This window comes from Winogradskyella pulchriflava, from assembly GCF_042434315.1.
GTDB classification, from domain to species: domain Bacteria; phylum Bacteroidota; class Bacteroidia; order Flavobacteriales; family Flavobacteriaceae; genus Winogradskyella; species Winogradskyella pulchriflava.
In genome coordinates this window covers 691,297-806,639 of the sequence record NZ_JBHLTQ010000001.1, presented here as the reverse complement: position 1 = coordinate 806,639, position 115,343 = coordinate 691,297, and the positions used below count along the sequence as shown (strand labels likewise).

General features: G+C 34.1%; 98 protein-coding genes, 1 tRNA gene and 1 riboswitch (2 of these 100 only partly in view). Of the genes, 59 read left to right on the top strand and 40 right to left on the bottom strand.

Going from position 1 to position 115,343, the window contains the following annotated elements:
• Together ACFFGA_RS03550 and ACFFGA_RS03545 are read left to right on the top strand one after the other, a co-directional pair.
• Positions 1-397, top strand: the 3' portion of a protein-coding gene (locus tag ACFFGA_RS03550; protein ID WP_386059741.1) for a DUF5689 domain-containing protein. The gene continues 1,007 nt to the left of window position 1, outside the view; only the last 397 of its 1,404 coding nucleotides appear in the window; its start codon lies off the left edge, out of view; the stop codon is at positions 395-397.
• 68 nt (positions 398-465) lie between these two features.
• On the top strand, positions 466-828 hold the full coding sequence (locus ACFFGA_RS03545) for a hypothetical protein (RefSeq protein ID WP_386059739.1): 363 nt from the start codon (positions 466-468) through the stop codon (positions 826-828).
• Between the two features lie 50 nt (positions 829-878).
• Here ACFFGA_RS03545 and ACFFGA_RS03540 read toward each other — a convergent pair whose 3' ends face one another.
• Positions 879-1,394, bottom strand: a complete 516-nt coding sequence (locus ACFFGA_RS03540) for a heavy-metal-associated domain-containing protein (protein ID WP_386059736.1) — start codon at positions 1,392-1,394, stop codon at positions 879-881.
• A 96-nt stretch (positions 1,395-1,490) separates the two neighbouring features.
• On the opposite strand from ACFFGA_RS03540, the gene ACFFGA_RS03535 reads away from it, so the two are divergent.
• Positions 1,491-2,369 carry a DMT family transporter gene (locus ACFFGA_RS03535; protein WP_386059733.1) on the top strand — a complete coding sequence of 293 codons (879 nt, stop codon included), beginning with the start codon at positions 1,491-1,493 and terminating at the stop codon, positions 2,367-2,369.
• A 56-nt stretch (positions 2,370-2,425) separates the two neighbouring features.
• Here ACFFGA_RS03535 and ACFFGA_RS03530 read toward each other — a convergent pair whose 3' ends face one another.
• Both ACFFGA_RS03530 and ACFFGA_RS03525 read right to left on the bottom strand, forming a co-directional pair.
• Complete coding sequence (locus ACFFGA_RS03530; RefSeq protein WP_386059730.1) at positions 2,426-4,477, bottom strand: M16 family metallopeptidase; 2,052 nt, start codon at positions 4,475-4,477, stop codon at positions 2,426-2,428.
• Between the two features lie 19 nt (positions 4,478-4,496).
• On the bottom strand, positions 4,497-5,816 hold the full coding sequence (locus ACFFGA_RS03525; protein WP_386059727.1) for a M16 family metallopeptidase: 1,320 nt from the start codon (positions 5,814-5,816) through the stop codon (positions 4,497-4,499).
• A gap of 303 nt (positions 5,817-6,119) precedes the next feature.
• On the opposite strand from ACFFGA_RS03525, the gene rplU reads away from it, so the two are divergent.
• The 3 genes from rplU to ACFFGA_RS03510 all read left to right on the top strand — a co-directional run bounded on the left by rplU (position 6,120) and on the right by ACFFGA_RS03510 (position 7,994).
• Positions 6,120-6,812: a 50S ribosomal protein L21 gene (gene rplU, locus ACFFGA_RS03520; protein WP_386059724.1), complete on the top strand. Its 693-nt coding sequence runs from the start codon at positions 6,120-6,122 to the stop codon at positions 6,810-6,812.
• A gap of 34 nt (positions 6,813-6,846) precedes the next feature.
• Positions 6,847-7,107 (top strand): 50S ribosomal protein L27, encoded by a 261-nt coding sequence (gene rpmA / locus ACFFGA_RS03515; RefSeq protein ID WP_299115548.1) that lies wholly within the window; start codon positions 6,847-6,849, stop codon positions 7,105-7,107.
• 167 nt (positions 7,108-7,274) lie between these two features.
• Positions 7,275-7,994, top strand: a complete 720-nt coding sequence (locus ACFFGA_RS03510; RefSeq protein ID WP_386059721.1) for a GldM family protein — start codon at positions 7,275-7,277, stop codon at positions 7,992-7,994.
• A gap of 3 nt (positions 7,995-7,997) precedes the next feature.
• On the opposite strand, the gene ACFFGA_RS03505 is transcribed toward ACFFGA_RS03510, so the two are convergent.
• The 6 genes from ACFFGA_RS03505 to ACFFGA_RS03480 all read right to left on the bottom strand — a co-directional run bounded on the left by ACFFGA_RS03505 (position 7,998) and on the right by ACFFGA_RS03480 (position 17,205).
• On the bottom strand, positions 7,998-9,770 hold the full coding sequence (locus tag ACFFGA_RS03505; protein WP_386059719.1) for a MutS-related protein: 1,773 nt from the start codon (positions 9,768-9,770) through the stop codon (positions 7,998-8,000).
• A 100-nt stretch (positions 9,771-9,870) separates the two neighbouring features.
• A complete protein-coding gene (locus ACFFGA_RS03500; protein ID WP_386059716.1) occupies positions 9,871-10,617 on the bottom strand; it encodes a succinate dehydrogenase/fumarate reductase iron-sulfur subunit in 747 nt (248 codons plus the stop codon).
• Between the two features lie 77 nt (positions 10,618-10,694).
• Positions 10,695-12,707 carry a fumarate reductase/succinate dehydrogenase flavoprotein subunit gene (locus ACFFGA_RS03495; RefSeq protein ID WP_386059713.1) on the bottom strand — a complete coding sequence of 671 codons (2,013 nt, stop codon included), beginning with the start codon at positions 12,705-12,707 and terminating at the stop codon, positions 10,695-10,697.
• A 12-nt stretch (positions 12,708-12,719) separates the two neighbouring features.
• Positions 12,720-13,394, bottom strand: a complete 675-nt coding sequence (locus ACFFGA_RS03490) for a succinate dehydrogenase cytochrome b subunit (protein ID WP_386059710.1) — start codon at positions 13,392-13,394, stop codon at positions 12,720-12,722.
• Positions 13,395-13,491: 97 nt separating this feature from the next.
• Complete coding sequence (locus ACFFGA_RS03485; protein ID WP_386059707.1) at positions 13,492-14,355, bottom strand: hypothetical protein; 864 nt, start codon at positions 14,353-14,355, stop codon at positions 13,492-13,494.
• A gap of 6 nt (positions 14,356-14,361) precedes the next feature.
• Complete coding sequence (locus tag ACFFGA_RS03480) at positions 14,362-17,205, bottom strand: VPS10 domain-containing protein (RefSeq protein ID WP_386059704.1); 2,844 nt, start codon at positions 17,203-17,205, stop codon at positions 14,362-14,364.
• Positions 17,206-17,527: 322 nt separating this feature from the next.
• On the opposite strand from ACFFGA_RS03480, the gene ACFFGA_RS03475 reads away from it, so the two are divergent.
• Entirely contained in the window at positions 17,528-18,823 is a 1,296-nt protein-coding gene (locus ACFFGA_RS03475) for an aminopeptidase P family protein (RefSeq protein WP_386059702.1), read from the top strand.
• On the opposite strand, the gene ACFFGA_RS03470 is transcribed toward ACFFGA_RS03475, so the two are convergent.
• From ACFFGA_RS03470 to ACFFGA_RS03460, 3 genes are read right to left on the bottom strand one after another with little or no spacing between them, the layout of a single operon-like run.
• The gene (locus ACFFGA_RS03470) at positions 18,820-20,178 is read right to left on the bottom strand and encodes a hypothetical protein (protein ID WP_386059699.1); all 1,359 of its coding nucleotides are present in this window, start codon (positions 20,176-20,178) and stop codon (positions 18,820-18,822) included. The two genes, ACFFGA_RS03475 and ACFFGA_RS03470, sit on opposite strands and share 4 nt — an antisense overlap.
• Before the next feature lie 8 nt (positions 20,179-20,186).
• Entirely contained in the window at positions 20,187-21,575 is a 1,389-nt protein-coding gene (locus ACFFGA_RS03465) for an McrB family protein (RefSeq protein WP_386059696.1), read from the bottom strand.
• A complete protein-coding gene (locus ACFFGA_RS03460) occupies positions 21,572-21,841 on the bottom strand; it encodes a helix-turn-helix domain-containing protein (RefSeq protein WP_386059694.1) in 270 nt (89 codons plus the stop codon). The genes ACFFGA_RS03465 and ACFFGA_RS03460 overlap by 4 nt, the downstream gene beginning before the upstream one ends.
• 80 nt (positions 21,842-21,921) lie before the next feature.
• On the opposite strand from ACFFGA_RS03460, the gene ACFFGA_RS03455 reads away from it, so the two are divergent.
• Positions 21,922-22,233, top strand: a complete 312-nt coding sequence (locus ACFFGA_RS03455) for a hypothetical protein (RefSeq protein ID WP_386059691.1) — start codon at positions 21,922-21,924, stop codon at positions 22,231-22,233.
• Between the two features lie 3 nt (positions 22,234-22,236).
• On the opposite strand, the gene ACFFGA_RS03450 is transcribed toward ACFFGA_RS03455, so the two are convergent.
• The 4 genes from ACFFGA_RS03450 to ACFFGA_RS03435 form a co-directional block, all read right to left on the bottom strand.
• Positions 22,237-23,568, bottom strand: a complete 1,332-nt coding sequence (locus ACFFGA_RS03450) for an aspartate kinase (RefSeq protein WP_386059681.1) — start codon at positions 23,566-23,568, stop codon at positions 22,237-22,239.
• Between the two features lie 129 nt (positions 23,569-23,697).
• Positions 23,698-24,393 (bottom strand): DNA adenine methylase, encoded by a 696-nt coding sequence (locus ACFFGA_RS03445; RefSeq protein WP_386059678.1) that lies wholly within the window; start codon positions 24,391-24,393, stop codon positions 23,698-23,700.
• A gap of 10 nt (positions 24,394-24,403) precedes the next feature.
• The gene (brnQ, locus tag ACFFGA_RS03440) at positions 24,404-25,678 is read right to left on the bottom strand and encodes a branched-chain amino acid transport system II carrier protein (RefSeq protein WP_386059675.1); all 1,275 of its coding nucleotides are present in this window, start codon (positions 25,676-25,678) and stop codon (positions 24,404-24,406) included.
• The gene (locus tag ACFFGA_RS03435; protein WP_386059672.1) at positions 25,678-27,228 is read right to left on the bottom strand and encodes a serine hydrolase; all 1,551 of its coding nucleotides are present in this window, start codon (positions 27,226-27,228) and stop codon (positions 25,678-25,680) included. The genes brnQ and ACFFGA_RS03435 overlap by 1 nt, the downstream gene beginning before the upstream one ends.
• A gap of 94 nt (positions 27,229-27,322) precedes the next feature.
• On the opposite strand from ACFFGA_RS03435, the gene ACFFGA_RS03430 reads away from it, so the two are divergent.
• The 3 genes from ACFFGA_RS03430 (at position 27,323) to ACFFGA_RS03425 (ending at position 28,732) form a co-directional block, all read left to right on the top strand.
• Entirely contained in the window at positions 27,323-28,099 is a 777-nt protein-coding gene (locus tag ACFFGA_RS03430; protein ID WP_386059669.1) for an alpha/beta fold hydrolase, read from the top strand.
• A gap of 58 nt (positions 28,100-28,157) precedes the next feature.
• Positions 28,158-28,418, top strand: coding sequence for a DUF1660 family phage protein (locus ACFFGA_RS16125; protein ID WP_512701459.1), 261 nt, complete (start codon positions 28,158-28,160; stop codon positions 28,416-28,418).
• A gap of 83 nt (positions 28,419-28,501) precedes the next feature.
• Complete coding sequence (locus tag ACFFGA_RS03425) at positions 28,502-28,732, top strand: DUF1660 family phage protein (RefSeq protein ID WP_386059666.1); 231 nt, start codon at positions 28,502-28,504, stop codon at positions 28,730-28,732.
• Here ACFFGA_RS03425 and thiL read toward each other — a convergent pair.
• Positions 28,722-29,768, bottom strand: coding sequence for a thiamine-phosphate kinase (gene thiL, locus ACFFGA_RS03420; protein ID WP_386059663.1), 1,047 nt, complete (start codon positions 29,766-29,768; stop codon positions 28,722-28,724). The genes ACFFGA_RS03425 and thiL overlap by 11 nt on opposite strands.
• Positions 29,769-29,876: 108 nt before the next feature.
• Between thiL and ACFFGA_RS03415 the strand changes: the two genes are divergently transcribed.
• From ACFFGA_RS03415 to ACFFGA_RS03395, 5 genes are all read left to right on the top strand, one after another.
• Entirely contained in the window at positions 29,877-31,115 is a 1,239-nt protein-coding gene (locus tag ACFFGA_RS03415) for a choice-of-anchor B family protein (RefSeq protein WP_386059660.1), read from the top strand.
• On the top strand, positions 31,081-32,451 hold the full coding sequence (locus ACFFGA_RS03410) for a hypothetical protein (protein WP_386059657.1): 1,371 nt from the start codon (positions 31,081-31,083) through the stop codon (positions 32,449-32,451). The genes ACFFGA_RS03415 and ACFFGA_RS03410 overlap by 35 nt, the downstream gene beginning before the upstream one ends.
• A gap of 2 nt (positions 32,452-32,453) precedes the next feature.
• Positions 32,454-33,263: an MbnP family protein gene (locus ACFFGA_RS03405; protein WP_386059654.1), complete on the top strand. Its 810-nt coding sequence runs from the start codon at positions 32,454-32,456 to the stop codon at positions 33,261-33,263.
• 12 nt (positions 33,264-33,275) lie between these two features.
• Positions 33,276-34,334, top strand: coding sequence for a cytochrome-c peroxidase (locus ACFFGA_RS03400; RefSeq protein WP_386059651.1), 1,059 nt, complete (start codon positions 33,276-33,278; stop codon positions 34,332-34,334).
• A gap of 142 nt (positions 34,335-34,476) precedes the next feature.
• Positions 34,477-34,710: a hypothetical protein gene (locus ACFFGA_RS03395; RefSeq protein ID WP_386059649.1), complete on the top strand. Its 234-nt coding sequence runs from the start codon at positions 34,477-34,479 to the stop codon at positions 34,708-34,710.
• Between the two features lie 2 nt (positions 34,711-34,712).
• Here the strand turns inward: ACFFGA_RS03395 and ACFFGA_RS03390 are convergent, their stop codons facing one another.
• Positions 34,713-36,011, bottom strand: a complete 1,299-nt coding sequence (locus tag ACFFGA_RS03390; RefSeq protein ID WP_386059646.1) for a phenylacetate--CoA ligase family protein — start codon at positions 36,009-36,011, stop codon at positions 34,713-34,715.
• 54 nt (positions 36,012-36,065) lie between these two features.
• Here ACFFGA_RS03390 and ACFFGA_RS03385 point away from each other — a divergent pair, with 54 nt between their 5' ends.
• The 14 genes from ACFFGA_RS03385 to ACFFGA_RS03320 all read left to right on the top strand — a co-directional run bounded on the left by ACFFGA_RS03385 (position 36,066) and on the right by ACFFGA_RS03320 (position 48,295).
• Positions 36,066-36,827 carry a class I SAM-dependent methyltransferase gene (locus ACFFGA_RS03385; protein ID WP_386059643.1) on the top strand — a complete coding sequence of 254 codons (762 nt, stop codon included), beginning with the start codon at positions 36,066-36,068 and terminating at the stop codon, positions 36,825-36,827.
• Positions 36,828-36,944: 117 nt separating this feature from the next.
• Positions 36,945-37,274: a HesB/IscA family protein gene (locus tag ACFFGA_RS03380; protein WP_386059641.1), complete on the top strand. Its 330-nt coding sequence runs from the start codon at positions 36,945-36,947 to the stop codon at positions 37,272-37,274.
• 52 nt (positions 37,275-37,326) lie between these two features.
• Positions 37,327-38,775, top strand: a complete 1,449-nt coding sequence (gene sufB / locus ACFFGA_RS03375; RefSeq protein WP_386059638.1) for a Fe-S cluster assembly protein SufB — start codon at positions 37,327-37,329, stop codon at positions 38,773-38,775.
• A 10-nt stretch (positions 38,776-38,785) separates the two neighbouring features.
• Entirely contained in the window at positions 38,786-39,193 is a 408-nt protein-coding gene (locus tag ACFFGA_RS03370; RefSeq protein ID WP_386059635.1) for a hypothetical protein, read from the top strand.
• A 4-nt stretch (positions 39,194-39,197) separates the two neighbouring features.
• Positions 39,198-39,950 (top strand): Fe-S cluster assembly ATPase SufC, encoded by a 753-nt coding sequence (sufC, locus tag ACFFGA_RS03365; RefSeq protein ID WP_386059633.1) that lies wholly within the window; start codon positions 39,198-39,200, stop codon positions 39,948-39,950.
• Between the two features lie 76 nt (positions 39,951-40,026).
• Positions 40,027-41,340, top strand: coding sequence for a Fe-S cluster assembly protein SufD (gene sufD, locus ACFFGA_RS03360; protein WP_386059630.1), 1,314 nt, complete (start codon positions 40,027-40,029; stop codon positions 41,338-41,340).
• 43 nt (positions 41,341-41,383) lie between these two features.
• On the top strand, positions 41,384-41,992 hold the full coding sequence (locus tag ACFFGA_RS03355; protein WP_386059627.1) for an outer membrane beta-barrel protein: 609 nt from the start codon (positions 41,384-41,386) through the stop codon (positions 41,990-41,992).
• Positions 41,992-43,206, top strand: a complete 1,215-nt coding sequence (locus tag ACFFGA_RS03350; protein ID WP_386059624.1) for an aminotransferase class V-fold PLP-dependent enzyme — start codon at positions 41,992-41,994, stop codon at positions 43,204-43,206. The genes ACFFGA_RS03355 and ACFFGA_RS03350 overlap by 1 nt, the downstream gene beginning before the upstream one ends.
• 46 nt (positions 43,207-43,252) lie before the next feature.
• On the top strand, positions 43,253-44,095 hold the full coding sequence (locus ACFFGA_RS03345; RefSeq protein WP_386059621.1) for an META domain-containing protein: 843 nt from the start codon (positions 43,253-43,255) through the stop codon (positions 44,093-44,095).
• A 33-nt stretch (positions 44,096-44,128) separates the two neighbouring features.
• Positions 44,129-44,551, top strand: coding sequence for a SufE family protein (locus ACFFGA_RS03340; protein ID WP_386059618.1), 423 nt, complete (start codon positions 44,129-44,131; stop codon positions 44,549-44,551).
• A gap of 1 nt (position 44,552) precedes the next feature.
• The gene (locus tag ACFFGA_RS03335; RefSeq protein ID WP_155089054.1) at positions 44,553-44,879 is read left to right on the top strand and encodes a DUF59 domain-containing protein; all 327 of its coding nucleotides are present in this window, start codon (positions 44,553-44,555) and stop codon (positions 44,877-44,879) included.
• Between the two features lie 13 nt (positions 44,880-44,892).
• Complete coding sequence (locus ACFFGA_RS03330) at positions 44,893-46,728, top strand: ABC transporter ATP-binding protein (RefSeq protein WP_386059615.1); 1,836 nt, start codon at positions 44,893-44,895, stop codon at positions 46,726-46,728.
• Between the two features lie 18 nt (positions 46,729-46,746).
• Entirely contained in the window at positions 46,747-47,253 is a 507-nt protein-coding gene (locus tag ACFFGA_RS03325) for a DUF2480 family protein (RefSeq protein ID WP_386059612.1), read from the top strand.
• A 130-nt stretch (positions 47,254-47,383) separates the two neighbouring features.
• Complete coding sequence (locus ACFFGA_RS03320; RefSeq protein ID WP_386059609.1) at positions 47,384-48,295, top strand: DUF3078 domain-containing protein; 912 nt, start codon at positions 47,384-47,386, stop codon at positions 48,293-48,295.
• Between the two features lie 59 nt (positions 48,296-48,354).
• Here the strand turns inward: ACFFGA_RS03320 and ACFFGA_RS03315 are convergent, their stop codons facing one another.
• A complete protein-coding gene (locus ACFFGA_RS03315; RefSeq protein WP_386059606.1) occupies positions 48,355-50,622 on the bottom strand; it encodes a penicillin-binding protein 1A in 2,268 nt (755 codons plus the stop codon).
• Positions 50,622-51,842 (bottom strand): GTPase HflX, encoded by a 1,221-nt coding sequence (gene hflX, locus ACFFGA_RS03310; protein WP_386059603.1) that lies wholly within the window; start codon positions 51,840-51,842, stop codon positions 50,622-50,624. The genes ACFFGA_RS03315 and hflX overlap by 1 nt, the downstream gene beginning before the upstream one ends.
• Before the next feature lie 72 nt (positions 51,843-51,914).
• On the opposite strand from hflX, the gene ACFFGA_RS03305 reads away from it, so the two are divergent.
• The 4 genes from ACFFGA_RS03305 (at position 51,915) to ACFFGA_RS03290 (ending at position 61,358) form a co-directional block, all read left to right on the top strand.
• Positions 51,915-52,868: an endonuclease/exonuclease/phosphatase family protein gene (locus tag ACFFGA_RS03305; RefSeq protein ID WP_386059600.1), complete on the top strand. Its 954-nt coding sequence runs from the start codon at positions 51,915-51,917 to the stop codon at positions 52,866-52,868.
• A gap of 220 nt (positions 52,869-53,088) precedes the next feature.
• Positions 53,089-58,482: an FIDD domain-containing protein gene (locus ACFFGA_RS03300; protein WP_386059598.1), complete on the top strand. Its 5,394-nt coding sequence runs from the start codon at positions 53,089-53,091 to the stop codon at positions 58,480-58,482.
• Positions 58,483-58,510: 28 nt separating this feature from the next.
• The gene (locus ACFFGA_RS03295) at positions 58,511-59,422 is read left to right on the top strand and encodes a PorP/SprF family type IX secretion system membrane protein (RefSeq protein WP_386059595.1); all 912 of its coding nucleotides are present in this window, start codon (positions 58,511-58,513) and stop codon (positions 59,420-59,422) included.
• A gap of 19 nt (positions 59,423-59,441) precedes the next feature.
• Entirely contained in the window at positions 59,442-61,358 is a 1,917-nt protein-coding gene (locus ACFFGA_RS03290) for an OmpA family protein (RefSeq protein WP_386059592.1), read from the top strand.
• 60 nt (positions 61,359-61,418) lie between these two features.
• Here ACFFGA_RS03290 and ACFFGA_RS03285 read toward each other — a convergent pair whose 3' ends face one another.
• Together ACFFGA_RS03285 and ACFFGA_RS03280 are read right to left on the bottom strand one after the other, a co-directional pair.
• A complete protein-coding gene (locus tag ACFFGA_RS03285) occupies positions 61,419-61,952 on the bottom strand; it encodes a YciI family protein (RefSeq protein ID WP_386059589.1) in 534 nt (177 codons plus the stop codon).
• Positions 61,949-62,422, bottom strand: coding sequence for a CYTH domain-containing protein (locus tag ACFFGA_RS03280; RefSeq protein WP_386059587.1), 474 nt, complete (start codon positions 62,420-62,422; stop codon positions 61,949-61,951). The genes ACFFGA_RS03285 and ACFFGA_RS03280 overlap by 4 nt, the downstream gene beginning before the upstream one ends.
• A gap of 68 nt (positions 62,423-62,490) precedes the next feature.
• On the opposite strand from ACFFGA_RS03280, the gene dinB reads away from it, so the two are divergent.
• The 3 genes from dinB to ACFFGA_RS03265 all read left to right on the top strand — a co-directional run bounded on the left by dinB (position 62,491) and on the right by ACFFGA_RS03265 (position 65,511).
• Positions 62,491-63,600 carry a DNA polymerase IV gene (dinB, locus tag ACFFGA_RS03275; protein ID WP_386059584.1) on the top strand — a complete coding sequence of 370 codons (1,110 nt, stop codon included), beginning with the start codon at positions 62,491-62,493 and terminating at the stop codon, positions 63,598-63,600.
• Between the two features lie 50 nt (positions 63,601-63,650).
• On the top strand, positions 63,651-64,640 hold the full coding sequence (locus tag ACFFGA_RS03270) for a TolB-like translocation protein (protein WP_386059581.1): 990 nt from the start codon (positions 63,651-63,653) through the stop codon (positions 64,638-64,640).
• A gap of 139 nt (positions 64,641-64,779) precedes the next feature.
• Positions 64,780-65,511, top strand: a complete 732-nt coding sequence (locus ACFFGA_RS03265) for a hypothetical protein (protein ID WP_386059579.1) — start codon at positions 64,780-64,782, stop codon at positions 65,509-65,511.
• Between the two features lie 82 nt (positions 65,512-65,593).
• Here ACFFGA_RS03265 and pyk read toward each other — a convergent pair whose 3' ends face one another.
• From pyk to ACFFGA_RS03240, 5 genes are all read right to left on the bottom strand, one after another.
• Positions 65,594-67,033 (bottom strand): pyruvate kinase, encoded by a 1,440-nt coding sequence (gene pyk / locus ACFFGA_RS03260; RefSeq protein ID WP_386059576.1) that lies wholly within the window; start codon positions 67,031-67,033, stop codon positions 65,594-65,596.
• Between the two features lie 4 nt (positions 67,034-67,037).
• Positions 67,038-67,514, bottom strand: a complete 477-nt coding sequence (locus tag ACFFGA_RS03255; protein WP_386059573.1) for an IPExxxVDY family protein — start codon at positions 67,512-67,514, stop codon at positions 67,038-67,040.
• A gap of 133 nt (positions 67,515-67,647) precedes the next feature.
• Positions 67,648-68,391 carry a ribonuclease III gene (rnc, locus tag ACFFGA_RS03250; RefSeq protein ID WP_386059571.1) on the bottom strand — a complete coding sequence of 248 codons (744 nt, stop codon included), beginning with the start codon at positions 68,389-68,391 and terminating at the stop codon, positions 67,648-67,650.
• Positions 68,392-68,398: 7 nt separating this feature from the next.
• A complete protein-coding gene (gene fabF, locus ACFFGA_RS03245; protein WP_386059568.1) occupies positions 68,399-69,649 on the bottom strand; it encodes a beta-ketoacyl-ACP synthase II in 1,251 nt (416 codons plus the stop codon).
• 13 nt (positions 69,650-69,662) lie between these two features.
• Complete coding sequence (locus ACFFGA_RS03240) at positions 69,663-69,896, bottom strand: acyl carrier protein (RefSeq protein WP_008269813.1); 234 nt, start codon at positions 69,894-69,896, stop codon at positions 69,663-69,665.
• Between the two features lie 272 nt (positions 69,897-70,168).
• Between ACFFGA_RS03240 and purN the strand changes: the two genes are divergently transcribed.
• The 4 genes from purN to ACFFGA_RS03220 all read left to right on the top strand — a co-directional run bounded on the left by purN (position 70,169) and on the right by ACFFGA_RS03220 (position 74,443).
• The gene (purN, locus tag ACFFGA_RS03235; RefSeq protein ID WP_386059562.1) at positions 70,169-70,732 is read left to right on the top strand and encodes a phosphoribosylglycinamide formyltransferase; all 564 of its coding nucleotides are present in this window, start codon (positions 70,169-70,171) and stop codon (positions 70,730-70,732) included.
• Positions 70,733-70,796: 64 nt separating this feature from the next.
• Positions 70,797-71,438 carry a ribonuclease H1 domain-containing protein gene (locus tag ACFFGA_RS03230; RefSeq protein WP_386059559.1) on the top strand — a complete coding sequence of 214 codons (642 nt, stop codon included), beginning with the start codon at positions 70,797-70,799 and terminating at the stop codon, positions 71,436-71,438.
• 79 nt (positions 71,439-71,517) lie between these two features.
• Entirely contained in the window at positions 71,518-72,444 is a 927-nt protein-coding gene (locus ACFFGA_RS03225) for a PfkB family carbohydrate kinase (protein ID WP_386059557.1), read from the top strand.
• Between the two features lie 100 nt (positions 72,445-72,544).
• Positions 72,545-74,443, top strand: a complete 1,899-nt coding sequence (locus ACFFGA_RS03220) for an amidophosphoribosyltransferase (protein WP_386059555.1) — start codon at positions 72,545-72,547, stop codon at positions 74,441-74,443.
• Positions 74,444-74,986: 543 nt separating this feature from the next.
• Here the strand turns inward: ACFFGA_RS03220 and ACFFGA_RS03215 are convergent.
• A complete protein-coding gene (locus tag ACFFGA_RS03215) occupies positions 74,987-75,595 on the bottom strand; it encodes a superoxide dismutase (RefSeq protein WP_386059552.1) in 609 nt (202 codons plus the stop codon).
• A 114-nt stretch (positions 75,596-75,709) separates the two neighbouring features.
• Between ACFFGA_RS03215 and ACFFGA_RS03210 the strand changes: the two genes are divergently transcribed.
• The 6 genes from ACFFGA_RS03210 to ACFFGA_RS03185 all read left to right on the top strand — a co-directional run bounded on the left by ACFFGA_RS03210 (position 75,710) and on the right by ACFFGA_RS03185 (position 85,248).
• On the top strand, positions 75,710-78,832 hold the full coding sequence (locus tag ACFFGA_RS03210) for a UvrD-helicase domain-containing protein (RefSeq protein WP_386059549.1): 3,123 nt from the start codon (positions 75,710-75,712) through the stop codon (positions 78,830-78,832).
• A 37-nt stretch (positions 78,833-78,869) separates the two neighbouring features.
• Positions 78,870-80,063 carry a glycine C-acetyltransferase gene (gene kbl / locus ACFFGA_RS03205; RefSeq protein WP_386059547.1) on the top strand — a complete coding sequence of 398 codons (1,194 nt, stop codon included), beginning with the start codon at positions 78,870-78,872 and terminating at the stop codon, positions 80,061-80,063.
• Between the two features lie 123 nt (positions 80,064-80,186).
• The gene (locus ACFFGA_RS03200) at positions 80,187-81,584 is read left to right on the top strand and encodes an OmpA family protein (RefSeq protein ID WP_386059544.1); all 1,398 of its coding nucleotides are present in this window, start codon (positions 80,187-80,189) and stop codon (positions 81,582-81,584) included.
• A gap of 65 nt (positions 81,585-81,649) precedes the next feature.
• Positions 81,650-84,409: a PD-(D/E)XK nuclease family protein gene (locus ACFFGA_RS03195; protein WP_386059542.1), complete on the top strand. Its 2,760-nt coding sequence runs from the start codon at positions 81,650-81,652 to the stop codon at positions 84,407-84,409.
• The gene (locus tag ACFFGA_RS03190; protein ID WP_386059539.1) at positions 84,409-84,702 is read left to right on the top strand and encodes an alpha/beta hydrolase family protein; all 294 of its coding nucleotides are present in this window, start codon (positions 84,409-84,411) and stop codon (positions 84,700-84,702) included. The genes ACFFGA_RS03195 and ACFFGA_RS03190 overlap by 1 nt, the downstream gene beginning before the upstream one ends.
• Positions 84,703-84,711: 9 nt before the next feature.
• Positions 84,712-85,248, top strand: a complete 537-nt coding sequence (locus ACFFGA_RS03185) for an alpha/beta hydrolase family protein (RefSeq protein WP_386060621.1) — start codon at positions 84,712-84,714, stop codon at positions 85,246-85,248.
• A 26-nt stretch (positions 85,249-85,274) separates the two neighbouring features.
• Here ACFFGA_RS03185 and ACFFGA_RS03180 read toward each other — a convergent pair.
• Together ACFFGA_RS03180 and ACFFGA_RS03175 are read right to left on the bottom strand one after the other, a co-directional pair.
• Positions 85,275-85,348: transfer RNA gene (locus ACFFGA_RS03180), tRNA-Ala, on the bottom strand.
• 3 nt (positions 85,349-85,351) lie between these two features.
• Positions 85,352-86,149, bottom strand: a complete 798-nt coding sequence (locus ACFFGA_RS03175; RefSeq protein WP_386059536.1) for a universal stress protein — start codon at positions 86,147-86,149, stop codon at positions 85,352-85,354.
• Between the two features lie 36 nt (positions 86,150-86,185).
• Here ACFFGA_RS03175 and ACFFGA_RS03170 point away from each other — a divergent pair, with 36 nt between their 5' ends.
• Both ACFFGA_RS03170 and ACFFGA_RS03165 read left to right on the top strand, forming a co-directional pair.
• Positions 86,186-86,686: a GNAT family N-acetyltransferase gene (locus tag ACFFGA_RS03170; protein ID WP_386059533.1), complete on the top strand. Its 501-nt coding sequence runs from the start codon at positions 86,186-86,188 to the stop codon at positions 86,684-86,686.
• Positions 86,683-88,017 carry an MATE family efflux transporter gene (locus ACFFGA_RS03165; protein WP_386059530.1) on the top strand — a complete coding sequence of 445 codons (1,335 nt, stop codon included), beginning with the start codon at positions 86,683-86,685 and terminating at the stop codon, positions 88,015-88,017. The genes ACFFGA_RS03170 and ACFFGA_RS03165 overlap by 4 nt, the downstream gene beginning before the upstream one ends.
• Before the next feature lie 133 nt (positions 88,018-88,150).
• Here ACFFGA_RS03165 and ACFFGA_RS03160 read toward each other — a convergent pair whose 3' ends face one another.
• Entirely contained in the window at positions 88,151-88,780 is a 630-nt protein-coding gene (locus tag ACFFGA_RS03160; RefSeq protein WP_386059527.1) for a 2OG-Fe(II) oxygenase, read from the bottom strand.
• Positions 88,781-88,910: 130 nt separating this feature from the next.
• On the opposite strand from ACFFGA_RS03160, the gene ACFFGA_RS03155 reads away from it, so the two are divergent.
• Together ACFFGA_RS03155 and ACFFGA_RS03150 are read left to right on the top strand one after the other, a co-directional pair.
• Positions 88,911-89,360, top strand: a complete 450-nt coding sequence (locus tag ACFFGA_RS03155) for a 6-pyruvoyl trahydropterin synthase family protein (RefSeq protein WP_386059525.1) — start codon at positions 88,911-88,913, stop codon at positions 89,358-89,360.
• Between the two features lie 66 nt (positions 89,361-89,426).
• The gene (locus ACFFGA_RS03150) at positions 89,427-90,179 is read left to right on the top strand and encodes a UDP-2,3-diacylglucosamine diphosphatase (protein WP_386060618.1); all 753 of its coding nucleotides are present in this window, start codon (positions 89,427-89,429) and stop codon (positions 90,177-90,179) included.
• Here the strand turns inward: ACFFGA_RS03150 and ACFFGA_RS03145 are convergent.
• From ACFFGA_RS03145 to ACFFGA_RS03125, 5 genes are all read right to left on the bottom strand, one after another.
• Entirely contained in the window at positions 90,176-91,450 is a 1,275-nt protein-coding gene (locus ACFFGA_RS03145) for an MFS transporter (RefSeq protein WP_386059522.1), read from the bottom strand. The two genes, ACFFGA_RS03150 and ACFFGA_RS03145, sit on opposite strands and share 4 nt — an antisense overlap.
• Positions 91,451-91,453: 3 nt before the next feature.
• On the bottom strand, positions 91,454-93,145 hold the full coding sequence (gene recJ, locus ACFFGA_RS03140; protein ID WP_386059519.1) for a single-stranded-DNA-specific exonuclease RecJ: 1,692 nt from the start codon (positions 93,143-93,145) through the stop codon (positions 91,454-91,456).
• Positions 93,146-93,233: 88 nt separating this feature from the next.
• Positions 93,234-94,241: an alpha/beta fold hydrolase gene (locus ACFFGA_RS03135; protein ID WP_386059516.1), complete on the bottom strand. Its 1,008-nt coding sequence runs from the start codon at positions 94,239-94,241 to the stop codon at positions 93,234-93,236.
• Positions 94,242-94,311: 70 nt separating this feature from the next.
• Positions 94,312-95,610, bottom strand: coding sequence for an O-acetylhomoserine aminocarboxypropyltransferase/cysteine synthase family protein (locus ACFFGA_RS03130; protein WP_386059513.1), 1,299 nt, complete (start codon positions 95,608-95,610; stop codon positions 94,312-94,314).
• A gap of 119 nt (positions 95,611-95,729) precedes the next feature.
• Positions 95,730-95,853, bottom strand: a riboswitch (SAM riboswitch).
• Between the two features lie 102 nt (positions 95,854-95,955).
• Entirely contained in the window at positions 95,956-97,506 is a 1,551-nt protein-coding gene (locus ACFFGA_RS03125) for a hypothetical protein (RefSeq protein ID WP_386059510.1), read from the bottom strand.
• Positions 97,507-97,651: 145 nt separating this feature from the next.
• On the opposite strand from ACFFGA_RS03125, the gene ACFFGA_RS03120 reads away from it, so the two are divergent.
• From ACFFGA_RS03120 to ACFFGA_RS03095, 6 genes are read left to right on the top strand one after another with little or no spacing between them, the layout of a single operon-like run.
• On the top strand, positions 97,652-98,827 hold the full coding sequence (locus tag ACFFGA_RS03120) for a 2-isopropylmalate synthase (protein ID WP_386059508.1): 1,176 nt from the start codon (positions 97,652-97,654) through the stop codon (positions 98,825-98,827).
• Positions 98,828-100,213 carry a 3-isopropylmalate dehydratase large subunit gene (leuC, locus tag ACFFGA_RS03115; protein WP_386059506.1) on the top strand — a complete coding sequence of 462 codons (1,386 nt, stop codon included), beginning with the start codon at positions 98,828-98,830 and terminating at the stop codon, positions 100,211-100,213.
• The gene (gene leuD / locus ACFFGA_RS03110) at positions 100,213-100,800 is read left to right on the top strand and encodes a 3-isopropylmalate dehydratase small subunit (RefSeq protein WP_386059503.1); all 588 of its coding nucleotides are present in this window, start codon (positions 100,213-100,215) and stop codon (positions 100,798-100,800) included. Before leuC ends, leuD begins: the two co-directional genes overlap by 1 nt.
• Before the next feature lie 58 nt (positions 100,801-100,858).
• Positions 100,859-101,368: a hypothetical protein gene (locus tag ACFFGA_RS03105; RefSeq protein WP_386059500.1), complete on the top strand. Its 510-nt coding sequence runs from the start codon at positions 100,859-100,861 to the stop codon at positions 101,366-101,368.
• Positions 101,369-101,424: 56 nt separating this feature from the next.
• On the top strand, positions 101,425-102,543 hold the full coding sequence (gene leuB, locus ACFFGA_RS03100) for a 3-isopropylmalate dehydrogenase (RefSeq protein ID WP_386059498.1): 1,119 nt from the start codon (positions 101,425-101,427) through the stop codon (positions 102,541-102,543).
• A 3-nt stretch (positions 102,544-102,546) separates the two neighbouring features.
• Entirely contained in the window at positions 102,547-105,129 is a 2,583-nt protein-coding gene (locus ACFFGA_RS03095) for a phosphoenolpyruvate carboxylase (protein WP_386059495.1), read from the top strand.
• A gap of 182 nt (positions 105,130-105,311) precedes the next feature.
• On the opposite strand, the gene ACFFGA_RS03090 is transcribed toward ACFFGA_RS03095, so the two are convergent.
• From ACFFGA_RS03090 to ACFFGA_RS03080, 3 genes are read right to left on the bottom strand one after another with little or no spacing between them, the layout of a single operon-like run.
• Entirely contained in the window at positions 105,312-106,544 is a 1,233-nt protein-coding gene (locus ACFFGA_RS03090) for an ammonium transporter (RefSeq protein ID WP_386059492.1), read from the bottom strand.
• Positions 106,545-106,549: 5 nt separating this feature from the next.
• Positions 106,550-106,888: a P-II family nitrogen regulator gene (locus ACFFGA_RS03085; protein ID WP_386059489.1), complete on the bottom strand. Its 339-nt coding sequence runs from the start codon at positions 106,886-106,888 to the stop codon at positions 106,550-106,552.
• A gap of 14 nt (positions 106,889-106,902) precedes the next feature.
• Complete coding sequence (locus ACFFGA_RS03080; RefSeq protein WP_386059486.1) at positions 106,903-107,934, bottom strand: porin; 1,032 nt, start codon at positions 107,932-107,934, stop codon at positions 106,903-106,905.
• Between the two features lie 445 nt (positions 107,935-108,379).
• Here ACFFGA_RS03080 and gltB point away from each other — a divergent pair, with 445 nt between their 5' ends.
• Together gltB and ACFFGA_RS03070 are read left to right on the top strand one after the other, a co-directional pair.
• Positions 108,380-112,879 (top strand): glutamate synthase large subunit, encoded by a 4,500-nt coding sequence (gene gltB / locus ACFFGA_RS03075; protein ID WP_386059483.1) that lies wholly within the window; start codon positions 108,380-108,382, stop codon positions 112,877-112,879.
• Positions 112,880-112,882: 3 nt separating this feature from the next.
• Positions 112,883-114,349, top strand: coding sequence for a glutamate synthase subunit beta (locus tag ACFFGA_RS03070; protein ID WP_386059480.1), 1,467 nt, complete (start codon positions 112,883-112,885; stop codon positions 114,347-114,349).
• Positions 114,350-114,436: 87 nt separating this feature from the next.
• Here the strand turns inward: ACFFGA_RS03070 and argH are convergent, their stop codons facing one another.
• A protein-coding gene (argH, locus tag ACFFGA_RS03065) for an argininosuccinate lyase (RefSeq protein ID WP_386059477.1) crosses the window boundary here: on the bottom strand, positions 114,437-115,343 show its 3' portion. The gene runs 368 nt beyond the window's last position; the window shows 907 of its 1,275 coding nt (coding positions 369-1,275); the start codon falls outside the window, past its right edge — the gene reads right to left on this strand; its stop codon occupies positions 114,437-114,439.

Genomic DNA, 115,343 nt, shown 5'->3' with positions numbered 1-115,343 from the left:
GAATTTTGGTAATCCAGCACCAAGTGCTTACATGAATGGTTATTCAGGTGGTGCTCAAAACAATGAAGATTGGTTAATTTCTAATGCTATAGACTTAACAAGTGTTACAAATTCATTCTTCTTTTTTGAAACAGATAAACGTTACGATGGTAATGATCTAGAAGTATATATGTCTACTGATTATTCTGGTGGCGACCCTAACTCTAACGGATCTTGGACACAATTAGATGTAATTATAGATCCAAATGCTAATAGCTGGAATACTTGGACTAACTCTGGAAACATTGATGTTTCTAGTGCAGACGGACAAATGCTTTATATTGCATTTAAATACACTTCAACTACAAGTGCTGCTGCTACTTTTGAGTTAGATAATGTTACTGTTTTAGGTTTATAAACTAAAAACACTGATTATATACAAAAACCTGCTTTGTAGCAGGTTTTTGTTTTTTAATGTATTTAAATATGTTAGACGGATTATATATTACCATCTTTAATCATTATAAGAAGACACTAGGCAAGCGTAGCCTTGGTATTGCACTCTTCTATATCAATTTCCTAGAGCTGTCAATTATATTAGCTTTAGCAGCCTTTTTTTTGGCTTTTGCTAGGCAGATGAAAATGTCTGTAATGTCTAGCGGTAAATTCTGGGTGCTATATAGTCTTATAGTTATATTCGTTGTATTTAAAAACTGGGTGCGTTATAACGGAAAGAAACGAAACATCCTTAACGCTAAGCAAAAACGTAAACAAAATTCCATTTATGCATTATGGTTATTACCCATAGGCTGCATTGCAATAGCGCTTATACTAATACAAGCACAATAAAAAAACGCTATCTTTTTCAGATAGCGTTTTTATTTTTTATTGGCTTTTAATTACTCAGCTTTTTTTTCTTTAGCACAACATGCTTTTTTACAGTCTGCTTTACAAGCTTTTTTTTCTGCTTCTGTTTTATTTGCGCAACAAGCTTTATCACAATCTGCTTTACATGCTTTAGTTTCAGTACTAAAGTCTTCTACAACCTTCATATCTTTTACCTTGTAGATATCAGCAACTTTTACAACTGTTTCTTCTAAAGTTTTTGGAGATACTTTAGCTTCATCGTACTCAACCATTGCTAAACGCTTATCAAAATCTACTTTTGCAGATTTAACTCCGTCCATTTTAGCCATTTTCTTTTCAATGGTTTTAGCACAACCCATAGCACATGTCATACCCTCAATTCCAAATTCCACTTTAGCATAAGTGGCATTAGGATCTAAAGATTTTGATACATCCTCACTTGTTACGTCTACAGCAATAGTTTTTACTTCTGGTGTAGTTTCGTTTTTACAAGATGCTATTGTTAATGCTAATCCAAAAAGAAATAATATGTTTTTTAATGTCTTCATTTATTTAAACTATTAAATTTTGGCTAAATCTAATAAATATTGATGTTTCTTGTGTAAGAATTAACGATTTTTGTGATTCTTTTATATTGTATTTGTATGAAAAATCCTAATATCAAATGGATTTACTTGATAGTGCTTTCGGTTATTTGGGGAAGCTCTTTTATTTTAATTAAGAAGTCATTGCTTGGACTTACGCCTTATCAACTTGGTGCGTTAAGAACTATAATAACAGGACTTCTTCTTTTTGCTTTTGGCTTTTCTAAATTGAAAAGCATCCCAAAATCAAAATGGAAATGGCTACTCGTTTCTGGACTTTTAGGGTCTTTTATTCCTGCATTTTTCTTTGCCATTGCCGAAACCGAAATAGATAGTGCGGTGGCTTCAATATTAAATTCGTTAGTGCCATTAAACACTATTTTATTAGGTTTTGCTGTATTTAAAATTGCATCAACAAAACGACAGGTGCTAGGTGTTATTATCGGTTTTATTGGTACTGCTATTTTAATCTTAAAAGGATCGGAATTGAACCCAAATCAAAATTACCTATATGCTGGTTTTGTTATAGCTTCTACTTTAATGTACGCTGCAAATGTTAATATTATAAAACGCTATTTACAAGACGTAAAACCTTTAGCTATTGCAGCAGGAAATTATGTCTTTATTGTAATTCCTGCATTAATTATTCTTTTGTTTAGTGGCTTTTTTACCTCTGAAACGTTTCATAATCCTAATCTACCTAAGGCATTACTATATGTTACCATTCTATCTGTTTTTGGAACTGCCATCGCTAAAGTGCTCTTTAATAAATTAGTTCAGATTTCAACACCAGTTTTTGCATCTTCCGTAACATACATTATGCCTATAATAGCTTTAATTTGGGGAGTGATAGATGGAGAGTCATTTAGCTTTATTCAAGCACTTGCTGCATCATTAATTTTGGTAGGTGTTTATTTATCTCATAAACGTAAAGCATAAAAAAAACCGAAGCTTTCACTTCGGTTTTAATTCTATTTTTTTAATGTTATTGATTCTTAGTCAAAATCAGCATCAGTAACACCTTCATTTACTTTTAAATCTTTTACAATGAAATCGAATTTACGAGGTCCCATTGTTTGAGAAATTTTGAATGGAAACATAATGCCTGCAACTTCTCTGTAATCACCATAAAATGTAGATTGAGATCCCATTGCAGAAGTTTTAACTTCTTTAATCTTTAAACCTGTTTCTACACTATAATAGACAGATGTTTCTTCATCAACTTTAACTTTATAAGCATTTTCACCATCTACCTTTTCAATCTTTTCTAATGTTACACCTCCATTAAGGTAATTAACTTCCGGGAAAGGAGATGACTCAGCTTTTGCTTCTTTAAGTTCGTCTTCAGTCATATCCTTACGTTGACCTTGCATAACCATATATCCTCCATCAACACCAACTACAGTTTTCATAACCGATTGACCCATTGCAGTTACTTCTTGTGCAAATTGATTTTTACTTGTTCTTTTCATTTCAAGATTCATCATCACACCTGGTTGTAATTCTGCTTCAGCTGTCATTTTAACTGAATTTACATTAGCTAAACGCTCTTTACCACCTATTTTTTCGATATAGGTGTTTAATACCTTAGCAACATCCATATCTGCTGGCATTGGAATTTCAAAAACTGGTTTATCCGTAGCGTTAGCAAACTTATCATAGTACTTAATAGGAATTCCTGTTTTTTCAAGATTTTCCAATACTTCTGATCCGTTACCTACAACAATAACTCTCATGTTTTCTGTCTTAAGGTATTTATTGGCAACTCTTTGTACATCCTCTACAGAAACATCTTTAATTTTCTGTAAATATGTTGAGTAGAAATCTTCTGGTAAATCGTTAAGTTTAATATTTAGAGCATAATTAGCAATAGTTTGTGGACGCTCTAAAGCCATTACAAAATTACCGATATACTTAGCCTTTGCATCTTTTAAAGTTTGAGGATCTACTGGCTCTGTTTTAATTCTATTAATTTCTTTTAAAGCTTCAACAACAGCACTGTCAGTTACCATGTTTCTAACTTTTGCAGTTGCATTAAAACGAGATGCGCCATATCTGTCTGTCCCTAAACTAGAATATGCTCCATAAGTATATCCTTTGTCTTCTCTAAGGTTTTTAAACAAGTAACCTTCTCCACCACCACCTAAGATGTTGTTAGTGATTAAAGCTGCATGATAGTCTTCATCACTCATCTTTAAGTTTACATTATTTGTAATAGAAATGTTAGATTGCGTAGCATCTGGCACATCTACAAAATTGATTTGTGTGTATTGTGCATTAGGATTTGGTTTTGGCACTGTAGAATTTACATCTACAGACTTAGTCCACTCACCAAAATGTTGCTTAATCTGTTTTTTAACATCTTTAAATTCTACATCACCAATAACAACTAAGTAAGCATTATTAGGGTTGAAGTACTTTTCGTAAAAAGCAACAACATCACCAAAAGTTACATTGTTAATGGTCTCTTCGGTTGTAAATTCACCATAAGGGTGATTTACTCCATACGATAAAGCTGCGCCAACTCTACTTGCAATAGCATCTGGGTTTTTAGCATCCGTTTTTAAACTTTCGAGAAGGATTGTTTTTTCTTTCTCAAATTCTTCTTCTGTCAAAAGTGGGTTTATAGCTGCACCTGCTAACAATTCTAGTATTCTATCAGAATATTTAGTTAACGACGTAGCAAAACCTCCACTAAATCCGAAATTTAATCGTGCTCCAAGAAAGTCGATCTCTTCATTAAACTCATCTTTAGAAATTGTAGTCGTACCGTTTCCTAACATGCTACCTAGTATGCTTTCTACTCCAGCCTTTTTGCCTGTAGAAATAGGCTGATTGTCAATTCTTAAAGAATAAGATACTCTTGGTAATTTATGGTTTTCTACCACTAAAACTTTTAAGCCATTTTTTAACTCAAACTCTTGTGGCTTAGCAATTGTAATCTCTGGTTCTGGACCAGCTTCTGGTTGTTTAGATCTATCTATTTGCGCACTTGCACCAATAGTCATTATAAATAATGCAAAAAATGCTACTATTTTGTTTTTCATGTTATATGCTGATTTCATCTTATTGTTCGTCTTTTTTAGGTAAGTATTCAATTTCCACACGCTGATTAGGGCTTAAATATTTTTTAGCCGCTTGCTGTATGTCTTCACGTGTGATAGATCTATATGTTTCTAACTGATTGTTAATAATGTTTACATCACCATATAATAAGTAATATGTAGCTAAAGAACTCGCTATACCTGCAACGCTAGAGTTAGAATTTACAAACTGATTTTCAAACTTGTTTAATAGTTTTTCATAATCACGTTCACTAATCAATTCGTTCTGAAGTTTTACAATTTCTTCATCCATTTCTGCCAATAAAGTCTCTAAACTCACATCTCCTAATGGTAAAGCAAATAGGGCGAAAATATTATAATCTACCTGACCTATATTTACAGCTTGTACTGCCAAGGCTTGCTTTTGCTCATCCATTAATTTCTTTTGTAATACTGAACTTTTACCATCACTTAAATAACTAGAAATCATATCCAACACATACGCATCTCTCGTTGCTTGTCCTGGTAATCTATAAGCCGCAATAATTGCTGGCACCTGGATATTCTTATCATATGCAGTAACCTTCTTGGTTTCAGTAATCGGTGTTTCCTTTGGAAAATCACGTACAACATCTGGACCTCTTTTAACAGCACTGAAGTATTCTTTAACCAATTTTTTAGTCTTATCATAATCAATATCGCCTGCCACAACTAAAACTGCATTGTTTGGCACGTAATATTTTTTAAAATAAGCATTAAACTCTTCTAGGGTAGCAGCATCTAAATGCTCCATCTTACCTATATTCTCATCTTTATAAGGATGAACTTCAAAAAGGCTCTCACCAATTGTTTTTATAAGTCCACCATAAGGTCTGTTGTCATAACTCTGACGTTTTTCCTCTTTTACTACTTCGTTTTGAGTGTCTACACCAACTTGATCAATAACAGGATGTAACATACGCTCAGACTCTAACCATAGTCCTAATTCTAATTTATTAGACGGAAAGATTTCGTAATAATAAGTTCTATCTTGAGAAGTGTTAGCGTTGAATGTTCCTCCATTTGCAGGAATTATTTTCATAAATTCACCACGACCAATATTTTCAGAACCCTCAAATAATAAGTGCTCAAAGAAATGAGCAAAACCAGTTCTTTCTCTATCACCGTCTTTTCCACCTACATCATACATTACAGAAGTAATTACAACAGGAGCTGTGTTATCTTGGTGCATGATGACATGTAATCCATTGTCTAAATCAAACTCTTGAAATTCTACTTTCTGCGCATTGGAATGAAACCCAACAAGCAACAAAAGTGCTAGAGTAAATAAGCTTTTTTTCATTATTAAATAGTGTTTAAGTTTTAAAAATTGTTTTAGTGTTTGTCTAAGGTAAATACCGTTTGTTACACAAAGCCTTGCAAAAATAAGGAATCATATGCCTTTTTTAACATAATAAAATGTGAAAACTGAATTAAATAGCTCTTAAAATTAAATGGTTAGTAATCAACCTTTTTAAAATCTCCATAGAAACTATCCTAAAAGCCTTAAAACGTTTGTAGATTAAGAATTTAGGAGTATATTTGCATCCGCTTTCTGAGAAAAGCGCATTTTAATTATTAAACAAATTAATAAAAACGTTACGCTATGTACGCAATTGTAGAGATAGCAGGGCATCAATTCAAAGTTGAAAAAGACCAAAAAGTTTTTGTTAACCGTTTATCTACTGAAGAAGGTAAAAACGTTTCTTTTGATAACGTTCTTTTAATAGGAGATGGTGACAAAACTACTTTAGGCGCCCCAGCTATAGACGGAGCACAAGTAAGTGCAAAAGTCTTAAAGCACCTTAAAGGTGATAAAGTGATAGTTTTCAAAAAGAAAAGACGTAAGGGTTACCGTGTAAAAAATGGTCACAGACAAGCCTTAACTGAAATCGTAATTGAAAGCATTGTTGCTTCTGGAGCTAAAAAAGCAGCTCCAAAAAAAGAAACTAAGAAAGCTGAACCGAAAGTAGAAGCGAAAGCTACTGCACCTAAAGCTGAAAAAGCTGCACCTAAGGCTGCTGCTAAAAAAGCATCAGGAAAAGCTGACGATTTAAAGAAAATTGAAGGTGCTGGACCAAAAGCTGCTGAGGCATTGGTAAACGCTGGATACGAAACTTTTGCTAAAGTTGCTAAAGCTAAGCCAGAAGAATTAAGCAATGTGCTTTCTGAAGCTAGCTCAAGATTAGCTCACATCGTTACAGATACTTGGCCAAAGCAAGCTAAATTAGCTGCTGAAGGTAAGTGGGATGAGCTTAAAGAATTACAAGATAGATTAGACGGTGGAATTGAAAAATAATTCCATTTAAGTATAACATTAAAACCTTAAGACAATGGCTCATAAAAAAGGAGTTGGTAGTTCTAAAAACGGTAGAGAATCAGAATCGAAACGCTTAGGTGTTAAGATTTTTGGTGGACAAGCTGCTGTAGCTGGAAACATTATCATAAGACAACGTGGTAACACACATCACCCAGGTGAAAACGTGTACCAAGGAAAAGATCATACTTTACATGCCCAAGTTGATGGTATCGTAAAATTTACTAAGAAAAAAGACAACAAGTCTTACGTTTCTATTGAGCCTTTTGAGGCTTAAGAAATTCTTTTCTTAAAACAATTTAAACCCTTTCTGTTTTCAGAGAGGGTTTTTTAGTTTGTTGTACCAGACCTTTCAGGTTTTAAAAACCTGAAAGGTCTCCAAAAATTAAATTACAATATTTAACGTTATATAGGTGTTAGCAACATAAACACCAACTATTTAAAATGAAAAGCATACTTTCCTTTCTTATATTAATTCTCATACTAAGCTGTAAACCCACTGAAAGTAAAACTCAACTACGTGCAGAGAACATAGTATTAAAGGAAAGAATTCGAATCCTTGAGGCTTCTGATACCTTGCATACCGAAGCTGCGGTGGAACTACAGAATATGAATGTGGTTTATAGAGGAGTTTCTAATCCTATTTATATTTCCAAGCCAAATACTTTGTCTTTTGAAGCTAAAGCACCTGGATTAACTAAAAAAGATAGCTTAGGTAATTATAATTTAAATCCTGGACAAGGAAATACCATAGATATTGAAATAAAATCTAAACTCAAGAATGGAGATTCTTTAACTGAAGTAAAAACCTTAAGGATTAAAGATATAAAACCACCTATAGGAACAATAAATAATATTGGATGCGGTTCTATGTGCGAATTGAAATTAAAAAAAGAGGAATTAACCGATGCTATCATTGGAGCAAAAATAAATGAATTTTTATTCGATTTGAATTTTTATGTGACATCATTTAAGATTAAAATGCCTCATTACAGAACAATCAAAATAGATGGCAACAAAATGAACGTAAGAGCAAATGATCTGTTCACTTTATTAATACCAAATGACAATATAGTTATTTTTGATATCTCCGTCTATATACGTGGAAGGTCTAATTATCGCTTAAAGAAAATTGCACCAATAATTATAAAAATAATTGAATAATCACTAAACAATTTCCATCTTCTTCAACAAAAAACTGGCATTCATATTTTGGCAAACTCCTTGCTTTAGTTTGTAATCAAAATAGAGTTCGTCGTTTATGATTTCTGCATCGAAGTAATAGTTCTTAACAGCTTCTAATTCCTTTTCGATTTCTGTAAGGCTTAAATCGTGTGTAGCTATAATTCCCGTGGCATTTTGTTTTACTAATTTTTCAACAAACTTTCGAGAGCCAATGGCTTTGTCTGTGCTGTTGGTGCCTTTTAAAATTTCGTCTAGAATTACAAAATAATTTTTATCGTTTTCAATAGTATCTACTACAAATTTTAAACGCGTAAGCTCACTAAAGAAGTACGAGCTATCATCAGTTAACGAATCTGTTGTTCGCATGCTTGTAATTAATTTTATAGGCTTGTATTTACTTTCCTTTGCACAAACCGGCAACCCAACATTAGCCATTACGATATAAAGTGCAACCGATCTTAAAAAGGTGCTTTTTCCAGCCATATTTGCACCAGTAACAATAAAGAATTGTTCTTCTTTTAGTTCTAAATCACTATCAACTCGTTTTTCTGAATTTAGTAAGGGATGACCTAAAGCTTCAGCTGAAATTGTTGTCGGTTCATTTGTAATTTTAGGATAGGTGAAATCTTGATGATTAAAAGCATAATTACCAAAGCTGTTATAGGCATCAAAGAAGGTGACCACTTCAAACCAGTCTTCAACTTTGTCTGCATATTTAGTAATCCACTGTTCTATTCGGTAACTGTTTCTAATATCTATTAAAAAATAACCGTTTCCTAAAATAGCCGAAATAAGGTTATTTCTATTATCCAATGCATCTAAAGCTTTTGAAAACTGTGAAAATATATCAGACGCTTTACGGTTTTCGGACTGGATTAGCTTTTGTTTGGTTTTCAATAATTCAGAATTAAACTCTGAAGTCTCAATAGCATTTAACAATAATGCATATTGCCTAAAAGTGTCCTTGGCTTGCTCAGTATGTTGAGCGAGTATATTTATTTTCTTTAAATAAACACCTGTAATTCCCATGCCTAATAACAACCAATAACCTATAATTGAAATCGGGATAATTTCAACAATTCCCAATACCAAAAGTACTATTGAAGCCATGCTAAAACCAATCGATAAGGCATACTGTATTTTACCTAAAAACGGCTGATAGTTCTTTAGCCATGTAATAGTTGATTTTGCAGAATGTTCTATTTCTACACCTTGAGCTACAGCCAAATAGTTTTGCCTCCATTTTGGCAATGATGCTAATTCTTGAATAGCCTCTTGCCTGTTTTCAATATGAGAAATATCATTTGCGAGTAATTGCTGCGTTAATTTTTCTGTCCCTTCTTTTATTGCAGTTCTGTTTAAAAATTGAAAGAAAGACCCTTTTCCAAATAAATCAATATCTAAACTATAAAAGTGTTTTGGATTTTGAAATTGCGCACCATCTGCTCTGTCATGGAAATCACCAGATGCAATCTTAATCTCATCTTCATTAATAACCACCAATCTTTTATGAAGTGCTCGTTTTGATTTAAGGTCTGTATATCTCGACAATAAAAACAAAAATATCGCTATACCCAAAACACCAATTACAGTCGCAACTTGCCACTGCTCAAAAGTGAAATAAATACCAACAGCAGCTAATATAAAAACAGAAAGTCTAAGCGTACTAAGCAAACTCATTTGCTTAAATAAACGTTTAGATGCTATCTGATTTAATTCTAATTGTTCTTTATAAAAATCATCTGGGTTTTGCATAATTTAGACTTGAAAACTAAAATTCCCAAGATAAGACATTACCTTGGGAATTTGATTTATTTGATATGCTGAAACCTATTCAGCATGAAAAATTCTATGATTAACCTTTTAGACTAGCAGCCAAATACTCACGATTCATACGTGCTATGTTCTCTAAAGAAATACCTTTAGGACACTCTACTTCGCAAGCTCCAGTATTGGTACAGTTACCAAACCCTTCTTCGTCCATTTGTTTTACCATATTTAAAACACGGTCTGTTGCTTCAACTTTACCTTGTGGTAAAAGTGCAAATTGAGATACTTTAGCACCAACAAATAGCATAGCACTTGAGTTTTTACAAGATGCTACACAAGCACCACAACCAATACAAGTAGCAGCTTCAAAAGCTTTATCTGCATCGTGTTTATTTACAGGGATAGCATTGGCATCTATAGTATTTCCAGACGTATTTACTGAGATAAATCCACCTGCATGTTGAATACGATCAAAAGAACTTCTATCTACAATTAAATCTTTAATTACAGGAAATGCAGTGGCTCTAAATGGCTCAATCGTAATTGTATCACCATCTTTAAACATTCGCATGTGCAACTGACATGTTGTGATTCCACGATCTGGACCATGAGCTTCACCATTGATGTATAAAGAACACATACCGCAAATACCTTCACGACAATCGTGATCAAAAGCTACTGGCTCTTCTCCTTTGTTTATTAACTGTTCGTTTAATACATCTAACATTTCAAGGAAAGACATATCTGGTGAAATATCGTTGACTTTGTAGTCAACCATTTTTCCTTTATCACTTGCGTTTTTTTGACGCCAAATCTTTAGTGTTAAATTCATTTCTTTAGTTTTTGGTTTTTAGTTGTTTGTTGTTAGTTGTTGTTGCCGTGAACTAACAACTATCAACCATAAACTATTTATTTGTAACTTCTTTGTTTTAATTCAATATCTTTAAACTCTAACTGTTCTTTATGCAAAACAGCATCGCTAGGTTCTCCTTTATATTCCCAAGCTGCAACGTATGCAAAGTTTTCATCATCACGTAAAGCTTCACCTTTTTGCTCTCCATCTAACTCTACAGAGTCTTCTCTAAAGTGTCCTCCACAAGATTCTTCTCTATTAAGTGCATCTTTAGCAAATAATTCACCAAGCTCTAAGAAATCTGCAACACGGCCAGCTTTTGCTAATTCTTCGTTGTACTCTTCGTTAGTTCCAGGTACTTTAACGTCTCTCCAAAATTGTGCTCTAAGTTCTTTTATTTCAGAAATTGCTTCAGTTAATCCTGTTACATTTCTAGACATACCTACTTTGTTCCACATGATTTTTCCTAATTTTTTGTGGAAATAATCTACAGAATGTTTTCCTTCATTGGTAACGAAGAAATTCAATCTATCACGAACTTCTTTTTCAGCCTCTTCAAATTCTTTGGTATCTGTAGAGATTGGTCCTGTACGAATATCATCAGATAAATAATCACCAATTGTATATGGTAATACAAAGTAACCATCTGCCAAACCTTGCATTAATGCCGAAGCTCCAAGTCTGTTTGCACCATGATCTGAGAAGTTAGCTTCTCCAATACAATATAAACCAGGAACAGTTGTCATTAAATTGTAATCTACCCAAATACCTCCCATTGTGTAATGTACTGCTGGATAAATCATCATTGGTGTTTCGTATGGATTTTGATCTACAATCTTCTCATACATTTGGAATAAGTTTCCGTATTTATTTTTAACAACTTCTTGTCCTAATTTCTTAACTAAAACGGCATCATTTTCATCTAAACCTTTAACGTGAGCTTGCTCTTTTCCGTAACGTGTTATTGACGAAGCAAAATCTAAGAATACAGCTTCACCAGTTGCGTTAACACCAAAACCAGCATCACAACGTTCTTTTGCAGCACGAGATGCCACATCACGAGGCACTAAATTTCCAAAGGCTGGATAACGACGCTCTAAGTAGTAATCTCTGTCTTCTTCTGCAATATCTTTTGGTTTCAATGTTTTGTTTCTAATCGCCTCAACATCTTCCATTTTCTTAGGTACCCAAATACGTCCATCGTTACGAAGTGACTCAGACATTAACGTTAATTTAGACTGATGATCTCCAGAAACAGGAATACAAGTTGGATGAATTTGTGTATAACAAGGATTTGCAAAATAAGCACCACGTTTGTGTGCTTTCCAAGCTGCTGTTACGTTACTTCCCATCGCATTTGTCGATAAGAAGAATACATTACCATAACCACCAGTTCCTAAAACTACAGCATGAGCTGAATGACGTTCAATTTCTCCAGTAATTAAGTTACGTGTTATGATACCTCGAGCTTTTCCACCTACAACAACCACGTCTAACATTTCGTGACGGTTGTACATTTTAATTTTACCACGACCGATTTGACGGTTCATAGCAGAATATGCTCCGAGTAATAATTGCTGTCCGGTTTGTCCGGCTGCGTAAAACGTACGAGACACCAATACTCCACCAAACGAACGGTTATCCAACAACCCACCATATTCACGAGCAAAAGGTACTCCTTGAGCCACACATTGGTCAATTATATTTGCCGATACCTCAGCTAAACGATATACGTTTGCTTCGCGCGAACGGTAATCACCACCTTTTACTGTATCGTAAAATAATCGGTATGTTGAGTCACCATCTCCTTGGTAGTTTTTAGCAGCATTAATTCCACCTTGTGCAGCAATTGAGTGTGCACGTCTTGGTGAATCTTGAAAACAAAATGCCTTAACATTATAACCTAATTCTGCTAAAGTTGCAGCAGCAGAGCCACCTGCTAAACCAGTACCAACAACAATAACATCAATGTTACGCTTGTTAGCTGGATTTACTAAGTCAATGTGATTTTTATAATTGGTCCATTTGTCTGCAATTGGACCTTTTGGTATTTTAGAATCTAAAGCCATAAAAGCTATTTTTTAGTGTCCTGTTAAATGATGAAATAATGCAATAAAGATGAATCCTAATGGAATTCCGATTGCATATACTTTACTGAATCCTTTTAATCCTTTTGTGTATTTATTATTTGCACCAATAGATTGAAATGCAGAATTAAAGCCATGTAATAAGTGTAGCGCTAAAAAAATAAAGGCTACTACATAGGCACCAACTCTAAGTGGACTGTGAAATTTCTCAACCAATTCGTGGAAATATCTGTATTCACCATTGTGCATACCAGACATGTCACCAACAATATACTTTGTGTTTATTTCTGGAATCCAAAAATCAATAAAGTGAAGTACCATAAAAGCTAAAATAGCTAAACCACTCCAAATCATGTTTCTGCTCATCCAAGTTGAATTGGCAGCACCATTATTTTTAGCATAGCTAATCTGTCTTGCTCTGTTGTTTTTTATCTCCAAAACAAAACCCATTACAAAGTGAAAAATCACTCCAAAAATTAATACAGGTTGGAGTAAATACTGAACTGCCCAAAACGTTCCCATAAAATGCGACGCTTCATTAAAGGCATCTGCACTAAATACAGAAAGAATGTTGATAGCAAAATGTTGTAATAAAAAAAACATTAGGAAGAGTGCCGAAAGTGCCATGGCAAACTTTCTTCCAATCGAAGAATTTAGAATTCCGCTCATTGTAGATCTAATCTTAATTTGTTAGTACTACAAAGATACAGCGCAAATGGGTTTTAGCCAACCTACGCTGTATTATTATTAATTATTTAGAATGGTTTTAATTAGAAACACTAGGTATTAAACCTCTCAATCCCATGTCCACAACTTGCTCTCCTGCTGTAGGTTCGTATTTACCATCGGCATTGACTTCTGTCCACTCAAAACTATTGTTAATGGAAAATGAAAGTGTAACTGTAACATCTTGGTTTTCATTTCCTGTTATAGTGAATTCATTTTCAAACTGTCCTGTTACCACACAAGATCCTTGAGGTACTGGAGACGTATCAAACAATGGGTTTGGTACTGTAGTTGCACCTTCTGGCGCTTGTCCTTGAACTGTAAAACCCAACGCTTCAAAAGCCCAAAAACCTTGTAACACATCATCATTAACGGTTATAGTGCTTCCATTTAAGTCAAAATCTGTAATGTAATTGTTATAACCTACAAAACTTGCTAAACGTCCAGTAACTTCACCTACATTATCAGTTAATACTTGAATATCTCCTTCTTGGTAAGCCAAAGAAACTCTTACCCAATTATAGGAACCTGCCTGTACCTGACTCAGTGGAATGCTTAAAAACACTTCATCGTCTCCAGCAAATATAGCCTGCTGAAAATCTATAGCCATATCACCTCCTGCATTGGTTTCGGCTCCTTCAAAAATAACTTCCCCTTGTCCTAAAAGTGTCGTGGCTGTTGGTGCAAGCTCAATATAATTAGCACTCATGCGTTGAATTGTTGGCGATTGTGCTGCGTTACCATCTGGAATGGTAGCTGGCTGGCCCAAATTATCTAAACGCACCTGATTGGCATCAAAATTTAACTTGATAATTAGGTTGGGTTGTGGATTATCATCTTGGTCTTCGCTACATGCAAAACATGCAACAAAACAAAGTAACAGTAATATTCGATTTGGTTTCATAAGTGTTTATTTTATTTCAAGATTCGTCTTGGAATTATCTATCTGTATAGTATAAACGCCTTTAGGTAGATAATATTTCCCATTTCCTGACTTTGTAATTTCCACACTTGTGTTTTCCTTCATTAAAGCGTTCTTTCCTTTTTCTGTTAAAGTTAAATCGTAATCTTCATAATTAAAGCCTTTATCAACCTTAACTTTCATACTATTGAGTTCTGTTCCTTTTTCTGAAAGGATTTTAATCGTTTTTTCACCTTCAGAATTGCTATAAAACTGGATAGTCTTTTTTGGTTCATAAGCATCAGACCATTGACTCCACGAACTTCCCCAACGCCTTGATGAACGCACAGCACTTAAATCGAAAATTGTAATGGATTGCGATTGTATTTCAGGATTCATTTTTTGCAAACCTTCAACATTTGTTTTGTAAATGCTTCTTCCATGAGTTCCTAATAACAAGTCATTCGCTTCAGGCTGAATAACAATATCATGCACAGCCACATTTGGCAAGCCTTCTGAAAACACTTCCCAAGATTTACCTAAATCAAAAGACACATATGCTCCGTTATCTGTCCCTAAGTAGAGTATGTTTTCATTTTTAGGATCTTCCTTTATAACATTTACTGGCGAAGCTGGTATGTTACCACTAATAGATTTCCATGTGTTGCCATAATCATCACTCATATAGGCATACACTTTAAAATCGTCCCAACGATAACCATTTAAGGTTACAAAAACACGTTCTTTTTTGTGCTGCGAAGCAATCACTCTGCTTACCCATAAATCTTTTGGAAAGGCACTTGAAATGTTTGTCCAACTACCTCCTGCGTTCTTACTGATGTGTACCAACCCATCATCACTACCTGTATAAATTAAACCAAATTGAAATGGACTTTCGCTTATTGAAGTTAGTGTACCATAAGCTACATTTCCTTTTTTACCTCCATTGGTTAGGTCATCACTTATCGCTTCCCAATCGTTACCTTGATTCATGGAACGCATTAATTTATTACCACCTAAATACAATATGTCTTGGTTGTGAGGTGATAATAATATTGGTGTTTGCCAGTTGAAGCGGTACGGATTTTCACCTAAAGTATGCTTCGGTTGAATGTATTTCTGCTCTTCGGTTTTGGTGTTTAATCTAAAATAATTTCCAAACTGATAACCTGTATAAACGATATTAGAATTTCGGTTATCAATCTGAATTTGCATACCATCTCCTCCCATTATAAATCTCCAAGGATATTGCCCTTCTTGATGCCAAGATTTGTCTTCGCGCGCATTGTGTGGCCCAAACCAAACGCCATTATCTTGCAAACCTCCATAGACATTGTATGGTTTTTCGTTATCTACATTAATAGCGTAGAATTGCCCAACGGAAGGTGAATTGTTTTTAATCCAGTTTTCGCCATCATCATAGGTAATATTCACACCACCATCGTTTCCATCTACTAAATGGTTTGGATTTTTAGGATTAATCCAAAGTGCATGATGATCGGCATGAACATTTTCTGCACTTATTGAGGTAAAGGTTTTTCCTCCATCTTTAGATTTTACAATAGGTACTCCGTAAATATAAATATCGTTTTCCTTAACAGGTGATACATGGATACGCCCAAAATAATAGCCATAACTGTAATAAATTCCGTCTAAATAATCTTCGTGTGTTTTCTTCCAGCTCTTGCCTCCATCAGTACTTTTATACACCTCAGCTCCAACAACAGGAGTATCGAACAACATGGAATTGGCATCTTCAAGATATTTTGCCAAATCAATAGGTTTTACGTTACCAGAACGCACCATTTGCTTTACATTTTCTGCTCTGTACTTTTCTTGAAAGTTATTAGTTTTTAAAAATCCGTTTAACTTTTTATCGTCCAATGCCAAAAAGTCTGAAGTGGACATGGTTTTAAAATCCTCTTTTGTTAAGCCTTTATCATCATCTTTCTTTTTGTCTTCCTTTCGTCTAAACTGATTATCGTGAATGGCATACACTACGTTATCGTTAAATACTGCAATTCCGATGCGACCTACTCCTTCACCTGTTGGAAAACCGCTATTTTTTGTCGAAACCTTAGTCCAGGTTTCTCCTGCGTCTGTACTTTTGTATATCGCAGAATTGGTTCCATTTCCACTAAAATTCCAAGCTTTTCGGTCTTTGGTCCATGAGGTCGCAAACATAACATTGAAATTTTTTGGACTATGTTGCAAATCGATAATACCACTTACCTCATCTACAAATAAGGTTTGTTTCCACGTCTTTCCTCCATCAGTAGTTTTGTAAACACCACGCTCTTTATTTGGTGAGTATAAATGTCCTGTAGCACCAACCACAACTACATTTGGATTTTCGGGATGAATCAGAATCGGAGCAAAATGATGCGCATCCATTAAACCAAGGTTTTCCCAGGTTTTTCCATTATCGGTAGATTTTAAAATCCCTATTCCAGCATAGGAGGAACGCGACGCATTGTTTTCGCCTGTACCAACATATATGGTACGTGTTGGCCAATGCACCGCAATATCGCCAACATTTTGGGTTGCCGAACTGTCTAAAATTGGTGTAAAGGTTGTACCATTGTTAGTGGTATGCCAAACTCCACCAGAAGCATAACCCACGTAAAACTCTGATGGCATATCTGGATTGACATCCAAATCGACCACACGACCACTCATAATTGTTGGTCCAATATTTACAAAAGGTACATTTTTTACCAATGACGATTGCGTCATTTTGGCCTTTTGTTGTAGTGCCTGTTTTACAGATTCGGCAGAAGTTGCAGGTTGTTGAGCGAAAGAGAAAAATGAGCAGATTAAAAATATGAGAAATACTAATCTTAACTTATACATAATGGTTGGGTTTTTACGCCATTAAAATAAGCATTTCAGAATTAAACTTCATAAAAGTGTCTTAAAGTTTAACAGATAATATACGTTGACTTTTGCTTGTGTACTTTGTTTGATTATTTTTGAGACATTCAATTTAAATCCTTCTCAGCTTGAGCGCAGTCGAAAGCTATTTGCTGTTGCACCCAAAAGCACTTCGACTGCGCTCAGTGTGACATACAAGTTCTAAATTAGTTTTTTGTTAATCTTAACTTGTTTCAGATTCTGAAATAAATTCAGAATGACAAGGATTTACATTGCAGATTAATACAATAAATATTTTCCAATGAAATACGATTTAATAGACCGCAACCTCTTTATAAAAAACCGAAAAAACTTTATGGCTCAGATGAAGCCAAGCAGTTTAGCTGTGTTTAATTCTAACGATATTTATCCAATTAGCGCAGATAGCACCATGCCTTTTCAGCAACACAGAGATATTTTTTATTTAAGTGGTGTGGATCAGGAAGAAAGTATTTTGGTACTGTTTCCAGATTGTCCAAAGGAAAAACACCGTGAGATTTTATTTTTAAAAGAAACAAACGAGCACATTGCTATTTGGGAAGGTGAAAAACTAACCAAAGAAAAAGCCTTTGAAACTTCTGGTATTAAAACCGTGTACTGGTTGCAAGACCTTGAAAAAGTAATGTTCGAAATTATGACGCAATGCGATACGGTTTACATTAATACCAACGAGCATTACAGAGCCAATGTAGAAACTGAAACGCGCGAAGACCGTTTTACCAAATGGCTAAAAGACAAATATCCTGCACATAGTGTTGCCAAGAGCAATCCTATTTTGCAACGTTTGCGTTCTGTAAAAGACCAGATTGAGATTGATTTAATTCAGCAAGCTTGTAACATTACCGAAAAAGGCTTTAGACGTGTTTTAGAATTCACAAAACCTGGTGTTTGGGAATACAATCTCGAAGCCGAATTTATGCACGAGTTCCTCAATAACCGTTCTAGAGGTTTTGCTTATACTCCGATTATAGGTTCTGGAAATAACGCTAACGTTTTACATTATATAGAGAACAACCAACAGTGTAAAGCTGGCGAATTGATTCTTATCGATGCAGGTGCAGAATACGCTAATTATGCGAGTGATATGACGCGTACCATTCCTGTTTCTGGAAAATACAACGACCGCCAAAAAGCAGTTTACAATGCTGTGCTACGCGTAAAAAACGAAGCCACAAAAATGCTTGTTCCTGGCACGCTTTGGGAGCAATACCATATTGAAGTCGGCAAACTTATGACGTCTGAACTTTTAAGTCTTGGTCTTTTAGACAAAGCCGATGTACAAAACGAAAACCCAGATTGGCCAGCGTACAAAAAATACTTTATGCATGGCACGTCTCACCATATGGGATTAGACACACACGATTATGGTTTACTACACGAACCAATGCAAGCCAATATGGTCTTTACCGTAGAACCTGGTATTTATATTCCTGATGAAGGTTTTGGCATCCGTTTGGAAGATGATGTGGTAATACAAGACAATGGAGAACCTTTTAATTTGATGCGTAATATCCCTATTGAGGTTGAGGAGATTGAGGAATTGATGAATAAATCTTAGTTAGAAGGTAATTTTGCTATCCTATTAATTTCGTTAATTAAGTGGATTTTAATTTCATGAATGTTTTCTTTTTTTAATGGAATTCCAATAATTGTTATTGCATTAGTCACTTCATTTATTCCGTTCTGAAATTTAATAGTTTTTGATTCCAAAGTTTCAGACGGATAACAAAGAAATCCGTTCTTTGAACTTGTTTTATCGAAAGATGAATAGGACATAATTTGATGTAAGTCATGACGATGGTCATCTTTAAGTTGTTCACTAATGCCAAATTTATTGTATAGATTAGACTTGTATTTAGCATCAATAAATACGATTAAATTCCTTTTTTGATAAATAGCGTCCGGTTCAATATGTTTAAGCTCCCATGCGTAAAACTTATTTGTTCTGGCTTGGAATTTGTAATTTGTATAAAGCTGTCCACCAACCTCTTTAGTAACCTGTTTAAAAATATGTTGTACAAATTTTTCGAAAACTTCAGAAAAATCAACTTTCCAAGCTGTACCATCTGTAAGACTGAAATTTAATATTTTATTTGCCTGTTTTTTACAATTAGTAACAATTGGATTATCCGAATACTTGAAAGATATATTAGTGGTTTGTACTGGTTTATGATAATACAATTTCTCTTCAATAAAATTAAGCCTACTCCTAAAGGTAGTCTTTATCCTTAGTGGAGTGTTTGCTGATAGTAGTTCCTTTTTACATATATCAAATACATATCGTATCTCAGAATATTCTGAATGATATTCACTTAAAATGTTTTTTCGAACAGGGAACTTCAATCGATTTTCAACTTTATATTCTAGATTGAAGTATTTTTTCCAATTAACTTGACCTGAGGGTTCTTGTGTAGTTTTTTCAACATTGTCAAATTTTCTCCAATTCAACCTAATCAAACCTTCTAATGCCTTTACATATTTAACAGCCTCAAGATACAATGGTGGACGAAAATTTTTCCCTGAAGCTAGTGGAAGACTATCTATAATCTGAGGATTTATTTCGGAGTCTAAAAGGTCTAGTATTTCAATATAATCTTCGTAACGATTTTGGCCAGAAAATCTTGGCGTAACTACAAAATCACCAATTTGTTTACCAGTATCAGATGCTCTTAAAGGTATAGAGCCAATAAAACTAGAAGTACGAAAAGCGATTGATACATTTTGGTCACTTCCAACTATAAATGGCTGTACTCCAAGAAAATCAAACTGCTTAGCATTATAGGTTATAAACTTTTGGAGATATTGCCCAATAATTCTTTTATCCGCCGACTTAAACCACTTTTTTTGTAAAACAATTCCGCTAAATTTCTTCGAATATTCAGTCAGGCAAGGTATTTCACAGAATACATCCATATTATTAATCATTCAAATAATGATTGGTTTATTCGAGAAGCAAAGTAATTGTTGAACTCTTCTTTTGCGTTTTTCAATAGACCTTCCTGCAAGTATTCTTTTATCAATGGAAATATTTCGTATCTAATTCGATTTTCCATCTCCTTATCACTTTCAGCACTAAAATATCCTTGACCTGGCTGTAAAGAAAGTTCACCACTAGATGAATACCAATTAAAGATTTCTTGAATTTTTGCAAAGTCTTCTTTGTGGAAATTTCTTGAGTTTATAGGTTTTGGTTTGAATGAATACCATGCAAATCTTCTTCTCAAAGCGAAATCTACAACTGCTAAACTTCTATCAGCAGTATTCATTGTAGCAATTACATAAAAATTTTCTGGTAACTTCTTAATTTTAAAATTAGGTGAAATTTCTATTTCAACATCAGATTCCTCCATTTTATATTCAAATAAATAAAAAATTGGACCTAAAACATTTGAAAGATTAGCTCTATTAATTTCATCTATAATTAAAACAACTCTTTCATTGTGATTATCTATCGCATATTTTAAGGCTTGTGTAAATATTCCCTCGGTTTTGTGATAGCTTAATTGTTTATTATCAATATCTGGTCGAATGCCGTATATGAAGTCGGAAAAAGCTGTTTCAGCATGAAATTGGATAAAAAATGTTTTAGCATCAAATTCATCAGCAACCTTTTTTGCCATTCTTGTTTTTCCTGTTCCTGGAGGACCTTGCAAAACTAAAAACTTTCTCTTGTCAAGAAGATTTCTTATTTCTAGCTCATCATCTATACTTTCATCTTTTATAAAAGGTTCCAAAGCATCGGAAATGGCTTTTCTATGACTTTTATTAGTCGGCCATTCTCTTAATTTAGCATAACCTGCAATAAATGCTGAAATTATTTCTTTACCCTTTGTGCTTTCAGGATCATCAACTATTTGACATGCTGGCAGAACTTTTGTGTATGTTTTGATAGTATTTTTTAAATGTTGTAAGTCTGAGTTATTAGTGATGCTTTTTGGTAAGCTAGTTTCAATATCAGAAAAGTCTGATTTACAAAACCCTCTGTCATTTGTGAGTTTTGAAAACAATCTTCTAAGTCCTGGATAAGTGGCAACTTCATAATCATTTTTAAATCCACTAGAGCCAATACCTAAACAAACTAACCAAGGTTTATCATTTTCACTTGGAAAAATCGTAAATGAAAAATCGTGGAAGGGCCCTGAAGCTTCTTCTTCAGAATGGATGAATCCAAAGAAAGCTCCATTATCCTTCAGAGTATCTGGTTTAGTATTATTCCTCTCTATATATGGCTTATTGTGCTCATTATCAGGTTTAGCTCCGAACTCAATAGCTTTTTCTCTTATGAATTGTCTAACATTTTCTATTTTCATAGTTCATTTTTTAATTGATAATCATTGAAATCAAGATTTGGGTTTTGAGAATTAAAATCAAGTAATTCAGAAATATCCATTTCAAAAGCTTTGGCAAATACTAAAATATTAGTAAGTGAAATGTTGCGCTCACCACGCTCAATCATTCCAATATATGTCCTATGAAAACCTGTTAAAAAAGATAACTTCTCTTGGCTTAGTCCTGCCTGAGTTCTTAAATACCGAACTCGATTACCAAATTCTTTAAGTATGAATTGATTTATCATTAACCAAAACTATACTTATTGTATGCGGTATTCAACATACAATAAGTATCATTTCTTTATATTTGAATAAATGGAATCAAATGAAAAAATTCGCTAGAAAAAGTTCCACTGATGGTAAAGGAATAAATCGTGGATATATATTTAACGATGGCGACTACTACTGTCACACGACAGAAGAGGCCAAAGCTTATATTGAAAATTTAGGATTAAAATGGCAGGAAGAAATAAACAAGTTTAATACAAAATATGAATGGTTTTACTACACAGAATGGGAAGAAATTGACCCAGAAGAATTTTATGATATGGAGGGTAATGTCTATACAACATGCCAAAATTGTTATCAACCTTTAAACATCGAAGCCAAATTTTGCACAAATTGCATACAAACTTAATGCCTAAACTCCCACAACAACACTCTCCTCAAAAACATAACGCTGTAACTTCTGCAAAGTTTCCAACTTATCGCTTGTATTTACCAACAGTGAAATATTGTTGTTACTACCACCATAAGCAATCATACGTACATTAACATCTTGTAATACTTGGAAGAGTTCTGGCGTGTCTGGATGGTAAATGATTTGGTTACCAACAAGACAAACAATACTCATATAATCGTCGATTTCTACTGTGGCGAATTTTTCAAGTTCTTCTGTGATGGCTTCTAAATGGGTAACGTCGTCTATGGTTAAGGACACAGCGATTTCAGACGTGGTAATCATATCTATAGAGGTTTCGTATTTTTCAAAAACCTCAAAGACTTTCTTTAAAAAGCCGTGTGCTAATAGCATACGTACCGACTTTATTTTAATAGCTGTAATACCATCTTTTGCGGCAATGGCTTTAATACCTTCACCATGAATTTGGTTGGTAATTAACGTGCCATGCGCTTCTGGTGCCATGGTATTTTTTAAGCGTAACGGAATATCTAAACTACGCACTGGCATTACCGTTTGTGGATGTAAAATTTTAGCACCAAAATAGGCTAACTCCGCAGCTTCATCGTAAGACAAATGCGATAAGGCTGTAGTATCTTGAACAAAACGTGGATCGTTGTTGTGGAATCCGTCAATGTCTGTCCAGATTTGTACCTCATCGGCTTCAATAGCTGCACCAATAATGGTTGCTGTGTAATCACTGCCACCACGTTGTAGGTTGGTGATTTGGCCTTCAGCATCAAGACAAATAAAACCTTGTGTGATATAAATATCGGCTTCTTCAGAAGTATCAATTAATCGATTTAGATTTTGCTTGATGTAGAAATTATCAGGTTCGTTATTGCTATCAATTCGCATAAAATCTAAGGCAGGCAAAAGCCTTGCATTAAAACCTTCTTGCTGTAATAATCTGCTAAACATAAACGTAGATAACAACTCACCATTGGCCACAATTGTATTATGCAACAATGTGGAATGTGGTTGGTTAACACATGCTAATAAAGCATCAAAAATTGAAGCAACGTACGTGCTGACGTCTTCGCGTAAGGTTTCTTGTTGAATTAACTCTGTAACTGTAGCCTTATATGTTTGATGCAACTGGTTAATGTTGGTTTTGGCCTTAGTAAGTTCGTTTGTTTTTATTAATTCCGAAATCTCTACCAAAGTATTAGTTGTTCCAGACATTGCAGAAAGTACCACAATTTTTTTTCCGGTAGAACTTATGATGTCTTTTACATGGTTCATGTTAACTACAGAACCAACAGATGTGCCACCAAACTTATATACTAACATAATGTGTCTATTTTAGGCTACAAATGTATATGTGACGCTAAATATTTCCTTAGAAATGTAAAAATTAGTATAACTTTTTACAAAATGTTAATTATATAACAATTTAATGTGTTTTTAAATTGGAGATCATTACTCTTTATAAACAAACAACCGCTCCACACTTTCTTTGGTCGATAGGTTTTCAGCATGCCAAGAAAAGGTAGTTTTAGATCCTTTTTCCCAAATGCATTTAAAATCGTCTGGTGCATCATATTCACTTATAAAAACTTGATGACCAGCTTTACTTTGTTGTCTGCACCAATCCCAAAATTGGTCGTGATTAAAAGCATCGCGATATTTAGTTGTAGAAGCATAAGGAGGATCGCAATACACAATACTATTTTTTGGAATGTCTAATTCTAAATACGATTTGCAAGATAAAATAACACCATCTAAATTTGGTACTTGTTTGGTGATGTTACGATAGTGTTCTCCCCAATAATCGCGCTTGCCTTCTTTATCACGTCGGTAACCAGCAAACCATTTGCCTCCAAAAGAATTAAACCCAACATAACCTACTAAGTGTTTTGGGTACTCTTCTTGGTTGTATTTTATATGCTTGTATTCTTCTTCGGTTACCAATTGTGGTGGATCCCAATTTTCATTAATTAAGGCTTGCCACATGGCCATAAGTTCTTGGTGTTGGTCGTTGGCAATACGAATGCCACCAACTTTGTCTATCATATTCATACCACCTGCAAACGGCTCGAGATACGTTTGGTTAGGCTGTCTGTCTTTCAGAATTATAGGCAATAAATCTTTAGCAAAGCGTGCCTTGCTTCCCATGTACTTCATCCTATTTTACAATTTTAGGTTGAAAAATAGAAGTGATTACAAAAGCCACTAATGCTGGTAATACCCATCCTAAACTGTATTGTGCCAAAGGAATAACATCAACTACAGACTTTAGGCTTTCTTTTGGCATAAAATAACCGAGGACATCTGGAATACTAAATATAAAAGCAGTAACGACCACAGCCCTAAATACCATTGGTGATGCCCATTTATCTGGTAAAACATTCAATAAAATTAAGGAAATGGAAATAGGATAAAGAAAGAGTAAAGCTGGTATGGCAATGTCAATGATAAAACCAACATCGTAGCTGCCCATAATAACTCCGACAATACAACAGATAATGGCAACATAGGTATAAACCTTTTCACTTTGTGCGTACAAAGATTTAAAGAAATCCCCTAAGGATACAACGATAGCTACAGCTGTTGTAAAGCACGCTAAAGCAACCAATACACTAACAAAAGTACCACCAATATTTCCTAACATCGTTTGTGATAAACCTAATAAAAGATCTGTTCTGGTGATATCAGCCGAAAAGGTGTTACTATAAAATGCACCTAAAGCAATTAGTCCGGCATAAATAATAAACAGACCAAACATGGCAATAAAACCAGATTTGGCAATTATTTTTTTCTTTTCTGCATGTGTAATTAATTTGTCCTTATTCAGTGAAATTATAATGACTCCTCCCATAACAATACCAGCTATTGCATCATACGTTTGATAGCCTTCTAATAAGCCATCTACAATTGGTGTATTATAAGTACTTATGCGCATAAGATCTGGAGGTGACACTAATCCTAAAACGACTATGGTAAGGACCATGATGACGATAACAGGAGTTAAATATTTACCTAAAAGATTTAAAGCTTTAGACCTATTTAATGCAAATACGAGCACCAAACCAAAGTAAATACAACTGGTTAGTAATGGTGGTGTGCCAAATAGTGGTGCAATTGCCATCTCATGGGTTACTGCTGCTGTACGTGGTGCTGGCAGAACAATAATAATAAGAAACATGACGAGGCAATAGATAAGACTAAATTTATGGGATACTTTTTTTCCAAAGTCCAGCATGGTTCCTTGTAATTTAGCATGCCCAAAAAGGGATAGCATTGGTATTACCGTAGTGGTCACTAAAAAACCAATAGCAACTAACCACCAATCTGAGCCAGAATTAAATCCTAAATAAGGCGGTAAAATTAAGTTACCAGCTCCAAAAAAGCCTGCAAATAAAGCAAACCCAAAAAGAAAGATTTTTTTAGTATCGCTCATTAGTTGGTCTTTATAAGTTCTAAATCGTGGAAATCGAAACTGAAATCAGTAATTGGCGCAATGTATTTCATGGTTGCAGCAACCGCTTCCTCTTTTTCATTAAAGGTAAATTGCATAAACACATCAGCATCGTAACTTCTGTCATTCCATTTTACAACAAAAGTGGTTGCGTTGTATGGTAGCAGTTCTCCAAACAATCTTGGTGAGCGTTTACATCTAATACTGTAAGTTTTACCATCGTGCGAAATGATAATATCTCCAAACCAATCATCAGTGTAGGTTCCTACAATTTGGTTTGGATCTGGAATGGTAACGTTTGTTTTTGCTTTTTTAACCTTACTATAAACCTCAGCTTTTAAACTGTCGTTATATTTTAAGTAATCTGCATTACGTTTACCATAATTTTCTAACCAATTTCTATCCTCGTAACCTAAATAGGAATCTTTAATGGTATTGGTAATAGTATTGAATGCCATACCATTCATCTGGTTCGTCAGCACAACGATTGCTAAATCTAAATCTGGAATCATTGTAAACTGAGTAACCGTTCCTATTAATCCACCTGTATGATACACTTGTTTGTGACCGCCTTTTACATCAGTAACAAACCATCCTAAACCATAACCTCTAAAATTAGAATCATAAGTATCGGTTGCACTTACTTTAAGCGGAGTTTGCAATTGCCAAAGCTCATGAAATTGTGCTTCACTCAACAAACGTTCACCACTTTCGGTCACTGCATCATTCATTAAAAATTTTGCCCATGTCAGCATATCTGGCACATTGCTTACAATGCCTCCAGCTGCATTAGCAGTTTCACTCCAATCGTGTGGAATCTGAATCACCTTACCTTCTGCTCTGGTATGTGCATCGATAATATTAGATTTATCTGTAACTCTGTTATAGGATGCTTTAGAACTTGCCATCCCAACAGGTTTCATAATCTTGGTTTCAATAAAGTCTTCCCAAGACAAACCACTTACACGCTTTAAAACTTCACCAGCAATAATGAACATATTATTATTGTACGCGAATTTGCTTCTAAAAGAGGTTTCTGGTTCTAGATACTTTACGTTATTAATGACATCGTTAACGTTAAAATCATTGCCTTCAGGAAAAAACATTAAATCACCTGCTCCTAATCCCATGCCACTTCTGTGCGTTACCAAATCTCTAACCGTAAAGTTTTCGGTCACCCAAGGATCGTGTAACTGAAATTCTGGAATGTGTTTGCGCACAGGATCATCCCAATTTAGCTTTCCTTCATCAATCATCATAGCTAAAGCAAAACAGGTAAATCCTTTACTGTTAGATGCCACACCAACTAAGGTATTAGCATTCATATCTTTTTTATTGGTCAACGAACGTACTCCATGACCCTTGGCATAAACCACTTCGCCATCTTTAAAAATTCCTACTGAAATGCCAGGCACATCAAAAGTAGTTAGGGTTTCTTGGATTAATTTATCGAGTTGTTTTTCTTGAATTTGGGCACTTACAGAAATCGTAACAAGGAAAAATACAAGTGATAACAATCTTTTAAAAAACATGCAGAATTGATTTTAAATTGAATGAAGTCAAATATACTAAAATGTTAGTGATGATTCGTGGTATAAAACTCCCTTAAAATATATCTTTGTAACTATGACATTAGATTACAAAAACAGTACTATTGAATATACAGTAAACGGAAGTGGCTCTGCAATTGTTTTACTCCATGGGTTTCTTGAAAGCAAAGAAATGTGGAGACATGTAATACCTCAATTCGCAGATAATCATTGTGTTATTGCTATAGATTTATTAGGTCATGGAAAGACAGGTTGCATAGGTTATATTCATACTATGGAAGCTATGGCAGAAGCTGTTTTTGCAGTTTTAAAGCACCTCAACATTAAAAAAGCAAAGCTTATTGGCCATTCTATGGGAGGTTATGTGGCTTTAGCTTTAGCTGAAAAGCAACCGCATTTTTTTGATGGCTTGTGTTTAATGAATTCAACTTTTGAGGCTGATGATAAAGAACGAAAGCTTTTAAGAACACGTGCCAATAAAATGGTTCAGACCAATTTTGAGAATTTGGTTAGAATGTCTTTTGCAAACCTATTTGCTCCTGAGAGCAAGGAAAAATTTAAAGCTGAATTTGATGAAGCATTGGATTTAGCCCTTCAAACTCCACCACAAGGCTACATTGCTGCCCAAGAAGGCATGAAATTGAGACCAAATAGATTTGAGGTTTTTAAAAATCTAAAAGGTAAAAAGCTTATTATAATTGGAAAAAAAGACTCCGTCATTAATGCTGAAAAACTCATTGGTAAAATTAAAGACACAACAATAGAATATGTTGAATTTTCCGAAGGCCATATGAGTCATATTGAAAATAAATCAGAATTATCTTACTTTTTAAAACAGTTTATCGAAAAATAATTCCCTTAAACGTTTTATGTGGCTTTTTTTTCTAAGTTTATAGTCCCAATTAAACGATATGAAAAAAAATACTTCTCTAACGCCTACTAAATTGTATTGTGATTTCTTTGGTCACAATTACAAAATGACTAAAAAAGTAACGAATCATGTAAAGGAATATACATGTAAATGTTGCAAAAAACAATTGACTACAAATAGTAATGGTAAACTCACTGAGTTAACTCCAAAATATCAAGAAATAAACTTAGCCTTAGAGCGTATTTATAATAATCGCATGATGCGTTTGAAGCAAAAAACAATCAGTTCGTCGATTTATTGATTGTTAATAAGCTGTTAATAAGTAGTTTTTCCTATATTTAGTTCTCCCAACTGAATAATCTCTAAACAAGACTACTAAGCTAAATGAAAAATGTTTACTGCTCGCTATTTGGACATGATTACAAAATTTCAAAAGTTGTAACATATCATGTTAAAGAGTACAAATGCAAACACTGCAAATCTGAAATGACCATTGACGGTAATGGAAAATTTATTCCATTGACTCCAAAATTTAAAGAAATTAATTCTGTATTAAACAGAATTCACAATAAACGCTTAGAAAAAAGTCAAAAACTCTTAATGACTAATCTTTAAGAGCGTTCCAGCCTTTAGCAATTATCGGAATTTTTTCTTCTGCACGCGTTACTAAATGCATGCCTCTTTCTGCTTCTGTAATGTAACCTATTACAGTTAAGTTAGGATTACCTTTAATTTTCTCATAATCATTTTGCGAAATTGTCATGAGCAATTCATAATCTTCACCTCCATTTAAAGCAATTGTTGTACTATCTATATTGAATTCCTCACAAGTTGTAATTACTTGAGGATCTAACGGAATTTTGTTTTCATAAATATCAACACCAACCTTGCTTTGTTTACAAAGATGAATGACTTCAGAAGATAAACCATCACTTATATCAATCATACTAGTTGGTTTTACTTGTAATTTTTCCAATAACTCTATAATATCCTTACGCGCTTCTGGCTTTAACTGACGCTCTATAATGTATGAGTACATCGTTAAATCTGGTTGCGAATTTGGGTTGACTTTAAAGACTTCCTTTTCGCGCTCTAAAACTTGTAAGCCCATATATGCGCCACCTAAATCTCCTGAAACTACCACTAAGTCATTGGGTTGTGCTCCGGACCTTAAAACAGCATCCTCTTTTTTAACTTCACCAATAGCTGTTACAGAAATAATCAAGCCAGAGTTTGAAGATGTAGTATCTCCACCCACTACATCTATATTATAATGTTTTGCAGCTGTTGTAATACCAGCATATAATTCTTCTAATGCCTCTAAAGGAAATCGATTAGAAACCGCAAGGGAAACCGTAACTTGTGTTGCTTTAGCGTTCATGGCATACACATCAGATAGGTTTACCATTATGGACTTATAGCCTAAATGCTTCAAAGGCATGTAGCTTAAATCAAAATGTACACCTTCTACCAATAAATCGGTAGTAACAACGATTTGTTTTTTATCAAAATTCAAAACTGCAGCATCATCTCCTATCCCTTTTACGGTAGATTTCTGAGTAATCTCAAAATGCTCAGTTAAATGTTCAATGAGTTTAAACTCTCCTAATTCACTTAGCGGAGTACGCTTTGGGTTTTTATCTTCTATCATAATGCAAAAATATTACCCTTTTTCAAAATAGTGTAGTATTAACAGCATTATTTAAGCAGCATTTTATTACATAAATTATTTTTACTGTAAATTGCTAAAAAAAAGAATATGAAATTTAAAGACCTCATCTACGCACGTTTAACTACCTGTAAGTGTTTAGTGCTTGTTACAGCGCTACTACTGAGCTGTTGCGCAAATGACGACAATAACCAAAACAACTCTAATAACTCTTCTTTTCCCTGCGAAAATGGTTTTGCAAACGGACATCCTTGTGATGGTTTTGACTTAATGAGCCACATCTCAATTGAAGAACTTGGAGGAGAAGGTGCCGTAGGGAATGATTCCTGGGGCTGGACAGATCCTGAAACAGGAAAAGAATATGCACTGATAGGGACTTCAACAAGTGCTGCTTTTGTGGATATGTCTGATGCTTCTAATCCTATTTTTTTAGGAAGATTACCAACAGCTACAACAAATAGCCCTTGGCGCGATATTAAAGTTTACAATAATCATGCATTTGTTGTAAGCGAAGCTAATGGTCATGGCATGCAGGTTTTTGATTTAACACGTTTAAGAAACGTAGAAAACCCTCCTGAAACTTTTACTGCAGATGTCACCTACACAGAGTTTGGTAGTGCTCATAATATTGTAATCAATGAAGATAGCGGATTTGCTTATGCTGTGGGAACTACAACATATAGTGGAGGACCTCATTTTGTAAATATCCAAAATCCTACGTCGCCAACTGCTGCCGGAGGCTATGCTGATGATGCCTACTCACACGATGCTCAGGTTGTAACTTATAACGGTCCTGATGCAGACCACACTGGAAAGGAAATCCTGATAGGAAGTAATGAAAACGAAGTGGTTATTGTAGATGTCACAGATAAGAATAACCCTGTTCAAATTTCAACTATTAACTACAACAACATAGGCTATACGCACCAAGGGTGGTTTACAGAAAACATGGAATACTTTTTACTAGGTGACGAGGTTGATGAAATAAACTTTGGTATTAACTCCAGAACTATAGTTTTCGACTTTAGCGATTTAGATAACCCAGTATTTCACATGGAATATCTTGGCCCTACAGCTGCCATTGACCATAACGGCTATGTTGTTGGCAACACGTTTTATGTTGCAAATTATACTGCAGGAGTAAGAGCCATTGACATCAGTAATATTGATGCTGGTATAATGACAGAATCTAGGTTTATAGACACGTATATACCTAATGACAATACTGCTTTTAATGGAGCTTGGAACATCTACCCATTTTTTCAAAGTGGAAATATCGTAGTTAGTGATATAGATGGTGGTTTATATATTATTAGACCTTCAGAATAATATGCGTTTATTGAGTTTTCAATATCTATGTTGTGTTTTTTTTGCAACTCTTTTTTTCAGCTGCAATAAAGACGATTCATCTAGTGGCTCTCAACAAAGAGTAGTCAATTTTGTTAAAACCTTTGGAGGTGAAAAAAATGACAGTGGTCAATCTATTGTTGCAACATTAGATGGTGGTTATGCTATTTTAGGATTCACTCAAAGTAATGATGGTGACATTACAGATAAACAAGATGAAAGCTTTGATTATTGGCTCCTTAAATTTAATGCCTTAGACGAACTTCAGTGGCAAAAAACTTATGGTGGATCTGCTGATGATAGAGGCAGTAGCATTATACAAACCTTAGATGGTGGCTATGCAATTTTAGGATACAGTTTTAGTGATGATGGTGATGTTTTCAACAATGCAGGATTACAAGATTTTTGGCTAGCAAAGCTAAATACTAATGGCAATATTTTATGGCAAAAATCGTTTGGTTATCAAGGAGCAGACTCTGGAATTTCCGTTATCCAAACTAACGACCAAGGCTATTTAATAACTGGTATTCTGGACGTTACAGCATCTGGTGGAGAAGGCAATTCTTCTAGAACGGCCAACAGACACGCAGGTGGAAATTATTGGGCTATAAAGTTAAATCCTTCAGGTGAGTTAATGTGGAGCAGGTATTTTGGTGGAAACTTCACGGACACACCTAATGGTATTGTAGAAACCGAAGATAATGGTTTTATAATAGTGGGCAGTTCTGATAGTGATGATACCGATATTTCTGCAAACATTGGCACTTATGATTTTTGGGTGATTAGAATTTCCACAACAGGTGATTTGGTTTGGGAAAAATCCTTTGGTGGTAGCCAAATTGATGAAGCTAGAGCAATTGTAAAAACTGAAGATGGTAATTACTTAATTGCTGGAGATACCAGAAGCAATGATATTAATGTTACTTCCAACAAAGGTGCTGCCGATTTATGGTTAATAAAAATTACACCTAACGGAAATCTGTTGTGGGAAAAAACTATTGGTGGAACTAACTTTGATGTATCTCGTGCCATGGTAAAATCACAAAATAGTGGTTTTATACTATCAGGAAGTTCTCGCAGTAATGATATTGATGTGGATGAAAATAAAGGTCAGAATGATGCTTGGATACTTAAAGTGGACACATCAGGAAATTTAATTTGGGAAACCACAATCGGAGGCTCAAATATTGACTTTTCTTATGGAGTTGCCGAACTAAATGATGGTTCCATTATAGCCGTTGGAGATAGCACTAGTAGTGATGGAGACATTATTGAAAATAAAGGTTTTACAGATGTACTAATTGTGAAAATCGATTAAACATGAAATTAAACATTCAAAAACACAATAGAATTATAGTAGGCAATGTTGTTATGCTCTTCATTGTTACAATCTTGAATTTTACATCCTGCAGCGAAGACAATGATGATAATATTGAGCCAAATGCAACAGTTACTTTTAAATTTACACATAACTGGGATGGTCAATCCGTCACAAACGCAGATTTTAATATTATACAGTTTATAAATGAAAATGGCGAAACGCTAAGTATTGAGCGATTACGTTATCTTATTTCTGATATTACTTTGACGACAACAAATAACGAAATCATTGAACTCGATAATTACAATCTTGTAGATGTTACTAACTCCGACGGATTAAGTTTTACATTAAACAGTCAAATACCAACAGGTAGTTACACTAATGTGTCTTTCACCTTTGGTTTTGATAACGAAGATAATGCTGAAAATTATTTAGACTTAAATACTGCCTCTTTTAATGTTCCTGAAATGATGGGTGGTGGTTATCATTATATGCAATTTGATGGCAAATATTTAGACGCAAATTCTAATGAGCAAAGCTTTAACTACCATGCCATAAGAGCCGTTGATAATCCAGGAATGAATCCTACATTTCCTCAAGACACATTTTTTACTGTAAATTTAGGTGCTTTAACCATTGCTAATGATGTTGAAATAGAAGTGAAAGCTAATTTAGCAGAGTGGTTTAAGAACCCTAATTCTTGGGATTTAAATGTTTTAAACCAAATGTTAATGCCTAATTCCGCAGCTCAAATAATGATGTATGACAATGGGCAAACGGTATTTACTTTAGGAGAAGTAACGCAATAACCTAAGAGCATTATGAAAACCAGAGCACTATATTTAATCGTTATCACAGCACTTTATCTAAGTTGTGCTAGTGATGATTCTGGTTATCAGCCTACTCCAATGCCATTAGAGGTCCCTGATATTTTTTCTAATAACATTATTGCTCCTATAATTCCAAATGACAATCCACAGACCGTTGAAGGTGTAGCCCTAGGGAAAAAACTTTTTTTTGATGGCATTCTTTCATCTGATGGTTCACAATCCTGTGTATCATGTCATTCGCCACAAAATGCATTTTCAGACAATGTTCCAACCAGCATTGGTGTAGATGGTGTTCCTGGCTTTCGGAATTCTATGCCACTATTCAATTTAGCTTGGAATTATAATGAACGTTTCACTTGGAACGGAAGAGAACTAAGCTTAGAAAGACAAATAGAAGGACCTGTTACAAATCCCATTGAACTACATACCAATTGGGATGATGTCATTGCACGTTTAGAAGCTCATCCAGAGTATCCTGAATTATTTCAGTTAGCATTTAACTCTTCTACTATAACCAAAGAATTAACAACCAAAGCTATTGCCCAATTTGAGCGCACTTTAATTTCTGCCAATTCTAAATTTGACAGGTACTCCTTAGGACAAGCTACACTAACCCAACAAGAATTGAATGGCCTTGATATTTTTATGAGAGAGGATAAAGGAGATTGTTTTCATTGCCATGGTAATCCAAACAACCCTTTATGGACAGATAATGATTTTCATAATAATGGCTTAGACAGTGATTTTTTTGATTTAGGCTTAGGAGTTGTTACAGGAGACCCGAATGATAACGGTAAATTTCGAACTCCATCTTTACGAAATCTAGCTTACACAGCTCCATATATGCACGATGGGAGATTTGCAACCTTAGATGACGTTATAAATCATTATAGCGAAGGCTTACAAAATTCATCAACCATCGATCCTTTAATGAAAAAAGTAAATCAAGGTGGAGTACAACTAACTGCTCAAGAAAAGGCAGATTTAAAAGCCTTTTTACTATCACTCTCTGACCCTTCTTTCATTAATAATCCTCAGTTTCAGAATTAAAATTCTATTTTCAAAAAATCGATAAAAAGCACAAAAAGAAAGATTTTTCTTTCAAATTATTACACTTAATCAAAAAATGTGTCGTATAAACGTCAATTTTAATGGTTTTGTATATATTGAATATCCCAAACTACTGATATTTATGAAACCTACTTTTAACAATGCATTGCCCTGTGCCGTATTTGGTCATAATTTTGTGAAATCAAAAACTAATTCTGACCATACAGTAGAGTTAACTTGTTGTCATTGTAATCATGTAGCAACTACTGATGCACAAGGCAATTTTAGAGAGGAAACTCTAACCAACAAACATATGCAAACGACACTCAGGAAATTATACCATTTAAAATTAAGAGCCTTGAGTATTAATCTTTGAATTTAATGAGACATTAAATTTACCACCTTCTTAAATTTTCCGGAATCTAATAGTGCAATTTCGTTAACATACACAAAATTGAATTTAGCATCCTCCCCTAAAAAAGGCTGAAAGTGATTTATAATAGCTTGTTCATCGGTGTTTTTTTTGTTCGCATTTAATTTAAAGGTATATTCAGATTTACTGTTTTGTATAAATTGGAATTGTTTCAGTTTAGAAAAATGAGAAATCTTGTAAAAAATATGAGGTGATACAAAAGCCCCTTTTGTATTATACACAGCATCCATTCTCCGCCCAAAAATTTCTGAAAAAAATGCATGTCTGTTTTCTTCCTTATCATACCTCCCAAGATCACCTGTATCGTATCTAATCATTGGAGTTGCATAATTAAACAAGTCTGTAATCACAATTTTTCCTATTTCACCATTTTGCACATGATTGTTTGTATTGACATCCAATACTTCAACAAAATAACTTGCGTGATTAATCTTATATCCTTCTTTTGTATTATTAGTATTTTGTGCTAGTATGCCATTTTCCATGTTAGAGTATCGCTCATAAATTGGGCATTTAAAAAAATGCTGGGCACGCTCTTTTTCATATTTATTTAGTTTCTCAGAAGTAGTAATAATGGATTTCACATTAAAATTAAGATTGACATTTTCAGTGGTATCTAAAACTCTACAAACCTCTTCTAAGTAAGAGGGATAAACTAATAAGACTTTTTTAGATGCTCTATTTCTAAGCATATCCAAAAATCTAATAATTTCAATTCTTGAATTTTCTAAAATATTATGAGGAATAACATTCTGAAAAAATAACAGAAATTTATGTTTCATAAACTTTTTCACCCACAGCCTTATGTAAATCAATTGATTACCCAACTTATAATCAGCTAATTCAGAAAAATAAATAACATCCGCAGAGTTTCTACTTACTTTATTTTTATCCTTGTAAATTTCAAAAGGAACACCAGTAGAGCCACTAGTAGTGTGTTTAATGAGATGCTTAATTTCGAAGTTTTTCGACATAAAATCATCGAAATTATTTAAAATCAAATTTTTGTTAATGATTGGAAAATTCATCAAATCCTCACCTTTTATATTAGCATAAAATGGTGTGGTTTTACAAGCATGCTCTATTAAATTCTGAAGATTTTTTTGCTGTAAAATTTTGGTGTTCTGGTGCGTCGGATTTTCATTTATAAACTTAATCTCATTATAATGTTTTCTAATAGGGTACTTTTTAAAAAAATCTAAAAACCAAAAAATATAATATCTAATGTGTTCTAAAACAGCCATAAAGGTTTTCTTGCTTATTGTTAAAATTACTACATTTTTAGCTAATTTTAAGGCATGAACTTATTTGATGACGAAAACATAGACTACGCTGCAATTTTTAACCAACGTGGTGATGATTATCACGCAGCAATGCAACTTATACCATCTGCTAGAGATTTAGAGTTTAATAATCTTTTAAGTCAAGTTGTTTTAAAAGATAACATGACTGTTGTAGATATTCCTTCGGGTGGCAATTACTTGGCTAGATATATAAAAACGAAGGTTAAACTTTTTCCGCTAGAAACCTCTGAAGTCTTTGCAAAACTGGGTAATTCCATAGTTTGTAGTTGGTCTTCATTACCTTTAGGCGATAATTCCGTAGATGTAATTTTTACGTGTGCTGCTTTTCATCACGTTGTAGAATCTGACCGAAAAAAATTTATGAACGAAGCCTCTCGCGTACTCAAAAATAAGGGCAAGCTAGTAATAGCTGATGTCAAAGAGGGTACACAAGTAGACTATTTCTTAAACACTTTTGTGGACAAAAACAATTCCTTAGGCCATAAAGGGATTTTTATGGATGACGCATTTTCTAAAACTTATGAAACAGAATCCCTTAAATCATCTCCATCTAAATTTATTGAATTTCCTTGGATTTTATCAGAATCCAAAGACACTTCAATAAAATATTTAAAGCTAATGTTTGGTATAGATAAGGCGGACTATACAGCTATCAAAAAAGAAATAACAAAAACACTAAACTTCAAGAAAATAGATACAGGTCAATATACTATTCAGTGGGCTTTAAACTATGAAGTCTATACCAAGGTAACATAAGAAAACTAAATTCATAAATTCTATAAACCTATATCCTAATATAATGTTAGGTTGTATGGTTTAAAGAGACATATATCGTATCTTTGCACTCTATTTAGAGTAAATCTACATAAGAATATGATAAAAGTTTCTGAAACAGCTAAAAAGAAAGTCGTTGAATTAATGACTGACGACGGCTACAACCCTAACAATGACTACATTAGAGTTGGTGTTAAAAGTGGTGGGTGCTCTGGCTTATCTTATGATTTAAAATTTGACAAAGAACAGTTAGAGGGAGACAAAGTTTTTGAAGATAACGGAGTTAAGATTATCGTTGATAAAAAAAGTTTCCTATACCTCATTGGTACTACTTTAGAATATTCTGGTGGATTAAATGGAACGGGCTTTGTGTTTAATAACCCAAATGCTAATAGAACTTGTGGTTGCGGTGAATCATTTTCGCTATAAACCCATCAAAATTTTTCCCAAGGGAAGACTTATAAAATTTTAAACTCGGAATATGAGTAAGTACACAGAAGATGACTTAAGAGAAGAATTAAAAACCAAGGAATATGAGTACGGTTTTTATACAGATATAGAATCTGAAACATTCCCTGTTGGTCTAAATGAAGATATTGTAAGAGCCATTTCTAAGAAAAAAGAAGAGCCAGAATGGATGACAGAATGGAGACTTGAAGCTTTTAAGTCGTGGAAAGAAATGATAGAGCCAGAATGGGCAAATGTGCATTACAAAAAACCAGATTTTCAAGCCATTTCTTATTATTCGGCACCAAATAGCAAACCTAAATATGATAGTTTAGATGAAGTTGACCCTGAACTCTTAGCTACTTTTGAAAAACTAGGCATTTCTTTAGATGAGCAAAAGAAACTTGCTGGTGTAGCGATGGATGTTGTTGTAGATTCGGTTTCGGTTGCTACAACTTTCAAAAAAACTTTAGCTGAAAAAGGAATCATCTTTATGAGCATCTCTGAAGCCATAAAAGAACATCCAGAATTAGTAAAGAAATATATTGGTACTGTAGTGCCTCAAAAAGACAATTTTTACGCAGCCTTAAATTCGGCAGTATTTAGTGATGGTAGTTTCTGCTACATTCCTAAAGGAGTACGCTGTCCAATGGAACTTTCAACTTATTTTAGAATTAACCAGGCAGGTACAGGACAGTTTGAAAGAACTCTAGTCATTGCCGACGAAGGCAGTTATGTAAGTTACCTAGAAGGCTGTACAGCTCCTAGTAGAGATGAAAACCAATTGCACGCAGCAGTTGTTGAGTTAATTGCAATGGATGATGCTGAAATTAAATATTCTACAGTACAAAACTGGTATCCTGGTAATGCTGAAGGTAAAGGTGGTGTTTACAATTTTGTAACTAAAAGAGGGCTTTGTGAGAAAAACGCAAAAATCTCTTGGACTCAAGTTGAAACTGGTTCTGCTGTAACTTGGAAATATCCGTCTTGTGTATTAAAAGGCGATAATTCCGTAGGTGAATTTTACTCAATTGCTGTAACTAATAATTATCAGCAAGCAGATACTGGTACTAAAATGATTCACTTAGGTAAAAACACTAAATCAACCATTATATCTAAAGGTATTTCTGCTGGTAAATCACAAAATTCTTATAGAGGTTTAGTGCAGATAAGTTCTCGTGCAGACAATGCGCGTAACTTTTCGCAATGCGACAGTTTACTAATGGGTAATGAGTGTGGCGCACATACCTTCCCTTATATTGAAGCCAAAAACAAAACAGCTCAAATAGAGCACGAAGCTACAACTAGTAAAATTGGTGAAGATCAAATCTTTTATTGTAACCAACGTGGAATAGACACGGAAAAAGCTATTGCTTTAATAGTGAATGGTTTCAGCAAAGAGGTGTTAAATAAATTACCTATGGAATTTGCAGTTGAAGCTCAAAAATTATTAGAAATAAGCCTAGAAGGATCAGTTGGATAAATTCGTTAAAATGAAAAAAATTAGCCTATTAATAGCCGTATTTATATGCTTATTAAGCTGTAAAAACGAAACTAAACAAGTTGTTGACTTAGAAGAAAACAGAGCAAAATCATACAACCCAAACGATGGTTTAATAACAATGAAAGGTGAGTTTGTTTATTATGCAGATGCAGCGGTTTTACAAACACCAAACGAAATCTATGGAGTTGTTATAGATGAAAACATGCACAAACTTGATGAGCAAGTAAAACCTCATAAAAAGGAAGACACAGATATGGTTCCAGTAACTGTTAGAGTCAGAAAATTTGAAAAACCAGAAGGAGAAGAAGGCTGGAAATACAGAGTAGAAATAAAAGATATATTGAAGGTGGAAGCACCTGACCCAGAAAAAGACGACGTTATAAAATTATCAAACTAAGACCATGTTAAAGATAAACAACTTACACGCAAGCGTAGAAGATAAAGCAATTTTAAAAGGCATTAACCTTGAGGTAAAAGCTGGCGAAGTACATGCTATAATGGGACCAAATGGTTCTGGTAAAAGTACATTAGCTTCAGTAATTGCTGGTAAAGAAGAATATGAAGTTACTGAGGGCAATATTTTGCTCAACGATGAAGATATTGAAGAATTAGCTGCGGAGGAACGCGCTCATAAAGGTGTGTTTTTATCATTTCAATACCCTGTAGAAATTCCTGGAGTTAGTGTCACTAACTTTATGAAAACAGCTATAAACGAAACTCGTAAAGCAAAAGGTCTAGAAGATATGCCTGCTAACGAGATGCTGAAATTAATTCGTGAAAAATCTGAAATGTTAGAGATTGACCGTAAGTTCTTATCACGTTCATTAAACGAAGGGTTTTCTGGAGGTGAAAAGAAACGTAACGAGATTTTTCAAATGGCTATGCTAGAACCAAAATTAGCTATCCTTGATGAAACGGATTCTGGACTAGATATTGATGCCTTAAGAATTGTGGCAAATGGTGTAAACAAATTAAAGTCTAAAGATAATGCTGTTATAGTGATTACACATTATCAAAGATTATTAGACTATATAGTACCAGATTATGTACATGTTTTGCACAACGGAAAAATTGTAAAATCCGGAACCGCAGCATTAGCACACGAGTTAGAAGCTAAAGGTTACGATTGGATTAAGGAAGAAGTGAACGCTTAAATTAGTAAACAGTTTTCAGTCTCAGTTTGCAATGTGCAACTAACGACTAAAAACTTACGACTAACAACTGATTAAAATGGAATTAAAAGAAAAATTAGTATCATCATTTATGGCTTTTGAGGACACAGTAGATGTGCACTCATCAGTACATGATATTAGAACTGAAGCTATAAAAACTTTTGAAACTAAAGGGTTTCCAACTAAAAAAGAAGAGGCTTGGAAATATACCTCGCTAAATTCAGTTTTAAAGCATGATTATAGTGTTTTCCCTAAACATGAAAATGAAATAGAGTTCAAGGATGTAAAAAAATATTTCATTCACGATATTGATGCCTATAAAATTATTTTCATCGACGGTAAATATGCATCTCATCTATCGCAAACAACACATGACGGTATTGATGTATGCCTAATGTCTTCTGCACTTAGCAAACCTAAATACCGCTTAATTATTGAAAACTATTTCAATAAAATTGCTACTAAAGATGGTTTATCATCTTTAAACACTGCGTTTTCTGCAGAAGGTGCGTATATCCATATTCCAAAAAACAAATTGGTACAAAAGCCAATACAAATCATTCACTTTTCTACAGGTAATGAAGCCGCTTTAATGCTTCAACCAAGAAATTTGGTGGTTGTAGATGAGAACTCTCATGTGCAGATTATTGAACGCCATCAGAGTTTAACCGATAATCCGGTTTTAACCAATAGTGTTACAGAAATTTTTGCAAACAAACGTGCTATTGTAGATTACTACAAAATTCAGAATGATAATGAAAATGCGTCTTTAATTGACAACACATTCATAAATCAGAAACAAGAAAGTTTAGCAAAAGTGCACACATTTTCATTTGGTGGTAAACTTATAAGAAACAACCTGAACTTTTACCAAAATGGCGAGCGTATTGATTCTACCATGAAAGGCATCACCATAATTGGAAACAAACAACACGTCGATCATAACACATTAGTGCATCATATTGAGCCTAATTGCGAAAGCCATCAAGATTACAAAGGTATTTTTGATGATAGCTCTACAGGTGTTTTTAACGGAAAGGTTATTGTAGAAAAGGAAGCACAGAAAACAAATGCTTTTCAAGCTAATAACAACATTCTAATAAGTGATAAAGCAAGCATCAACACCAAACCTCAACTCGAAATTTTTGCCGATGATGTAAAATGTTCTCACGGTTGTACGATTGGGCAATTAGATGAAAGTGCCATGTTCTATTTACGTTCTCGTGGTATTCCAGAAAAAGAAGCGAGAGCTTTATTAATGTTTGCGTTTAGTAATAATGTTTTGGATTCAGTGAAAATTCCTGAAATTAAGAGTAGAATTACTAAGATTATTGCTAATAAACTTGGTGTTAATATTGGGTTTGATTTGTAATTAAATTTAAAAGGATATTTTAGAATCAAAACCAATCACTAATATGAAAAAATTATTTCTTCTAGCATTTCTTTTAATTTCATTATTGGTTCAGTCGCAAGACTTTTCTTATGGAGCCTTATTGGGTTCTAACCTATATAAAACTTCAATTGATGGTGATTTACGCAATAAAGGTGGTTTAACAGCTTTTAACATTGGTATTTTCGGTAGCAAAAAAATTAATGAAAGCTTTGGCTTACAACTCAATGCCTTCTTTGGTAAGTCTGTAGAAAATGGTTATAGCTCTGACGATAGTGATACTTTTGAATTCACAGGTAAGATAAACGTGAACAAATTCAATATTCAATTACTTTTAAAATATGATGTTAATGAGTCTTATGGAACAGGCCTCTATTTTCTTATAGGTCCTAGATTAACTTTCATTTCAGAAGCAAAGAAAAGATCTGATGAGACAGACTTTTCAGGCCTCTATAAAGATTCTAATATAGGCCTAAGTGGTGGTTTTGGTTCAGATTTTTTAAATCATTTTAATATTGAATTTCTCTTAGATTATGGCATACCTAGCGTTATTGATGTAAAAAACAACAAAGCGAGTACTTTTGGCGGCTATCTTAACATTTTAGTTAATATTGAATCAATAATTAATAACTAATGTTAAACGTAAGTGAAATAAGAAAAGATTTCCCTATCCTTAACCGCAAGGTTAACGGAAAACCTTTGATTTATTTTGATAATGCCGCAACCTCACAAACACCACAGCAAGTTATTGATGTTATTGTAGATTATTACAGTAACTATAATGCCAATATCCATAGAGGTGTTCATAGCTTAAGTCAAGAAGCGACTGATGCCTACGAGCAAGCACGACTAAAAATCCAAAAGCATTTTAACGCTGAGCATTCTTACGAAGTTATTTTCACGTCTGGTACAACGCATGGTATCAATTTGGTTGCTAATGGGTTTTCTTCACTTTTAAAAAAAGGAGACGAAATCGTTGTTTCGGCTTTAGAACACCATAGCAATATAGTACCATGGCAAATGCTCTGTGAACGCACAGGTGCTATACTGAAAGTGATTCCAATGAATGAAAACGGTGAATTAATGCTTTCTGAATTTGATTCACTTTTAAATAAAAACACAAAACTGGTTTTTGTAAATCATATTTCTAATGCTTTAGGTACTATAAATCCTATTGAATCTATAATAGAAAAAGCGCACAAGGTTGGAGCCGCTGTTTTAGTTGATGGTGCGCAATCTTGTCCGCATATAAAACCAGATGTTCAAAAATTAGATGTTGATTTTTATGTCTGTTCTGCGCACAAAATGTGTGGTCCCACTGGAGTTGGAATGCTTTATGGTAAAGAAGAATGGCTAAAGAAATTACCTCCTTATCAAGGAGGAGGTGAAATGATTGCAGAGGTTACTTTTGAAAAAACCACTTATGCTGATTTACCTCATAAGTTTGAAGCTGGTACTCCAAACATTTGTGGAGGCATCGCTTTTGGTGCTGCTTTAGATTACATGAATCGTATTGGTTTTAATGTTATTGCCGAATATGAACATGAACTTTTAGAGTATGCTACCAAACAACTACTTCAAATTGAAAGTTTGAAAATTTATGGAACTGCCAAAAATAAAACTTCCGTTATTTCATTTAATGTTGGCACTATCCATCCCTACGATATCGGTACTATTTTAGACAAAATGGGAATAGCTGTGCGCACTGGTCACCACTGTGCGCAACCCATTATGGATTACTATAAAATTCCAGGTACAGTAAGAGCTTCTTTCATGTTCTATAATACTAAAGAAGAGATTGACACCTTTATTTCTGCCTTAAAAAAGGCAATAATGATGTTGTCTTAAAACTTTGGCATTAAATGTGTAACTTACACATTAAACAACCTGTTCTATGAAATTTATATTTAGCATAATTGTACTATTAGTAACGACACCTTCTACGTGTGACTCTGCAAAGGAGTCTGTTGAAAGTAAAAGTCTTCAAACTTTAGAATCTGGAAGCTATGATGTTATGCAATTAGGTGAAAAAAACGCAGAGCAATTTCAACTTACCATAACATTTGATAAGGAAACCAATAGGTTCTCTGGTTTTGGTGGCTGTAATACATATTTTGGAACATATACCTTAGAAGGAGATAATCTCTCTTTTGGCCCTATTGCTGCATCAAAAAAATTATGTCATGGAGAAATAGGTTCTACTGAAAATCATTTTTTCAAAACCCTAATAAAAGTAGAAACATACACTTTAAAAGACAACAAACTCAGTCTTATGGCAGATGATAAAGTTATAATTGAAGCAACTAAATCTGTCGTTGAAAATTCAGCAAGACCCATTATTATGGGAAATAAAGCCGCAAATGGTTTTAATGACAAGACCTATATTAATTATAAAGTATCGTCAAGAAATAGTTTTGAATATATTCTATTGTCACAAACCGAAATGCAGCTTTCAACAGATAAATACTTAAAAAAAATTGATAGTTTACCTATGGCTGAAAAAGACTGGGCAACGTTAATAAACCTATTAGATTCTATAGACACTCAAAACCTTGATAAACTAAAAGCACCTACAGACAAACGTCTTTATGATGGTGCGGCACATGCAACACTATCGGTCATAAAAGGTGATGTAGAGATGATGACACCATCCTTTGACCATGGCAATCCACCTAAAGAAATAGAAGCACTAGTTAATAAAGTGTTATCTATTAAGGAAAATGCCACCAAACAATAGTGATTTTGTAATTTTGCAACAAAGTTATAGACTATGACAATTGAAGATATTCAAAATGAAATTGTAGATGAGTTTTCAATGTTTGATGATTGGGAAGAACGCTACCAATATATGATTGATTTAGGGAAAACACTTCCGCTCATAGAAGAACAATACAAAACCGAAGATAATATTATTAAAGGGTGCCAAAGTAAAGTATGGGTGCATGCTGATATGGTTGACAACAAAGTTAACTTTACAGCAGATAGTGATGCTATTATTACAAAAGGAATTATAGCGATATTAATTAGAGTTTTTTCTAATCAACACCCAAAAGACATTATTGAAGCCAATACAGATTTTATTGATGAAATTGGGCTAAAAGAACATTTATCACCTACAAGAGCCAATGGCTTAGTAAGTATGATAAAGCAATTAAAAATGTATGCTATTGCATACCAAACACAATTGAATTAAAATGAGCGAAACAACAATAGATACAAATGTACTTGGAGATAAGATTGTAAGAGTTTTAAAAACAATTTACGATCCTGAAATTCCTGTTGACATTTACGAGTTAGGTTTAATTTATGATGTTTTTGTTAATGAAGACTACGATGTAAAAATCTTAATGACATTAACAACACCAAACTGCCCTGTTGCAGAAACATTGCCATTAGAAGTTGAAGAAAAAGTAAAATCTATTAACGAAGTTAAAGATGCCGAGGTGGAAATTACTTTCGATCCACCATGGTCTCAAGATTTAATGAGCGAAGAAGCCAAGCTAGAACTTGGTATGCTTTAACTAATTATTGTAAATGCCAAGACGAAAGCCTACGTCCCTAAAAGACAACAATAAAACAAACATAAAGTCGTCTTTTAACGCTTTAGTTTACATCCCTCGTTTCTTCAAAGAAATATGGAGGGTTAACAAAAAACTTTTTTTACTATCTGCATTTTGCAGACTTATCGGAGCTTTACTTCCTGTAATTATTTTATGGGTTGGTAAACTGATTATAGATGAAATAATTTTACAAGTTTCATTAGACAATCCCGATTATTACTCGCTTTGGACTTATGTAGCTATTGAGTTTGGACTAATAATTCTTTCCGATTTAATAAGCAGAGCCATTTCATTAACCGACGGTTTATTAGGTGATGAATACAACATAGCTACTTCGGTTACTATCATTAAAAAAACGAATCAAATTAATATTAGCTTATTAGAAGATTCTGAATTTTATGACAAACTAGAACGTGCCAGAACCCAAACTACAGGTCGTGTTGGGCTAATGTCTAACGTCCTTGGTCAGGCACAAAGTGCTATTTCCATTGCAACACTTGTAGCTGGTTTAATTTATTTTGAACCTTACCTAATTATTCTGCTTGTACTGAGTATTATCCCTTCGTTTATAAATGAAGTGCGTTTTAGTCAACAGCAATATTCCTTAGCAAGAAGCTGGACCTCTGAACGTAGAGAACTAGACTATCTGCGTTTTATTGGCGCAAATGATAAAACAGCGAAGGAAATTAAGCTTTTTGGGCTAACCGATTTTGTGGTTGACCGTTTTAAAAACCTTTCAGAAGAATATTATCAACTCAATAAAACACTAGCCATAAAACGTTCTGCACTCGGATTTTTGTTTAATGTGTTGGGATCTTTAAGTTATTATGGCGCTTATGTGTTTATCATTTACCGCGTGCTTTCTGGAGCAATAACACTCGGTGAACTTACTTTTTTATCAGGATCGTTTAACCGTTTAATGCGAAACCTTCAAGATTTCTTTTCAAAATTCACGCGTATTTCCGAAAGTGCTTTATACCTAAAAGATTACTTTGATTTTATAGATATTTCAATCATTTCAAAAGTCAAAGAAGACATGCCTTTACCTAAAAAGATAGAAAAAGGCTTTGAGTTTAAAGAGGTACGTTTTGCCTATCCAAATTCTGATGTTGAAATATTAAAAGGCATAAGTTTTCAGCTTCAAGCAGGAGAAAAATTAGCTTTTGTAGGCCAAAATGGCGCAGGAAAAACCACTTTAATTAAGCTCTTATTACGTTTTTACGAACCCACCTCTGGTGAAATTTTATTAGACGGAGTTAATATTAATCGCTTTAACATTGCGGAATATCAAGAATTTTTTGGTGTTATCTTTCAAGATTTCTTTAAATACGAATTTACTGTTAGAGAAAACATCGCCATCGGAAACATCGATGAACTCGACAATCAAAATAAAATTGAAAACGCAGCCGAACTCAGTTTGGCAAATGATGTTGTTGCCGAATTAAAACACGGATACAATCAGCAATTAGGAAAGCGTTTTGTAAACGGCCAAGAGTTATCTGGCGGACAGTGGCAAAAAGTAGCATTGGCAAGGGCTTATATGAAAAATGCCGAAGTAATGATTCTTGACGAACCTACATCAGCACTCGATGCAAAAGCAGAAAGTGAAGTTTTTGGGCGTTTCATAGGCTTAACCGAAGGAAAAACAAGTATTATCATATCTCACCGATTTAGTACAGTAAGGCAAGCGGATAGGATTTTAGTCTTAGAACATGGCAAAGTATTAGAAATTGGAACCCATGAAGAACTCATGAGAAACCAGACATTGTATGCCGAATTGTTTGCACTGCAAGCAGAAGGCTATCAGTAAAACAATTATCTTTGTACTATGGCAGAAGAAATTATAAATAGAGTAGCTAATAGCAAGCTTAAAGTTATTGATCTTGAAGATTTTTATCCAGAAGGAAAGCGTGTTCTATTTGATATTAAAGAATGGTTGCTGGAAGGTTTAGTGCTGAGAGAAAAAGACTTTAGAGCTTATGTTTCTGAGTATGATTGGTCACAATACCAAGATTGTTATGTGGCTTTGCACTGCTCTACCGAAGCCATAGTACCTGATTGGGCCTATATGCTAATTTCAATTGAGCTTGAAGCCTATTCAAAATTAACTGTAATTGGCAGTTTGGACCACTTGGAATCTATTATTTACACTTCCATTATTTCAGAATTAGATATATCTAGCTATAAAAATTTACCTGTGATTATAAAAGGGTGCTCTCATAAGCCAGTGCCAGCAAATGCTTTGGTATTATTGGCGCAAAGGTTAAAACCAGTTGCTAAATCTGTTATGTTTGGAGAAGCTTGTTCTTCTGTCCCTTTATATAAACGAAAATAATTGTGACTTTCTCATAATTTTATTGTCTTACCACTAGTGATTTCAATTAATGTAAGTGTTTAAATAGAATCAATAAACACTTATATTTGCAAATTAATAACAACTATTTTATACTAAATTTTAATTCATTATGAACAAAAAATTACTTTTATCAGCAATCTTAATGCTTGCGGTTACTTTTGGTTTTTCTCAAACTAAAGAAGAATTAGAAGCCCAAAAAGCTGAAAAACAAGCAGAAGCTGACAAATTTCAAGGAGAAGCAAATGCTATACAAGCGCAAATAGATGCACTACCTGGCTGGAAAGTTGGTGCTTTTGGTACTATTGGTGGAAGTTTATCAAACTTTAACGATTGGTATTCTCAAGGTACACCCAATAACGTATCTGGTAATATTGGTATTACTGCTAACGCATTTGCAAACAAACTCGAAGAAAAATATTTCTGGAGAAACGCACTTACTGCTAATTTAAACTGGGTAAAGTTAGATGACAAAGACAACGGTACAGATGCAGATGATGATTTTAACCCAACTACAGATGTATTTAACATCTCTTCACTTTACGGTCGTAAATTAAGTGAAAAGTGGGCTATTTCTGGTTTAGCGGAATATAGAACAACATTATTGGACAACTTTAATGATCCAGGATTTTTAGATGTTGGTGTTGGTGCTACATGGACTCCACTTGAAAATTTACTTGTTGTTATTCATCCTTTAAACTACAACTTTGTGTTTGCTGAAAACGATGCTGCTTTTGATTCTTCTGCAGGTGCTAAAATTGTTGCAGATTATACAAGACAAATTGGAGCAATTGCTTTTAAGTCTAACTTCTCAACATTCCAAAGTTATAAAGATGGAGATTTGTCAAACTTTACTTGGACAAATTCTTTTAGCTATACATTATGGAAAATGATTGGTGTAGGTTTTGATTTTGCATTAAGAAGCAACAAACAAGAAGCTGCTAATTTCCAAGGTGTCGATTTAGCTGATGCAGATAATAAGTTACAATCTTATTACACAATTGGTTTAAGCTACAAATTTTAATTATATATAGAATTGTATCTAAAAAAAACCTGTCATTTATTAAGTGACAGGTTTTTTTATTAAAATTTCTTTTTCTTATTCTTTCGTTTAAAAATTCGTTTAAATAAACCATCGCGTTTCTCTGGCTCGCAATCTAGGTCGTCAAGGACTTCTTTTGATGGATTTTCAAACTGAGCACCAGTTATAGTTTTATAATCATTATCACCATTCATTTTTTTATAAAAATTAGCAAATAGTGGTAATGCCGAATTTGCTCCTTGCCCTAACCCTGTAGTTTTAAAACCAATACTATGGTTATCATTACCCACCCAAGTTACTGTAACCAATTTCGGTGTAATACCTACAAACCAACCATCCTTATTATCTTGAGTAGTACCGGTTTTGCCTGCAATGGCATTATTAAGACCGTAAGTGCTTCGCAATCTTGAAGCTGTTCCACTGTTAACTGTTGCTTTCATAAATTGCAACATTACTTGTCTGGTATAATCTGAATAGGCTTTTTCCTTTTTATTTTCAGGTTGAGATTCATAAATAATATTGCCTTTTTTATCTTCAATTTTTGTGATAAAAAATGGAACAACCGGTTTACTGTTGTTTACATAACTCGCATAAGCTCCTGTAAGATTCATTAAATTGATTTCCGCCACACCCAATGCTAACGATGGTTGTTTTGGCATTTTTTCAGTGATACCAAGTTTTTCAACTTGCCCAATAACTTTTGGGATACCAACTTTATCAAAAACCTTTACAGCAATAGTATTTACAGATTGGCTCAAGGCTTTTTCCAAATTGTAATTGATGTAAGGGTCTTCCTCTTTGTCACTAGAATTGCTTGGTGACCAATCATCATAATTGGTATAAGTAACTTTTGAGAGCGAAAAATAATCGCATGGTTTCATACCATCTTCAATGGCTGCTGTATAAACAAAGGGTTTAAATGTAGAACCTACTTGGCGCTTGCTTTGTGATACATGATCGTATTTAAAATAGCGGTAATCAATGCCACCAACATAAGCTCTAACCGCTCCGTCATTTGGGTCTATGGACAACATTCCTGTGTTTAAAAATTTCAAAAAATGTTTTAGACTATCAATAGCTGAAACATTTAGAACCGTATCGCCTTTCCAACTGAAGAGTTCAACATTGCGTTTTACATTCAATGAATCTTCAATTTGTTTTTCACTTAGTCCTTTCGCTTTTAATGATTTGTATTGAACTGTATTTTTTAGAGCAGATTTCAATAGTTTATCATTTGTTTGCCAAGGAGCATTTCTACCATAAGATTTTTCAAAAGCTAGCTGTAGTTGAGAAAGATGATCTTTCATAGCAGCTTCGGCATACTCCTGCATTTTATAATCTAAAGTGGTGTAAACCTTCAGTCCATCCTTGTAAAGATTATATTTTTCACCATTCTGGTCTTCTATAGAATCCAGAATTTTGGTCAGTTGTTTTTTAACGGCTTCACGGAAGTATGGTGCTGTGCCTAAATCGTGATTAAACGAACGATAGTCTAATTCTAAGGGCTGTTTTTTCAATAGCTCCAGACTATCGCTTTCCAAATAATTATACTTAACCATTTGATCTAAAACGACATTTCGTCTATTTTGACTGCGTTCTAAATGCAATCTCGGATTGAAATAATTATTAGCTTTAAGCGTACCAACAAGCGTCGCAGACTCAAGTTTAGAAAGTTCATTTACAGATTTATTGAAAAATTTTCTTGAAGCACTTTCTATACCATAGGTATTATCTGAAAAAGGAACTGTATTTAAGTATAGTGTTAAAATTTCTTCTTTTGAATATACTGTTTCAATACGTTTAGCAATGATGGATTCCTTAAACTTATTAATAAGCATACTGAACATGGCATAATTCTTTCTACCGTAAAGATTTTTAGCCAATTGCAAGGTAATTGTACTTCCTCCACCAGCCGATTTATCACCAAATAATAGATTTTTTACAAAAACACGAATCAAGCTGATGTTGTCCACACCATCATGTTCGTAGAATCTAACATCTTCTGTTGCAATCAGCGCATCAATAAGATGTTTTGGGAAGTTTTCAAACTCAACAGGTTGCCTATCGTAGATGTAATATTTACCTATAAGTTTTTCGTTTCTATCCAACAATTGGGTAGCTTCTTCCTGTTTTATGGAACCGAGTTCTTCCTGAGTGGGAATTTTTCCAAAAACACCCAAATAAATACTAATATAGAGTCCAAGTAGAAAAACAAAAACTGCTAAAACAGCAATGGTTACAACTTTAATCCATTTATTTTGCCATTTTGCAGCAAACCAAATTTTGAAACGTTCCCAGAGTACTTTCATTAAATAGAGAGGTTGGGATCTTCAACGTCTGGATAAAGGAAATTGTTGTATGGAAAACGTGTAATGTGGATGCGTCGTACTTCTTTATATACGCGTTTTCTAAATTCTTCCATATTCTCTTTATTAATAGCAGAAATAAAAAGTGCATTATCACCAAGTTTTGCCATCCATGTTTTTTTCCACTCCTTAAGCGTGTAGTGCGCTTTGGTGAGTTCTATCATTAAGTCCTCTTCATCATAAGGAACCGCTTTGTAAGCATCAATCTTATTAAAAACCATAATAGTTGGTTTGTCCTTACTGTCTATTTCATCTAAAATTTGATTGACGGACTCAATATGCTCTTCAAAATTTGAATGTGAAATATCAACCACGTGCAATAACAAATCTGCTTCCCTAACTTCATCCAAAGTACTCTTAAAAGACTCTACCAATTGTGTAGGCAACTTTCTTATAAACCCTACGGTATCACTGACCAAAAATGGCAAATTGCCAATTACTACTTTTCTAACGGTAGTATCTAACGTAGCAAACAATTTGTTTTCTGCAAATACTTCACTTTTGCTAATAACGTTCATTAATGTAGATTTACCAACATTGGTATAACCTACAAGCGCCACCCTCACTAATTTGCCACGATTGCCACGCTGTATAGCCATTTGTTTATCGATGGTTTTAATCTTTGCTTTTAATAAAGCTATTTTATCGCGTACAATACGTCTATCAGTTTCTATTTCCGTTTCACCTGGTCCACGCATACCAATACCACCTTTTTGTCTTTCAAGGTGAGTCCACATACCTTTTAATCGTGGCAACAAATATTCGCATTGTGCCAATTCTACTTGGGTTCTGGCATAGCTTGTCTGCGCACGTTGCGCAAAAATATCGAGGATGAGGTTGGTTCGGTCTAAAATTTTGCAGTTAAGTATTTTACTAATATTACGCTCTTGTGCTGGAGATAATTCATCATCAAAAATTACAGTGCCTATGTCATTTTCTTCAACAAATTGCTTAACCTCTTCCATCTTTCCCGTACCTATAAAAGTTTTAGGGTTTGGCATGGTCATCTTTTGAGTGTATCGCTTTATAACTTCTCCTCCGGCTGTATAGGTTAAAAATTCCAATTCATCTAAATACTCTTTAGACTGTTCTTCATCTTGATCTTGAGTTATAACTCCAATGAGTATAGCTTTTTCTAATTCTATATTTTTTTTCTCTATCATAAATTAATTAAAGTACAAAGTTAAGCAAATGGATTATTCTTAATAATGATTTAAAAACCTATATTTATTGCCATGAATAACACTTCTGAAACTTACACAATAGCTTTCTATAATATCGAAAATTTATTTGATATTGAAAATGACCCTCTAACCAACGATGATGATTTTTTACCAACTTCAGTTAAAAGGTGGACGCCTAAACGCTACAAAAACAAATTAAGAAAATTAGGTTCTGTAATTTCTCAAATAGGGGAAGAAAACACATCAGAAGCACCTGTAATTGTTGGATTAGCTGAGGTAGAAAACAAAACTGTATTGTCTGATTTAGTTAGAAGCAAAAATCTTATTGAAGAAAGTTATAGTTATGTCCATTATGATTCGTCTGACGAAAGAGGCATTGATGTGGCATTGCTCTACAAAAGTGATGTTTTTAAAGTTGAAAATTCTGAAACCTTTTCGGTATATCTTCAAAATGAATTTGGAGTGCAGGATTTTACAAGAGATATTCTATTAGTACAGGGTAAATTGCACAATGAAAACATAAATATTATTGTAAACCATTGGTCCTCTCGAAGAGAGGGTGAAAACGAGACTGAACACAAAAGGATTGCTGCGGCAAATGTGGTAAATTCTATCATTAAAATGTTAAAAAACGAAGATACTAATGCTAAGGTCATTGTTATGGGAGATTTCAATGATAATCCTAACAATAATAGCATTGCAATCATAGAAAAAGAAAGTAGTCTCTATAATCCTTTTAAAACTGTATGGTCTCGAGAAAAAGGTAGTTTAAATCATGATTTTCAGTGGAATTTTTTCGACCAAATTTTATTTTCAACTAATTTTTTTGACACCAGTAATTCCAACCTATCATTTGATAAAGCAAACGTTTATAACAGTAAATTTTTAACCCAATATCACGGCAAGTATAAAGGGCAACCTTTTAGAACTTATGTAGGAAAAAAATATAAAGGAGGTTATAGCGATCATTTTCCTATTTACATTCAACTAAAATCTTCATCTTAATTTATAAAAACCTTTTATCGATTAATACGGTAGTTAATCTATTATAGCATTGTTAACATCTTGTTAATAGGCATTTTTTATATCTTCGGGTGTGCATTAAAAAAACGGCTAACTAACGTAACTAATGCTAAGTTAAGCCTCGTTTTATTTAAAAAAAACCAATTCCTTTATAATCAATGTGTTATAAAGGGTTAAATAATTTCTAACAAACCGATTAATAATGAAAAAGATTACTCTATTTTTATTGCTTTTGTGCTTTTCCTTTACCATTAGTGCTCAAGTTTTAAATCAGTCTGCAGCTTGGCCAAATACCAACTGGACAGTAACAGGGACTTATAATGCTGCGGCAACAGCATTTGAAGCAGACCCTACATTAACTGCAAACTTTGCTTTTGATGATGATGATGCAGGTGCAGGAAGTGATGATGACATTGCTGCAGAATCACCAATAATAGACCTCTCTGCAGCTTTTACAGCTGGTGAGACATGGTTATTTGTTGATGTTGATTATACCTACAATGACTTAGGCGATGTGCTTAATCTAGAATATTGGGATGCCGATTCTAGCACATGGGTAGCGTGGCAACAATTTGTAGCTAGTGCAGATCAGCCTCTTGATAACTTTTGTAGCGGTGGAAGAGATAGTTTTACTAGCAATCAACTTAATATAGCTGGATTTACAGCCACACAACTTTCAGGCTTTCAATATAGAATAGCTTTTTATGATGATGGTCCTGGTGGAGCTGACGGATACGAATGGGGATTTTGCTTTGATGCTCCTACCATTTCATCTCAAGCACCTCCAACATGTCCGGATCCTGAGATGTTATCCGCAGCAAATTTTACTGCCTCTTCAGGAGAGCTAAGTTGGATTGAAAGCGGTTCTGCTACTGTATGGAATATAGAAATAGTTATTGCTGGTAATGCACCAACCGGAACTCCAACAGTTACAGTTGCTTCAAATCCTTATGTTGCAACTGGTTTGTCAGCTTCTACCAATTATGAGTTTTATGTACAATCTGATTGTGGTGGCGATTTTAGTAATTGGGTAGGTCCTTTTGCATTTGCAACGGAGTGTGCTACTTTTACTGCGCCTTTTACCGAAGACTTTGAAAATGGAGGGACTATTCCTTTATGTTGGGCTATGGATGGTGGTGAAAACTGGCTCTTCAGCGACACAGGTGCTGGCAACCACATTGGTAACAATGGTACTATAACTGGAACAACAGCTTCAAATAATTTCTTTGCTTGGGTTGATTCTTCTGGAAATGATGGTGTAACTACTTTAACAAGTCCATTCATAGATGTTTCAGGGCTTACAGATCCTGCACTTTCTTTTTATGAATTAAGTAATAATGAAGGTAATGCAAACAGTACTTTAGATGTTGAAGTTTGGGATGGCGCTGCTTGGAACAACGTAGGAACTTACAATACCAACACTGTGGGTTGGGAATTAAAAATTATAAACTTAAGTGGCTTAACCATTACTGGAGACGTACAGGTTAGGTTTATTTTTTCTGAAACAGTAACAGGCGATTTCTATGATGATATTGCTATTGATGACGTTACCTTAGATGAAGCACCTTCATGCTTTATACCTTCTTTTTTAACAGCAAGTAATATTACAACTACCACTGCAGATTTAGCATGGACAGAAGGTGGTTCTGCTACACAATGGAATATAGAAGTAGTTATTGCTGGAGATGCGCCAACGGGTACACCAACAGTTACTGGAGTTACAAACCCTTACACTGTAACTGGATTATCGCCTTCAACTAGCTATGAGTATTATGTTCAGGCTGATTGTGGTGGTGGTGATTTAAGCGACTGGGCAGGGCCTTTTGCTTTTCTTACTGAGTGTGCTACATATATAGCTCCTTATACTGAAGACTTTGAAAATGGAGGAACTATCCCTATTTGTTGGTCAATGGATGGTGGTGAAGACTGGCTCTTTAGCGATACAGGTGCTGGCAACCATATAGGTGACAACGGAACCATAATTGGAGGAACAGCTTCAAACAATTACTTTGCATATGTTGATTCTTCTGGAAATGATGGTGTTAGTACTTTAACAAGTCCTTTTGTAGACGTTACAGGACTTACCAATCCAGCATTATCTTTTTATGAATTAAGTGATAATGAAGATAATGCAAACAGTACATTAGATGTTGAGGTTTGGGATGGTGCTGCTTGGAACAATGTTGGAACTTACAACACAAATACAGTAGGTTGGGAGTTGAAAATTATAGACTTAAGTGGACTAACCATTACCGGTGATGTACAGGCTAGATTTATCTTTTCTGAAACAGTAACAGGCGATTTCTATGACGATATTGCCATAGATGATGTTACATTTGATGAAGCTCCTACTTGTTTTGCACCTACTTTGTTAACAGCTACAAATCTAAGTTTAACTTCTACTGAAGTGGGTTGGACTGAAGCGGGTACTGCAGCAGAGTGGAATATTGAATATGGAGAAAGTGGGTTTGCTCTAGGTACGGGTACCGTTGAATCAGGTGTTACAACAAACCCTTATGTTATCAATGGTCTAATGCCTGACACTTATTACGAGTTTTACGTACAAGCAGTTTGTGGACCTGGCGATGAAAGTACTTATTCTGGACCTTTTGAGTTCTTTACTGGTTATTGTCTTTCTGAGCCTACAAGTCTTGACGGTAATGGTGTAGGTAATGTTACTATAGGTGTTACTGATTTCCCTAGTTTAGGTGATGATGTTACATACGAAAATCATACATCTCCAGTTGTCAACGTATTTCAAGGTATAAATACAAATGTGGCTATTACATTTGAAACAGGATTTACATATGGCACAAATATTTGGATTGATTTTAATGATGATCTCGTTTTCGATAATACAACCGAGCTAGTTTACCAAGGTGAATCTACAAATGCAAATCCAACAACATTGGACGCTTCATTTATAATGCCAATAACAGCTCCATTAGGTCAACACAGAATGCGTATTGGTACAGCTGATACAGGTCAAGCAACTCCAGACCCTTGTTACAATGGCTCTTGGGGTGTAACGTTAGATTTTACTGTAAATATTCAGCAGCTTACTTGTACACTTCCTGAAGCAACCTTTACTACTACAACAGACTGTAACACAGACCAATTTTATATAGATGTTGATGTTACCAGTATGGGAGATGCTACCACATTAGAAATTTCAAATGACTTAGATGCAACTACAGTACAAGCAACAGCAGTTGGTGTTTATCAAGCTGGTCCTTTCCCATTTGGAAATACGGTTAAAGTCTTTGTCATGAATGAACAAGATAATAACTGTATAATAAGTAGTGAATCCTTCACAGTTTTAGCTTGTCCACCAGATAATGATGTGTGTGAAACTGCAACTGTTGCGGTTGTAAATGATAACGGAACTTGTGACTTAACAACTCCAGGTACTATATTAGCTGCAACACCTTCAGGAGTTCCTTCTGGAAGTTGTAACGGCAATCCTGATGACGATGTTTGGTTTGAGTTTACAGCATTAAGTGAAGTACAAATTATATCATTAAACAATATTGCAGGAGGAACTTTCAACATAGACCATGCAGTTTATGAAGGCGCTTGTGGTGCTTTAACCGAAATATATTGTTCTGATGACGAAGCAAGTGTTACACCTCAATTGGTAGTTGGAAACACCTATTATATTAGAGTGTTTAGTAGTGGTAGTCAGCCAGAAAGCTCTACATTTGATTTATGTATTAGAGCAGCACCTACTAACATTATTTGTGAAAACGCAGAAAATTTCTGCTCTGTTGGTGGCGCCCTTACAACTCCTAACATTGTTGGTATACCAAGTGATGGTCAAATTGCATGTTTATTTACTGCGCCAAACCCTGTTTGGAATATTATTCAGATTGGTGATCCTGGTACAATTGAAATTCAAATTAACCAGCAAGATGCCAATGGTAATGGTTTAGATGTGGATTTTGTTATTTGGGGACCTTTTAATTCTGTAACACAAGCATGTACGGACATTATTTTTGCCGATTGCCCAACATGTCCTAACAATACTACAGATCCTAATTTTTATCCATTTGGTAATATTATAGATTGTAGTTATTCCGCAGCTTCTGTTGAAAATTTAACAATTGACAATGCGCAAACTGGTGAAATTTATATGTTATTAGTAACCAACTATAACGGAAATCCTGGTGATATCACTATTGAACAAACCAATATTGGTGGAACTAATAATGGTACTATTACAGCTGAAATTGAAGCGGAACTTACGAGTCTTGAAGTTTTTATCGATGATACAAATGATCCGGCTGAAACTGATGAAGTATCAGTGTGTGGATATCCTTCAGTTACAATAGAAACCGATTCTCCTTTTGCTGATGAATTCATTTGGTATAGAAATGGTTTTGTAATGCCTGGCGAAACAGGTCCTTCTATTACGGTAACTGAATCTGACAACTATCAAGTACAAGCTTTTGATAATCAATGTGGTACTGATGCTTTTTCTCAGTTAGTTATTGTTAATCTATATGAAGATCCTGGTACAGTTGCACCTCAAACCTATGTGGTATGTGACGGACCAGTAGCTGATGGTGAGGAGAGTTTTGATTTAGATCAATTAACTACTGATCTTGGTTTTGGTGCAGACTTTACTGTAAGCTATTATACTAATATGGCTGATGCTAACCAAGCAATGAATGCCGTATCAACTCCTTATACATCTTCTGGTGAAACTTTAATTATCAGAGTTGAGGATGCAGATGCAGCGAATGACGGCTACTTAGGATGTCGTCAATTATCAGAAGTACAATTAGTTGTTAATCCTAACCCGGTAATTAATCAACCTGTAGACTTTGTGGTTTGTGATGATGCAGATGGTAACGTTGACGGACAAACGGAATTCAACTTAACTTCTATTGATTCTGAAGTTAGTACTGATCCTAATGTTACTATTACTTATCATAACTCACAAGATGATGCTGATAGTGGAAATGGACCAATTGCAAGTCCATATACTAGTGGTGGAGAAACTATATATGTAAGAGCAGTAGATAATACAACTGGGTGTCATAGTACAACTTCTTTTAACTTAGTTGTTAATGTAGTTCCTTTAGCCACGTTCGATCCTCAGTTTGATTACGAAGTATGTCCTAATGCAACCGTTCCTGTTATGATAGGAATTGTTCCTTCAAACTTTACAGCTGCAGATGTAACTGTAAATTGGTTCTTAGATGGTACGCCAATTGCTGGTAATGGTCTAGTTTTAGATTCTGTTTTAGTACAAGGAGACTATTCTGCTGAAATTACTTTCAACGCAACAGGCTGCGTTAATACTATAACTACTTTTGTTATGGAGTTAGAATCATGCATTATACCTCAAGGTATATCACCTGGTGTTTCAGAAGGTCAAAACGATACTTTTGACTTGAGTAGTTATAATGTAACAAGACTAGAGATATTCAACAGAAATGGAACATTAGTCTATTCTAAAAATAACTATATAAATGAATGGCATGGACAAACCAACGATGGAGAGGAACTTCCTGTAGGAACTTATTTCTATACCATGATTTATGAAGGTGGTGCAAAAAAACGTAGTGCTTGGATATATATTAACAGATAACAACTAACAGAAATCAACTTAAATTATAATGAAAAAACTCTCTATTATAGCGGTTTTGCTCTTGGCATTTCAAATGCATGGGCAACAAGACCCTCAGTACACACAGTACATGTATAATATGAATATAATGAATCCTGCTTATGCTGGATCACGAGAAAATCTGTCTTTCGGGTTATTATACAGAAATCAATGGTCTGGTATAGATGGTGGTCCAGAAACTGGAACATTTTTCGTTCACTCACCAATTGGCAATAACCTTGGTTTAGGATTGTCTCTAATTTCTGATCAAATTGGTCCAGTAAAGGAAACAAATGTCTATGCCGATATATCTTATACTTTAAAACTAGGCGGAGAACATCGTTTAGCTTTTGGTGTAAAAGCCGGTGCAACGTTTCATGATATTAATTTATCAAATAATAACGTTGCCGTAATTGACCAAACAGATCCTTTCTTTGGTATGGGTATAAATGAAACAACACCAAATATTGGTGCAGGTTTCTTTTATTATACCAATAAGTATTATTTGTCTTTGTCAGTACCTAATATGTTGTCTTCTGTACATTTAGATGATAATGATCGTAAAATTGGATCAGAAACTCAACATTATTTTGTAACGGGTGGTTATGTTTTTGATTTATCTCCAAACACGGAATTAAAGCCGTCATTTATGGTGAAATCGGCATTTGATGCTCCAACATCTTTTGATGTTAACCTTAATGCACGATTTTTTAAGAAATTTGAAATTGGTGCTTCTTACAGATTAGACGACTCATTTTCTGGGCTAGTTAATTTTTCATTATCTCCATCACTTAGAGTTGGCTATGCATACGATGCTGTATCTTCTGATATAAAAGCTTATGCACCAGCTTCGCACGAAGTTATGTTGTTATTCGATCTTAATTTCCCTAAGCGTGTTTCACGTTCACCTAGATACTTTTAATCCGTTAAGCTAAACTATTATGAAAAAATTAAAAACACTTTTATTTATCGCTTTGATGAGTGGTTTATGCTTAACCGCTCAAAATAATAATACAAAAAAAGCCGACAAAGAATTTGCAAGGTTTGAATATGTAGATGCTGCAAAAAGTTATAAGAAACTTGTAGATAATGGTGATGCTACACCATATGTGTATGCTCAATTAGCTGAGAGTTATTATAACATTTTTAATACAGTTGAAGCTGAAAAATGGTATGCTAAAGCATTAGAGTCTTCAGAAAATCCTGAGATGATTTATAAATATTCTGAAATGCTAAAAGCAAACGGAAAATATGAAGAGTCTAACCAGCAAATGGAGCGTTTTGCTTCCATGCGTCCTTCGGATAATAGAGCAACAGCTTTTAGAAAAAATCCTAACTACCTTCCTAAAATTTTAGAACAAGGAAAAAAGTTTAATGTACAAAATGGAAGTTTTAACACTGCGCAATCAGATTTTGGTGGTATTACAAACGATGGTAAACTCTATATTACATCTGCGAGAAATGACAACCGTAAAACTTACGGGTGGAATGATGAGCCTTTCTTAGATATTTACACGTTAACTAAGAATTCTGACGGTTCATACCAAGCTGCAACATTAATGAATAATAAGATTAACACCAAGCATCATGAAGGTTTGGTTTCTTTTACTCCAGATGGTAAAACTATGTATTTCTCTAGAGAAAGCTACTTTGAGAAAGATTTTCAAAAAGATTCTTTAAGTAGTGTAAGATATAGTCAACTATATTTATTTAAAGCTACAAAACTTGGTTCAGATTGGGATACAGTAGAAAGCTTAGCTATAAATAGCGAAAATTATTCTGTAAAAAACCCTTCTGTAAGTGCAGATGGCTCTACACTATACTTTTCATCAAATATGCCTGGAGGTTATGGACTATTTGATATTTACAAAGCTCCTATTAATGCTGATGGAACTATAGGAGAGCCAGTAAATTTAGGACAAAAAGTTAATACAGAAGGACAAGAAATGTTCCCTTACATAAGTAGCAATAACACACTTTACTTCTCTTCTAACGGTCATTTAGGCCTTGGTGGTATGGATGTCTTTTATACAAAGGAAATTGACGGAAAGTTAGCACCTGTTAGAAACGTAGGTATTCCTATAAACAGTAATGGTGACGATTTTGCTTTTACTATAGATGAAGAATCTGAAGAAGGCTTTGTGTCATCTAACAGAGAAGGCGGACAAGGTAGTGATGATATATATACGTTCAAAAAACTTCAACCACTTTGTGATGTATTAATAGTCTCTACTGTTTTGGACGATAAAACAAGAGAGCCTATTGAAGGAGCTTCTGTTACATTGTACGATGCTGAAGGCAATAAAGTGACTTCTAAAACTACAAATGCAGAAGGTGTTGCTGAATTTATTGTAGAGTGCGAGCAAGACACAGAGCTTGAAGTCGTAATGGAAGATTTTGAAAGCAAAAAAGTGCCAGTAAAAGGAAGTAATGAAGAAGAATTAGCGGTACAAATTTCATTAGACCCAATTGAAAAAATTATTACACCTGAGGCTATAGTACTTAATCCTATTTACTTTGATTTTGACAAATCTAACATAACTGCACAAGCTGCTTTTGAGTTGGATAAACTGGTTCAAATAATGAATAAATATCCTGATTTAGTGATTAATGCAACTTCTCATACAGACAGTAGAGGTTCAGAATCATACAATCAAAGACTTTCGCAACGTAGAGCAAAGAGTACTCAGCAGTATGTAATCTCTAAAGGGATTGATGCCTCTCGTATTTCTGCTGAAGGAAAAGGAGAAAGTGATCTTAAAGTAAAATGTGGTGCTAATTGTACAGATGAAGAACATCAACAAAACAGACGTTCGGAATTTTTAATAGTAAGCGGAGGGCCACAATCTCAAAAATAAATCCTATAACATTTATAATAATAAAAAAGCTCTGATTTTTATCAGAGCTTTTTTATTTCATTAACGTAGAGGAAAACCTTTGCCAGCCCACCAAGGATGGATTTCTATAACCAAACGACCAGCTTTGACCATTGGGTCTGCATTAGCCAAACTATCTGCCATTTTTAAGGTTGGTACATTATAAATTGTAATTCCACGTATTTCTCCATCATCACCAAAAGGTCCAGAAATATCTGCATAACCTAAATCATACATCTTTTTTAAATGCGCTAAATGCTCTTTTTGCAATCTTGATGCTTCTTCTTCATTCTGGTTTCTAATAGGTCCACTTTTAAGAAAGGCTATAAAATACTGCTGCATTAGTATCGTGTCTTGTGTCTTTTCATCAACATAGTCGAAAGTTTTATAACCTTTACTCGTAAGCGCTGTCTTTAGCTCTAATACAGATTGTTCTTTTATAGTTTCCGTTTTAGGGCTATCTGCCTTTTCTGTAATCACATCTTCTGTAATAATATTTTTATCAACTGCTTTCTCATCATTTTTACATGAGGATAAGCTAAAAATCACGAATGCGAATACCATTAATTTTTTCATAATTTCCAATATTTATAGGGTTGTTTGCTTAATTGTGAGTTATAATATTTTATATCACCTGTAACTTCTTCACCTAACCATTCTGGCTTTTCAAAATCTTCATTTTCTGAGTTCAATTCAATCTCTGCTATAATTAAACCTTCATTATCACCATAAAATTCATCAATCTCAAAGATATGGTTTCCACATTTTACTTCGTAACGTGTTTTATCAATAATACCGCTTTCACATAATTCAAATAATGCTTCAGCATCTGGTTTAGAAATTTCATTTTCCCATTCAAACCGAGACAAACCATTTTCTGACGACTGTCCTTTAATGGTTAAATAACCTTTATCTTTTTTCAACCTTACTCTTACTGTTCTTTCTTTATGACTATTTAAAAAGCCTTGCATTATAGAATAATTATTAAAAGCTTCTGCTTTAAAAGCCGAAGAGTTGACTAAAAATTTTCGTTCTATTTCTATCATCCTTTATTAATTATCTTATTCTCATAAATAGAGATTCCTGCCTTCGCAGGAATTCATAAATTTACAGTATGCTTAGCGATTTACCAATAAGAAAGATAATTCATGTCGATATGGACGCATTTTATGCCTCTGTAGCGCAACTAGACAATCCAGAACTTAGAGGAAAAGCTATTACCGTAGGAGGTGGCGGAACAAGAGGTGTAATCAGTGCCGCAAGCTACGAAGCACGTAAATTTGGAGTAAAAAGTGCCATGTCTGGTCGCTTAGCTATAAAATTATGTCCTGAATTAATTTTTGTACGAACAGATTTTGACCGTTATAAAGAAATTTCTAATCGCGTTAGAAAGATTTTTTATGAGTATACCGATTTAGTAGAGCCTTTATCGCTTGACGAAGCCTATTTAGATGTCACAGAAAATAAAAAAGGCCATCCTAGCGCCACTTTAATTGCCCAAGAGATACGACAGCGTATTTTTAACGAAGTAGGCTTAACGGCTTCGGCAGGCATCTCTATTAATAAGTTTATTGCCAAAGTTGCAAGCGATTATAACAAACCCAATGGACAAAAAACGGTAAATCCAGAAGATGTACTTCAGTTTTTAGAGGATTTGGATATTAGAAAATTTTATGGTGTAGGTAAAGTTACAGCAGAAAAAATGTACCAAAAAGGAATTTTTACCGGAAAGGATTTAAAGTCTAAGAGCTTAGACTATTTAGATGAAAATTTCGGAAAATCTGGCCGTTATTATTATTACATCGTTCGTGGTATTCAACATAGTGAAGTAAAACCAAACCGAATTCGTAAATCGCTAGCAGCCGAGCGTACTTTTAGTAAAAACTTATCCTCAGAAATTTTTATGCTTGAAAAACTAGAGCATATTGCTGAAGAAATTTCTAAACGACTACAAAAGAGTAAAGTCTCAGGAAAAACCATAACACTAAAAATAAAGTACAGCGATTTTACACTACAAACTCGCAGTAAAACACTTCCCTATTTCGTTAGTGATAAAGCTATAATTTTAGAAACAGCAAAGGATTTATTATATCAAGATAAACTGAACAATTCCGTTAGGCTTTTAGGTATTTCACTATATAACTTAAACACAGACACTAAAAAAAGGCAACCTTCTCCAATAGAAAATAAATCTGTTAGTGTTCAGTTAAAGTTTGAGTTTTAATCTATTGAATTTCTTAAGTTTATAGATACGCTAACACTAACAATCAAAAAATGAAACGTTTTTATTCGCTATACATTATTCTTCTAATTGTCTCGCTTGTATCTTGTAAAGAACATAACACATTAACTGAAACGCAAGAACAACCACCAACTAAAGTTGAAACCAAAGAAGGCGTGCAACCCTTTGCAGAACATATCTTTTCACAATTTACCAATGTTAGGGATTTTACTATGAGTACGGATGAAACTGAAGCTTACTTCTCGTTACAAAGTCCTGCGAGAGAACTTTCAGTAATTATGAAACTTGAAAAAGTTAACAATGAATGGCAAGAGCCAAAAATTAGTAGCTTCTCTGGTAGATATACAGATTTAGAGCCGTTTTTGTCGCCTGATAATTTAAAGTTATTTTTTGTTTCTAACAGACCTATTTCAGCTGATAGCACTAATACAAAAGATATGGATATTTGGTATGTTGAGCGCGAAAATAAAAGCTCAAATTGGTCAGAACCTAAAAATATAGGAGCTCCTGTAAATACTGAAGACGATGAATTTTATCCTGCAGTTGCTGCCAATGGTAATCTTTATTTTACCACCATAAAAAAAGAGCTAGAATCTGCCGATGATATTTTTATAAGCAAATGGGAAAATAACACCTACGCAGAACCCATAATTTTGGGAGAAGGAGTCAACACCAAAGGTGCCGAATACAATGCTTTTATAGCACCAGATGAGTCATATATCATTTTTGGAGCTTGGCGACGACCAGATGCACTTGGCTCTGGTGATATGTATATAAGCAAAAATATTGATGGCGAATGGACTATGGCAGAAAACCTTGGCGAAACTATTAATTCTAAACACATGGAGTTTTGTCCGTTTGTAAATAACGGAATTCTTTACTTTACAAGCCGTAGAAGTAGTGTTACTCAAAACACGTCTGGTTTTACCAGTACTGAAGAATTAATTTCTGAGATAAATAAGTATGATAATGGAGCTAGTAGAATTTATCAAGTAGATTTTAGCAAAAACTTAAATAATTAATTTTCTTGACTTTCTATAAATTTTCAACGAACTTCGTTTACTTATGCTAAACTTGTTTCAGTAACATTTGATAAGAAGAGTTGTTGAAACAGACTCATATCACTAAAGTTGTAAGTAATTTTAAAAAAACCTAAATCGAATGAAGAAAAGGCTTGACGAAAAACTCTATCAATATTTACTGCATCTTTTTGATAAACCCGATACCCAAAATATTCATGAGTTTTTAGCTCAGTCCGAAGTTTATTATTCCTCTGACATAAGTTCAAGTTTCAGAGGAGCCAGAGAAATAACCTTTATTCTTCACCCAGAAACTTTTAAAAAGTTTGATAACAGTTCTAAGGAAATTGAACATTTGATTTGCAGTAAACTTGGAAAAATTTCTAAAGCTGTAATCACGCGAAGTAATTCTGTCCCTGACTTCAAAAAATTTCAAGTTTTAGAGAACAGAATTATACCTATCTACACTGAATGGGAGGAAATCAATAATTTGCAAAAAAAAGCAATTAATCAATTACGAACCTCGAATGAAACTATTGATTATCAAAATATTGGGAACACATGTCGAACAATTATGCAAAGAATTTCAGAATTGGTCTTTGATGCTGAAAAACACCTTGCGCCAGAAGGAGTTGATTTAGGTAATGGTAAATTTAAAAATCAATTACATACATATATCAAAGCAGAAATCGGTGGCTCATCAAATAAAGAATTAAGAGATTACGCCGTATCGGCTATCACGACTGCTGAAAAATCGATTGACTTATCTAATAAACTCACCCACGATTTAAAGGCGAGTCAAATGATGGCAGAAGCCTGCGTAATTAGTTGCATTTCAGCTGTAGGAATTATAAAACTAATTAATAATTCGTAATAAAACTACTTACAATAACGCGTATAGTTCATTACTAACCCACGTAATTATTCATAGCCGAGACCGTTAACGAAACCCTTCACTAAAAACTACAACTCTCAATCTCAGTTACCCTCAAGGTGTTTACCATTCCCTTGGCTTGTATTGGCATAGCTGCAAGGCTAATTAACATATCACCAACTTCTAAGTAACCTTTTTTACAGGCAATTGCGTTTACGTCTTCTATGGTTTCGTCTGTGCTTACAAACTTATCATAATAGAACGCTTTAACTCCCCAAAGTAGGTTGAGTTGGGTTAAAATACGTTTGTTAGAGGTAAATACTAAAATATGTGCTTGTGGTCTCCATGCAGAAATCTGAAATGCAGTATAACCACTATTAGTCAATGTAGAAATAGCTTTAGCATTAATCTCATTAGCCATGTGTGCCGCATGGTAGCAAATTGCTTTTGTAATATAGCGTTTGGTTCTAATATGTGGTGGAGATTGTGGTACTTCAATTAATGGAGAATCCTCTACACTACGTATAATATTTGCCATTTGGCGAATTACTTGCACAGGATATTGCCCAACTGAAGTTTCACCAGATAACATAACCGCATCAGCACCATCCATTACAGAATTTGCAACATCATTTACCTCAGCACGTGTTGGTGTTAGACTTGTAATCATAGTTTCCATCATCTGAGTAGCAATGATTACAGGTATTCTGGCGCGCTTTGCTCTAAGCACCAATTTCTTTTGTATCAATGGTACTTCTTCTGCAGGAATCTCAACACCTAAATCACCACGAGCCACCATTAAGCCATCGCAATAGGCTACAATTTTGTCAATGTTTTCAACCGCTTCTGGTTTTTCAATTTTAGCAATAATCGGGATTTTATGATCGCTATGTTCTTTAATCAGTTCCTCTAGTTGCATTAAATCTTCTGCATGACGTACAAAGGATAACGCTATCCAATCTACTTTCTGCTTAATAGCAAAGAGTGCGTCTTCAATATCTTTTTCGGTTAATGCTGGTTGAGAAATTGCCGTATTTGGTAAGTTAACACCTTTCTTAGACTTTAGCGGTCCACCTTGTATAACCTCTGCTTTTACTTCAGATTTTCCGTCTGTAGAAATAACTTCAAAAATTAGTTTTCCATCGTCAAGCAGAATTCGCTCACCTGGTTTGGCATCCTGCGGAAAATTATCATAGGTCATATAGACACGTTTTTTGGTACCTACGAAACGTTCGCCTGTAGCAAAAATAATTTCATCTCCTTCGTTGACAACAACTTCGCCTTTCATAGTTCCAACTCTAAGTTTAGGCCCTTGCAAATCGCCTAAAATGGCTGCATTGTAACCATACTCATCATTGAGCTCTCTAATCATTTTTATGCGTTCTTCTACATCCTTATAATCAGCATGAGAAAAGTTGATTCTAAATACATTAGCACCTTCGTCTAGCATAGCTTTTAAAACGGCTTTACTACTTGTTGCTGGTCCTAATGTTGCTACTATTTTTGTCTTTTTATTTGGCATCAATTCAAAAAATTAAATGGTCTTTTGATTTTATTTGTGACGGTTCTACCGTATAACTTGTAATAATCTGCGGAATATTCTGCAGTTTGTTCAAGATTAGTTTTTCGTTTACATTCTGAATTTCATCAGAAATTTTAATAAAGTAATCTACTTTTTTATACTCTGGCACAAGGTTAAAAGTTTTCAATACTTTTTCGTTTGTTTGAAACAATCCAGTACTATACAAACTATCTTCCTCTTTTTTACACACATTAGAAATCAGATTCCAAGTGACGTATTGCGCTTCGTTATTCCACTCAAAAATACTGTATGAAGATTTTAAATATTCAAAATCAAGATCCTCTGATTTACGCTCTAAGTTGAGTCCTAAGTTTTGGTTAAGCAAATATGCTAAACGATAATCTTCTAACCTACAATGAATAGCAATAAGCTTATAGGTGTCGTCATAGAAATCATCTACCAGTAGTTTGTGCAAAGCCATACAGTCATAACTTTAATTGGTAAATATAGCACAATATTAGGTTGGTTGTAACAACTTTTGGTTAATCTTAACCCTTAAAATCTACGAAAACGTTATAGTTTGACCGATTTAATTTCAATTACAGTTAAGCAGTTTAGATATGCTTTGTTATCTGTTTCTGAAATGCAAAAAACGCACGTTTTGATGCTTTTTCTTCGGCTTTCTTTTTTGATGTAGCTCTTGCTTTAGATACTACTTTGTTATTGATGCTTAATTTTACTGAAAAATGTTTTAGTTCATCATTACCAGTATCTTCATACACTTCGTAGTCAAAAGTATTTTTTTCTTTTTGACACCACTCAATAAGCAAGCTTTTGTAACTAATAACTTTACCTTCTAAAGTTTCAATATCTACATGAGGATTAATAACCCGTTTATAGATAAATTTTTCACAGGCTTTGTAGCCTTTATCTAAGTATATGGCACCAACTAATGCTTCAAAAAGATTACCATGAATATTATTTCCAAAATTAGCTTTAGGAATTCTACTTTGCACTAAATCAATAAGTTGAAGTTCTTTTCCCAATTCGTTAAGATGCTCTCTACTAACCACTTTAGAGCGCATTTTGGTTAAATAGCCTTCATCTCCATGAGGTACTTGTTCAAAAAGATAGGCAGCTACTACAGCACTTATCATGGCATCACCCACAAATTCTAAACGTTCGTAATTAATAGGATTACCTGTTTTGTCCTTAATATTCATAGAACGATGGGTAAATGCCTTAATGTATAGCGTTTCGGATTTTGGTTTAAAGCCTAGGATATTTTTTAGTTGTAAAAAAAAATTCCCGTCTTCTTGAGAACGGGAATTTTTTAATATGTTACGAATGAAACTCATTCGGGATTTAATCTAATTTTTTAAATAATACACAAGCGTTGTGACCGCCAAATCCAAATGTATTACTCATTGCGACTTTAATATCTCGTTTCTGAGCTTTATTGAGCGTTAAATTTAATTCAGGATCTATGTTTTCGTCTACCGTTTCGTGGTTAATTGTTGGTGGTACAATACCATGCTCCATTGCCATAATTGAAGCAATTGCTTCTATAGCTCCAGCAGCACCCAACAAATGACCTGTCATAGATTTTGTAGAATTAATATTTATGTTTTTAGCATGATTGCCAAATACTTCTGATATAGCTTTTAATTCGGCAACATCACCCAATGGTGTCGATGTACCGTGTGTATTAATATGATCTACATCTTCAGGATTTAAACCAGCATTTTCTAAACAATTTTTCATTACCGCAACAACACCTATTCCATCAGGATGTGGAGCTGTCATATGATATGCATCAGAAGACAAACCTCCACCTACAACTTCTGCGTAAATTTTGGCTCCTCTTGCTTTGGCGTGCTCATACTCTTCTAAAACAATCGCACCAGCACCTTCACCCAATACAAAACCATCACGGTTTGCATCAAACGGTCTTGAGGCTGTTTTTGGATCATCGTTACGAGTACTCATAGCATGCATAGCATTAAATCCTCCCATACCAGCAATTGTAACTGCAGCTTCACTTCCACCTGTAATTATCACGTCACAAGACCCTAAACGTATAGTGTTTAAAGCATCGATCATTGAATTTGCAGATGAAGCGCAAGCAGATACAGTGGTATAATTAGGCCCCATGAAACCATATTTAATTGATATGTTTCCTGGTGCTATATCAGCAATCATTTTGGGAATGAAAAATGGGTTGAATCGAGGAGTACCATCACCTGCAGCATAGTTTAACACTTCATCTTGAAATGTTTCTAAGCCACCAATACCAGCTCCCCAAATAACTCCAACTCTGTATTTATTTAGTGCATCTAGATCTAGTTTTGAGTCTGCAATTGCCTCATCCGAAGCCACCATTGCATACTGCGAAAACTTATCCATTCGCTTTGCTAACTTTCTGTCAATAAAGTCAGTAACTTCAAAGTTTTTTACTTCACAAGCGAACTGCGTTTTGAAGTTTGTAGCATCAAAATGCGTCACGGGTGCTGCACCACTTTTTCCACTAACTAGTGCATCCCAATATTCATCTTTGGTATTGCCAATTGGTGTAAGTGCACCTAGACCAGTAACTACGACTCGCTTTAATTCCATAAAAATAAAGTTCTTATTTTGCTTCTTCTATATAAGAGATAGCTTGACCAACTGTTGCAATGTTTTCAGCTTGATCGTCTGGGATTTGAATATCAAATTCTTTTTCAAATTCCATTATTAATTCTACAGTATCTAATGAATCTGCTCCTAAGTCGTTTGTGAAGCTAGCTTCTGTTACAACTTCGTTTTCATCAACACCTAATTTGTCTACGATAATCGCTTTTACTCTTGATGCAATGTCTGACATAATCTTTTAATTTTAAGTTTTAATTAGATGGCAAAAATAAAAAAACTTTATTTTAAAAATCACCTTTACCGATAAAATGTGCTTTAAATTACTAAAATCGATAGAAGTATTTTTAATTTGCACCCAATTATTAATTATTATTCTTTTTTTGTTTGAATAATATAAACATATAATGTCTGTAAATGAAATGTGCTTAAACAAAGGTTGCAGTGCATTCTGTGATTAAAATTAGCGAATTCTGTCAGACAGTAATTTAAAATGTAAATCAACTGATGAAACGTATTGTAATTTTTGCGTCCGGAAGTGGAAGTAATGCTGAAAATTTAATTAAGTTTTTTCACAACAGAGATAATGCGTCTGTTATTCAGGTACTAACTAACAATCCTCATGCCAAAGTTTTAGATCGTTGCAAAAAACTGAATGTTAGCGCTTTATCGTTTAATAGAATTGCCTTTTCTAAATCTGAAGACGTACTTAACATTCTCAAAGTTTCTCAGCCAGATCTTATTGTTTTAGCTGGTTTCCTTTGGAAATTTCCTGAGTTTATACTAAAAGTGTTTCCTAATAAAGTAATAAATATTCATCCTGCACTATTGCCAAAATATGGTGGAAAAGGGATGTACGGCATGCATGTACATGAAGCTGTTGTAACGAATAAAGAAACTGAAACTGGCATTACAATCCATTATGTAAATGAAAATTATGACGAAGGAGCGATTATTTTTCAAGCAAAATGCAAGGTGAATGCTTCAGATTCTGCAGAGAATGTTGCTGAAAAAATTCATAAATTAGAAATGGAGCATTTTCCTAGAGTGGTGGATGAAATTTTAAAATGATGAGATTCCTGCCTTGCGCCTCAGTTAAAGCTATGGCGACACGCGGACGCAGGAATGACAAAAAATGAGTAAAAAGAAAAAAAAATATTATACCGTTTGGAAAGGTCACCATACAGGAGTCTTTGAGTCTTGGGACGATTGCAAAGCCCAAATCAAAGATTTTCAAGGTGCTCAGTATAAGTCATTTTCAACTTTTGAAGCTGCAAAAAAAGCACTAAAGGGTAATTACAAGGATTATATAGGTAAATCGAAAACTTTTAGAAGTGAACTTTCTGAAGCACAACTAAAAAAAATTGGACAACCCAACTACAACTCAATTTCTGTAGATGCAGCTTCAAGCGGAAATCCCGGAAAAATGGAATATAGAGGTGTTGATACAAAAACTAAAAAGCAACTTTTTATTCAAGGCCCTTTTGAAGAAGGTACCAATAACATAGGTGAATTTTTAGCTATAGTACATGGTTTGGCGTTTTTAAAACAAAACAATAGCGACAGAATTATATACACAGATTCTAAAACAGCTATGAGTTGGGTTAAAAAAAAGACCTGCAACTCTAAGCTAGAGCGCAACAATAAAAACAAACCTGTTTTTGAATTGGTAGATCGTGCTGTGAAATGGCTTAACGAAAATACTTACAAAACAACCATTGTCAAATGGGAAACTAAAGCTTGGGGAGAAATTCCAGCAGATTTTGGAAGGAAATAATATCTTATTTAAAGCCACAATGCCTATTTCACAAGGAATATATTTTATGTAAATTTGCACCTTAATTCAAACTTGGGTAATGAGTAAATTAGTGATTGTTGGAACTGTAGCCTTTGATGCTATTGAAACACCTTTTGGTAAAACCGATAAAATTCTTGGCGGAGCTGGTACTTTCATTGGTTTAGCCGCTTCTAATTTTAATGTAGATGCAGCTGTAGTTTCTATAGTTGGTGGAGATTTTCCTCAAGACTATTTAGACTTAATGTCTGAAAGAAATATTGATGTTTCGGGTATAGAAATTGTAAAAGACGGCAAAACTTTCTTTTGGAGTGGCAAATACCACAATGACATGAATTCTCGTGACACTTTAGTGACAGAACTTAATGTTTTAGAACATTTCAACCCAGTGGTTCCAGAAAGCTATAAAGATGCCGAAGTTGTTATGTTGGGCAACTTGCACCCTTTAACTCAAATGAGTGTTTTAAATCAAATGTCTGAAAAACCAAAATTAGTGGTATTAGATACCATGAATTTTTGGATGGATTGCGCGCTTGAAGATTTACACAACACCATTAAACATGTAGATGTTATAACCATTAATGATGAAGAGGCAAGACAACTAACTGGAGAATACTCATTGGTTGTTGCGGCAAGAAAGATTCATGAAATGGGTCCTAAATATGTAGTTATTAAAAAAGGTGAACACGGAGCTTTATTGTTTCATAATGATAATGTGTTCTATGCACCTGCATTACCTCTAGAAGAAGTATTTGATCCAACAGGAGCAGGAGACACTTTTGCTGGTGGTTTTACTGGATATTTAGCTAAAACTGGCGATTTTTCTTTTGAAAATATGAAAAACGCTGTAATATATGGTTCCACCCTTGCGTCTTTCTGTGTAGAAAAATTTGGGACAGAACGTATGCTCAATTTAACAGATAAAGAAATATATAATCGATTAGACCAATTTAAGAGTCTAACACAATTTGATATAGAATTAACGTAATACCAACGCGCTCAAAATTGAGCGCGTTTTTCATTCTGTCCCCAAGTTTCGGGATTCAGAATCTAATAATGAATAAAACGAAAATAGCGGAGAATTAATCATGAGTGACGCTTTAAAACATGAGTGCGGTATAGCACTTATTAGACTTTTAAAACCTTTAGAGTACTACAAGAAAAAATATGGCAGTGCTTTTTATGGTGTTAACAAAATGTATTTAATGATGGAAAAGCAGCATAACCGTGGACAAGACGGAGCTGGTTTTGCAAGTATTAAGTTAGACACCAAACCTGGTGAGCGTTATATTAGCCGTGTCCGCTCTATTGCACAACAGCCAATTCAAGATATTTTTTCCCAAATTAATGAACGCATCAACGAAGAGTTAACCCAAAATCCAGAATACCAGGATAACGTTGCGCTTCAAAAAAAGCACATTCCTTATGTGGGTGAATTGTTATTAGGACATGTGCGTTATGGTACTTTTGGTAAGAATAGTGTGGAAAGTGTACATCCGTTTTTAAGACAAAACAATTGGATGCACAGAAATCTTATTGTTGCAGGAAACTTTAACATGACAAATGTAAATGAGCTCTTTGACAATTTGGTAGAAATAGGGCAACATCCAAAAGAAAAGGCAGACACCATTACTGTAATGGAAAAGATAGGCCATTTTTTAGATGATGCTGTTGCAAAAATTTACAAGGATCTAAAAAAAGAAGGTTATAGTAAAAGTGAATGTTCTCCTCTCATTGCAGAACGTCTAAAAGTTGGTAAGATACTAAAGCGTGCTGCTAAAAACTGGGATGGTGGTTATGCTATGGCTGGTTTATTAGGTCATGGAGATTCTTTTGTATTGAGAGATCCTGCTGGTATTCGTCCAGCCTACTATTATAAAGATGATGAAGTTGTCGTTGTTGCATCAGAACGTCCTGTAATACAAACGGTATTTAATGTGGCATTCGAAGACGTCATGGAATTAGAGCCAGGACATGCGATCATAACAAAGAAATCTGGTTCAACATCAATTAAGAAAATATTAGAGCCATTAGAGCGAAAAGCTTGTTCTTTTGAGCGTATTTATTTTTCTAGAGGAAGTGATGCAGAAATTTACAAAGAACGTAAAGAATTAGGTAGGTTATTAATGCCAAAAGTGCTTGAAGCTATTGATGGAGATACACAAAATACCGTATTTTCATTTATACCTAATACTGCTGAAACGTCCTTCTATGGTATGATTGATACCGTTGAAGAACACTTAAACCAAAGAAAAACACAGTCTATATTAGACGGTAATGGTAAATTATCTGCGGAACGTGTTACTGAAATACTTTCAGAAAGGCCTAGAATAGAAAAAATTGCTATCAAAGATGTTAAGCTAAGAACGTTTATTACCGAAGATAGTAGCAGAGATGATTTGGTTGCCCATGTTTATGACGTTACTTACGGTGTTATAAAACCATCTGACAATTTAGTAATTATAGATGATAGTATTGTAAGAGGAACAACACTTAAGAAGAGTATAATTAAAATGATGGATAGGTTAAAACCTAAGAAAATTGTTGTGGTTTCCTCTGCACCTCAAATTCGCTATCCAGATTGTTATGGAATTGATATGGCGAATCTAGAAGGCCTGGTTGCTTTTAGAGCGGCCTTAGAATTATTAAAAGAAAATAACAGATACCATATTGTAGAAGAAGTATATCAGAAATGCATTAAACAGGTAGATTTAAAAGACAAAAACGTTGTGAACTATGTTAAAGAAATTTACGACGGTTTTACGGACAAACAAATTTCCGATAAGATATCAGAATTACTTAGCGATGATGACGTAAATGCTGAAGTGAAAATAATATTTCAACCGGTAGAGAACCTTCATAAAGCCTGTCCTAAGAATTTAGGAGATTGGTATTTTACAGGGAATTATCCAACAGATGGTGGTAATCGTGTAGTAAACAGAGCTTTTATAAATTTCTACGAAGGAAATAAGGAGCGTGCCTACTAATTAGCACTCAAAAACAACATTTTATCCGAAAAAACGTGTATTTCACCGAAGAAAAATGCATTTCATCCAATATATGTACTGTTTTAACAAATAAGATTTACATTGGTATCACCATAACATAAGTAGGTTAAGTTCATGGTAGATTTGGGGCAAAAAAAGGTGAACAGTGTTCACCTTTTTTTATTGGCTTAATTAAAGTATTACTTTAAGTGAGTTTTTTACTTTCAAGCAGATTTCACAACTTATTCTTGTAGAATAACAGCACTTTCCACGCTTAGACTAATTTATAGGTCGTTTATCCAAAAAATTGAAAAGTTAAATTAATGTAAACCTATATTTGATTCACCATAACATAAGTAGGTTAAGTTTATGGTAGATTTGGGGCAAAAAGGATGAACGTCTGTTCATCCTTTTTCATTTTTATACCAGCGCCTTGGCTGGTATCTTTATTTATAAAAAATAGTACTCTCCTATTGAATTGCCACAAAAAAATCCAAACCTTTCAGCTTGGATTTTCAAATCAATATTTATTATTTGAATAGTTTACTTTGCTTCCGCATAGCGTCTCTCAACTTCATTCCAGTTAATCACATTAAAGAACGCTTCAATATAATCAGGTCTTCTATTTTGATAGTTTAAATAGTAAGCATGTTCCCATACGTCTAATCCTAAAATAGGTGTTCCGCCACAAGTAACTCCTGGCATTAATGGATTGTCTTGGTTAGGTGTAGAACAAACTTCTACTTTTCCTCCTTTATGCACACATAACCATGCCCAACCAGAACCAAATTGTGTTGCCGCAGCTTTAGAAAAAGCATCTTTAAAAGCATCAAAAGAACCATAAGCCGCTTCAATAGCATCTTTTAAATCGCCAGACAAACGTCCTTTTCCTTCCGGATTCATAACTTCCCAAAACAATGAGTGGTTGTAAAATCCGCCACCATTATTTCTAACAGCACCATTAGACATATCTAAATTGGTAAGTATGTTTTCTATAGTTTTACCTTCTAAATCAGTACCTTCAATAGCAGCATTTAATTTTGTTGTGTAGCCATTATGATGTTTAGTATGGTGTATTTCCATTGTTCTCGCATCGATATGAGGTTCTAAAGCATCATAAGCATATTTTAATTTTGGTAATTCAAAAGCCATAATATTTTGTGTTTTACAGTGTTAATATTTCATTATACACAAATTTACAATTTTGAAAACAAGAAATTCTAAATAAATTATTAAGATTCCCTATTTTGGTATAAAATTTATCTTTTGCAGAATTCGGCTTATAAAATATACGATGCCTCTGCTGGTAGTGGTAAAACATTCACCTTGGCAAAATCGTATATTAAAATTTTAGTTGCATCAAAAAACTACGACCAGTTTAAATCCATTTTAGCCATAACTTTCACCAATAAAGCAGTAGGTGAAATGAAGGAGCGCATTATAAAGATGCTGAGATTATTTTCTTCGGAAGAAGCTCTTGTTAATCCGCATCCTATGTTTAGGGATATTTGCAAAGAATTATCTATTTCTTCAGAGTACCTACATAATAAATCCAAATTACTCCTAAAATACATTATACATAACTATGGTGCCTTTGATATTTCTACCATAGATGGCTTTACACATCGCGTTATTAGAACCTTTGCTTACGATCTTAAATTACCTATAAATTTTGAAGTAGAGTTAGACCAAGATCGTTTGCTCAATGAAGCTGTAGATAGTTTAATTTCTAAAGCAGGTACTGATAAGGATTTAACCAACATACTTGTGGATTTTGCTCTAGAAAAAGCAGATGATGACAAGAGTTGGGATATAAGTTATGACTTTAACAAAATAGCTAAGCTCTTAGTCAGCGAAAATGACATATTTGCTATTGAAGCTCTAAAAGACAAAACATTAGAGGATTTCAATACCTTAAAAAAGAAACTGGCTTTAGACATTAATAGCTTAGAGCTTGAGATTGAAAAGATTGCAACAGAGGTTTTAACACTAATAGATGAATGTGGCTTACAGTTTGATGATTTTAATAGAAAATCGCTTCCCAATCACTTTAAAAATTTAAGTCTTAAAAAATTTAGCATTGGTTTTGAAGCTGCTTGGCAGAATGATTTGCTGGAGGGTAACAGCCTTTACCCAAAACGTGTTACAGATACTATTGCTTCTACAATAAACAGTATTCAACCACAACTAATAGAGGCATTTTCAATTACCAAAGCTTTAGTTTTTCAATTAAAGCTAAAAAAAGGGTTTTATAAAAATATCACTCCATTATCTGTATTAAATAGCATTCAGAGGGAGCTTAATATACTTAAGGAGGATCAGAATAAAATGCTGATTTCAGAATTCAATAAAATTATTAGCAATGAAATAAAAGGACAACCTACTCCATTTATTTATGAACGGTTAGGCGAAAAATTTAAGCATTATTTTATTGATGAGTTTCAGGATACTTCTATAATGCAGTGGGAAAATTTAGTACATCTCTTAGATAACGCTTTGGCGACATCTGGTGGTTCTGCTATGTTAGTAGGAGATGCAAAACAAGCCATTTACAGATGGAGAGGTGGTGATGCAGAACAATTTATTAACCTCTATAATAAAACTAAAAATCCGTTTCAGGTTGAAGCAGATGTTTTAACTCTGGACACAAACTATAGGAGCGCAAAAGAAATTATCAATTTCAACAATAAATTCTTTGAGTTTTTGAGCGAAAACTATTTTAATGATAATAGCTACGCTAACCTTTATAAAAATTCTCATCAAAATACAGATAGCGATATTGAAGGCTACGTTAATCTTAACTTTTTAGAATTTGAAAAAGATGATAATACCGATGAATTATATGCTGATGAGGTTTTTAAAACTATACAACAATGCCAAGGAAATGGTTATGCTTTAAATGATATTTGTGTTATTGTTAGAAAACGGAAGGAAGGTATTACTATTGCTAATTATTTAAGCGACAAAGGAATTAATATCACCTCTTCCGAAACCTTACTTTTAAAAAACTCACCTAAAGTTCACTTTTTAGATACATTTTTAAAGTTATTGCTTCAACCAAACAATGATAGCTTAAAAGTTGATGTGTTATCATTTTTGTCAGATCAAAAGCAGATTGAAGACAAACATCTTTTTTTTAAGTCCCATCTCCATCCCGATATTGAAGAGATGTTTAAAAGTCTAAAACAAATAAACATTTTTTTAGATAAAAACGAGTTACTGCGTTTACCGCTATACGAACTTGTAGAACAACTTATAAGAACTTTTAATCTTCATAATTCTTCTGATGCATACCTTCAGTTTTATTTAGATGTTGTATTAGAGTTTACACAAAATCAAAATTCGGATTTAGCTGCTTTTGTAAATTATTTTGATAAGAAAAAAGACAGCCTCAGTATTGTTTCATCCGAAGACACAAATTCGATTAAAATAATGACCATACATAAGTCCAAAGGCTTAGAGTTTCCAATTGTTATTTTTCCGTTTGCTGATCTTAATATTTATAAGGAATTAGAACCAAAAGTTTGGTTTCCCATAAATGAAGATGGCTTCGAAACCTTATTGCTTAACTATAATAAAGATTTAGAGCATTTTGGAGAAATAGGCAAGCAAATTTACGACACACATCAATCGCAATTAGAGCTCGACAACATTAATTTACTATACGTTGCACTAACCAGGGCTGTTGAACAACTTTATATTATCTCTAAAAAAGATACAGATGCTAAGGGAAATATAAATAACAACACTTATGCTGGAATGCTTATGCAGTACCTTAAAAATTCAGAAGATTGGTCAGACAATCAGTTATCTTATAACTTTGGAAAATTAAGCCCTAAGCAACAACAACCTGAAGAAGTTACTGTTCCTGAAGTTCTTCAACTAATCTCTGTTCCTAAAGAAGATCATAATTTAAGTATCATCACAAAAGCTGGTTTGTTATGGGATACAAAACAAGAAAAAGCTATTGAACGTGGTAATTTAGTTCATTTAGTCTTATCTAAAATAAGGACCATTCAAGATGTTGATTTTGCATTTAATGATTTATTGATTTCTGGAGATATTAAAAAAGAAAATATAGATGATTTAAAACAATCTGTGATTCAAGTCATTGAACATCCACAAATTAAAAGTTATTTTACCGATGATTTTAAAATTTACAATGAACGCGATATTATTACAAATTCTGGGCAACTTATTAGGCCTGATAGATTAAATATAAATTCTAAAAATGAAGTTGTTATAATAGATTACAAAACAGGCGATATTGAGATTTCACACAAATCTCAAATAAATGAATATGAGCATATTATAAACCAAATGAACCTTAGTGTAATTCAAAAGTTTTTAGTTTACATAAATGATACCATCAACATTATTAAAGTATAATTTATCAATTACCTTTGCATAACTAACAAAACGAAATATGTACGGAAATATAAAAACCTATTTACAACAAGAAATTGAGTCTATTAAAGAGGCTGGTTTATTTAAAGAAGAAAGAATTATCACATCTCCTCAAGGCGCAGAAATTACACTTAATACTGGTGAAAAAGTATTAAACTTTTGTGCTAATAATTATTTAGGGCTTTCATCTCATCCAGATGTTATAAAAGCTGCAAAAGACACCATGGACACACACGGTTTTGGTATGTCCTCAGTAAGGTTTATCTGTGGTACTCAAGACATACACAAAGAGTTAGAGCAAAAAATAGCTGATTTTTATGGCACAGAAGACACCATTTTATATGCTGCAGCTTTTGATGCAAATGGTGGTGTATTTGAACCTTTATTAACCAGTGAGGATGCTATAATCTCGGATTCGCTAAACCATGCTTCAATAATTGATGGTGTTCGTTTGTGCAAAGCTGCCAGATATCGTTACCAGAATAATAATATGGCAGATTTAGAAAAACAACTTATTGCTGCTAATGAAAATGGAGCTCGATTTAAAATAATCGTTACAGATGGAGTATTCTCTATGGATGGATTAGTCGCTCCACTAGATGAAATATGTGATTTAGCAGACAAATATGATGCAATGGTAATGATAGATGAATGCCATGCAACAGGTTTTATAGGTGAAACAGGAATAGGCACCCTAGAAGAAAAAGGCGTTCTTGGAAGAATTGACATTATTACAGGAACCCTTGGTAAAGCAATGGGAGGTGCAATGGGAGGTTATACTACAGCCAAGAAAGAAATTATTGAAATCCTTCGTCAACGTTCAAGACCTTATTTATTTTCAAATTCACTAGCACCAGCTATAGTAGGGGCATCAATCAAGGTATTTGATATGCTTAAAAATGATACTACCTTAAGAGACAAAGTAGATTGGAATACCAAATACTTTAAAAAAGGAATGAAAGACGCAGGATTTGATATTATAGACGGTGATTCGGCAATTGTACCTGTTATGTTGTACGATGCAAAACTGTCTCAAACAATGGCAAATATGTTACTAAAAGAAGGTGTTTATGTCATTGGCTTCTTTTACCCAGTGGTACCAAAAGAAAAAGCTAGAATACGTGTACAATTATCCGCTGCACACGAAAAAGACCATTTAGACAAAGCTATATCAGCCTTCATTAAGGTTGGAAAAAGCCTAGAAATTATTTAAAATCGATACAAACACGCTATTTTGGGGCATTGTAACAATATTTTTTTATATTTGTCTTTGTTAATAATATTTAACAACTTACTTTTGCCAACAATTAACACTTAAAATTAAATTGATTAGAATATGAAAAATCTTAGCAGATTATTTTTTGTTGCAGTGCTTTTGATTAGCTTCAGCACTACAAATGCACAAGATCAAAACAATCCTTGGGCTATTACCTTAGGAGTGAATGCGGTTGATTTTTATCCAGTCGGAGAAGATACACCACAAGGTGATTATTTTGACGAATACTTTAACGTAGAAGATCATTGGAACATTATGCCATCTCTTTCTATGATTTCTGTGTCTAGATATCTTAGCGATGGGTTTACTCTTAATGTTACTGGTTCTATAAACAGAATTGACAAATTTGGTACTAATTTCGATCCTGTTACAGGTGAAGAAACTACAAATAAAGTTGACGATTTAACATACTACGGATTAGATGGTAGTGTTTCATATAGCTTTATGAAATTAATTAACTCTAACAGCGTTGACCCTTATTTAGGTGTTGGTGGTGGATACACTTGGGTTGATGATATAGGTGCTGGAACTTTAAACGGTACATTAGGATTAAAATATTGGTTTAACGAAAAATTAGGTATCGTTGCACAATCTACTTATAAGCATGCTTTTGAAGATTACTTACCTACACATTTCCAACATTCAGTTGGTCTTACATTAAAGTTTGGCGGTACTGATACTGATGGTGATGGTATTTATGACCAAGACGATGCTTGTCCAGAAGAAGCTGGTTTAGAAATCTTTAATGGTTGTCCAGATTCTGATAATGATGGTATACAAGACTCTAAAGATGATTGTCCTAACACAGCTGGTTTAGCTGAGTTTAACGGTTGCCCTGATGGTGACGGTGACGGTGTAATGGATAAAGATGACAAATGTCCTACTGTTGCAGGTTTAAAATCTTTAATGGGTTGTCCAGATGCTGATGGTGATGGTGTTGCTGATGGTGATGATAACTGTCCTAACGAATCAGGTCCAGCTGCAAACAACGGTTGCCCTTGGCCAGATACTGATGGAGATGGCGTTTTAGATAAAGATGACAAATGTCCTAACGAAGCTGGTACAGCTGCTAACAACGGATGTCCAGAAGTTAAGCCAACTGAAGAAGTAATGAATACTTTAAATGAATATTCTAGATCTATCTTATTCCAGTCAGGTAAAGCGACTTTCCAGAAGCAAACTGACCAAGTATTACAAGCTATGGTAGCAATCTTTAAAGAATATCCTCAAGCAAACTTCTCTATTGAAGGTCATACAGATAGTGATGGTTCTAGAACAATGAACCAAGCTTTATCTGAAAGAAGAGCAAATGCAGTTAGAGATTACTTAATCGCTAATGGTATTAATGCAGACAGATTAACTGCTCAAGGTTTTGGTGAAGATAACCCTATCGCTAACAACAAAACTAGAGCTGGTAAAAAAGAAAACAGACGTGTTGAAGTTAAGTTGAAAAACTAATTAAACACTTCTAAAATATATTTTAAAAACGCTCCGAATATCGGAGCGTTTTTTATTTTTATAAAATGGAAAGTTTTATAAAAAGTGTATTGATTGATTTAAAGTCTAAAGGCTTAAGAATTCAAGATCTTAACTTTATACTCCCTAGCAAACGTGCTGGTGTGTTTTTAAAACACCAACTCTCTACCTTACTAGAACAACCCATTCTTTCACCTCAAATACTAAGCATTGAAGAGTTTGTTGAAGAATTGTCTGGCTTACAAAATCTCCCAAATACCGAGCTACTCTTTCAACTTTACAGCGCGTACTTAAATCTTACAAAAAAAGAAGAGCAAGAGCCCTTTGATGTTTTTTCTAAATGGGCTCAAATCTTACTGCAAGACTTTAACGAGATTGACAGATACCTCATTCCTCAACAACAAATATTCGACTATTTAAGTGCTATAAAAGAGCTAAACCATTGGTCGTTAGAGACAAACCAAACGGATCTTATAAAAAACCATCTGAAATTTTGGAAGCGACTTCAGGAATACTATCAAGCGTTTACAGAGATTTTACTTCAAAACAATCAAGGGTATCAAGGTTTAATATACAGAGAAGCATCCGAAAGTCTTGAAGCTTATATTGAAAACAATACTAGTAAAATTCATGTTTTTTTAGGTTTTAATGCACTTAACGAATCGGAATCAAGGATTATACAAGGTTTACTTCAAAATGATTTAGCTCATATCTATTGGGATATCGACAAAACTTTTATAGACGATGAAATCCATGATGCTGGTTTATTTACTAGACAACATAGGTCTCAATGGAATTACTTTAAAAAACATTCTTTTAATTGGGCTACATCATATTATTACAACCCTAAAACTATAGAGGTTATCGGAATTCCTAAACTTGTTGGCCAAGCAAAATATATAGGGCAACTTCTCGAGAAACTAAACATAGGTAATAAAGGCTTAACAAGTACTGCCGTAGTTATGGGAGAAGAGAACTTACTAATTCCTACTCTAAATTCCATACCTAAAAGTATTACCCACCTTAATGTTACGATGGGTTTGCCACTAAAGTTTGTGCCTTTATCCTCATTTTTTGAAAAACTATTCTACATTCATAAAACTAATCCAGATAAATACTACTACAAAGATGTTATTGATGTAATATCTCATCAATCTATCTATAGTTTGTTTGAAACGCAGCCTGATAATGCTTCTTCTTATATTTCAGCGCACATACAAAAAAACAACTTAGTCTATATATCAAATGACGAGTTAAAGCAACTGACAGATTCTAAAGGCTATCTTATAGACCTTTTGTTTAAGTCATGGGAGAATCAGCCTAAAAATGCACTAGAAGCCTGCTCGAATCTTGTTTTATTGATAAAGGAAAACCTTCAAAGCAATAAACATCTTAACAGTTTAGAGTTAGAATACCTTTATCGTTTCAATACGTTGTTTAATCAACTCTCGCAATTAAATAATGATTATGAATACCTCAACTCTATAAATAGTTTGCATGGCGTTTACAAAGAGCTTTTAAGTACAGAAACCTTAGATTTTAAAGGAGAGCCTCTTGAAGGTCTTCAAATTATGGGAATGTTAGAGTCTCGTGTATTAGACTTTGAAACCGTTATTATAAGTTCTGTAAATGAGGGTATTCTCCCTTCAGGAAAAACAAACAATTCATTTATTCCTTTTGATGTAAAAATTGAAAATAAGCTACCAACCTTTAAAGAAAAAGACGCTGTTTACACTTATCATTTTTTCAGGCTCTTACAACGTGCAAAAAATGTCTATATCCTTTATAATACAGAGGTTGATGCACTAAAAGGTGGTGAAAAAAGTAGATTCATCACCCAATTAGAGATTGAAGGTATACACAACATAAAGCATTCAATTATTTCTCCTGAAGTTCCTGTGATAGAAAAAAAGCTAACTCAAATCGCCAAGACACCATTGGTAATGGAAAGCCTTAAACAACTCTCTGCTAAAGGATTTTCACCATCATCTCTAACAAATTATATTAGAAATCCTATTGATTTCTACCATGAAAAAGTATTGGGTATTAAAGAATTTGAAGATGTAGAAGAAAATATTGCAGCAAACACCTTGGGCTCAGTTATACATAACACTTTAGAAGATTTTTATAAGCCTTTGGAAGGTGCTTTTTTAACCATAGAACATCTTAAAAATTTTAAAACTAAAGCTAAAGAAACAGTAACTTCACATTTTAAAAACCTTTATAAAGATGGCGATTTTACAAAGGGAAAAAATCTCATTATTTTTGAAATTGCATTACGTTACATATTAAATTTTATCAACTTAGAAATCGAAAGCCTAAAAAACGGTGATAAAATTAAGATCTTGGCTATTGAAGCTGATGAAACCATTGAAATAAAAATTGACAACCTAAACTTTCCAATTAAATTAACTGGTAAAGTAGATAGAATTGATCAATTAAACGGTGTAACCAGGGTTGTTGATTATAAATCTGGAAAAGTAGAGCAAAATAAAGTTGAGATTGTAAACTGGGAAGACCTAACAACAGATTACGATAAATACAGTAAGTCATTCCAAGTGTTATGTTATACTTATATGATGCATCAAAAAAACCTAATAAGCCTACCTGTTGAAGCAGGTATTATTTCGTTTAAAAATCTTAGTGAAGGGTTTTTAAAATTTGGCAAAAAAGAATCTTCAGGCAGTAGAACAAAAGACCAATTAATTACAGAAGAAACTCTTATTAAATTTGAAACTGAGCTTAAAAAACTCATTTTAGAAATTTGCAACCCAGACATAGATTTTCTTGAAAAAGAACTCGGCTAATGACAACGGAAAAGAACATTATTTTAAAACGAACAGGGAAAAAATCCATTCTCATAGATACGTTCTATTCAAAAGACATAATGGATCAACCCATTGTTATTTTCTGTCATGGTTATAAAGGGTTTAAAGATTGGGGAGCTTGGAATCTTATGGCAGAATCAATAGCAAAAGCAGGTTTTTGTTTCGTTAAATTCAACTTTTCGCACAATGGTGGCACCATAGAAAACCCAATAGATTTTCCAGATTTAAAAGCCTTCGGTAATAACAATTACAGTAAAGAGTTAGAAGATTAAGGTACCGTTATTACATGGGCTAAAAATAGATTTAAAAGCAACCCAAGTGTAAACACGAATAAAATCACTTTAATTGGTCATAGTCGTGGTGGTGGAATAGCGATCTTAAAAGCATCAGAAGATAACAGAATTACAAAACTCATCACTTTAGCTAGTGTATGCGATTTTGAAAAAAGAACAGCGACAACAGGAGAGCTAAAATCATGGAAAGAAACAGGTGTAAAGTATGTGCTCAATGGAAGAACAAAACAACAAATGCCACATTATTATCAATTTTATGAAGATTTTGTAGCCAATAAAGAAAGACTCCATATTGAATCTGCAGAAAAACGATTAAAAATTCCTCACCTAATTATTCATGGAGATAATGACACTTCTGTAAAAATTAAAGAAGCTTATACTTTACATAGATGGAATCCGAATAGTCATCTAAAAATAATAGAGTCAGCAGATCATGTGTTTAACATAAGACACCCTTGGATTAAAGAAACACTTACACCAGAGCTAAACAATGTAATTTCTTCTATAATTGAATTTATAAAATAAAAAACTCGTCATTAAGACGAGTTCTGTGGAGCATATCGGAGTCGAACCGATGACCTCTACGCTGCCAGCGTAGCGCTCTAGCCAGCTGAGCTAATGCCCCTTTTTATTTTAATCCGCTCAATACCAAAACTGGGATATTAGAACTATGAAAATCTTTCTTCAAGATAGTATCATCTTCCCATAGTTTTTTAAAAAATCCTCTTTTACGCCTTACAACACATAACAAATCTGGGTCATTTTTCTTATAATGCTCTAATACTGCCTGAAACGTTGTAGGACTATCCGCAATGGTTTTATTAGTTACCATTGCTGTTAACTCGTCGTTAAGGTTAAAATCACCCTTTTGGTGGTGTGGAGTCTTAACTAAAAGTATATTAACCACAGCTTTAAACTGATTTTTTATACTTGATAAAGGAACTAAAACACCCTCTTTCTTAATTACTGCCGATTTTAAAGCTATTAAAACCTTAACAATTGGTTTGTAAACATAGCCTTCCGGAACTATTAAAGCAGGTATTTGTGTACGTTTTATAATTTTACCAGATGTTTTCCCTAAATACACTTCGTCTTTAATGGAATTGGTTCTTGGTTCTAAAATAATTAAATCTACACCCAAAACATCACACACTTTTTCTATGGTGTCTATAAGCTTGCCTTTAAATGTTTTAGCAATAACCTCAACTCCTTTTGTATCAATAGAAGCTACATGTGCATCCAAAAAAGCTTTAGATTCTCGCTCTAGTATATGATCTATTTTTATCATTGTACCAGCTTTGGTATAAACATTATATATTTGAACAACATATACTTTGGCTCCAAAAGCTTTTGCAAAATCTATAGCATATTGCAAATGAGATTTTGCATTTTTAGAAGACCCAACAGGAACTAATATCGTTTTCATTCTAAAATAAATTTAAAACAAAAGTACACATTAAAAATGATTCGAAAAGGGAAGATTGAAGATATAGAAGCAATTATGAAGCTTACTAAAGCTTGTGCTAAATTCATGATAACTAATGGTATTTATCAATGGAACGAACATTATCCTAATCCTTCTGCTTTTGAAAATGATATAGAAAGAAACGAACTTTACGTTTTAGAACACAATGGATTTGTTAGTGGAACAATAGTCATTTCAACTTTAATGGATCAGGAATACATGCCCATAAAATGGCTTACTAAAAATGAAAATAATATTTACATACACCGACTAGCCATTCATCCAGAATTGCAAGGCAAAGGTTACGCTCAACAATTAATGGCTTTTGCAGAAAAGCACGCTATTGAAAACAACTATAGCTCTATAAGATTAGATACGTTTTCGCAGAACAAAAGAAACCAAAAGTTTTACGAACTTCGTGGTTACAAACGACTAGGTGATATTTACTTTCCAAAGCAAAGTGAGCATCCATTTCATTGTTACGAATTAATAATTTGAACACAAAAATAACTTTACAACAAATCAACAAGCTCGCCATACCAGCTTTAATTTCTGGTGTGTCAGAGCCTATCTTATCTCTAACAGATGCTGCTATAATTGGTAATATGGAATATAATGCCACAACATCTTTAGCTGCTGTTGGTATTGTTTCAACATTTTTATCCATGCTTATTTGGGTTTTAGGACAAACTCGAAGCGCTATATCATCTATTGTATCACAGTATTTAGGTGCAGGAAATATTGAAAAAGTAAAAAATCTGCCTGCGCAAGCTATATTATTAATTACATCGCTTAGTTTAATTATTATTGCAGTTACCTACCCTTTGGCTGCTCATATTTTTAAGCTTTACAACGCTTCTGGCGAAATACTTGATTTTAGTGTAGCTTATTATCAAATTAGAGTTTTTGGGTTTCCCTTCACGTTATTTACAATTGCTGTTTTTGGTACGTTTAGAGGTTTGCAAAACACATATTACCCAATGCTTATTGCTATTACAGGTGCGTTGGCAAACATTATCTTAGATGTTGTTTTTGTTTACGGCATAGAGGGAATAGTACCAGCAATGCACATTAAAGGAGCGGCTTATGCTAGTATATTGGCTCAAATTATTATGGCAATACTTTCTGCCTATTACATTCTTAAAAAAACAGATATTCCGTTGTTGGCAAAGCTTCCTTTTAATCCTGAGATTAAACGATTTGCATTAATGATTCTCAACCTCTTTATAAGAACCTTAGCCTTAAATTTGGCACTTTATTTAGCAACGAGTTTTGCAACCAAATATGGAGAAAAATACATTGCAGCCTACACAATTGCTATTAATCTCTGGTTTTTGGGTGCCTTTCTTATCGATGGTTATGCTAGTGCTGGCAATATTCTATCCGGTAAACTTCTCGGTGCAAAAGATTATAAAAGCCTTATAGATTTAAGCAATAAACTTATAAAATACGGAATTGCAGTCGGAGTAATTATTGCCGTAATTGGCGCCATTTTATATTATCCTACTGGCAATATTTTTAGCAATGACAAAGCTGTTTTAAACGAATTTTATAATGTGTTTTGGATTGTATTGCTAATGCAACCGTTATGTGCTTTAGCCTTTATTTTTGATGGTGTATTTAAAGGGCTAGGGAAAATGAAATACTTAAGAAATGTATTACTATTTTCTTCAATTTTAGTATTTACTCCAATAATTTTTCTAGCAGATTATCAAAACTATAAGCTTACAGGTATCTTTATTACCTTTACGCTCTGGATCATTGCTCGTGGTTTACCACTAATCATAAAATTTAGAAAAACTTTTATAACTCTTGCTCAAAACTCGTAAATTTAGCCCATAAATAATTCGATTTTAAATTATAAAAATGGATATTCTTAAATTTTTAGGCGGAAATGGTTTGTTTTTAATATTAGGCATTGTACTCGTTATTGCCTATTTCTACAACCGTAAACGTCGTTAATTATCGGGTTTTTAACCAACCTGTAATACTTAATCTTGGCGTATTAACAGGTTTTACCTCGTGCTCTAAAACCTGACTTTCAAAAATCACTACTTTACCAGGAAAAGGATATATAATTTCTTCTCCTTGCTCTAAGTATAGTGTGAGTTCGCCTCCATTTTCTGGTTTCCAATTTTCTTCATTCAAATAGCAAACAATAGATAGTTTTCGTCTATCGTCATTCTGAAACATATCTAAATGCCGCTTATAAAATGTACCTTTTGGGTAGATAGCGTAATGAAATTCCTTTTGATTAATTCCTAAAAAACAAGTTCTATTAAGGTAATCCTTAAGGTCATTTATCTTTTGAAAGAATAATGCCTCTGCATTATTTATGTTTTGTTCATCTATCCAAAGAATAATATCGCCTCTAACTTTGGCTTTTATTATCTCGTTTGTACGGTTACCGATTGCCGATTTTTTAAAGTTATCTTCTTCATATTTATGCAGCAAAGATGCCCTTAAGGCCATAACCTCGTCTGCTGTAAAAAAATCGTCAATAACACTGTATTTTTTAGTGGTAAGATCTGCTATAATATTCTCGTACAGAGCATTCTCTGCAAACGGAATGGCTTCAAAAAGACTATTCACTTTAGTCTAAAGAAAAAATGATAGATTTCATTGTTTGACGCATCGATTATTTTAAAAAAGTGCGCAAATGTAACCTAAAAAGTCATTCGTTTTACATTTATAATATCTTTGCAGTATAATTTAAGTTGGAATGAGTAAAATTCGAATTACAAAACAGTTTTCTTTTGAAACTGGTCACGCACTTTATGGCTATGACGGAAAGTGCAAAAATGTGCATGGCCACAGCTACCGATTAAATGTTACGGTTATAGGAATTCCGATTTCTGATACTACTAATGTAAAATTTGGAATGGTAATAGATTTTGGAGACCTAAAGAAAATTGTAAAAGAAGAAATTGTTGACGTTTTTGACCACGCTACCGTATTCAACAAAAACACACCTCATGTAGAACTTGCTAAGGAACTGAAAGACAGAGGACACAATATTTTATTGGTAGATTATCAACCTACCAGCGAAATGATGGTGATTGATTTTGCTGAAAAGATAAAACAACGTCTTCCAAATAATATTAAGCTTCACTCACTAAAACTACAAGAGACAGCGACCAGCTTTGCTGAGTGGTATGCTTCTGATAACTAAACATTAATGTCACGCTGAGCGCAGTCGAAGCGTCTCGTTTATTAAATGAATACTAAATCAAATCACATAACAATTTCCGAAGGAAAAAAAATCTATTTCGCATCAGATAATCATCTTGGTGCTCCAACCAGTGAAGCTTCAAAACCTCGTGAAAAGAAATTTGTGGCTTGGTTAGATGAAATAAAACACGATGCTGCTGCTATTTTCTTGATTGGAGATTTATTTGATTTTTGGTTTGAATACAAAACCGTTGTCCCAAAAGGCTTTACCAGAACCTTAGGTAAGCTGGCAGAAATCAGTGATGCTGGTATTTCTATCCATTATTTTGTGGGTAACCACGATTTATGGATGAATGGCTATTTTGAAGAAGAACTTAGTATTCCAGTCTATCACAAGCCTAAAGAATTTACATTCAATAACACTACTTTTTTTATTGGTCATGGTGATGGCTTGGGTCCTGGAGACAAAGGTTATAAACGCATGAAAAAAGTGTTTACAAACCCATTCTTCAAGTGGTTATTTAAATGGGTTCATCCAGATATAGGTGTTAAAATAGGGCAATATATGTCTGTAAAAAATAAACTGATTTCTGGAGATGATGATGCTAAATTTTTAGGTGAAGACAATGAATGGTTAGCCGTTTACAGCAAGAAAAAACTTGCAGAAAAACACAGAGATTTCTTTGTGTTTGGACATAGGCATCTACCGCTTGAAATTCAATTAAACGATAAGTCAAAGTATATTAACTTAGGTGATTGGATTCAGTACTATACCTACGGAGTTTTTGACGGAGAGACATTTGAGTTAAAAAAATACTAAGCGACTTCTTCCTTTTCATGCTCTTCAATATCATGTTGTAAATCAAGCTTGCGTAGTGGCTTATTTTTGATTCCTATTATTGCAACAATTATAAGTGTTGCCGAACCACCAAGCACAACTGCTAAAGGCGCACCAAAAATTCTTGCTGCTATGCCGCTTTCAAGTGCTCCCAACTCATTTGAAGAACCCACAAACATAGAGTTTACAGCACCTACTCGACCTCTCATCGCATCTGGAGTCTTTAGTTGAAGAATCGTTTGGCGTACTACCATTGAAATACCATCAAAAACACCTGAAAAAAACAATGCCAAAACACTCAACCATAATAATTTAGATGCTCCAAAAACTATCATACAACATCCAAACCCAAAAACCGAAATGAGCAGTTTTTTTCCTGTATTTTTTGTAATCGGTATGTATGTCGTTGCTAACATCGTAATAATACTACCGGAAGACAGTGCTGCATTTAATATACCAAACCCTTTTGGTCCTGCACCTAAAATATCTTTTGCAAATACAGCAAAAATAGCCACAGCACCACCAAATAAAACAGCTATCATATCTAAGGTTAAAGCTCCTAAAATAACCTTGTCGTTAAACACAAAACTCAATCCTGCTCTAAGGCTTTCTGTAATAGATTCATTAACTCCTTTGTTAAAAATCGGTTTTTTGCCAATTTTGAATACTAGTGCCAATGCTAACATTACTAAAGCGAATATGATACCCAATGTGTAGTGAACACCTATCCAAGCAATTAAAAATCCACCACACAAAGCCCCAAAAACGTTTGCTCCTTTCCATGTACTACTACTCCAAGTTGCTGCATTAGGATATGCTTTTTTAGGTACAAGAAGCGCAATAAGCGAAAAAATAGTTGGACCGAAAAAAGCTCTTAATACACCTCCAAAAAATACCAAAGCGTAAATTCCATATAAAATGGTGCTTGTCTGCCATGAGGATTCTACTTGGTCTGAAGTTAGCCAAAACAACCCAAAACTTATTAAAGAAAATAACGCAATACACAGTGTAAATAGGTTTCGTTTTTCTTTTTTATCAACTATATGTCCTGCAAAAGGTGCTAGAAAAAAGGCAGGCAAAAATTCACAAAGACCAATTATTCCAAGTGATAAAGGGTCTTCCGTTAGTGCATAAACTTGCCACTCAATAACCACAAATTGCATTGACCACCCAAAAACTAATGCAAATCGCACTAATAAAAAGATGTTGAACTCTTTAAATCTTAAAGCTGCGTATGGATCGTTTTTTGCCAAGAGCTAAGGTTTTATATCTTTTAATTTCAACTGTAAACTCACACTACCATTCCAATGGTTTTCATCAATTGAATAGGCTGCACTGAACGGTTTTCTGCTTTTAATGATGTCTATTTTATCTCCTAGTCCAAATCCTATACACACTATCTTATCGTTAAACGATTGTGTAGCTGTAAAGCGTAAATGCTTGTCGTCCTCACCAACACATTTACCATAACCTGTATCTTTTATGCCTTGTGTCATAAAGGTTGGTGACATATTTCCTGGTCCAAATGGAGCAAATTGTTTTAGAATTCGCATAAGCCTATCATCTATCTGACTTAATTCAATTTCTAAATCAACCTTTAATTCTGGTGTTAATAGTTTTGGGTCTATCGTTTCTTTAACAACACTTTCAAATTTTGCTTTAAATGTCTCATAGTTTTCTGGAAGTAACGTTAAACCTGCTGCATACTTATGTCCACCAAATTGCTCGATATATTCTGAACAGGCTTCCAGTGCATTATACACATCAAAACCAGAGACTGAACGTGCCGAAGCCGCTAATTTATCGCCACTCTTGGTAAAAACCAATGTTGGCCTGTAATACGTTTCAATTAATCGGGAGGCCACAATACCAATCACTCCCTTGTGCCAATTTTCGTTATAAACTACTGTTGTATAGCCTTCTTGTTCGTTCATTTCTTCAATTTGAAGTAAAGCTTCCTCAGTAATACGTTTATCAGTTTCTTTTCTGTCGGTATTAAAGTCATCAATATCTACAGCATACTCAGCAGCCAAATTGAAATCCGTTTCGGTTAAAAGCGTTACAGCGTGGTTGCCATGTTTCATTCTTCCAGCGGCATTAATTCGTGGAGCTATAATAAAAACCACATCAGTTATAGTGAGTTCTTCTTTTTTAACCTCAGCTATGATAGCTTTCATTCCTGGTCTTGGATTGGTATTAATTACCTGTAAACCAAAATAAGCCAAAGCTCTATTCTCACCAACAATAGGTACAATATCTGCACCAATTGCAGTGGCTACTAAATCTAAATACTCTACTAAATCTTCAACAGTTTGTCCTTGTTTTGAAGCTAATGCGGTAATCAATTTAAACCCAACTCCGCATCCACATAATTCTTTAAACGGATACTCACAATCGTCTCGTTTTGGGTCTAGAACTGCAATAGCATCTGGTATTTTATCTCCAGGTCTGTGATGATCGCAAATAATAAAATCAACGCCCTTTTCTTTTGCGTAAGCTACTTTTTCAATGGCCTTAACTCCACAATCTAAAGCGATAATTAGTGAAAAATCGTTGTCGTCCGCGAAATCAATACCTTTGTAAGACACACCATAACCTTCGTTATAGCGGTCTGGAATGTAGGTTGCCACATTAGGCGTCCTGGTTTTTAGGTACGAAGACATTAAAGCAACGGAAGTTGTCCCATCGACATCATAATCACCATACACCAAAATATTTTCACCATCTGCAATCGCTTTTTCTATGCGTGCAACAGCCTTATCCATATCTTTCATTAAGAATGGATCGTGCAAATCTTCAAAACTTGGCCTAAAAAAAGTTTTTGCTTCTTGGTACGTTTCAATACCTCTTTGCAACAACAATGTTGCAACAATATCATCTACTTGTAGTGCTTTTTTTAATTCCTCTACTTTGGAAGGTTCTGGTTTTGGTTTTAGTGTCCAACGCATAGCTACAAAATTAAGTTATGAGTTGCTCATAACTTAATTTTTTTCAGAATAATTATTGAAGTTCTTCTAAAACAAACTAATCAACATACTATGCCACACATTGTTGTAAACATGTGTTTACGTTCATTTCGTTTTGAAAAATAGGCTTCAGGAATCTTGAAAGTTGATCAAATTCAATTAAAAAGGCATCATGACCATGGATGGATTTAATTTCGCTAATGGTAACATTGTCTTTTACACTTTTTAGATTGACATAAGCATTCCAATTTTCTTCTGCTTTAAAGAACAAATCAGAATTTATGGTTATGATATGTATGTTAGATGAGATTTTTGAAGCTACCTCTACAAAGTTGTTTCTACCTTCAGAAATATCAATCGTTCTTAATATTTGATTCATCGTTTTATAAGCTGAAAGATGAAAACGATTGTTTAAACTATTTCCGTGATAATTCAACCATGATTCAATATTAAAAAGCGAATCATTTTTTTTAGTTCTTTCAAATTTTTGAGCTAGAGATTCTGGTGTTCTGTACAAGGTCATAGCATGCATTCTTGCATCTGCCAAAGGATCACTAGAGTGGTTTAGTATAGCATCTTGTATATGGCAATTGGCAATTAACCAATCTGTAGATTTCCAATCGGTAGCTATGGGAATGAGATGCTCTATTAAATTTGGTTTTAAAGCGGCTAATTCCCAAGCAATTCCACCTCCAACAGACCCACCTATTACAGCAAAAAGTTGCTCTATTTCTAATTTTTCTAATCCAGCTGCAAAGAGCCTGGCAATATCCTTTGCTGTAAAATCTTTGTAATTTTCAATTAAGTTTTCTGGTCTATTATCATAACCATTTCCAGGAATATTAAATGCCAAAATAGTATATACATTAGTATCAATACGCTTATTGTCACCTATTAAGTCATTCCACCAACCTTGCTCACCAATAACATTAGAATTGCCTGTAAGTGCATGGTTTACCAACACAATTGGAGCTTCATGTAATGCTTTGCCAAAAGTCTGGTAAGATAGATTTACATCTATACGCGCACCTGTGCCAGTAATAAAATTAGGGATATTTATGTATTGTAATTTTTCCATTTCGAGAATTAAATATTAAATAGATGCCTTTATAAAAAAGGCACCTATTAATGAACAAACATGATAAAGGCTAATCTTGAACTGCTAACTTCTGCTTTACAACAGCAAAAGCTTCTTTTAAATCGGCTTTTAAATCTTCAATATTTTCTATACCAACAGAAAGACGGATAAGATCTTTTGTAACTCCTGTACTTTCTTGTGCTTCATCACTTAGCTGTTGATGTGTTGTACTTGCAGGATGTATAATCAATGATTTTGTATCACCAATATTAGCCAGTAAGGAAAATAGTTTTGTTGTATCTGCAATTGTTTTTGCAGCCTCATAACCTCCTTCAACACCAAAAGTTACAACACCACTTTGTCCTTTTGGCAAGTACTTCTTGGCAAGATTTCTATACTTACTGGTTTCTAGTCCTGGATAATTTACCCAATTAACTTCTGGTTGCTCTTGTAACCATTTTGCAAGTTCTAAAGCATTTTCACTATGCTTTTGAATACGTAACTCTAAAGTCTCTAGACCTTGAATAATTTGAAAGGCGTTAAACGGACTTAAAGCTCCTCCATAATCTCTTAAGCCTTCAATTCTAATTTTTGCAATAAATGCTGCTGGTCCTATAGCTTCGCTATAAACTAATCCGTGATAACCCGCTGAAGGTTCCGTAAACTCAGGGAATTTTCCATTGGCCCAATCAAAAGTACCTGCATCAATTATAACACCTCCAAGCGACGTTCCATTACCGTTGATATACTTTGTTAATGAATGAATAACAATGTTTGCTCCATATTCAATTGGGTTAAGCAAAGAAGGGGTAGCAACAGTATTATCTACTATTAAAGGCACTTTGTGCGCTTTTGCTTTATTAGAAATCGCTTCAATATCTAAAACATCGAGCTTAGGGTTTCCTAATGATTCAATAAAGAAAGCTCTAGTGTTTTCTTGAGCTGCTTTTTGAAAATTCTCTGGGTCGGATGGATCTACAAACGTTGTGGTAATACCATGTCTTGGTAAGGTAACACTCAATAAATTATAGGTTCCTCCATACAAACTATTAGAAGCAACGATATGATCTCCTGCTCTTAAAAGTGTTAAGAGCGTTGTAGAGATTGCGGCTGTTCCAGAAGCTGTTGCTACTGCTGCAATACCTCCTTCTAAAGCTGCTAATCGTTGTTCTAAGATGTCGTTTGTTGGATTGTTTAGCCTTGTGTAAATAAATCCTGGTACCGAAAGATTAAATCGTCCTGCGGCATCATCCGAATCATCGAAAACGTAAGATGTAGTTTGATAAATAGGAACAGCTCTTGTTCCTCCTGTTTGACTAACGTCGTGTCCTGCGTGCAACGCTTTTGTTGCAAATTTTTGTGTACTCATTTTTCTAAGTTTTTGAGTTAAAATAAATTAAACCAAAAGCCAAATAAGCCTCGTTAGAAGCGTACTTAATAGAAAAATGTTAAAAAGAAAATGCTAATTACAAATGAGTAATTAGTCTTGAGTTATCTATCCGAAGTTGCAAAAAATGACTTGCTTCTTCAAGTAGAATTTAGCACCTTCTTAGTAAGTCTAAGGGTTGCTAAGGCTTCGTTGGGTCTATCCCTCCACCTTTCTTGATAACATTTCAGTAAGTGTTTGAACTTTGTGAGCACAAATATTGCAACACAAAAATTTAATATCCAAACTTTTTACCTTTTTTTTGATTTTTTTGTGAATTCTTAAAAATCAGGCAGAGTTTTTTGCTAAATACTTAGCCTTAATAATTTCACCCACTGGCTTATTCTCAATTTTACTCTCTAACCACGAAATAATATCCAAGTACAAAAATGCTCTACGTTCGTATGGATGGTCTTCATAAGTTTTTAGCGTTTTATGAAGTTCTTTAAAGGCATTTTTAAGATCGTGAGGGTAAATATCTTGAAGTCCTCTAATGAATTTTATCATTTCCTTTTGCACCTCATGAAGGTCATTCATCTTTATTAGAAATTTATAAGTACTTCTCAATAGTGTTTCTAAGTGATAGTCTAAACCTGCTTCATAATGGGCAACAAGGTTTAATACTCTAGAGAAACAAAGCAAATCCTCTCGCATGGATAAGGATTTATTAGAAATTATCTTATCCAAGTATTTTATACACGCTTTATTATTGCCTGCTCCAAAATGTAAACTGGCAAATTTGTAATAAAATATCATTTTGTGATGTGGATCAATTCGGTCATTAAATTGAACAAGGTTCTTTTCAATACTTGGAATCAGTTCTAAACCTTCCTCAAAACTACCATCAATAAAATGTTGATTAATGCTATGAAAATTGGTATATAAGAAAACGAGCGTGGATACATTTTCGTCTTTTATAAATTTCGAATTGTTTACGGCAGCTTTAAAATCTTCAAGTTTTTTTACAAATTTTGATTTATTGCTAATAAAGAACAATGACTCTAAGAGGTAATTATTCCCTTTTAAAAAGAAAACAGGATTAAGGTTAATCATGCTTGGATTTTGGTAAAATAAATCAACCCATTTTGAAGCATATTTATAGCAATTCAAAAAATCTTGCATCAAAAAACTATACCATAAATGTGCTTTGTATAACCAAAGTTTCTCTCTAAAACCGACTTTTTTAAGGTTAAATTCAGGCAGTCTATCGTTAAAATATTTAGTCACCTTTAGGCTCTCTTCTTCATTTTTTACATAGCCTGTTTTTAGAATAGTGCTATACAATTGAAGAGATAAATTAGACAGCTTGCTCGCTATTACATTTTGAGAACTCAGATCTTTGGCTTGTAAGGCCAACTCATCTGCTCTTGAGCTAATGCTTCGTGTAATATATTGAGATTCAATGATTTTTTCGAGTTCTACGATTTCAAAAGCTATATTTTTTTCTTCATTGGCAATGGCAAGTTCCTTTGCTTTATCTAATATTTTTAGACTCTGTTTATATAAGCCTTTGTGATATAAAATTGAAGCAAAATCAAGCTGTTCTCGTATTTGCGAACGTATATTTTGGTGTGACGGATTTAGTTTAAGGCTAATTAAAATTTGCTTGTACAAATGTGCTTTAACATTGGCTAACTGTTGTTTTTTAACAATGTTACTTTTTATAATTGCGGCTTCGTTATAAACTTTTGCCTTATCCAAAAGGTTGAATAAATTCAAAAATTTAGAATCAGAATTCACACCTAAACGACCAACGTACAACTTAAACTGTCGCTTTTCAGATTTAGTTAAAGACTTAACTAACGAAAATAAATTATCTTTTTGGTCTTTAGTTGTCAATTGAAATTGATTTTATAATACTGATTAACAGACTATTAATATCTTATTTTGCTTTTGAACATCGTAAAATGAAATGAACCATAAAAGCCTTAATGAAATTCAAAATATAAATTCGTAAGACAATACTATAAATATATTTTGATATATGTCAAATAACAATATACAAATCTTCGACACAACCCTTCGCGATGGAGAACAAGTTCCAGGTTGTAAGCTAAACACGGAACAGAAGGTCGTCATTGCAGAGCAGTTAGACCAATTGGGTGTAGATGTCATTGAAGCTGGTTTTCCCGTCTCTAGTCCAGGTGATTTTAAATCGGTTGAGGCAATTTCAAAAATTGTAAAAAACGCTACAGTATGTGGTCTTACAAGATCAGTAGAAAATGACATTAAAGTTGCAGCTGAAGCATTAAAGTATGCTGCAAAACCTAGAATTCACACAGGAATTGGAACTTCAGAATCGCATATCGTTCATAAATTTAAAACAACACAAGAAGATATTTTAGAACGTGCTTATGCTGCTGTAAAATATGCCAAGTCTTTTGTTGAAGATGTTGAGTTTTATGCTGAAGATGCTGGTAGGACAGACAACGAATATCTAGCTAGAGTGTGCGAAGCTGCTATTAAAGCTGGTGCTACTGTGTTGAATATTCCTGACACAACAGGTTATTGTTTACCAAGTGAATATGGTGCTAAAATCAAATACCTAAAAGAGAATGTAAAAGGTATTGAAAAGGCCATTTTATCATGTCATTGTCATAACGATTTAGGTTTGGCAACAGCCAATTCAATTGAAGGCGTAATTAACGGTGCACGTCAAATTGAATGTACAATAAATGGAATTGGTGAGCGTGCTGGTAACACTGCTTTAGAAGAAGTAGTGATGGTACTAAAGCAACATCCTTACTTAAAATTAGACACCAATATTAACACCTCAATGCTGTACGGAATGAGTCAATTGGTTAGTGATAGTATGGGAATTTATACCCAACCAAACAAAGCCATTGTTGGAGCCAATGCTTTTGCACATAGTTCTGGTATTCATCAAGATGGTGTAATAAAAAACCGTGAAACTTATGAAATCATAGACCCTAAAGATGTTGGAGTCACTGAATCTGCAATTGTATTAACTGCAAGAAGCGGAAGAGCTGCTTTAGCTTATAGAGCTAAAAATGTGGGTTATGAATTAACGAAACTTCAGCTAGATGAAGTGTATGCTAACTTTTTAAGCTTTGCAGACCGTAAGAAAGAAATCAATGATAGCGATATTCATCAAATTATTGAGACGAGTAAGATTTATAATCAAATAATTTCAGCATAAATGTCAAAGAAAACACTATTCGACAAGGTCTGGGATTCGCATGTGGTCAGTAGTATAGAAAACGGTCCGCAGATACTATATATTGATAAACATTTAATACACGAAGTAACAAGTCCACAGGCTTTCAATGAATTGGAAGAACGTGGAATTCCTGTTTTTAGGCCTAATCAAATTTTGGCCACAGCAGATCATAATACACCAACATTAAATCAAGATCAACCCGTTAGAGATGCATTATCTAGACAACAACTAGAGCAGTTATCTAAGAATTGTAAGAAGAATAATATTACATTATATGAGCTAGGACATAAGTATAATGGAATTGTGCATGTAATGGCTCCAGAGTTGGGTGTGACGCAACCAGGCATGACCATGGTCTGTGGCGATAGTCATACCTCAACACATGGTGCCTTCGGAGCCATTGCATTTGGTATAGGTACAAGCCAAGTTGCACAGGTGTTTGCAAGTCAATGCTTGTTGCTTAAAAAACCGAAAAGCCTTAGAGTTTCGGTTAATGGAAAATTAAAGAATGGCGTCTTACCAAAGGATGTCATTCTTTATATCATTTCAAAACTAGGCACCAATTCTGGTACAGGATATTTCTGCGAATATGCCGGAAATGTTTTTGAAGAGATGAGTATGGAAGGTCGTATGACCGTCTGTAATATGAGTATTGAAATGGGTGCACGTGGAGGCATGATTGCACCAGATGAAACAACTTTTGAATATGTAAAAGGAAGAGAATTTGCACCAAAAGGTGAAGATTTTGAAAAGAAAGTAGCCTATTGGAAAACCTTGCCAACAGATGAAGGAGCACAATTTGATAAAGAATATCATTTTGATGCTGAAGACATTGAGCCAATGATTACTTATGGAACCAATCCTGGAATGGGAATTAAAATTTCTGAAAATATTCCGGTTGATGAAAATCCGTCTTTCAAAAAATCATTAGCCTATATGAATTTTGAAGCTGGTGAAAGTTTAATTAATAAACCTATCAATTTTGTGTTTATAGGAAGTTGTACCAATTCTAGAATTGAAGACTTTAGAGTTGCAGCAAATTTTATAAAAGGTAAGAAAAAAGCTGATAATGTTACAGCTTGGTTGGTACCAGGCAGTAAACAAGTAGAAGCTCAGATTATTGAAGAAGGTTTAAAGACTGTTTTTGACGAAGCTGGTTTTGAATTGCGTCAACCAGGCTGTTCTGCATGTTTAGCGATGAATGATGATAAAATTCCGCAAGGAGAATATTGCGTATCTACATCAAACAGAAATTTTGAAGGACGACAAGGACAAGGCTCTAGAACCATTTTAGCAAGTCCATTAGTTGCAGCTGCCACTGCAGTAGAAGGAAAAATTATAGATATTACAAAACATTTAAATTAATGGAAAAGTTTACAACATTAAAATCAAGAGCCATTCCATTAAGTATTGAGAATGTAGATACAGACCAGATTATACCTGCGCGTTTTCTTAAGGCCACAGATAGAAATGGATTTGGAGATAACGTATTTAGAGATTGGAGATATCATAAAGACGGAACGGTAAATACCGATTTTGTACTTAATGATTCAAAATATTCTGGGAGCATTTTAGTTGCTGGAGATAATTTTGGTTGTGGGTCGAGTAGAGAGCATGCCGCTTGGGCAATTACAGATTATGGATTTAAAGTGGTTGTGTCTAGTTTTTTTGCTGATATTTTTAAAGGAAATGCATTGAATAATGGCTTATTGCCAGTTCAGGTTTCAAAAGAATTTTTAAGTGACTTACTTCAGCAAATTGAGTCCAATCCACAGACGGAATTAGAAGTTAACCTCGAAAAACAAACGATTTTAATTAAAGATACAAATCAATCTGAAGATTTTGAAATAGACGCCTATAAAAAGACATGCATGATAAATGGATATGACGATATTGATTATCTTGTAAATAATAAAGAATTAATTGAAGCCTACGAAAATTCAATGGCTTAGTACAATTAGCTTATTAAAGAAAAAAATGAAAAAAATAATTCTTTTATGCTTTTTATAAATGTTTTTAGGCATTCCAACAAGTTTAATAGCTCAAAATACTATTGAGTGGTCCAAAGACAGACCATTAAGCTGGGCGGATTTTAAAGCTACACCAAACACAGAAATATATGCTTTTGCTCTAACTACCTACGATATTGAGATACAACCTAGTGATATTTCTGTAGACGAGGATAATAATATTCAAAATTATGAAGACTTAAAAGTAGTAGCTAACTTTTATACTAATCTTTCTTGGGTATTTAAAGAAAGTGATGATTTACTTTCACACGAACAATTACATTTTGACATTGCGGCACTTTATGCTCTTAAAATGCAAATTGAGTTCGAAAAATTAAAAAAGCAAAAAGTTAAGAACTTTGATTCTTACTCAGAGATATATAGTAGTTTATGGGCTGAATGCAGGAAAATACAGAATGTCTATGATGAAGAGACCAGTCATGGTCAGCGGATTGAAGAGAACAATAATTGGATTAATAAAATTACCCAAGAAATTGAAAGCTTAGAATAAAATAAATTAATAATTAATAAAAAAGTAGGGAGTCACTCCTGCTTTCGTAAAAATTTATGAAATTAAACATCGCAGTATTGCCAGGAGATGGCATTGGTCCAGAGGTAACAAATCAAGCTGTAAAAGCACTAAAAGCTATTGCTTCAGAATTTGATCATAACTTTAAGTTTGTTTATGCAGACGTTGGTGCTGTTGCCATTGACAAACAGAATAATCCGTTGCCAGATGAAACATTAGACTTGTGCAAAACTAGCGATGCTATATTGTTTGGTTCTATAGGTCATCCAAAATATGACAATGATCCATCAGCAAAAGTACGTCCAGAACAAGGTTTACTCAAATTGAGAAAAGAGCTTGGTTTGTTTGCAAACATCAGACCTGTTAAGGCTTATGAAACGCTATTGGATAAATCTCCTTTAAAAAAGAATATCATTCAAGGCACTGACATTAGTATTTATCGTGAGTTAACTGGCGGGATTTATTTCGGAGAAAAAAGTTTAAGTGAAGACGGAAATGTGGCTTCGGATTTGTGTGAGTACTCACGTGAAGAAATTGAACGTATTGCACATTTAGCATTTAAGTCTGCACAATCTCGAAAACATAAAGTAACTTTGGTAGATAAAGCCAATGTTTTAGAAAGTTCAAGGCTTTGGAGGAGAGTTGTTACCGAAGTTGCTAAACAATACAAAGATGTTACATTAGACTTCTTATTTGTAGATAATGCTGCTATGCAAATGATATTAAACCCAAAACAATTTGATGTTATATTAACCGAAAATATGTTTGGAGATATTATTAGTGATGAAGCTAGTGTGATTGGAGGTTCTATAGGTTTGTTAGCTTCCGCATCTGTTGGAGATAAATATGCTATGTTTGAGCCTATTCATGGATCTTATCCACAAGCTACAGGAAAAGGTATTGCCAATCCTATCGCTTCCATTTTATCAGCTGCAATGTTGCTAGTGCATTTTGGTTTACATACCGAAGCCGAATTGATAAAAATTGGTGTAGAAAAATCATTGAAATTAAATATTTCTACTCCAGATATAAATACAAAATACGATAACATAACCACAAGTAAAGTTGGTGATTTCATTGAGGATTTTATTAATAATCCAAAAGACACCAACATGAATTTTACCAATATCCATTTAGGACAATCTACAATTATATAATAGATGCCCACACAGCCAAAACTTACACGATTTAATCAAAATGTACTTTCAAAGTACCAGATTTACAATAGCATATTTATGACTTTACCGTTTGATGCTATTACAAAAACTGGCGCTCTATTACCGTTGTTTCACGAAACATGTCAAAAGGGATTTGCCAATCAAGAAGATCCTACAACTATAGTAAATACGTTTTTCAAAAAGTATCAAGCAAGACGCACTCCAGAAAGTCAAATTAACCTTCTTTTTAGGTTTATTCAATATATCGAAAGACAAGTCGTATTATTTGATGCTATTGAAGATGCTGCTTTTCCGATAGTAAATAATATGGATGGTATCGGAACATTAAGAAGCTTAAAAGAATCCGTTACTGCCGAAAACAAGTTAGAAACGCTTCAAAAATATCTTGAAGAATTTAAAGTTAGAATTGTTTTAACAGCACATCCAACCCAGTTTTATCCTGGCTCAGTTTTAGGAATTATTACAGATTTAACCGAAGCCATCCGGGAAAATGATTTGTTAAGAATCAATGATTTGTTGGCGCAATTAGGAAAAACTCCCTTTTTTAAACACAAAAAACCTTCGCCATTTGATGAAGCTGTGAGTTTAATATGGTATTTAGAAAATGTGTTTTATAAATCTTTCGGAACCATTTACGATTACATTCAACAAAACATTTTCGATGGTAAACAGATAGATAACGATATTATAAACATTGGTTTTTGGCCAGGTGGTGACAGAGATGGAAACCCATTTGTAACGCCAGAAATTACATTGAATGTAGCAAATCGATTACGCGAAACTATCATAAAGAATTATTATCGCGACGTGAGAAGGCTAAAGCGAAAACTTTCCTTTCAAGGTGTGGAAGATCGTGTCAATACCTTAGAGAAAGAGCTTTATAAAATTATTACCAACAAAAAATCTAGCTTAACTTTAGATTATTTTACTTCAGAGTTAAAAGAGGTTAAAGACATCATTATTAAAAAGCATCAGTCATTATACTTATCTGAGGTTAATAGTCTTCTAAATAAAATCCATTTATTTGGGTTTCATTTTGCCAACTTAGATATACGTCAGGATAGCAGAAAACATGCACAATTCTTCAATGATATGGTAGATGCTTTAATTAAAAGCGGAAGTGCTATTTTTCCAAAAAATTATCACGATTTATCTGAGAAGGAACAAATTAAAATCCTATCAAAAATTAAAGGAGAGGTTGATTTATCTTTAATAAAAGATGAAGAAACCTTGAAAGCATTAAATACCATGAAAGCCATTAAAACCATACAGGAAACAAATGGTGAGAAGGCCGCAAACCGTTACATAATAAGTAATAACCAAACGACATTAAATGTTATGCAGCTGTTTGCAATGCTAAAGTTGGTGGCATTTCAAGATAAATTAACTGTAGATATTGGACCTCTTTTTGAAACGATTACAGATTTAAAAAATGCACCAGCCGTAATGGAGGAGTTATATACCAATCCAGATTACGCAAAGCATTTAAAATCTCGTGGTAACAAACAAACCATTATGCTTGGTTTTAGCGATGGCACCAAAGATGGTGGTTACCTAATGGCAAATTGGGCTATTTATAAAGCTAAAGAAGCATTGACAACTGTTTCCAGAAAATATGGTATTAAAGTTATTTTCTTTGATGGTCGTGGTGGACCTCCAGCTAGAGGTGGTGGAAAAACACACAATTTTTATGCATCATTAGGTCCAACTATTGAAGACGAAGAAGTGCAATTAACAATTCAAGGACAAACCATTAGTTCTAATTTCGGAACATTAGAATCTTCACAATATAACCTAGAGCAGCTTATAAGTTCTGGGATTTATAATAGCATTAGTGATAAGGATCTAAGCATGACTGATGAAAACAGAGTTGTTATGACAGATTTGGCAGAACGAAGCTATAAAGCCTATTCAGATTTTAAAGCACATCCTAAGTTTATACCATATTTAGAGCATATGAGTACACTTAAGTATTATGCTAAAACAAATATTGGAAGTCGTCCATCTAAACGTGGAAAATCTGAAGGTTTGGTTTTTGAAGATTTAAGAGCAATCCCTTTTGTAGGCTCTTGGAGCCAATTAAAACAAAACGTGCCTGGCTTTTTTGGAGTTGGCACTGCCTTGAAGCATTATGAAGATTCAGGGGAATTTGAAAAAGTCCAAACGCTGTTTAAAACGTCAGACTTCTTTAAAACGTTAATTGAAAATAGTATGATGTCATTGTCAAAATCGTTCTTTGATTTAACAAGATATATGGCAGAAGATGCTGAATATGGTGAGTTTTGGAAAATAATATACAATGAATACGAAACTACAAAACGCTTAATTTTAAAGCTTACAGGATATAAGGAATTAATGCAAGAAGAACCAGCTGGTAAAGCTTCTATTGCTGTAAGGGAATCTATCGTTTTACCTTTATTGACCATACAACAATATGCTTTAAAGAAAATTCAAGAACTTGAAAAAGCTGGAGCAAAACCAAACGATGAGCAGATGAAAGTTTTTGCAAATATGGTAACACGTTCTTTATTCGGAAATATAAATGCGAGTCGTAATTCGGCTTAATTATATTTATATATATATAAAGACCTTTCAGGCTTAAAAACCTGAAAGGTCTTTTTTAAAATAAAAAAGTCTGTTCAAGTTTTAGTAGTTGAACACGCTTTCTTAAAATAAAAAACCCTCTAAACAAATGTCCAGAGGGTTTTCACTAACAACTAATTATAAACAATTTATTTCAAAATTTATTAATGTTCATTTAGTCTAAAATCTGGATAAGCATCCATACCATGCTCGTGCGCATCAAGACCTTCTAATTCTTCACGCTCAGAAACTCTGATACCTACCGTTTTCTTCATTATAAATATGATTAGGAATGAAGATACAATACATATTGCTGCATAAGATGCAACTCCAATAAGTTGACTTAAAAATTGTGATACGCTAGCAAGAGCTCCAAAAAGACCTACCGCTAATGTTCCCCAAATACCACAAACCAAGTGTACTGCTATTGCACCTACAGGATCGTCTAACTTTAGCTTATCAATTAACGAAACGGCAAACACAATGATTGCACCTGCAACTGCACCAATAATTATAGCATCTGTTGGACTCATTTGGTCTGCACCAGCAGTAATACCAACAAGACCACCTAAGATACCATTAAGAAACATTGTTAAATCTAAATTTTTATATCGTAGGGTAGAAACTAGGGCAGCCACAACACCTCCTGCAGCTGCAGCTAAACATGTTGTTACTAAAGTAAGCGATGTTAATCCTGGATCAGCTGATAACACTGAGCCGCCATTAAAACCAAACCAACCTAACCAAAGGATAATTACACCAGCTGTTGCTAATGGAATGTTGTGACCTGGTATAGCTTGTAACTTACCATCTTTAAACTTACCAATTCTAGAGCCTAACAAGCATACAGCAACTAAAGCAGCCCAGCCTCCTACGGAGTGAACTAGTGTAGAACCAGCAAAATCATAAAAAGGAGTGTCCATTTGGTCTAAAAATCCACCACCCCATTTCCATGAACCAGCTAATGGGTATATAATTCCAACATATAATACTGTAAAAACCATAAAAGGTCCAATTTTCATACGTTCAGCAACTGCACCAGAAACTATTGTTGCTGCTGTTGCGGCAAACATTCCTTGAAATAAGAAATCTGTCCAATACGTATAGCCTTCATTATAAGCTAAGTCTAATGTGCCAGCATCAGTAAGTGGCGAATCTAAACCGAAACCTGCAAATCCTAAAAATCCATTAAATTCACCAGGATACATAAGGTTAAACCCTACTAAACAATAAAGTAGTAGTCCAACTGTAATAATAAATATGTTTTTAAATAAAATATTTATTGTGTTTTTTTGACGTGTTAATCCGATTTCTAAAAATGCAAAACCTAAATGCATAAAGAAAACGAGTGCTGTACAGATCATCATCCATACATTATTTGTAGTTAATAGTTCCATGTGTTTTATTTTAAAGTTTGTCCTCCTTTTTCTCCTGTTCGTATTCTGTAAACTTCCTCGATGTTAGAAACAAAGATTTTACCATCCCCAACCTCTCCAGTAGAAGCAGATTCTAAAATGGCTTTAATAGTTACCTCTTCAAAGTCATCATTTACGACAATGGATAAGTAGCGTCTTTGTATATCACTTGTGCTATACGAAACACCTCTATATACATGACCTTCTTTTTCATTACCAAGTCCGGTAACATCCCAATAAGAGAAGAAATTAACACCCACTTCATGCAGGGCATTTTTTACGGTAGAAAATTTAGATTTTCTAATTATTGCTTCAACTTTTTTCATTGTATTTATATTAGTTAGAATTTGTATACTGCTGCAACGAGGAAAGAGGCTAAGCTTTTTGTTGGCTCTAGGTCGTTGTCAAAATAAAAATCATCAGACCAGCTGTCCAGTCTTACTTCTGGTATAATTGTTAAGTCATCTACCGTGTAGTTAGCGGATAGTGTTGCTGCTATAACATTGTCATCGTCAAATCCATCGTAATGGAAACCAAAATATTCAGCTCTTAATCCTAATGCTAAACTTTCTGATAAAGTATATTGAGGGTATAATGCAGCTCCATAAAAACCGCTGCCATCTGTATCATTATAGGTTGCGTTTATTCCTAAGAAGAAATCATCCGCTAAGTCTGTACCACCTGTATAATCAACCTGCATGGTTGGATCACTGTTTCCTGTTTGGTTACCATAAACAAAATTTAAATATTGATCTTTATACCCTAATTGAGCACCAAGAGTATAACTTCCATCTAGATTAACCTCAGTAAAGTCAGTACTGTTCATTATGGCAAGCATTAGCGAAAAATCATCCGATAAAGCTATATCAGCTTTTAAACCCGAATGCGAAAATGGGCCATTTGAAAACATGTAAGAGGTACTGTAATTAAAATTACCCACTGGCGAAATAACTTCATACCCTAAAAATGTATTAAAGTTACCCAAGGTTAATGTCACAGTTTCACTAACATTATAATACACATATAGTTGGTTGACAATACTGCTTTGCCCCATAGATAAGAATACAGCATCTTCTCCCCTAGGTCCAAACACTAAGTCTGCAACAAATCCTACTTTGTCACCTTCATAGGACGCAATAACATTTGCCATACCAAAGCTAAAACCACTTCTATTTGCAAAAGATGTTCCTGGATTTAAGAAAAAAGTTTCACCATCTTCTTCAAAGGCTTCATTTGGTCCGGTTAAATTTGATCTAAAGTAAGCATCAACACTTCCTGAAATTGTGAATTTTTTTTCAGAAACCTCTTCAGCTTCTTGCGCGGTTAAAACTATTGTCATTAGCAATAGTGATAAAGTAAAAATTTTTCTCATAAAAAACTATATTTAATTAGTTAAGGTTGAGTCAAATCTATACAAAGTTTATTTATACCCCTAAAATAAATAGGGTTGTTGTGTTATTTTTATCAATATTTGATTTTAAACCCTATTATTTTTAGGGTTAAATCATTTTTTTAACGTTTTTTGATAAATTGATAATTTAAAAAATCAATATTTTTCAATTATTTTTACTTTTTTATGAAAATAATTTTGATAAAAGCGATTTTTGAAAACGATTTCGTAATAATTTGTGTTTATTATTGAAAATAATATTGTTGTACATTTTGCAATTTTAACCCTTATAATTGCCGAATTTTCAAATAGAATGTTCATTATTGTTGATATGTGAAAAGTTATTGCGCTTTTTTTTTAATCAAATTCTTAGGTATATATTAGAGGTGTAACGAGGCCTAAAAAAGCCTTTAAAATACTTGGAATTATGCTGAAGAAACAAGGACTTTATTTACCAGAATTTGAACACGATAATTGTGGTGCTGGTTTTATTTGTAGCTTAACCGGAAAACGTTCTAATGACATTATTCATAAAGCGTTAGAAATTTTAGTAAAATTAGAACATCGTGGTGCAGTAAGTGCAGATGGTGTCACTGGTGATGGCGCTGGAATTTTAATTGATATACCTCACAAATTCTTTAAAATCTTTTGCGACTTTGAGTTGCCTGAAGCTGGCGAATATGCAGTAAGCAATGTCTTCTTACCACGCAAAGAAAATCAACGCCAGTTTTGTATAGACGTTTTTGAAAAAGAAATTGAAACACAAGGTCTAAAACTTATTGGCTGGAGAGATGTTCCTGTAAACTCAGAAATTTTGGGAGAGATTGCAAAAATTACCGAGCCTTTTGTAAAACAAATCTTTATTGGTAAATCTGATGAAAACCAAACAGAACGCGAGTTTAACCTTAAGCTATTTGCAGCACGTAAAATCGCAGAACACACTATATATAATTCCAAACTATCAGAATCAAAATTCTTTTACCTTCCAAGTTTATCTACTAAAATCATCATTTATAAAGGTCTGCTAAAACCAGAACATATTAACGAGTATTATCTCGATTTGTTCAATTCAGCATTAGATACACGTTTGGCATTAGTGCATCAACGTTTTTCAACCAACACTTTTCCAACTTGGGATTTAGCTCAACCGTTTAGATACATTTGCCACAATGGAGAGATTAATACCTTAAGAGGTAATGTATCTCGAATGTTTTCGCGCGAAGAAATCATGAAAAGTGATGCCTTTGGAGATGACATCAAAAAGATTTTACCAACCATCTTAAGAGGAAAATCGGATTCTGCAACATTGGATATGGTCGTAGAATTATTATTAATGACAGGTCGTTCACTTCCTGAAGCCATGATGATGCTCGTGCCAGAAGCTTGGGAGAAAAACCCAAATATGTCTGATGCCAAAAAAGCCTTCTACGAGTACAACTCTTGCTTAATGGAACCTTGGGATGGTCCTGCTTCTATTCCTTTTACAGATGGCAACTATATTGGTGCCGTTTTAGACAGAAATGGTCTGCGTCCATCGCGCTATACTGTTACTAAAAATGGTAATGTTATTATGTCTTCAGAAACTGGTGTTGTAGATATTAAACCAGAAAATGTAGAATATCACGGTCGTTTAGAGCCAGGAAAAATGTTCTTGGTAAATATGAATGAAGGACGCATTGTTAATGATGAGGAAATTAAAGAAGAAATCGCTTCAAAACATCCATACAGACAATGGCTGAATGATAACCTAGTACACCTTCGTGATATTTCGGCAAAAAAAGGACCTATTAAATATGATGAAATAGAGCTCAAAAAACGTGAAATAATTTTTGGCTATACACAAGAGGATATCAATACCATTATTCGTCCTATGGCACAATTGGGTAAAGAGCCTATTGGATCTATGGGAAGCGATACACCAATTGCAATATTGTCCGAGAGACCACAGTTGGTTTACAACTATTTTAAGCAATTGTTTGCACAGGTAACCAATCCTCCATTAGATGGTATTCGAGAGGAATTAATCACAGATATTAGCTTGACACTTGGTAGCGATGTTAACCTTTTTGACATAAATCCGGAACACTGCAAAAAGCTTAAAATTCAAAATCCGGTGATTTCAAAACACGATTTAGATAAAATTAGAAACTACGATGCCAATCCAGATTTTAAAGTAGAATCTATTTCTATGTTATATGAAGTCAACAGAGGTTTAAACGAACTTGAAGTGGCTTTAGAAAACCTGGTCAATAAAGCTTCAAAAGCTATAGACGAAGGTGCAAACATTATTATACTTTCTGACAGGTATGTTGATGAAAACCATGCACCAATTCCAGCATTATTAGCATGTTCTTATTTAAATCATGCGTTGCACAAACTAAAAAAACGTTCTCAAATCAGTTTAATAATTGAATCCGCAGAACCACGCGAAGTGCATCATTTTGCACTACTGTTTGGTTATGGTGCAAGTGCTGTGAATCCATATATTGTAAACGAAATTGTTCAGAAACAAATCAACAACAAAGACGTTACCGATTTAGAGTATCTCGCAGCCATTAAAAATTACAACAAAGCCATTGGAAAAGGGATTCTAAAAGTGATGAACAAAATTGGGATTTCAACACTTAACTCCTATCGTGGCTCACAATTATTTGAGTGTATTGGTATCAATACTGCAACTGTGGATAAATACTTTCCAAATACACCAACACGAATCCAGGGTATTGGCTTACGCGAAATAGAACAGGAAATTGTAAAGCGTCACAAAAAAGCGTTTCAACAAAATGATACCGATTTAGATATAGAAATTGGTGGCGATTACAGATGGAGACGTGGACAGGAAAAACACATGTTTAATCCCCTAACTGTGGCAAAGCTTCAGGAATCTGTAAGAACCAACAAAGCATCTACATTTAAGGAATATTCAGAGTTGGTAAATAACCAATCTAAGAACTTAATGACTATTAGAGGCTTGTTTGAATTTGATCAATTTGACCCAATTCCATTAGAAGAAGTTGAGCCTTGGACCGAGATTGTAAAACGTTTTAAAACCGGAGCGATGTCTTATGGTTCTATTAGTAAAGAAGCGCATGAAAATTTAGCAGTTGCCATGAACCGAATTGGAGGAAAATCCAACTCAGGTGAAGGTGGAGAAGATCAGGAACGTTTCTATAAAAGCTCGCAAGGAGATTGGCGAAATTCCGCTATAAAACAAGTGGCTTCGGGTCGTTTTGGCGTAACCTCTAATTATTTGACTAGCGCTAATGAAATTCAAATTAAAATCGCGCAAGGTGCAAAACCAGGTGAAGGAGGCCAGTTACCAGGACCAAAAGTTAATCCTGAAATTGCCAAAACAAGAAATTCAACACCTTACGTCGGTTTAATTTCTCCACCACCTCATCACGATATTTATTCCATTGAAGATTTATCACAGTTAATCTACGATGTAAAATCAGCTAACCGAGAAGCACGTATTAATGTCAAATTAGTATCTGAAGTTGGTGTAGGAACCGTTGCTGCTGGTGTTGCAAAAGCAAAAGCCGATGTGGTTTTAATTTCTGGTTTTGATGGTGGTACAGGTGCTTCACCTCTAACATCATTAAAACATGCTGGTTTGCCATGGGAATTAGGGATTGCTGAAGCACAGCAAACCTTAGTGATGAACAACTTAAGAAACCGTATTGTTTTAGAATGCGATGGCCAATTAAAAACTGGTAGAGATGTCGCTATAGCGTGTTTGCTTGGTGCAGAAGAATTTGGTTTTGCCACGGCTCCACTGGTAGCTTCGGGCTGTATTATGATGCGCGTTTGCCACCTCAACACCTGTCCTGTTGGTATTGCTACCCAAAATCCAGAACTTCGTAAAAAGTTTAAAGGTAAGCCAGAGCATGTTGTCAATTACATGTACTTTGTGGCACAAGAATTACGAGAAATCATGGCAAAACTTGGCTTCAGGACCGTAAATGAAATGGTTGGCCAAGTTCAAAAATTAAACAGAAATAAAGCGATTGAGCATTACAAAGCGTCAGGAATAGACCTAACACCAATTCTTCACAAAGTAGAAGTTTCCAAAGATGTTAAGCTTTACAATACAGATAAACAAGACCATAATCTTGAAACGCATCTTGATTTCAAAATTATAAAGCAAGCGCATCAAGCATTATTCCGAAGACAGAAAACCAATTTAGAATTGCCAATTACCAATATCGATCGTGCAGTTGGTGCCATTGTAAGCAACGAAATTTCAAAAATTTATGGAGCTCAAGGCTTGCCAGATGATACCATAAATATAGATTTTAATGGTTCCGCAGGTCAGAGTTTTGGTGCATTTACCACAAGAGGTGTGAGCATGACCGTTCATGGCAATACTAACGATTACCTTGGAAAAGGCTTATCTGGTGGAAAATTAACTATCAAAGTTCCTGCTAATTGTACTATTGTTCCGGAGGACAATATCATAACTGGAAACGTCACCTTATATGGTGCCACAGCTGGTGAAGTTTATATCAATGGAAAAGCAGGCGAACGTTTCTGCGTAAGAAACTCAGGCGCAAAAGCCGTTGTAGAAGGTATCGGAGATCATGGTTGTGAGTATATGACAGGTGGTGTTGCTGTAATTCTAGGTGCTGTTGGAAGAAATTTTGGAGCAGGAATGAGCGGAGGAGTTGCCTATGTTTTGGACACAGATGGGACGTTTGAACAAAACTGTAATGGTGAAGATTTGAATATTGATCCTGTAGAAAACATAGCAGATCAAGTACAGCTGGAACAACTTATAGAAAATCACTTTATAGCAACAGGAAGTCCGTTGGCAAGACGACTTTTAGATGACTGGAAAAATAACCTTCCAAAATTCAAAAAAGTGCTACCAGAAGAATACAGACAAGCTTTGATAAGGCTAGAACAAGAACAATTACAAACCGCGTAGATTATGGGAAAGATAACAGGATTTTTAGAGTACGAGCGACAGGACGAAGCTTATATAGAGCCAAAAAAAAGGATTACTAATTATAAGGAATTTACCATTCCGCTTGAAGAAGAAAAACTTAAGGATCAAGGAGCGCGTTGTATGGATTGTGGTATTCCATTTTGCCATAGTGGTTGTCCGCTTGGTAATTTAATTCCAGATTTTAACGATAAGGTTTATAAAGGCAAATGGAAAGAAGCTGCTGAGATTTTACACAAAACCAACAATTTCCCTGAGTTTACAGGTCGTTTGTGTCCTGCACCTTGTGAAGAAGCTTGCGTTTTGGGCATAAACGAAGACCCAGTATCTATAGAGAATATTGAAAAAAATATTGTTGAAACGGCCTTTAAGGAAGGATGGATTGCTCCACAACCTCCTAAAATAAGAACCAACAAAACGGTTGCTGTAATTGGGTCTGGACCAGCAGGATTAGCAGCAGCACAGCAACTCAATAGAGCAGGACATTCGGTTACTGTTTTTGAACGCGATGAAAAAGTTGGCGGATTGTTGCGTTATGGTATTCCAGATTTTAAAATGGAAAAGCAGATCATTGATAGACGTATTAAAGTTTTAGAAGACGAAGGTATTGCGTTTAAAACCAATGCTCATGTGGGTAAAAATATAGATGCCAACAAACTAAAACAAGAGTTTGATGCTATTGTGCTGTGTGGTGGAGCAACTGTAAGACGCAGTATTCCAATTCCTGGATCTGATTTAAATGGTGTAGTCCAGGCGATGGATTTCTTAAAAAAGAATAATGAGTATGTGGATGGCTTAAAGGATTTTAATGACATCATTTCTGCAAAAGACAAAAACGTCATTGTTATTGGAGGAGGAGATACAGGAAGCGATTGCATTGGAACATCTAACCGTCATGGAGCAAAATCGGTAACGAATTTTGAAATTTTAAGCAAGCCAACAGAAGGTCGACCAGCGCACCAACCATGGCCTTATTGGCCTATGAAGCTAAAAACAACATCCTCTCATCAAGAAGGTGTTGAGCGTTTCTTTAGTATTTCAACTAAAGAGTTTCTTGGTGATAAAGATGGCAATTTAAAAGGCTTAAAAACGGTTGAAGTCGAATGGCTATTTAAGCCAGGTGAGCGACCACAATTAAAAGAAATATCAGAAACCGAAAAAACTTGGGATTGCGAACTAGCACTTTTAGCCTTAGGGTTTACAGGTTCTGAAAAAACATTGGCAGATCAGTTTGGTTTAACTATGGATTTTAGAACCAACATTGAAGCCTCGACAAAAGATTATGCAACTAATGTGCCTGGCATATTTGCGGCAGGAGACATGCGTCGTGGGCAATCTTTAATTGTTTGGGCAATTTCCGAAGGTCGTCAAGCTGCGCATCATGTGGACACCTATTTAATGGGAGAATCTTCTTTACCCTTAAAGGATGACAATGATTTACCAAGAGTATAAGATTTAAAAGGGAAGTCACTAGTTTTAGGGTTATGGCATTAATACTAGTGCAATAAAAAGCATCTTATTTAAGGTGCTTTTTTCTTTTTAATTTGGAAACTTCTTTCGAATATCATCCAAACACAAATTATGAATACTTCCAATATGAGAGTGTTCCTTTCCTAAATCGGGTTGGTAAGTTCCTGCTTGTACTTGGCTTCCAATTTTTTGGTATGCTTCTCTAAAACTCATACCATCAACCACTAAATTATTAATACTATCTACTGTAAATAAGTATTGGTATTTTTCATCGTTGAGGTCAATATCTTTTACAATGATTTGCTGAATGGCATAATTAAAAATGTCTAATATATCTTTCACATCTTCAAACGCATTGATGATATTTTCTTTCAATAATTGAAAATCTCTGTGGTAACCGCTTGGTAAATTGTTGGTAATCAGCAGCATTTCAGAATGTAAAGCCTGAATTTTATTGCACTTGCCTCGAATCAATTCAAACACATCAGGATTCTTTTTGTGTGGCATAATACTACTCCCTGTGGTTAATTCATCTGGAAACGTAATAAACCCAAAATTCTGACTCATATACAGGCAAATATCCATAGCAAAACGTGCCATAGTATTGCATAGTCCACCTAAGGCACTAGCAATAGCACGCTCGCTTTTTCCTCGGCTCAATTGTGCCGCAACCACATTGTATTTTAGTGTAGAAAAACCTAGTTCTTTAGTAGTAATATTTCTATCAATAGGAAACGAACTGCCATAACCAGCAGCAGAACCTAAAACATTTTGGTCTGTAATTTTTGAAACGGCATTTAAGACATAAACATCATCGATTAATAATTCCGCATATGCAGAAAACCATAATCCGAAAGATGAAGGCATCGCAACCTGCAAATGTGTGTAACCAGGTAAAAGTTTCGTTTTATGCGTTTCTGCAAGGCCTAAAAGTGTATCGAAAAACGTCTTTGTTTTATGATTAATGATCTGAAGA

What these genes read in the sequence shown, in the direction of transcription:
- sufC (WP_386059633.1), top strand. Translation starts at nt 39,198, where the DNA reads ATGTTAAAGATAAACAACTTACACGCAAGCGTAGAAGATAAAGCAATT.
- ACFFGA_RS03190 (WP_386059539.1), top strand. Translation starts at nt 84,409, where the DNA reads ATGACAACGGAAAAGAACATTATTTTAAAACGAACAGGGAAAAAATCC.
- ACFFGA_RS03490 (WP_386059710.1), bottom strand. Translation starts at nt 13,394, where the DNA reads ATGAGCGGAATTCTAAATTCTTCGATTGGAAGAAAGTTTGCCATGGCA.
- pyk (WP_386059576.1), bottom strand. Translation starts at nt 67,033, where the DNA reads ATGCCAAATAAAAAGACAAAAATAGTAGCAACATTAGGACCAGCAACA.
- ACFFGA_RS03120 (WP_386059508.1), top strand. Translation starts at nt 97,652, where the DNA reads ATGTCAAATAACAATATACAAATCTTCGACACAACCCTTCGCGATGGA.
- ACFFGA_RS03215 (WP_386059552.1), bottom strand. Translation starts at nt 75,595, where the DNA reads ATGGCTTTTGAATTACCAAAATTAAAATATGCTTATGATGCTTTAGAA.
- ACFFGA_RS03230 (WP_386059559.1), top strand. Translation starts at nt 70,797, where the DNA reads ATGAGTAAAAAGAAAAAAAAATATTATACCGTTTGGAAAGGTCACCAT.
- ACFFGA_RS03350 (WP_386059624.1), top strand. Translation starts at nt 41,992, where the DNA reads ATGTTAAACGTAAGTGAAATAAGAAAAGATTTCCCTATCCTTAACCGC.
- ACFFGA_RS03095 (WP_386059495.1), top strand. Translation starts at nt 102,547, where the DNA reads ATGCCCACACAGCCAAAACTTACACGATTTAATCAAAATGTACTTTCA.
- ACFFGA_RS03525 (WP_386059727.1), bottom strand. Translation starts at nt 5,816, where the DNA reads ATGAAAAAAAGCTTATTTACTCTAGCACTTTTGTTGCTTGTTGGGTTT.
- ACFFGA_RS03485 (WP_386059707.1), bottom strand. Translation starts at nt 14,355, where the DNA reads ATGAAACCAAATCGAATATTACTGTTACTTTGTTTTGTTGCATGTTTT.
- ACFFGA_RS03285 (WP_386059589.1), bottom strand. Translation starts at nt 61,952, where the DNA reads ATGAAAAAATTAATGGTATTCGCATTCGTGATTTTTAGCTTATCCTCA.
- ACFFGA_RS03330 (WP_386059615.1), top strand. Translation starts at nt 44,893, where the DNA reads ATGCCAAGACGAAAGCCTACGTCCCTAAAAGACAACAATAAAACAAAC.
- ACFFGA_RS03540 (WP_386059736.1), bottom strand. Translation starts at nt 1,394, where the DNA reads ATGAAGACATTAAAAAACATATTATTTCTTTTTGGATTAGCATTAACA.
- ACFFGA_RS03175 (WP_386059536.1), bottom strand. Translation starts at nt 86,149, where the DNA reads ATGAAAACGATATTAGTTCCTGTTGGGTCTTCTAAAAATGCAAAATCT.
- ACFFGA_RS03390 (WP_386059646.1), bottom strand. Translation starts at nt 36,011, where the DNA reads ATGGCTGTTTTAGAACACATTAGATATTATATTTTTTGGTTTTTAGAT.
- ACFFGA_RS03380 (WP_386059641.1), top strand. Translation starts at nt 36,945, where the DNA reads ATGATAAAAGTTTCTGAAACAGCTAAAAAGAAAGTCGTTGAATTAATG.
- ACFFGA_RS03535 (WP_386059733.1), top strand. Translation starts at nt 1,491, where the DNA reads ATGAAAAATCCTAATATCAAATGGATTTACTTGATAGTGCTTTCGGTT.
- ACFFGA_RS03155 (WP_386059525.1), top strand. Translation starts at nt 88,911, where the DNA reads ATGAGTAAAATTCGAATTACAAAACAGTTTTCTTTTGAAACTGGTCAC.
- ACFFGA_RS03410 (WP_386059657.1), top strand. Translation starts at nt 31,081, where the DNA reads ATGGTGGTTTATATATTATTAGACCTTCAGAATAATATGCGTTTATTG.
- ACFFGA_RS03400 (WP_386059651.1), top strand. Translation starts at nt 33,276, where the DNA reads ATGAAAACCAGAGCACTATATTTAATCGTTATCACAGCACTTTATCTA.
- ACFFGA_RS03320 (WP_386059609.1), top strand. Translation starts at nt 47,384, where the DNA reads ATGAACAAAAAATTACTTTTATCAGCAATCTTAATGCTTGCGGTTACT.
- sufB (WP_386059638.1), top strand. Translation starts at nt 37,327, where the DNA reads ATGAGTAAGTACACAGAAGATGACTTAAGAGAAGAATTAAAAACCAAG.
- ACFFGA_RS03500 (WP_386059716.1), bottom strand. Translation starts at nt 10,617, where the DNA reads ATGAATTTAACACTAAAGATTTGGCGTCAAAAAAACGCAAGTGATAAA.
- hflX (WP_386059603.1), bottom strand. Translation starts at nt 51,842, where the DNA reads ATGATAGAGAAAAAAAATATAGAATTAGAAAAAGCTATACTCATTGGA.
- fabF (WP_386059568.1), bottom strand. Translation starts at nt 69,649, where the DNA reads ATGGAATTAAAGCGAGTCGTAGTTACTGGTCTAGGTGCACTTACACCA.
- ACFFGA_RS03470 (WP_386059699.1), bottom strand. Translation starts at nt 20,178, where the DNA reads ATGGATGTATTCTGTGAAATACCTTGCCTGACTGAATATTCGAAGAAA.
- ACFFGA_RS03290 (WP_386059592.1), top strand. Translation starts at nt 59,442, where the DNA reads ATGAAAAAATTAAAAACACTTTTATTTATCGCTTTGATGAGTGGTTTA.
- ACFFGA_RS03195 (WP_386059542.1), top strand. Translation starts at nt 81,650, where the DNA reads ATGGAAAGTTTTATAAAAAGTGTATTGATTGATTTAAAGTCTAAAGGC.
- ACFFGA_RS03530 (WP_386059730.1), bottom strand. Translation starts at nt 4,477, where the DNA reads ATGAAAAACAAAATAGTAGCATTTTTTGCATTATTTATAATGACTATT.
- ACFFGA_RS03405 (WP_386059654.1), top strand. Translation starts at nt 32,454, where the DNA reads ATGAAATTAAACATTCAAAAACACAATAGAATTATAGTAGGCAATGTT.
- ACFFGA_RS03480 (WP_386059704.1), bottom strand. Translation starts at nt 17,205, where the DNA reads ATGTATAAGTTAAGATTAGTATTTCTCATATTTTTAATCTGCTCATTT.
- ACFFGA_RS03510 (WP_386059721.1), top strand. Translation starts at nt 7,275, where the DNA reads ATGAAAAGCATACTTTCCTTTCTTATATTAATTCTCATACTAAGCTGT.
- leuB (WP_386059498.1), top strand. Translation starts at nt 101,425, where the DNA reads ATGAAATTAAACATCGCAGTATTGCCAGGAGATGGCATTGGTCCAGAG.
- ACFFGA_RS03135 (WP_386059516.1), bottom strand. Translation starts at nt 94,241, where the DNA reads ATGGAAAAATTACAATACATAAATATCCCTAATTTTATTACTGGCACA.
- ACFFGA_RS03080 (WP_386059486.1), bottom strand. Translation starts at nt 107,934, where the DNA reads ATGAGAAAAATTTTTACTTTATCACTATTGCTAATGACAATAGTTTTA.
- ACFFGA_RS03085 (WP_386059489.1), bottom strand. Translation starts at nt 106,888, where the DNA reads ATGAAAAAAGTTGAAGCAATAATTAGAAAATCTAAATTTTCTACCGTA.
- recJ (WP_386059519.1), bottom strand. Translation starts at nt 93,145, where the DNA reads ATGCGTTGGACACTAAAACCAAAACCAGAACCTTCCAAAGTAGAGGAA.
- ACFFGA_RS03355 (WP_386059627.1), top strand. Translation starts at nt 41,384, where the DNA reads ATGAAAAAATTATTTCTTCTAGCATTTCTTTTAATTTCATTATTGGTT.
- ACFFGA_RS03465 (WP_386059696.1), bottom strand. Translation starts at nt 21,575, where the DNA reads ATGAAAATAGAAAATGTTAGACAATTCATAAGAGAAAAAGCTATTGAG.
- ACFFGA_RS03280 (WP_386059587.1), bottom strand. Translation starts at nt 62,422, where the DNA reads ATGATAGAAATAGAACGAAAATTTTTAGTCAACTCTTCGGCTTTTAAA.
- ACFFGA_RS03325 (WP_386059612.1), top strand. Translation starts at nt 46,747, where the DNA reads ATGGCAGAAGAAATTATAAATAGAGTAGCTAATAGCAAGCTTAAAGTT.
- ACFFGA_RS03460 (WP_386059694.1), bottom strand. Translation starts at nt 21,841, where the DNA reads ATGATAAATCAATTCATACTTAAAGAATTTGGTAATCGAGTTCGGTAT.
- ACFFGA_RS03430 (WP_386059669.1), top strand. Translation starts at nt 27,323, where the DNA reads ATGACATTAGATTACAAAAACAGTACTATTGAATATACAGTAAACGGA.
- gltB (WP_386059483.1), top strand. Translation starts at nt 108,380, where the DNA reads ATGCTGAAGAAACAAGGACTTTATTTACCAGAATTTGAACACGATAAT.
- brnQ (WP_386059675.1), bottom strand. Translation starts at nt 25,678, where the DNA reads ATGAGCGATACTAAAAAAATCTTTCTTTTTGGGTTTGCTTTATTTGCA.
- sufD (WP_386059630.1), top strand. Translation starts at nt 40,027, where the DNA reads ATGGAATTAAAAGAAAAATTAGTATCATCATTTATGGCTTTTGAGGAC.
- leuC (WP_386059506.1), top strand. Translation starts at nt 98,828, where the DNA reads ATGTCAAAGAAAACACTATTCGACAAGGTCTGGGATTCGCATGTGGTC.
- ACFFGA_RS03335 (WP_155089054.1), top strand. Translation starts at nt 44,553, where the DNA reads ATGAGCGAAACAACAATAGATACAAATGTACTTGGAGATAAGATTGTA.
- ACFFGA_RS03545 (WP_386059739.1), top strand. Translation starts at nt 466, where the DNA reads ATGTTAGACGGATTATATATTACCATCTTTAATCATTATAAGAAGACA.
- ACFFGA_RS03090 (WP_386059492.1), bottom strand. Translation starts at nt 106,544, where the DNA reads ATGGAACTATTAACTACAAATAATGTATGGATGATGATCTGTACAGCA.
- ACFFGA_RS03495 (WP_386059713.1), bottom strand. Translation starts at nt 12,707, where the DNA reads ATGGCTTTAGATTCTAAAATACCAAAAGGTCCAATTGCAGACAAATGG.
- rplU (WP_386059724.1), top strand. Translation starts at nt 6,120, where the DNA reads ATGTACGCAATTGTAGAGATAGCAGGGCATCAATTCAAAGTTGAAAAA.
- thiL (WP_386059663.1), bottom strand. Translation starts at nt 29,768, where the DNA reads ATGATAGAAGATAAAAACCCAAAGCGTACTCCGCTAAGTGAATTAGGA.
- ACFFGA_RS03270 (WP_386059581.1), top strand. Translation starts at nt 63,651, where the DNA reads ATGAAACGTTTTTATTCGCTATACATTATTCTTCTAATTGTCTCGCTT.
- ACFFGA_RS03070 (WP_386059480.1), top strand. Translation starts at nt 112,883, where the DNA reads ATGGGAAAGATAACAGGATTTTTAGAGTACGAGCGACAGGACGAAGCT.
- kbl (WP_386059547.1), top strand. Translation starts at nt 78,870, where the DNA reads ATGTACGGAAATATAAAAACCTATTTACAACAAGAAATTGAGTCTATT.
- leuD (WP_386059503.1), top strand. Translation starts at nt 100,213, where the DNA reads ATGGAAAAGTTTACAACATTAAAATCAAGAGCCATTCCATTAAGTATT.
- ACFFGA_RS03340 (WP_386059618.1), top strand. Translation starts at nt 44,129, where the DNA reads ATGACAATTGAAGATATTCAAAATGAAATTGTAGATGAGTTTTCAATG.
- ACFFGA_RS03170 (WP_386059533.1), top strand. Translation starts at nt 86,186, where the DNA reads ATGATTCGAAAAGGGAAGATTGAAGATATAGAAGCAATTATGAAGCTT.
- ACFFGA_RS03305 (WP_386059600.1), top strand. Translation starts at nt 51,915, where the DNA reads ATGAATAACACTTCTGAAACTTACACAATAGCTTTCTATAATATCGAA.
- ACFFGA_RS03130 (WP_386059513.1), bottom strand. Translation starts at nt 95,610, where the DNA reads ATGAGTACACAAAAATTTGCAACAAAAGCGTTGCACGCAGGACACGAC.
- ACFFGA_RS03505 (WP_386059719.1), bottom strand. Translation starts at nt 9,770, where the DNA reads ATGCAAAACCCAGATGATTTTTATAAAGAACAATTAGAATTAAATCAG.
- ACFFGA_RS03435 (WP_386059672.1), bottom strand. Translation starts at nt 27,228, where the DNA reads ATGTTTTTTAAAAGATTGTTATCACTTGTATTTTTCCTTGTTACGATT.
- ACFFGA_RS03395 (WP_386059649.1), top strand. Translation starts at nt 34,477, where the DNA reads ATGAAACCTACTTTTAACAATGCATTGCCCTGTGCCGTATTTGGTCAT.
- ACFFGA_RS03225 (WP_386059557.1), top strand. Translation starts at nt 71,518, where the DNA reads ATGAGTAAATTAGTGATTGTTGGAACTGTAGCCTTTGATGCTATTGAA.
- ACFFGA_RS03105 (WP_386059500.1), top strand. Translation starts at nt 100,859, where the DNA reads ATGTTTTTAGGCATTCCAACAAGTTTAATAGCTCAAAATACTATTGAG.
- ACFFGA_RS03200 (WP_386059544.1), top strand. Translation starts at nt 80,187, where the DNA reads ATGAAAAATCTTAGCAGATTATTTTTTGTTGCAGTGCTTTTGATTAGC.
- purN (WP_386059562.1), top strand. Translation starts at nt 70,169, where the DNA reads ATGAAACGTATTGTAATTTTTGCGTCCGGAAGTGGAAGTAATGCTGAA.
- ACFFGA_RS03455 (WP_386059691.1), top strand. Translation starts at nt 21,922, where the DNA reads ATGAAAAAATTCGCTAGAAAAAGTTCCACTGATGGTAAAGGAATAAAT.
- ACFFGA_RS03315 (WP_386059606.1), bottom strand. Translation starts at nt 50,622, where the DNA reads ATGAAAGTACTCTGGGAACGTTTCAAAATTTGGTTTGCTGCAAAATGG.
- ACFFGA_RS03300 (WP_386059598.1), top strand. Translation starts at nt 53,089, where the DNA reads ATGAAAAAGATTACTCTATTTTTATTGCTTTTGTGCTTTTCCTTTACC.
- ACFFGA_RS03255 (WP_386059573.1), bottom strand. Translation starts at nt 67,514, where the DNA reads ATGGCTTTGCACAAACTACTGGTAGATGATTTCTATGACGACACCTAT.
- ACFFGA_RS03385 (WP_386059643.1), top strand. Translation starts at nt 36,066, where the DNA reads ATGAACTTATTTGATGACGAAAACATAGACTACGCTGCAATTTTTAAC.
- ACFFGA_RS03425 (WP_386059666.1), top strand. Translation starts at nt 28,502, where the DNA reads ATGAAAAATGTTTACTGCTCGCTATTTGGACATGATTACAAAATTTCA.
- ACFFGA_RS03265 (WP_386059579.1), top strand. Translation starts at nt 64,780, where the DNA reads ATGAAGAAAAGGCTTGACGAAAAACTCTATCAATATTTACTGCATCTT.
- ACFFGA_RS03450 (WP_386059681.1), bottom strand. Translation starts at nt 23,568, where the DNA reads ATGTTAGTATATAAGTTTGGTGGCACATCTGTTGGTTCTGTAGTTAAC.
- dinB (WP_386059584.1), top strand. Translation starts at nt 62,491, where the DNA reads ATGCTTAGCGATTTACCAATAAGAAAGATAATTCATGTCGATATGGAC.
- ACFFGA_RS03445 (WP_386059678.1), bottom strand. Translation starts at nt 24,393, where the DNA reads ATGGGAAGCAAGGCACGCTTTGCTAAAGATTTATTGCCTATAATTCTG.
- ACFFGA_RS03240 (WP_008269813.1), bottom strand. Translation starts at nt 69,896, where the DNA reads ATGTCAGACATTGCATCAAGAGTAAAAGCGATTATCGTAGACAAATTA.
- rpmA (WP_299115548.1), top strand. Translation starts at nt 6,847, where the DNA reads ATGGCTCATAAAAAAGGAGTTGGTAGTTCTAAAAACGGTAGAGAATCA.
- rnc (WP_386059571.1), bottom strand. Translation starts at nt 68,391, where the DNA reads ATGAGTTTCATTCGTAACATATTAAAAAATTCCCGTTCTCAAGAAGAC.
- ACFFGA_RS03345 (WP_386059621.1), top strand. Translation starts at nt 43,253, where the DNA reads ATGAAATTTATATTTAGCATAATTGTACTATTAGTAACGACACCTTCT.
- ACFFGA_RS03295 (WP_386059595.1), top strand. Translation starts at nt 58,511, where the DNA reads ATGAAAAAACTCTCTATTATAGCGGTTTTGCTCTTGGCATTTCAAATG.
- ACFFGA_RS03220 (WP_386059555.1), top strand. Translation starts at nt 72,545, where the DNA reads ATGAGTGACGCTTTAAAACATGAGTGCGGTATAGCACTTATTAGACTT.
- ACFFGA_RS16125 (WP_512701459.1), top strand. Translation starts at nt 28,158, where the DNA reads ATGAAAAAAAATACTTCTCTAACGCCTACTAAATTGTATTGTGATTTC.
- ACFFGA_RS03415 (WP_386059660.1), top strand. Translation starts at nt 29,877, where the DNA reads ATGAAATTTAAAGACCTCATCTACGCACGTTTAACTACCTGTAAGTGT.
- ACFFGA_RS03475 (WP_386059702.1), top strand. Translation starts at nt 17,528, where the DNA reads ATGAAATACGATTTAATAGACCGCAACCTCTTTATAAAAAACCGAAAA.
- ACFFGA_RS03370 (WP_386059635.1), top strand. Translation starts at nt 38,786, where the DNA reads ATGAAAAAAATTAGCCTATTAATAGCCGTATTTATATGCTTATTAAGC.